General features: G+C 61.4%; 87 protein-coding genes and 32 pseudogenes (2 of these 119 only partly in view). 73 read left to right on the plus strand and 46 right to left on the minus strand.

What is annotated here, in order from left to right; all coding sequences use genetic code 11:
• Positions 1-1,016, plus strand: partial view of an MFS transporter gene (locus VXM69_RS31815; protein ID WP_367190342.1) — the 3' portion only. It extends 208 nt beyond the left edge of the window; 1,016 of the gene's 1,224 nt are visible here — the last part of the coding sequence; the start codon falls outside the window, past its left edge; it ends in the stop codon at positions 1,014-1,016.
• On the plus strand, positions 1,016-1,747 hold the full coding sequence (locus VXM69_RS31820) for an IS6 family transposase (RefSeq protein ID WP_367190343.1): 732 nt from the start codon (positions 1,016-1,018) through the stop codon (positions 1,745-1,747). The genes VXM69_RS31815 and VXM69_RS31820 overlap by 1 nt, the downstream gene beginning before the upstream one ends.
• A gap of 68 nt (positions 1,748-1,815) precedes the next feature.
• Here VXM69_RS31820 and VXM69_RS31825 read toward each other — a convergent pair whose 3' ends face one another.
• The 9 genes and pseudogenes from VXM69_RS31825 to VXM69_RS31865 all read right to left on the minus strand — a co-directional run bounded on the left by VXM69_RS31825 (position 1,816) and on the right by VXM69_RS31865 (position 10,919).
• Positions 1,816-1,983, minus strand: coding sequence for a hypothetical protein (locus tag VXM69_RS31825; RefSeq protein ID WP_367190344.1), 168 nt, complete (start codon positions 1,981-1,983; stop codon positions 1,816-1,818).
• A gap of 258 nt (positions 1,984-2,241) precedes the next feature.
• Positions 2,242-2,762, minus strand: a pseudogene (locus VXM69_RS31830) (plasmid pRiA4b ORF-3 family protein).
• A 549-nt stretch (positions 2,763-3,311) separates the two neighbouring features.
• Positions 3,312-5,078: pseudogene (locus tag VXM69_RS31835) on the minus strand (phage integrase family protein); the annotation flags it as partial.
• Entirely contained in the window at positions 5,071-5,493 is a 423-nt protein-coding gene (locus VXM69_RS31840) for a hypothetical protein (RefSeq protein WP_367190345.1), read from the minus strand. The pseudogene VXM69_RS31835 and the gene VXM69_RS31840, both read right to left, overlap by 8 nt.
• Before the next feature lie 1,105 nt (positions 5,494-6,598).
• A complete protein-coding gene (locus VXM69_RS31845) occupies positions 6,599-6,763 on the minus strand; it encodes a hypothetical protein (protein ID WP_175905998.1) in 165 nt (54 codons plus the stop codon).
• A gap of 97 nt (positions 6,764-6,860) precedes the next feature.
• Complete coding sequence (locus tag VXM69_RS31850; protein ID WP_175905999.1) at positions 6,861-7,160, minus strand: type II toxin-antitoxin system RelE/ParE family toxin; 300 nt, start codon at positions 7,158-7,160, stop codon at positions 6,861-6,863.
• Positions 7,150-7,395, minus strand: coding sequence for a type II toxin-antitoxin system ParD family antitoxin (locus VXM69_RS31855; protein ID WP_059585853.1), 246 nt, complete (start codon positions 7,393-7,395; stop codon positions 7,150-7,152). The genes VXM69_RS31850 and VXM69_RS31855 overlap by 11 nt, the downstream gene beginning before the upstream one ends.
• 1,350 nt (positions 7,396-8,745) lie before the next feature.
• Positions 8,746-9,714: a ParB/RepB/Spo0J family partition protein gene (locus tag VXM69_RS31860; RefSeq protein WP_175906000.1), complete on the minus strand. Its 969-nt coding sequence runs from the start codon at positions 9,712-9,714 to the stop codon at positions 8,746-8,748.
• A complete protein-coding gene (locus VXM69_RS31865; protein WP_175906001.1) occupies positions 9,711-10,919 on the minus strand; it encodes a ParA family protein in 1,209 nt (402 codons plus the stop codon). Before VXM69_RS31865 ends, VXM69_RS31860 begins: the two co-directional genes overlap by 4 nt.
• Before the next feature lie 813 nt (positions 10,920-11,732).
• On the opposite strand from VXM69_RS31865, the gene VXM69_RS31870 reads away from it, so the two are divergent.
• Complete coding sequence (locus VXM69_RS31870) at positions 11,733-13,115, plus strand: replication initiation protein (RefSeq protein WP_175906002.1); 1,383 nt, start codon at positions 11,733-11,735, stop codon at positions 13,113-13,115.
• 312 nt (positions 13,116-13,427) lie between these two features.
• Here VXM69_RS31870 and VXM69_RS31875 read toward each other — a convergent pair whose 3' ends face one another.
• Positions 13,428-15,563 carry a phage integrase family protein gene (locus tag VXM69_RS31875; RefSeq protein WP_367190346.1) on the minus strand — a complete coding sequence of 712 codons (2,136 nt, stop codon included), beginning with the start codon at positions 15,561-15,563 and terminating at the stop codon, positions 13,428-13,430.
• 662 nt (positions 15,564-16,225) lie between these two features.
• Here VXM69_RS31875 and VXM69_RS31880 point away from each other — a divergent pair.
• The 5 genes from VXM69_RS31880 to VXM69_RS31900 all read left to right on the plus strand — a co-directional run bounded on the left by VXM69_RS31880 (position 16,226) and on the right by VXM69_RS31900 (position 20,228).
• Positions 16,226-16,504, plus strand: a complete 279-nt coding sequence (locus VXM69_RS31880; protein ID WP_059571965.1) for an HU family DNA-binding protein — start codon at positions 16,226-16,228, stop codon at positions 16,502-16,504.
• On the plus strand, positions 16,501-17,655 hold the full coding sequence (locus tag VXM69_RS31885; protein WP_367190347.1) for a YhcG family protein: 1,155 nt from the start codon (positions 16,501-16,503) through the stop codon (positions 17,653-17,655). The genes VXM69_RS31880 and VXM69_RS31885 overlap by 4 nt, the downstream gene beginning before the upstream one ends.
• Positions 17,656-17,847: 192 nt before the next feature.
• Positions 17,848-18,261: a transposase gene (locus tag VXM69_RS31890; protein WP_080298168.1), complete on the plus strand. Its 414-nt coding sequence runs from the start codon at positions 17,848-17,850 to the stop codon at positions 18,259-18,261.
• Positions 18,258-18,605: an IS66 family insertion sequence element accessory protein TnpB gene (tnpB, locus tag VXM69_RS31895; protein WP_038785480.1), complete on the plus strand. Its 348-nt coding sequence runs from the start codon at positions 18,258-18,260 to the stop codon at positions 18,603-18,605. The genes VXM69_RS31890 and tnpB (VXM69_RS31895) overlap by 4 nt, the downstream gene beginning before the upstream one ends.
• Before the next feature lie 51 nt (positions 18,606-18,656).
• Positions 18,657-20,228, plus strand: a complete 1,572-nt coding sequence (locus VXM69_RS31900; protein WP_367188812.1) for an IS66 family transposase — start codon at positions 18,657-18,659, stop codon at positions 20,226-20,228.
• A 56-nt stretch (positions 20,229-20,284) separates the two neighbouring features.
• Here VXM69_RS31900 and istA (VXM69_RS31905) read toward each other — a convergent pair.
• Together istA (VXM69_RS31905) and VXM69_RS31910 are read right to left on the minus strand one after the other, a co-directional pair.
• Positions 20,285-20,935: pseudogene (istA, locus tag VXM69_RS31905) on the minus strand (IS21 family transposase); the annotation flags it as partial.
• Positions 20,936-21,026: 91 nt separating this feature from the next.
• Positions 21,027-21,227, minus strand: a complete 201-nt coding sequence (locus VXM69_RS31910) for a hypothetical protein (protein ID WP_367190348.1) — start codon at positions 21,225-21,227, stop codon at positions 21,027-21,029.
• Positions 21,228-21,320: 93 nt separating this feature from the next.
• Between VXM69_RS31910 and VXM69_RS31915 the strand changes: the two are divergent.
• From VXM69_RS31915 to VXM69_RS31950, 8 genes and pseudogenes are all read left to right on the plus strand, one after another.
• A pseudogene (locus VXM69_RS31915) lies at positions 21,321-21,491 on the plus strand (transposase); the annotation flags it as partial.
• A gap of 117 nt (positions 21,492-21,608) precedes the next feature.
• Positions 21,609-22,115: pseudogene (locus VXM69_RS31920) on the plus strand (IS66 family transposase zinc-finger binding domain-containing protein); the annotation flags it as partial.
• Between the two features lie 177 nt (positions 22,116-22,292).
• Entirely contained in the window at positions 22,293-22,643 is a 351-nt protein-coding gene (locus VXM69_RS31925; RefSeq protein ID WP_367190349.1) for a hypothetical protein, read from the plus strand.
• A gap of 54 nt (positions 22,644-22,697) precedes the next feature.
• Entirely contained in the window at positions 22,698-23,186 is a 489-nt protein-coding gene (locus VXM69_RS31930; protein WP_367188829.1) for a transposase, read from the plus strand.
• Positions 23,162-23,515, plus strand: a complete 354-nt coding sequence (gene tnpB / locus VXM69_RS31935; RefSeq protein WP_060090864.1) for an IS66 family insertion sequence element accessory protein TnpB — start codon at positions 23,162-23,164, stop codon at positions 23,513-23,515. The genes VXM69_RS31930 and tnpB (VXM69_RS31935) overlap by 25 nt, the downstream gene beginning before the upstream one ends.
• 30 nt (positions 23,516-23,545) lie before the next feature.
• The gene (locus VXM69_RS31940; protein ID WP_367188830.1) at positions 23,546-25,126 is read left to right on the plus strand and encodes an IS66 family transposase; all 1,581 of its coding nucleotides are present in this window, start codon (positions 23,546-23,548) and stop codon (positions 25,124-25,126) included.
• A 95-nt stretch (positions 25,127-25,221) separates the two neighbouring features.
• Positions 25,222-25,518, plus strand: coding sequence for a hypothetical protein (locus tag VXM69_RS31945; protein WP_367190350.1), 297 nt, complete (start codon positions 25,222-25,224; stop codon positions 25,516-25,518).
• A complete protein-coding gene (locus tag VXM69_RS31950; protein ID WP_367190351.1) occupies positions 25,515-26,741 on the plus strand; it encodes an integrase core domain-containing protein in 1,227 nt (408 codons plus the stop codon). Before VXM69_RS31945 ends, VXM69_RS31950 begins: the two co-directional genes overlap by 4 nt.
• Positions 26,742-26,776: 35 nt before the next feature.
• On the opposite strand, the gene VXM69_RS31955 is transcribed toward VXM69_RS31950, so the two are convergent.
• Complete coding sequence (locus VXM69_RS31955) at positions 26,777-28,564, minus strand: CocE/NonD family hydrolase (RefSeq protein WP_244135801.1); 1,788 nt, start codon at positions 28,562-28,564, stop codon at positions 26,777-26,779.
• Between the two features lie 367 nt (positions 28,565-28,931).
• Here VXM69_RS31955 and VXM69_RS31960 point away from each other — a divergent pair, with 367 nt between their 5' ends.
• From VXM69_RS31960 to VXM69_RS31970, 3 genes are all read left to right on the plus strand, one after another.
• The gene (locus VXM69_RS31960; protein WP_175908207.1) at positions 28,932-29,849 is read left to right on the plus strand and encodes a transporter; all 918 of its coding nucleotides are present in this window, start codon (positions 28,932-28,934) and stop codon (positions 29,847-29,849) included.
• Positions 29,850-29,991: 142 nt separating this feature from the next.
• Positions 29,992-30,851, plus strand: a protein-coding gene (locus tag VXM69_RS31965; RefSeq protein WP_367190352.1) for an IS5 family transposase whose coding sequence is annotated in 2 segments (ribosomal slippage) — positions 29,992-30,340 and positions 30,340-30,851 — 861 coding nt in all. Because the reading frame shifts where the segments join, the coding sequence is not laid out codon by codon here.
• 4 nt (positions 30,852-30,855) lie between these two features.
• The gene (locus VXM69_RS31970) at positions 30,856-30,993 is read left to right on the plus strand and encodes a hypothetical protein (protein WP_367190353.1); all 138 of its coding nucleotides are present in this window, start codon (positions 30,856-30,858) and stop codon (positions 30,991-30,993) included.
• Positions 30,994-31,084: 91 nt separating this feature from the next.
• On the opposite strand, the pseudogene VXM69_RS31975 reads toward VXM69_RS31970, so the two are convergent.
• Positions 31,085-31,260: pseudogene (locus VXM69_RS31975) on the minus strand (IS21 family transposase); the annotation flags it as partial.
• A gap of 66 nt (positions 31,261-31,326) precedes the next feature.
• On the opposite strand from VXM69_RS31975, the gene VXM69_RS31980 reads away from it, so the two are divergent.
• Positions 31,327-31,830 carry a transposase gene (locus tag VXM69_RS31980; protein WP_367190354.1) on the plus strand — a complete coding sequence of 168 codons (504 nt, stop codon included), beginning with the start codon at positions 31,327-31,329 and terminating at the stop codon, positions 31,828-31,830.
• Between the two features lie 11 nt (positions 31,831-31,841).
• Positions 31,842-32,438, plus strand: a complete 597-nt coding sequence (locus tag VXM69_RS31985; protein WP_367190377.1) for a plasmid pRiA4b ORF-3 family protein — start codon at positions 31,842-31,844, stop codon at positions 32,436-32,438.
• A gap of 3 nt (positions 32,439-32,441) precedes the next feature.
• Here VXM69_RS31985 and VXM69_RS31990 read toward each other — a convergent pair.
• A protein-coding gene (locus VXM69_RS31990; protein ID WP_367190356.1) for an IS5 family transposase occupies positions 32,442-33,295 on the minus strand; the annotation gives its coding sequence in 2 pieces (ribosomal slippage) (positions 32,442-32,947 and positions 32,947-33,295; 855 coding nt in all).
• Between the two features lie 102 nt (positions 33,296-33,397).
• Here VXM69_RS31990 and istA (VXM69_RS31995) point away from each other — a divergent pair.
• From istA (VXM69_RS31995) to VXM69_RS32020, 6 genes and pseudogenes are all read left to right on the plus strand, one after another.
• Positions 33,398-34,947: pseudogene (gene istA, locus VXM69_RS31995) on the plus strand (IS21 family transposase).
• A 15-nt stretch (positions 34,948-34,962) separates the two neighbouring features.
• Positions 34,963-35,490 (plus strand): ATP-binding protein, encoded by a 528-nt coding sequence (locus VXM69_RS32000; protein WP_367190357.1) that lies wholly within the window; start codon positions 34,963-34,965, stop codon positions 35,488-35,490.
• A gap of 594 nt (positions 35,491-36,084) precedes the next feature.
• Positions 36,085-37,836: an ATP-dependent endonuclease gene (locus tag VXM69_RS32005; protein ID WP_367190358.1), complete on the plus strand. Its 1,752-nt coding sequence runs from the start codon at positions 36,085-36,087 to the stop codon at positions 37,834-37,836.
• Complete coding sequence (locus tag VXM69_RS32010; RefSeq protein WP_367190359.1) at positions 37,833-39,608, plus strand: UvrD-helicase domain-containing protein; 1,776 nt, start codon at positions 37,833-37,835, stop codon at positions 39,606-39,608. Before VXM69_RS32005 ends, VXM69_RS32010 begins: the two co-directional genes overlap by 4 nt.
• Before the next feature lie 443 nt (positions 39,609-40,051).
• A pseudogene (gene istB, locus VXM69_RS32015) lies at positions 40,052-40,342 on the plus strand (IS21-like element ISBmu3 family helper ATPase IstB); the annotation flags it as partial.
• 767 nt (positions 40,343-41,109) lie between these two features.
• Entirely contained in the window at positions 41,110-41,610 is a 501-nt protein-coding gene (locus VXM69_RS32020; RefSeq protein WP_341773971.1) for a recombinase family protein, read from the plus strand.
• Between the two features lie 203 nt (positions 41,611-41,813).
• Here the strand turns inward: VXM69_RS32020 and VXM69_RS32025 are convergent, their stop codons facing one another.
• The 7 genes and pseudogenes from VXM69_RS32025 to VXM69_RS32055 form a co-directional block, all read right to left on the minus strand.
• Positions 41,814-42,293 (minus strand): LysR substrate-binding domain-containing protein, encoded by a 480-nt coding sequence (locus VXM69_RS32025; RefSeq protein WP_367190360.1) that lies wholly within the window; start codon positions 42,291-42,293, stop codon positions 41,814-41,816.
• Complete coding sequence (locus VXM69_RS32030) at positions 42,200-42,670, minus strand: LysR family transcriptional regulator (RefSeq protein WP_367190361.1); 471 nt, start codon at positions 42,668-42,670, stop codon at positions 42,200-42,202. The genes VXM69_RS32025 and VXM69_RS32030 overlap by 94 nt, the downstream gene beginning before the upstream one ends.
• A 477-nt stretch (positions 42,671-43,147) precedes the next feature.
• Positions 43,148-43,744 carry a plasmid pRiA4b ORF-3 family protein gene (locus VXM69_RS32035; RefSeq protein ID WP_175907713.1) on the minus strand — a complete coding sequence of 199 codons (597 nt, stop codon included), beginning with the start codon at positions 43,742-43,744 and terminating at the stop codon, positions 43,148-43,150.
• Between the two features lie 11 nt (positions 43,745-43,755).
• A pseudogene (locus tag VXM69_RS32040) lies at positions 43,756-44,346 on the minus strand (IS66 family transposase); the annotation flags it as partial.
• A 195-nt stretch (positions 44,347-44,541) separates the two neighbouring features.
• Positions 44,542-44,889, minus strand: a pseudogene (gene tnpB / locus VXM69_RS32045) (IS66 family insertion sequence element accessory protein TnpB).
• 113 nt (positions 44,890-45,002) lie between these two features.
• Positions 45,003-45,320, minus strand: a complete 318-nt coding sequence (locus VXM69_RS32050; protein WP_367190362.1) for a transposase — start codon at positions 45,318-45,320, stop codon at positions 45,003-45,005.
• A gap of 530 nt (positions 45,321-45,850) precedes the next feature.
• Entirely contained in the window at positions 45,851-46,486 is a 636-nt protein-coding gene (locus VXM69_RS32055) for a glutathione S-transferase N-terminal domain-containing protein (RefSeq protein WP_048021612.1), read from the minus strand.
• A 119-nt stretch (positions 46,487-46,605) separates the two neighbouring features.
• On the opposite strand from VXM69_RS32055, the gene VXM69_RS32060 reads away from it, so the two are divergent.
• From VXM69_RS32060 to VXM69_RS32115, 12 genes are all read left to right on the plus strand, one after another.
• Positions 46,606-46,959, plus strand: a complete 354-nt coding sequence (locus VXM69_RS32060) for an acyl carrier protein (protein WP_175907710.1) — start codon at positions 46,606-46,608, stop codon at positions 46,957-46,959.
• A complete protein-coding gene (locus VXM69_RS32065) occupies positions 46,959-47,474 on the plus strand; it encodes a gamma-glutamylcyclotransferase family protein (protein ID WP_175907717.1) in 516 nt (171 codons plus the stop codon). The genes VXM69_RS32060 and VXM69_RS32065 overlap by 1 nt, the downstream gene beginning before the upstream one ends.
• 467 nt (positions 47,475-47,941) lie before the next feature.
• The gene (locus VXM69_RS32070) at positions 47,942-49,246 is read left to right on the plus strand and encodes an MFS transporter (RefSeq protein ID WP_059589336.1); all 1,305 of its coding nucleotides are present in this window, start codon (positions 47,942-47,944) and stop codon (positions 49,244-49,246) included.
• A gap of 37 nt (positions 49,247-49,283) precedes the next feature.
• Entirely contained in the window at positions 49,284-49,808 is a 525-nt protein-coding gene (locus VXM69_RS32075; protein WP_367190363.1) for a flavin reductase, read from the plus strand.
• Between the two features lie 26 nt (positions 49,809-49,834).
• Positions 49,835-50,905 (plus strand): DUF6421 family protein, encoded by a 1,071-nt coding sequence (locus VXM69_RS32080; RefSeq protein ID WP_226144601.1) that lies wholly within the window; start codon positions 49,835-49,837, stop codon positions 50,903-50,905.
• A gap of 51 nt (positions 50,906-50,956) precedes the next feature.
• On the plus strand, positions 50,957-52,798 hold the full coding sequence (gene ilvD, locus VXM69_RS32085) for a dihydroxy-acid dehydratase (RefSeq protein ID WP_367190364.1): 1,842 nt from the start codon (positions 50,957-50,959) through the stop codon (positions 52,796-52,798).
• Positions 52,799-52,800: 2 nt separating this feature from the next.
• The gene (metC, locus tag VXM69_RS32090) at positions 52,801-53,991 is read left to right on the plus strand and encodes a cystathionine beta-lyase (RefSeq protein ID WP_367190365.1); all 1,191 of its coding nucleotides are present in this window, start codon (positions 52,801-52,803) and stop codon (positions 53,989-53,991) included.
• A gap of 68 nt (positions 53,992-54,059) precedes the next feature.
• Positions 54,060-55,376 carry an LLM class flavin-dependent oxidoreductase gene (locus tag VXM69_RS32095; RefSeq protein WP_367190366.1) on the plus strand — a complete coding sequence of 439 codons (1,317 nt, stop codon included), beginning with the start codon at positions 54,060-54,062 and terminating at the stop codon, positions 55,374-55,376.
• A 66-nt stretch (positions 55,377-55,442) separates the two neighbouring features.
• Positions 55,443-57,074, plus strand: a complete 1,632-nt coding sequence (gene gshA / locus VXM69_RS32100) for a glutamate--cysteine ligase (RefSeq protein WP_021156687.1) — start codon at positions 55,443-55,445, stop codon at positions 57,072-57,074.
• 39 nt (positions 57,075-57,113) lie between these two features.
• Positions 57,114-58,304, plus strand: coding sequence for a benzoate/H(+) symporter BenE family transporter (locus VXM69_RS32105; protein WP_367190367.1), 1,191 nt, complete (start codon positions 57,114-57,116; stop codon positions 58,302-58,304).
• A 59-nt stretch (positions 58,305-58,363) separates the two neighbouring features.
• Complete coding sequence (locus VXM69_RS32110) at positions 58,364-59,524, plus strand: mandelate racemase/muconate lactonizing enzyme family protein (RefSeq protein ID WP_367190368.1); 1,161 nt, start codon at positions 58,364-58,366, stop codon at positions 59,522-59,524.
• 107 nt (positions 59,525-59,631) lie between these two features.
• Positions 59,632-60,388 (plus strand): IS5 family transposase gene (locus VXM69_RS32115; RefSeq protein ID WP_367190369.1). Its coding sequence is split into 2 segments (ribosomal slippage): positions 59,632-59,954 and positions 59,953-60,388, totalling 759 coding nucleotides; the frame shifts between segments, so codons are not numbered across the junction.
• A 128-nt stretch (positions 60,389-60,516) separates the two neighbouring features.
• Here the strand turns inward: VXM69_RS32115 and VXM69_RS32120 are convergent.
• A complete protein-coding gene (locus VXM69_RS32120) occupies positions 60,517-61,428 on the minus strand; it encodes a LysR family transcriptional regulator (protein WP_367190378.1) in 912 nt (303 codons plus the stop codon).
• 215 nt (positions 61,429-61,643) lie between these two features.
• On the opposite strand from VXM69_RS32120, the pseudogene VXM69_RS32125 reads away from it, so the two are divergent.
• From VXM69_RS32125 to VXM69_RS32140, 4 genes and pseudogenes are all read left to right on the plus strand, one after another.
• A pseudogene (locus VXM69_RS32125) lies at positions 61,644-61,802 on the plus strand (transposase domain-containing protein); the annotation flags it as partial.
• The gene (locus tag VXM69_RS32130; RefSeq protein WP_367190370.1) at positions 61,799-62,476 is read left to right on the plus strand and encodes an IS6 family transposase; all 678 of its coding nucleotides are present in this window, start codon (positions 61,799-61,801) and stop codon (positions 62,474-62,476) included. The pseudogene VXM69_RS32125 and the gene VXM69_RS32130, both read left to right, overlap by 4 nt.
• 76 nt (positions 62,477-62,552) lie before the next feature.
• Positions 62,553-63,503: an IS5 family transposase gene (locus VXM69_RS32135; protein WP_367190379.1), complete on the plus strand. Its 951-nt coding sequence runs from the start codon at positions 62,553-62,555 to the stop codon at positions 63,501-63,503.
• 127 nt (positions 63,504-63,630) lie between these two features.
• Positions 63,631-64,155, plus strand: a pseudogene (locus tag VXM69_RS32140) (transposase); the annotation flags it as partial.
• A 54-nt stretch (positions 64,156-64,209) separates the two neighbouring features.
• Here the strand turns inward: VXM69_RS32140 and VXM69_RS32145 are convergent.
• From VXM69_RS32145 to VXM69_RS32175, 7 genes and pseudogenes are all read right to left on the minus strand, one after another.
• Positions 64,210-64,311, minus strand: a pseudogene (locus VXM69_RS32145) (transposase); the annotation flags it as partial.
• A 372-nt stretch (positions 64,312-64,683) separates the two neighbouring features.
• Entirely contained in the window at positions 64,684-65,361 is a 678-nt protein-coding gene (locus tag VXM69_RS32150; protein WP_367190371.1) for a TIM barrel protein, read from the minus strand.
• A gap of 55 nt (positions 65,362-65,416) precedes the next feature.
• The gene (leuD, locus tag VXM69_RS32155; RefSeq protein ID WP_367190372.1) at positions 65,417-66,049 is read right to left on the minus strand and encodes a 3-isopropylmalate dehydratase small subunit; all 633 of its coding nucleotides are present in this window, start codon (positions 66,047-66,049) and stop codon (positions 65,417-65,419) included.
• A gap of 2 nt (positions 66,050-66,051) precedes the next feature.
• A pseudogene (gene leuC / locus VXM69_RS32160) lies at positions 66,052-67,475 on the minus strand (3-isopropylmalate dehydratase large subunit).
• A 43-nt stretch (positions 67,476-67,518) separates the two neighbouring features.
• Positions 67,519-68,691 (minus strand): CaiB/BaiF CoA-transferase family protein, encoded by a 1,173-nt coding sequence (locus VXM69_RS32165; protein WP_039202356.1) that lies wholly within the window; start codon positions 68,689-68,691, stop codon positions 67,519-67,521.
• 71 nt (positions 68,692-68,762) lie between these two features.
• Positions 68,763-70,346, minus strand: a complete 1,584-nt coding sequence (locus VXM69_RS32170) for a bifunctional 3-(3-hydroxy-phenyl)propionate/3-hydroxycinnamic acid hydroxylase (protein WP_367190373.1) — start codon at positions 70,344-70,346, stop codon at positions 68,763-68,765.
• Positions 70,347-70,406: 60 nt separating this feature from the next.
• Entirely contained in the window at positions 70,407-71,213 is an 807-nt protein-coding gene (locus VXM69_RS32175) for a citryl-CoA lyase (protein WP_367190374.1), read from the minus strand.
• A 74-nt stretch (positions 71,214-71,287) separates the two neighbouring features.
• Between VXM69_RS32175 and VXM69_RS32180 the strand changes: the two are divergent.
• Positions 71,288-72,045 (plus strand): annotated as a pseudogene (locus VXM69_RS32180) (IS5 family transposase).
• Positions 72,046-72,059: 14 nt separating this feature from the next.
• Here the strand turns inward: VXM69_RS32180 and VXM69_RS32185 are convergent.
• A complete protein-coding gene (locus VXM69_RS32185) occupies positions 72,060-72,938 on the minus strand; it encodes an intradiol ring-cleavage dioxygenase (protein ID WP_175908227.1) in 879 nt (292 codons plus the stop codon).
• 174 nt (positions 72,939-73,112) lie between these two features.
• Here VXM69_RS32185 and VXM69_RS32190 point away from each other — a divergent pair, with 174 nt between their 5' ends.
• Positions 73,113-74,030, plus strand: coding sequence for a LysR substrate-binding domain-containing protein (locus VXM69_RS32190; protein ID WP_367190380.1), 918 nt, complete (start codon positions 73,113-73,115; stop codon positions 74,028-74,030).
• A gap of 303 nt (positions 74,031-74,333) precedes the next feature.
• Here the strand turns inward: VXM69_RS32190 and VXM69_RS32195 are convergent.
• Positions 74,334-74,732, minus strand: a pseudogene (locus VXM69_RS32195) (hypothetical protein); the annotation flags it as partial.
• Positions 74,645-74,905, minus strand: coding sequence for a hypothetical protein (locus VXM69_RS32200; RefSeq protein ID WP_175907827.1), 261 nt, complete (start codon positions 74,903-74,905; stop codon positions 74,645-74,647). The gene VXM69_RS32200 and the pseudogene VXM69_RS32195, both read right to left, overlap by 88 nt.
• A 239-nt stretch (positions 74,906-75,144) precedes the next feature.
• Here VXM69_RS32200 and VXM69_RS32205 point away from each other — a divergent pair.
• Positions 75,145-76,280 (plus strand): IS3 family transposase gene (locus tag VXM69_RS32205; RefSeq protein WP_367190233.1). Its coding sequence is split into 2 segments (ribosomal slippage): positions 75,145-75,409 and positions 75,409-76,280, totalling 1,137 coding nucleotides; the frame shifts between segments, so codons are not numbered across the junction.
• A 320-nt stretch (positions 76,281-76,600) separates the two neighbouring features.
• Here VXM69_RS32205 and VXM69_RS32210 read toward each other — a convergent pair.
• On the minus strand, positions 76,601-77,173 hold the full coding sequence (locus VXM69_RS32210; protein ID WP_175907823.1) for a recombinase family protein: 573 nt from the start codon (positions 77,171-77,173) through the stop codon (positions 76,601-76,603).
• A 502-nt stretch (positions 77,174-77,675) separates the two neighbouring features.
• Between VXM69_RS32210 and VXM69_RS32215 the strand changes: the two genes are divergently transcribed.
• From VXM69_RS32215 to VXM69_RS32240, 6 genes and pseudogenes are all read left to right on the plus strand, one after another.
• Positions 77,676-82,361 (plus strand): YadA-like family protein, encoded by a 4,686-nt coding sequence (locus VXM69_RS32215; RefSeq protein WP_367190381.1) that lies wholly within the window; start codon positions 77,676-77,678, stop codon positions 82,359-82,361.
• A gap of 303 nt (positions 82,362-82,664) precedes the next feature.
• Entirely contained in the window at positions 82,665-84,485 is a 1,821-nt protein-coding gene (locus tag VXM69_RS32220; protein ID WP_367190234.1) for a tetratricopeptide repeat protein, read from the plus strand.
• Positions 84,486-84,518: 33 nt separating this feature from the next.
• Positions 84,519-84,833, plus strand: a complete 315-nt coding sequence (locus VXM69_RS32225; protein WP_367190235.1) for a hypothetical protein — start codon at positions 84,519-84,521, stop codon at positions 84,831-84,833.
• An 81-nt stretch (positions 84,834-84,914) separates the two neighbouring features.
• Entirely contained in the window at positions 84,915-85,214 is a 300-nt protein-coding gene (locus VXM69_RS32230; protein WP_367190236.1) for an H-NS histone family protein, read from the plus strand.
• Positions 85,215-85,261: 47 nt separating this feature from the next.
• Complete coding sequence (locus tag VXM69_RS32235) at positions 85,262-85,654, plus strand: hypothetical protein (protein WP_367190237.1); 393 nt, start codon at positions 85,262-85,264, stop codon at positions 85,652-85,654.
• A 29-nt stretch (positions 85,655-85,683) separates the two neighbouring features.
• Positions 85,684-86,214, plus strand: a pseudogene (locus tag VXM69_RS32240) (DUF2827 family protein); the annotation flags it as partial.
• Positions 86,215-86,532: 318 nt separating this feature from the next.
• Here VXM69_RS32240 and VXM69_RS32245 read toward each other — a convergent pair.
• Together VXM69_RS32245 and VXM69_RS32250 are read right to left on the minus strand one after the other, a co-directional pair.
• Positions 86,533-86,710, minus strand: a pseudogene (locus tag VXM69_RS32245) (ISNCY family transposase); the annotation flags it as partial.
• A pseudogene (locus VXM69_RS32250) lies at positions 86,711-87,787 on the minus strand (IS5 family transposase). It abuts the pseudogene before it with no gap.
• Positions 87,788-88,550: 763 nt separating this feature from the next.
• Between VXM69_RS32250 and VXM69_RS32255 the strand changes: the two are divergent.
• From VXM69_RS32255 to VXM69_RS32310, 12 genes and pseudogenes are all read left to right on the plus strand, one after another.
• Entirely contained in the window at positions 88,551-89,453 is a 903-nt protein-coding gene (locus VXM69_RS32255; RefSeq protein ID WP_034186072.1) for an alpha/beta hydrolase, read from the plus strand.
• Positions 89,454-89,520: 67 nt separating this feature from the next.
• Positions 89,521-90,090, plus strand: a complete 570-nt coding sequence (locus VXM69_RS32260; RefSeq protein WP_034186073.1) for an isoprenylcysteine carboxylmethyltransferase family protein — start codon at positions 89,521-89,523, stop codon at positions 90,088-90,090.
• Between the two features lie 17 nt (positions 90,091-90,107).
• Positions 90,108-91,391 (plus strand): nucleotide disphospho-sugar-binding domain-containing protein, encoded by a 1,284-nt coding sequence (locus tag VXM69_RS32265; protein WP_059556913.1) that lies wholly within the window; start codon positions 90,108-90,110, stop codon positions 91,389-91,391.
• A complete protein-coding gene (locus VXM69_RS32270) occupies positions 91,388-92,983 on the plus strand; it encodes a DHA2 family efflux MFS transporter permease subunit (RefSeq protein ID WP_069705495.1) in 1,596 nt (531 codons plus the stop codon). The genes VXM69_RS32265 and VXM69_RS32270 overlap by 4 nt, the downstream gene beginning before the upstream one ends.
• 10 nt (positions 92,984-92,993) lie before the next feature.
• Positions 92,994-93,932, plus strand: a complete 939-nt coding sequence (locus VXM69_RS32275; RefSeq protein ID WP_034186076.1) for a glycosyltransferase family 2 protein — start codon at positions 92,994-92,996, stop codon at positions 93,930-93,932.
• 2 nt (positions 93,933-93,934) lie between these two features.
• Entirely contained in the window at positions 93,935-95,755 is a 1,821-nt protein-coding gene (locus VXM69_RS32280) for an efflux transporter outer membrane subunit (protein ID WP_367190238.1), read from the plus strand.
• Positions 95,755-96,939 carry an HlyD family efflux transporter periplasmic adaptor subunit gene (locus VXM69_RS32285; RefSeq protein WP_367190239.1) on the plus strand — a complete coding sequence of 395 codons (1,185 nt, stop codon included), beginning with the start codon at positions 95,755-95,757 and terminating at the stop codon, positions 96,937-96,939. The genes VXM69_RS32280 and VXM69_RS32285 overlap by 1 nt, the downstream gene beginning before the upstream one ends.
• Before the next feature lie 270 nt (positions 96,940-97,209).
• A pseudogene (locus VXM69_RS32290) lies at positions 97,210-97,383 on the plus strand (dTDP-glucose 4,6-dehydratase); the annotation flags it as partial.
• Between the two features lie 11 nt (positions 97,384-97,394).
• Positions 97,395-98,047, plus strand: a pseudogene (gene rfbA, locus VXM69_RS32295) (glucose-1-phosphate thymidylyltransferase RfbA); the annotation flags it as partial.
• 136 nt (positions 98,048-98,183) lie between these two features.
• The gene (locus VXM69_RS32300) at positions 98,184-98,651 is read left to right on the plus strand and encodes an integrase core domain-containing protein (RefSeq protein WP_367190382.1); all 468 of its coding nucleotides are present in this window, start codon (positions 98,184-98,186) and stop codon (positions 98,649-98,651) included.
• 190 nt (positions 98,652-98,841) lie between these two features.
• The gene (locus tag VXM69_RS32305) at positions 98,842-100,623 is read left to right on the plus strand and encodes an ABC transporter ATP-binding protein (protein ID WP_367190240.1); all 1,782 of its coding nucleotides are present in this window, start codon (positions 98,842-98,844) and stop codon (positions 100,621-100,623) included.
• 587 nt (positions 100,624-101,210) lie between these two features.
• Positions 101,211-102,008, plus strand: a pseudogene (locus tag VXM69_RS32310) (IS66 family transposase); the annotation flags it as partial.
• Here the strand turns inward: VXM69_RS32310 and VXM69_RS32315 are convergent.
• Positions 101,963-102,748, minus strand: coding sequence for a transposase (locus tag VXM69_RS32315; protein WP_367190241.1), 786 nt, complete (start codon positions 102,746-102,748; stop codon positions 101,963-101,965). The pseudogene VXM69_RS32310 and the gene VXM69_RS32315 overlap by 46 nt on opposite strands.
• Before the next feature lie 251 nt (positions 102,749-102,999).
• On the opposite strand from VXM69_RS32315, the pseudogene VXM69_RS32320 reads away from it, so the two are divergent.
• Positions 103,000-103,236, plus strand: a pseudogene (locus VXM69_RS32320) (IS256 family transposase); the annotation flags it as partial.
• Between the two features lie 49 nt (positions 103,237-103,285).
• Here the strand turns inward: VXM69_RS32320 and VXM69_RS32325 are convergent.
• The gene (locus tag VXM69_RS32325; protein WP_367190242.1) at positions 103,286-104,005 is read right to left on the minus strand and encodes an autoinducer binding domain-containing protein; all 720 of its coding nucleotides are present in this window, start codon (positions 104,003-104,005) and stop codon (positions 103,286-103,288) included.
• Between the two features lie 10 nt (positions 104,006-104,015).
• Here VXM69_RS32325 and VXM69_RS32330 point away from each other — a divergent pair.
• Positions 104,016-104,249 (plus strand): annotated as a pseudogene (locus VXM69_RS32330) (IS110 family transposase); the annotation flags it as partial.
• A gap of 195 nt (positions 104,250-104,444) precedes the next feature.
• On the opposite strand, the pseudogene VXM69_RS32335 reads toward VXM69_RS32330, so the two are convergent.
• Positions 104,445-105,246, minus strand: a pseudogene (locus VXM69_RS32335) (IS5 family transposase); the annotation flags it as partial.
• 227 nt (positions 105,247-105,473) lie between these two features.
• On the opposite strand from VXM69_RS32335, the gene macA reads away from it, so the two are divergent.
• From macA to VXM69_RS32365, 6 genes and pseudogenes are all read left to right on the plus strand, one after another.
• On the plus strand, positions 105,474-106,667 hold the full coding sequence (gene macA, locus VXM69_RS32340; RefSeq protein ID WP_367190243.1) for a macrolide transporter subunit MacA: 1,194 nt from the start codon (positions 105,474-105,476) through the stop codon (positions 106,665-106,667).
• A gap of 2 nt (positions 106,668-106,669) precedes the next feature.
• Positions 106,670-106,906, plus strand: a pseudogene (locus VXM69_RS32345) (ATP-binding cassette domain-containing protein); the annotation flags it as partial.
• Positions 106,907-106,920: 14 nt separating this feature from the next.
• Positions 106,921-107,112 (plus strand): annotated as a pseudogene (locus tag VXM69_RS32350) (IS110 family transposase); the annotation flags it as partial.
• Between the two features lie 495 nt (positions 107,113-107,607).
• Positions 107,608-108,465, plus strand: coding sequence for a LysR substrate-binding domain-containing protein (locus tag VXM69_RS32355; protein ID WP_367190244.1), 858 nt, complete (start codon positions 107,608-107,610; stop codon positions 108,463-108,465).
• Positions 108,466-108,636: 171 nt separating this feature from the next.
• Complete coding sequence (locus VXM69_RS32360; RefSeq protein WP_367190245.1) at positions 108,637-108,897, plus strand: hypothetical protein; 261 nt, start codon at positions 108,637-108,639, stop codon at positions 108,895-108,897.
• 191 nt (positions 108,898-109,088) lie between these two features.
• A pseudogene (locus VXM69_RS32365) lies at positions 109,089-109,816 on the plus strand (IS6 family transposase).
• Between the two features lie 76 nt (positions 109,817-109,892).
• Here the strand turns inward: VXM69_RS32365 and VXM69_RS32370 are convergent.
• Both VXM69_RS32370 and VXM69_RS32375 read right to left on the minus strand, forming a co-directional pair.
• Positions 109,893-110,837: a threonine/serine dehydratase gene (locus tag VXM69_RS32370; RefSeq protein WP_367190383.1), complete on the minus strand. Its 945-nt coding sequence runs from the start codon at positions 110,835-110,837 to the stop codon at positions 109,893-109,895.
• Positions 110,838-110,875: 38 nt separating this feature from the next.
• Positions 110,876-111,376, minus strand: a pseudogene (locus VXM69_RS32375) (ornithine cyclodeaminase family protein); the annotation flags it as partial.
• Positions 111,377-111,481: 105 nt separating this feature from the next.
• On the opposite strand from VXM69_RS32375, the pseudogene VXM69_RS32380 reads away from it, so the two are divergent.
• A pseudogene (locus VXM69_RS32380) lies at positions 111,482-112,680 on the plus strand (IS3 family transposase).
• Here VXM69_RS32380 and VXM69_RS32385 read toward each other — a convergent pair.
• The 5 genes and pseudogenes from VXM69_RS32385 to VXM69_RS32405 all read right to left on the minus strand — a co-directional run.
• Positions 112,652-113,508, minus strand: a protein-coding gene (locus VXM69_RS32385) for an IS5 family transposase (protein ID WP_367190246.1) whose coding sequence is annotated in 2 segments (ribosomal slippage) — positions 112,652-113,160 and positions 113,160-113,508 — 858 coding nt in all. Because the reading frame shifts where the segments join, the coding sequence is not laid out codon by codon here. The pseudogene VXM69_RS32380 and the gene VXM69_RS32385 overlap by 29 nt on opposite strands.
• Before the next feature lie 127 nt (positions 113,509-113,635).
• A pseudogene (locus VXM69_RS32390) lies at positions 113,636-114,118 on the minus strand (ornithine cyclodeaminase family protein); the annotation flags it as partial.
• A 125-nt stretch (positions 114,119-114,243) separates the two neighbouring features.
• Complete coding sequence (locus VXM69_RS32395) at positions 114,244-114,531, minus strand: cupin domain-containing protein (protein WP_367190247.1); 288 nt, start codon at positions 114,529-114,531, stop codon at positions 114,244-114,246.
• Between the two features lie 5 nt (positions 114,532-114,536).
• Positions 114,537-114,896, minus strand: coding sequence for a hypothetical protein (locus VXM69_RS32400; protein ID WP_367190248.1), 360 nt, complete (start codon positions 114,894-114,896; stop codon positions 114,537-114,539).
• A gap of 36 nt (positions 114,897-114,932) precedes the next feature.
• Positions 114,933-115,343: pseudogene (locus VXM69_RS32405) on the minus strand (FAD-dependent oxidoreductase) (its annotated part continues 297 nt past the right edge of the window); the annotation flags it as partial.

The raw sequence follows: 115,343 nt of genomic DNA on the forward strand, positions 1-115,343 counted from the left end.
CGTGGACCGGCTACTCTGCCGATCGCTTCGATCAACGCAAGCTGCTGATGGTAACTCAAACGTTGATGGGCGCTACGGCACTGGTGCTCGGCACATTGACTGTGATTGGCGTCGTGCAGCTCTGGCATGTGTACCTGTTCGCATTCCTCTTCGGCTGCGTATCGACATTCGATGGACCGGTACGGCAGACCTTTGTAGCAGAGCTAGTCGGTGACCGCGAACTCGCAAATGCGGTCGCGCTCAATTCGGCGTCGTTTAATGCGGCGCGGATGATTGGCCCTGCAGCTGCGGGGCTTGTGATCGCATCGGTCGGCCCTGGTTGGGCGTTCCTCGCCAATGGGCTCAGCTTCATCGCGGTACTCGTGTCGCTGATAATGCTACGAACCAACGATCTGCGGGCAAACACACGCGCGAATCGCTCTACGGGCGGCATGCTCAACGGGGTTCGCTACGTGTCGCATCGAGCTGATCTGATGGCGATGTTTCTGATGTTGTTCCTGATTGGCACCTTCGGCCTCAATTTCCAGTTGTTCATTTCGACGATGGCAGTCAGCGTGTTCCATGTTGACGCTCGCGGCTTCGGAATGCTGTCATCGATGCTGGCGATCGGCACGATTTCCGGCGCCCTACTCGCTGCGCGACGCGAACAGCCCCACTTCCGGCATCTATGGATCGGCGCCGCGCTTCTCGGGCTCAGCTGGACGCTTGCCGCGCTGGCGCTGAGCTTCTGGCTTTTCGGTGCTGCACTCGTGCTTACCGGGATCGCCGCGATCACCTTCATGAACTCCACCAACACCCTCATGCAACTGTCATCCGAGCCGGAGATGCGGGGCCGCGTGATGGCGCTGCGCCTCGCGGTCGCGAGCGGCGGCATACCGTTCGGTGCGCCGATCGTAGGCTGGACCGCAAACCATCTTGGACCGCGCTGGGCACTCGTTGTCGGTGCGGCATCATGCTTTGCTGCGGCGGCGGTCGGCTTTGTCACGTTAGCGAGGCGCTCGGCTAAGATACGGTGATGAAGAAGACGAAATCGCTTTATCACGGCCACCGGTTCCCGGCGTCGGTCATCAGCCATGCGGTCCGATGGTATTTCCGGTTCCAGCTCAGCCTGCGCGACATCGAGGAACTGCTGTTCGAGCGCGGCGTGATCGTCAGCTACGAGACGATCCGCCGCTGGTGCGACAAGTTCGCTCCGGCCTTCGCCTGTCGCGTCAAGGCTGCCCGGCGCAAGCCGGGCAGCACCTGGCATCTCGACGAAATGGCGGTGACCCTGCGCGGCGAACCTTATCTGCTGTGGCGCGCCGTCGACGAGCATGGTGTCGAACTTGATGTGCTGTTACAGAAGCGGCGCGACAAGGCTGCTGCCAAACGGTTCTTCCAGCGAGTGCTGCGTGCCTGCCCGGTACCGCGAAAGATCGTCACAGACCAATTGCGCACTTACCCGGCGGCCATGGCCGATATTCCCGAACTCGCCCACGTCAAGCACGTGTTCGTGAAGGCCGCCGCCCGCGTGAACAACCGCGCCGAAAACAGTCATCAGCCGACCCGCGAACGCGAGCGACGCATGCGGGGATTTCGCGACCCGACACGCACTCAGGCTTTCCTCGAGAGCTTCGGGCTGATCCGTCAGCACTTCGCCCTGAAGCGGCATCTGCTGCGTGCCTCGCTTTATCGCAAACACCTTGCCGTACACTTCTCGACGTGGTGTGAATTGACCGAGGTCACCCAGAATCGGTCTGCCGCATGAAACATGCGGGTCGAGCTTGCGCCCGTTGTGAACATACTCCGCTAACGTGACAGCGCCGTGCCGACCGGTCACACCTTGTTGCACATCGACTCGTGTTTCACCGCCACTCCGCGTTCAAGCAACAGCTCATCACTGTCGCGCAGGCTCTGGTTAAAGTGGTAGTACAAGCGAGCCGCGCAGCTGATAACCGCGGCGGTAAAACGGCAACCGTGAAACGTCGAGACCGATTTCTTCATCGCACAACGCTAACCAGCACCGCCTTCAGCTCAAATGCATAGGCGAGAGCTGCCGCTATGGCCGTCGCAGCAGCCCTCTGGGTCTCGCGAGGGTAGATTCCCATTGCGAAGCAAGCCAGGCAATGGGCACCCTATTGAAACTTGCCGGCATCGTAGCAGGGCACGCACGGCATTCGACGGCGTTTAACGATAGTTCATCTTCTGCAGACTGCATGTTCGGTGCCGATTGATCACCGGCGCAGATCACTCTTCTACTCGTCAAAGCACGGCGAGCCGCGCATTCGCCTCGGCCAGCCGAAACGCGTGCGGATCGAATGGCTCGCCGAGCCACTCGAGCAGCTCGCGTTTGTCATCGGTCATACGGCCCGCGAGCGTGCGCAGCAACTGCGCATAACCGGCCGGTCCGCCGCAGTCCTCGGGGGACACGCCCCGGCGCCGGCGACGCAGCGCGGATAGCGCGTGCCCAGGGCCGCCGGCCCGATCGCCTCGACCGTGACCGTATGCCGCCAGTCGTCATCGAGATCGTACGTGTAGGTCAACGCGGTACTGATCGCGGCCGCCTCCTCGAGCCGTACGTCGGCGGCGCCAGCGGCACCGTCAGCCAGCGGATTGAGCGCCCCACCCTGCCCCGCACAGCCGAACCCATAGCGATGCCGGTGGTGCCAACCCATCGCCGCTTGGATCACGTCGTGCAGCTCGGCCAACGAAATGTCAGCCCGCACCTCGAGGCGACGCCAGACTTCCGGCACCACCTCCTGCAGACTGACCCGCAGCCGCATCACACGTGTGGCAGGCGCCGCCTCCACGGCATCGCTCGCGGCCGCATCAGGACCACAGGACCCACCCGGAAACGGAATCACGTTGCCGGCGGGCACCCGATAGGTCCAGGTCCGGTCGGTGCCGACCCACTGCGCATCGATCTCGGCCACACAATTATGCAGATGCGCTTCGTCGCGAATCTCATCGAACAGATCGTCGAGCTCGGCATCGAGTGCCGCCGCGTCTTCGTGCAGCACCTTGAGCGCGTATACGCCAGGCGCGAGGCGTTCGGCTGCGTGATCGGCCAGAATGCCGCGCTCGAGCGCACGGATCGTGCGCGCGCGACCGCGCCCGGCCGGCGCCACGTTCTCCACGCGCAGCGTGAACTTGATCGGTGCAGCGCGCATCCCGGCCACCTGGTCATCATCGCGCCCAAGGAAGTCGTCACCCTGTTCGTCGCCGATCTGCGGCGGGCGACTCACGCGCGGCGGCACCGATTCGGCGGGCAGCGCCCGCGCCTGCTGCTGGTAATAGTCGAGCGCCGCCTCGAGCACACGCTGCTGCTGCGCCTTCACGTAGATCGACGTGGTGGCCAGCGACGCGTGGCCGAGAATCTGCTGCACCACATCGATCGGCACACCGCGCGCGGTCGCATCGGTGCCGAACGTATGGCGCAGCGCGTGCGCACTGGTCTTCTGCAGCTGCGCGGCGTCCCACAGCGACAACGCGCCCCAGCGCTGCAGCTCAACCTCCAGGCGCTTGAGCGCAGTCCGTACCAAGCGCCCGAGCGCATCGGGGGCATAGGCGGCCGGCTGCTCGTCGTGCCGCCCTTGAGCCGCTGCGGTGCCAGGAATCACCAACGGCGCGATCAGCGGCGGATCGTTGGCCGCCGCAGCGCTCGCATCACCGCCTTCCCACGCGAGCCCGCGGTCGGCCCAATGTGCGCGCAGCGCGTCGAGCGTAGCGGGGCTGACCGGCACCGTGCGCACCTTGCTGCGCTTGCCGACAAGCGTGAGCGTCCACACCGATTGCCCCTTGATGCCGTCGATACGCTTGACGCCGCTGCGCCGTGCACGCGCCGCTTCGGCGCGGCGCAGGCCCGAATCGACCATCAGGCCGATCGCCGCGCGCGCGATCCGCCATTGCGCAGCCGTCTCTGTCGGCAGGGCGCAGTGCGAATCGAGTGCGTCGCGCAAGGTGCGCAGCAGATCAGCAGACAACGCCCGATCAACCTGCAGCGACCACTCGCGCGTGAGCGTGGCCGGCAGCGTCACGGCGCTAAACGGATTGCCGGCAAGGTAGCGGACCTTGACCAGCCAGTCGAATGCCATACGCAGCGTGCGTATGGCATAGGCCTGACTGTCGGCCGACAGCGAACCGGTGAACGGGCGCCAGCGGCCGCTCGCGCGAGGTCGCTTGGGCCCGCAGAAGTCGGCGCTGGGCTGCGCCAGAAAATCCTTGTACGCGTCGCAGTCCTCGACGCGCAGCGAAGAGACGGCCACGCCCCGTACCTTCAGCGCCCACAGCACGAAACGCTCAATCTCGCGCGTATAGGCGCGCAGCGTCGCGGGCCGGTCGCGATAGCGCGCGAGCCACGCGTGCAGGGCCGCCAGGTCGTGCTCGGCGCGAATGAACGGGAACCCGACCGCGCGATTGGCGCCGCCCGCGCCGGACAGCTCGGCCGGCGCGGCCAGCCGCTCGAGCGGCGCCAGCGCACTCGTACCCGGCCCGACCACGATCGCGCGATCGGATGCGGGCGTGAGTGGCGTCGCATCGATGTCAGCATCCACGCGCGCGCCAAGCGTCACCTCGTGCTGGCGCAGCCAGGCCACCAGCGTTGCGGCGCGCAGCGGACCGATGCGGGGAATCGAGCGCCACCAGCTGCCGCCGTGCCGGTTGCAGTACGCGACCAACTCGCCGAGCGTCGCAATCCCCTCCCCGACCAGGCGCTGCGCGACGAGTGGCCGGAACCACAGCGCGGGGGCGTGATCAGCCGCGGGCGCCGCCGCGGCGAGCTTGGCCGCGTCCTCGACCATGCGCAGCGTCAAGGCGGTGAGCTTCGCCTCGCCGTGCTGCCTCATCGACGTGCGCAGGTGGTCGGCCAGCGCCGCGGAACCGTTCAGCAGCGCCAGGCGCACCAACTCGTCGCGCATCGTGGTCAGATGCCGCTCGACCGCGTCGGCCTCGGGCAGCACCGCGCTGTCTTCGACGTCATAGAAGCGCCGCGCGATAGTCGCCGCGGGGATGCCCTGGATACGGGCGCGCAACGCCGCGAAGTCGGTACGGGTGTAAGTAGCCGGCGGCGGCACCGTGACCGCTTGCGGGCAATTAGCCATCCGTCGACTCTCCTGTGTGCGGGCCGATTACGCGGTAGCCGTGGCGCTCGAGCAGCGTGATCGCATCACGAATCTGCGCGTGTTCGAGCGCACGCTCGCGCTCGCGTTGTTCAGCGGCCTCAAGCGCGGCCTTTTTGGCCGCCCGCGCGAGGCGCCGTTGCACGGCGGTCCAGGTATCGGGCGCGAGCCGATAGCCGCGAGCGCCGCCGGAGGTCACGTCGGGCAGGATCAGGCCATCGCGCACGCCGGCCTGCAGCTGATCCTGCAGGCGCGCGAGCTCGAGTGGACTGCGCGCGTCGCTGTAGCACTGCGCGAGCGTGAACACGGCGGCGCCGAAGCGCTGGCCGAGGGTGTCGAGCAAGGTCCGCGGCGCGGTGATGCGCACGGGCAGACGAGCGGAACGGTACAGGGCCATGGCGGGCGAGTGTTAAAGGAAAGTGTCCCCAAATACGTAAATCGCAAACAGCCTATTCTAGCAATTAAACAACGGGCTGCTAATGTGAATTAGCAGACAATGGCTCATCCTAAAAAAACGGACCACCCGAAGGTGGCCCAAATAAGGTGCTGCCGTCGGTCGTCATAACGGCAGCACGCTCCACCATTCACTATAGCCGGGCAGCATCCAGAGCATCCTTTAGCCTGCGGATCAGCAAAATCACCAGCAGCTTACGCCCCAGAGACGCCTCCGTCGTCGGCCGTCGCATGCCCGCGAAACGCGTTTGCAGGTAAAGCCATCTCGCAGCATACGTATGCGCGACACGCGCAAAGTGCGGGGACAGGTTTCGCGACCGCACAACAAGTTCGGCGACCTCTCGAGCTCTGGCCTCATCCACACTGGATGCAAAAGCCATTTCGGCCATGACGCAAGACTTGTCCATTACGCCCCTCCTGCATGGATTGGTTGGCCTGAAACCGCACGGTTGAATAAAAAAATGTCCTGACACTCCTCGTCAGGACATTCAACTGGCGCATACGAGGAAGACACGCCAGAAGGCCATCACTATTTTAGCCCTGGGGTTTAGGGGCTGTAACGTTAAAGATCGACAAATTTGAAGACTGCTGTTAACACGGCTTCGAGGACTTTTGGTGGGTCAATACGTTATCCGATAAGCATAGTTATCAGATGTGACACTTTTTCTTCTCTGCCCTGCTCTGCGATGCGCCGGCAGGGGCATGAAAAAAACCGGCCGGAACGGGGTTCGCGTGTCGCGGGGTTTTGCTGTTATGCCGGTGGATAATGATCGGAATGGCCCGCGTGCCAGAGGCAACGCACAATGAATGTGCGTCGATAGGTCAGTTTGGATAAAAAAGACCCGGCCGAAACCGGGTCCAAGACGGAGTTATCTACGAGGTTATGGGCGCAACTTCCCCGGCCACGCCCAGCTACACTCTAGCCGCTTCCTTGCGCAGAGGGTGTCAAGAATCGTCAGACTTTAGTTTCTTGGCAATGCCGCCAAGAGGAGTTATCGGCATTGACAGCGTGCACAAAAAAACCCGGCCGCAGCCGGGTTCGTCATCGCTCAGGACCGCATGATCAGGTACACGGCCAGGAGCGGCAGGTTCGCCGCGGCGATCGCCGCCAGCGGGTGATAGAGCCCGTAGGTGCCCGGCCAGAGGACCGACAGCCCCCGGTCGACGGTCGCCAGCGCGATCAGCAGCGCCCCGGCCGCCAGGCCCCGCCCCACCCGCCTTGCTTGAACTGCATCTCTGTCAGCTTCATCGTCGTGGTCCGTTTGGTTTGTGTGGCCAATGCGCTGTCGCGCGGGGGCCGCTTGGTGCCCGCTACAGGTGCCGATCGGCGTCCATCCGTTGGTGCAGCACGCGAATCACGTCCAGAGTCTCGGCTGTCTCTCGATAAAACACCACGTGCGAGCCGACTAGATAGCGCCAGTAACCTTCGCCGGCGCGACTCGGCCGCCCGACCCACTCGCGGCGCGCCAGCCGCTCGAACGCCATGACCAGATCACCCACATAGCGCTCGGCCTGCTCGAGCGACCAGCGGTCAAACGTGTAGATCCAGATGTCCTCCAGGTCGGCCTCGGCCAGCGGCGTGAGCCGCACCGTGCGCGCCTTAACTGGCATGTTTGACCCGCATCCGGGCCAGGAACGCCTGGCTGTCAAACGCGGCCGGCGCGCCCGACGCCTCGCCGGCCTTCAACGCTTCCTGCAGGGCGCGTAACTCCGTTTCCTGCGTCTCGAGCAGGCGCAGTCCCGCCCGTACCACGTCGCTGGCCGAACCGTAGCGGCCGGACGCGACCTGGCTATCCACAAACTGGGTCAGGTGATCGCCCAGCGAGATCGATGTATTGCGCGCCATCATGCACCTCCTTGATCGTGAGGTCATGATATACCAAATTTTGGTACTCCTGGATCGCAAATCGACCGACGAATGTATGGCCGAGTTCGAGAGGTGGGACGGCCTGATCACTCGATTAGGCGCGGGCGCCGATTTAAGCGAGACAACCCTTCTGGAGAAGAGATCTCTACATTTGACGTTTGTCGAGCGCCTTGTGCACAAGCCGAACCGGCGAAGAAGCTGGGCGGCCCGCTCGATTACAGCCACATGCCACTGCCCGCGGTCAATCGAGAGATATTCTCGGAACAGCAGTTGCCCCCCATGAAAAGCTGGGACTAATTCATCCTGCCGGCGGCAGCGCTTCGCTCCAACCGAGGTCGCGCACGACCGGCTTTCGTCACGCTGCAGCCGCGCCTACCGACAGTCTAGGTCGCGCGGCGCCGTTGGCGGGGAGGTGCCCCTGCTGTTCGCAGAAGACCGCGGCGTGATCGACATAATGCGCGAGGAGCACTGGCCGCAGCGAAGGGGGCCGGCCTTGGATCGGTTGGTCTCGCGCATCCGACGAGGATGCGACGCGGCAGATGTCGCTCGCTCAACGCAACGGCCCCTGGCGCCTGTCGAGCGACGCTCGGCCGTCGAGAACATATGGAGGAGGCAAGCTCGGTTGGTCGGTTCTTCAAACAGCTGAACTTGACTCTCAGCACGATGACGACCAGTACCGCCGAATTTCCCGCACGCATCAAAGAGATATCATTGGAATGATGCTCTGGAAGACTTCCTCGTGAACGTGACATCGCTCTTTGCCCCGACGGTCCCGGATGGCGAGAGGGGGGCGGGGCCGTCGAAAGAGATCAATCGGCTTGCAGTTGCGACCGAGCTTGTTCGCAACGAGACGGTCATGCTTCTCCTTCTGCCTGCTTCTACGGCACGGCGCAGCCGCTCCAAGGTCCGATTCCGCCCATAGTTGATGGGGCGGGCGACGTAGAGATGCATGATAAGAGTGCACGTAGCCATTTTGCGGTCAACACGATGTGAGTTGCGTATGCATAGATCGTATTCGCTGAGCATTTAGCGGCGACGTGATCGCACATCTGCGGGTGGCGTGGCCGTGCCTGTTGTAGGCACACGACCATTGAATACCAGCACGGCATGCAAAAGTGACCGAACGCTCGCGGCGACCAGCGTCGCATTTGTTCGACGGTCCCTGTGTGCGGCCAGCAGAGCTGGGTGTCCCTAATAGGGACACCTCTTCGAGTTCGCACGTGGCGACTGCGACGCCTATGGTTGTCGCCTTCCCGTGTCCCTAGTGGGGACACTTTCCAGCGAACAAAAAGCCCGCGCGAGGCGGGCTTGACGTGCTACGGGAACGATTCACTCGTTCGTCGCGAACAGTTGCGCAATCAAGGCCCGGATTTTGTCTTCCTTCTCTGCGCTGAGCATTCCCGCTTTGATCTTCACGGTGAAGCCCCCCGCGTCCTTCGTAATCGACCCCGCTTGGTTCTTCCCGGCGAAAATCTTCTCGATATTCCGATCGCTCAGGCTCCCGGCCTTGCCGCCCCCCTCGATAGCGTGCTTGATCGTCTTCGCAAGCTTGGTTTGATCGAGGTCGCCGGCAACTACCTGGGACCACAACTCTTCGGCAATTTCCAATGCCCGTTTTTCGCGATTGCGCAACACGGAAGCGACTTGCTCCGCCGCGTGCGCGCCAAGCAGTCGAGGTTGGATATCCAAGTCCTTAACGACGAATTCGGGCAAATCAGCGAAGGCCAAATAGCGGTAGAGCTCCGATCGTGAGATGCCAAGTGCCTCAGCCATGCGCTTGCGGTTCGGAAACTCTTTTTCCGTTTCTCGGATCGAACGAGAAACCTCGTAATCCGTAAGGCCGTCGCGCACGACGTTCTCGACCAAGGCCAGCATCGCCATGTCTTGGTCCGAGAGATCAACAACCACGACTTTGATCGTGTCCTTCCCTATCATTTTGTGCGCACGCCAACGGCGCTCGCCGGCGACAATCTGGTAGCCGGATGCCGCTCGACGTACCACGATCGGTTGGATTAGCCCAGATTCTCGAATGGATTCTGCAAGTTCGGTCAGCTTCGCTTCGTTGAATACGCGTCTCGGTTGCCACGGGTTCGGGACAATTTCCGCGGTCGGCAACTCGGACGATCCGTTGCCTTTCTCGAGTTCCAGTACGCGTTTCTGTACAGTAGCGAGGGCAGCGGCCATACCCGGCGCCGTGCGCGGTGACGTTGGCTTATCCCGTTGCTGCTCGAGCGGAATGTCTTTCGCGGGACGTAGGTCCGCGGTCTTGCTCATCATGCGTTCACGCAAGCTGCTCATGCTTCAGCCCTCCATTGCGCCACGTATTGGTCATCAATCCACTTGCAGTAATCCATCAATGGCTGCTTCACTCGTGCCAAGGTTTTGGCAACGCCGTCAGAGCGCGACAAGTCAAATACTGTCGAGAACGCAAGCGCACCATTACTCATCACGGAGCTCGCGGGAATTTCCGTCGTTGCGAGCCAATCGCCGTACGCGCGCTGTGCCCACGACCGGACCACCGGTGCCGAAGAAGTGGTGCCGTAATCGACTTTCGAAAGCAACACCGATATGAAATCGTAGGTCTTGTCCACTTCGTGCTCGACGAAACCTGCCGCAACCTCGGAGAAAAGCGACCAGAAGGACACCGACGAAATGAAGTCAAGACTCTCAGGGACCAACGGCATCACCATCGCGTCCGCTGCCATCAGGCCGTTGAGTGTCATATACGACAGCGACGGCGCGGTGTCGAGAATGATGTAGTCGTAATGCGCGCGCAGCGGTTCAATACCCCGACGCAACACCGACCAGAATTCGTACTCGGGGTCTTCCTTCTGCGCTGTCGGCAAATGGAACTCAGCGTCATGCAGATAGTTGTGGGACGGGATCACGTCGAGGCCGTCCCAATACGTGGTCTGGACCTTCGCGCCCAAGCCGCCTTCGATCGCGGGATCGTAAATGAACGGGAGCACGGTGTCCTCCCATGTCACATCCTTCTCGGCATAGAGCCCACAGAGCTCCGATAAGGACGCTTGCGGATCCAGATCGATAACCAGGACGCGTCTGCCACGCAGGCTCAAGCCTTGAGCGATACACATCGTGGTTGTCGTCTTACACGACCCCCCTTTGAAGTTGGCCGTAATCAACACGCGGCCGCGGTGGTGGCCTTGGCCCGTCACTAGCGCTGTCTGATGGACGTTGGATACCTGCTGCACCCAGGTGCGCGCCTCCGCAAGCGTGAAGATTCGAGACCGCCCCGTGCCGTGGGCTTCACCCGGCGGCAGACTGCCGCCTTCCTTTGTTGCGAGGTAATTAATCTTCTGACGATCAATGCCGCACATGTCGGTCAATTCACCGATCGTAAAGACAGGCGCAGTCTTACGCGGTCGCGGAGCTAAGATCTGATCGCGGAGCTCGTCAGTCATGACGGACAGTCGCTTAGCGAATTCTCCGAGTTGGGAGAGTTTCACGTGCCGCTCGACAGCCGGCAACTCGCTCATTTTCATTGGACGGTTCCTCTTAGATTCAACGGTGAGGCGCTTTTTCCACGCCTGCCACACATTTCCACGGTTTTAATTATTCAGGCGACGAACCGTAGAATACCTGCCTCATCCGGGAATAGCTACTTCAATCGCGTGGGGATCCGCATTTCGACGTTTACGTACCACATATCCAGGCGAATCAAGGTCTAAGCCAACACAGGCCAGTAGATCACGGCAATCACCTATATCAAAGGTGAGGTGAAATGTGATGGTCGTCAGGGCTCGATTTCTTTTCAATCCGCCGGCCCTTCACAAATTGCCTCACCTTGTAAGCTCCAATTGCGAGGTGGTTTCCGGCAGCGTGCACATTTCACCTCACCGTTGAAGGATCGTGACAACGGGTTGGAGGCGCTAGGTCACGGGCCAACACGGCCTCCCGTCAAAATGCTGAGCCTCGTAAGCACAGCGCGTCGCGTACTTGCGACACAGCTATCGTACAAGCTCCTGGTGGTTCGTTTTTTAAAAGATAAAACCCACAAACCACAAACAGGCCCATAATAGCCTTTTAAAATCAAGAGGTTATTGGCGTAAGGTGAGGAACTTTGTGTCAAAGGCGCTGTGGATTGAGCAGCAAGGTGAGCGATTTTCCCCCGAGAGGTGAGGAAAAATGGCATCGAAGGTGAGGTCTTTTGGCGGAGAGGTGATATGAATGGGCCGAAAGGTGAGGTGATCTGTGCGCATTGCGGGTGGAAGGTGAGGTGATCTGTGTTGACAGTTCACCTTGAGGTCGGTACCTTACGGACCAATATGACAATCCATAACGCGAGCGGAGGTCGCATGGCGGAAATAGGGCACATGGCAACGTCCCGCCAGCTAGCGCTCGCCCTGTTCGATGATGCCCAAGCCGAAGGGCTGGCCGTAGAGAACGCCCGTTCCGACATCGGGTTTTCGCGTAATAACGTACTCATTCGAATTGTTGACTTAGGTGTGGCCGCGCGACGCCTGATCGACGCGGCCTATTTCATTGTCGCCTGCGATGATCGTCCGCGTGACCTCTATGACGTTGAGCTGGACTACTTCAAATGGCTCATGCGTTACTCGAGCCGGAACAACACACACCTGGAGCAGGTGATCACCGAAGCGCAAAAGGCGCTGATTCAGGCGACTGCCGCCGTCGACGAGGACGGCGAACGTCCTTTCGGGTCTACACAGTTGATTGGCCGCATCTCTTACCAGGGGGGGCGTTTCCAGTTCCGCGTGCCGCCCGACCTGATCGGAATCATCCGTGGGCCCGGCAAGTCACATTGGTTGAGCTTACGCATCACGTCGTTGTTCACGCTCTCATATGCGCGCGTGATGTACGACAACCTCCTGCCGTTCGCTGACGAAGGGATGACCGACTGGATCCCGCTAGACGAGTTGCGGGGATGGCAGGGTGAGATGGGCGCCAACGCCCAAGTGTTTAAGTATTTCAAGCGCGACTGGCTCGAACCAGCCGTGCAGCAGATCAATGAGGTCTCTGACCTTGCGATCACGTACGAGACGCGCACCTTGCAGGGCTCGCGCAAGATCGGCAGTCTGCGGTTCCGAATCACCCGTAAGGATCTGGCCGAACGCGTGCTGCACACGCACGAGCATGCCCAGGCGATCTACCAAACCCTGAAGCAGGAGTTCGGCCTTTCCACCACGCAGTTCAACCAGATCGCGGGCGACCGTGACACTTACACCGATGAACGCTTGCAACAGGCGATCGACCGGACTCGGTTCAGTCTGAGGATCGGGAAGGTAACGAAGAGCCCGGCCGGATTCTTCATGAAGGCGCTCAAAGAAGGGTGGGTCGTCTCCGATGCTGAGCGAGAAATGGTGCAAATTCAGCAGACCCTCGTGCTACGCGAGAAGCAAGATGCCGAGGCCAAATTTCAGGTCCAAACGCGCATGGCGTTGCACACCGCTGCTCAGGACGTCACTGCCCAGGAACGCATGGGGGACGAGGTGCGCCAAGGGTGGGAAGCGTATGAAGCCGCGTCGCCTGAGCAGCGCGATGCTTGGCGTCGTCAATACAGGCGAACGCCTGCTGCGAAGCTGACGCTGCGTCGGTTGAGTATCGATCCGATGGCCGATCTGACTGCCGCGATTTTCGAAATGCATCCGGCACTAAAGAACGCCTTCGCCGGTTACGTGTTTACGCAAACAAAGTCCCTAAGAGCCAAGGTCTTCTAAGGCTTGGCGTCGAACCTTGTGGTCAGGGTTCTTTGTTTGTAGACATAGGACGTGTCGGATCCGAGGGTGTTTGATGGAGAGTAGTATCGCATTGATCGTTAGTTGCGTTTAAGTCAGTATCGGGCAACAAAACGCTCAAGGAATGTCTGTCATCACCGCCATCGAGCTGCTCGCTCCAGTCGGCGAGCTTGCTCGCGATCAGTTGAATTACCTCTCGAAGTTCTCGTTCTTTTCGTGCGGGAAATGGCGATTCGCGATAAAAATGGGACAAAAATAGGGGCGGCCGCGGCGGTCCGCGATTCTCCGCAGACCTCAGCCGCTGGCCCGTCGCAGGAACGACTCCGCTTCCCGGTACTGCCGACCGAGTTCAGCCGTCGCATAGATCGATGTGGTATCGAGTGAGTCGTGACCGGCGAAATTTCGCGCGCTCTCAAGACTCATGCCATTGGCCAGCGCATGCGACACGAACGTATGGCGCAGCCAGTGCGGGCTGGCTGCGCTGAAAGCCCGCGCGTGCGGTGAATCCTCGCGCAGCGCGGCGGCAGTGGCCATCGCGAAAAACTGCCTAACCGCCTTATAAAGTTGAATCGGATGGATCGGTCCGGTTTGCCGCGCGCGCGCGGCAAGCTCAGGCGCCGGATCGGTTTTGCTGGCCTTCGCCGCGCGCCGGATTTTGCCGATCTCGGCATTCGACAGCAGCGCTGGGATCAACGGCGTGGCGGCCGGGCAGGCGAGGGGATCGCGCGGCAGGCCGCGCGATTCCAGATAGTCGCCCATCAAGTCGAGCACCGCCGGCACCAACGGTACGAAGCGTTCCTTCGCGCGCTTGCCGACCACGCGCAGCAACCGGATGGTCCCCAGCTCGGGGCCCGCGTAGCGTTCTTGCACGTCGTCCGTGAATGCGCCACATAACTCGGCGCGCCGTAGCCCGGTGCTGTACGCAAAGCTCAGCACGAAGCGCATGCGTGTCGCGGCGGCCGTGTCCGGCATCGCGTCGAGCACGCGCATCGCGAAGCGCCAGGCGTCGGCGGTCAAACCGCGCTCGATCTGCAGACGCGATTTCGCGGCCACGCGCCGCTCGTTGCCGGCGGCGTCGTGCGTCGACCCGGTGAAGACGCGAACCTTCGCGAACGCGTTGTGATCCAGGTACTGTGCGTCGACCAGCTCGCCAAAGAACTTCTTCAGGGCGGACAGCGCATCCTGCCGGCTTTTGACCGACAGCGGCCCACGGAACGGCCGCCAGCCTAGATCGCCGCGATGCGCGGTGCCCGTCATGACCCATTGGCTCGCCGGCTGCGGATCGACCAGGAAACCGTTGATGTAGTCGCGCGCATCATCGGTGTCGAGGCTCGACAGCGCCTTGCGTTTCACGAAGATCGCCCAGAGCAGCAGGCGCTCCGCTTCGGTGCGGTAGCGCTGACGCGTATGCGGGTTCTCGTAGTCGGCGAGCCAGAAATCGATCGCCTCGCGGTCGTTGTTGGCGCGGCTGTTGTTCTTGACCAGATTGCGGTGTGCGCCGTGCGAGCCGTCCAGCTCGGGCGGCAGCAAGAAGCGCTCGAGCGGCACGATCGCGGTGACGGGGCCGGCGACCGCGAGCCGTGGCGCCGGCAGGGTGGATTCGGACGGGTGGGTTTGCACGCCGGCGGCCAACTGCAGGCCCGCGACGTCGCCGTAGTGCCCCAGCCACGCGGTGATGCGGCGCGCGCCGACTTCGCCCAGACGCGGCACGCGCCGGTACCAGCGATAGCCGAGCGCGTTGATCGTCTCCACCAGCTTGCCGATCGTGGTGAGGCCGACGTCGGCCAGACGCAGCGCGACGGCGGTATCGAACCAGCCGAGCACGTGGTGTTCGGGGCGCGGATCCTCGACCACCAGGCGCGCGAGCGCCTCGAGCGCCGCCATCTGCCGCGCGCGCAGGCGGGCGTTGCGCTGCTGTCGACGCAAGGTCGCGCCGGCGTCAGTGTCCGCGCCGGCATGCCGGGCGGCGAACAGGTCGAGCAGTTCCTTCTCGGTATAGAAACCGTCCGGATCGTGCTCGGCGGCAAAGTCCTCCAGCGACGGAATGGCCCGCACCGGGGCATTGGTCGCCGGCGCCGCGGCGAGGGCGGCCGGCCGGATCGCGAGCAGACGCGCGGTCGCGAAGTCCTGGCGCTTGCGGGCCGCGGCGACGAAGGCGGTGACCAGCCAGGTGCGGGTCGCCGTAGCCTTGCGCGCGTCGCGGCCGAATTCGAGGTACTGGTCGGCCAGCTCGGCGAGGTCCAGTCCTTCCAGATAGCCCCGGAAGAAGGCGAGGTGCTGCAGGCCGATGCGGCGCGTGGCGGCGGCTTCGCGACGGGCTGCGCGCGAGCGCGACTTGCGGCGCGCGGCCGGCGTGGTCGCGCGCCGCGGCGCCGCTGGCAGCTCGCGGAACTCGACATCGAGCACGTCTGGATCGTCGGCGGTCGTCATGGGCGGTTGCGAGGGAATACGGAAACTGTGTTGTTTGATACGCGTCCTGCGGCGCAGCGGCGTCCGCTCGCCTTTGACTTCGTCGGAGGCGGACGGACGGCGAGGGCACCACCGCATCCCGGGTGGTCGTCGACCGGCCGGCGAGCCTTGCCGGACAAGCGCGTGCGCCAGGTTCGCTCAGAAAAGGGGCGAATTGGCCAATAAAGTAAAGGGTAACATAGTAAGGACTATGTTACCCTTCATTTCGGGACATCGAGCGAACGCCTCAGGCTCGTGGGGCTCACACGACCAAAGTTATGTCTAGGGCCGGGGTGCCGGGGGGCACGAGGGGAGTAGCAGACGTGGCACGAACCGATGCCGTAGTCCGCGCAGGTCGGCCGGGCAGATTTGGCTGGAGAAACAGTCAGGTTGTGTGACACCGGAAGCCGGACCACGTAGTCTGCGCCTGTGATGGCGCCCGCACCGGCGCGCTGGTCGTGTGAGCGCGGGCCGGGCGGAAAACGTTCGCGATTGCTCTTGGCGAGCGTGGCTGCGACAGGTGTAAGCCGGAGTTCATTGGTGCGCTGCCCGCCGCAGGCAGTGGTGGGGCGGAGGCCAGCGATTTGCGTGTGTGCAGCGGGATGAGGTAGGGTGCAGCTTTGACTTTGTTGCCGAGGCTGTTCATGAACAAGCAGGAACTCATTGACGCGGTCGCAGCGGGCGCAGGCGTCAGCAAAACCGACGCGAGCAAAACCGTCCAGGCGGTCCTGGACGCGATCACGGACGCGGTGAGTCGCGGCGAATCGGTACAGCTGATCGGTTTCGGCGCGTTTTCGCAGGGGCAGCGCGCTGCCCGCACGGGACGTAATCCGACGACGGGCGCGGAGATTGCCATCCCGGCCGCGAATACTGTGAAGTTCACCGCCGGCAAGGCGTTCAAGGACGTGGTGAACGCACTGTGACGCAGCGTGATGTCGGGCAGGCCGCTTATGCGGGACTGCACCGTGAAATTGCCGATGTAGTCGCGTCGGCGCGCGAGGCGACGGCTCGCACGGTGAACGCCGTGATGACGGCGACCTATTGGGAGATCGGGCGACGAATCGTTGAGTTCGAGCAGGGCGGGGAGGAACGGGCCGCTTATGGCGAGGCGGTGATCCGCCGTTTGGGCGCCGATCTGTCGGAGCGATTCGGTCGCGGCTTCGGATGGCGCAATCTCGCACAGATGCGCGCCTTTTACTTGACGTGGCCTGCGGATCGGATTGTGCAGACACTGTCTGCACAATCCACGCCCGCCCGGATTGTCCCGACAACGTCTGCAAAATCGACCAAGACGGCGGTGAAGGCGCCGCCGGGCGTGGCCTTTGAGCTAAATTCAATCGCTCAGGCTTTTCCGTTGCCCTGGTCCGCCTACGTTCGCCTCCTCGCGGTGAAAGCGCAAGCTGCTCGCGACTTTTACGAGGCCGAAGCGTTGCGTGAGGGTTGGTCTGTGCGGCAGCTTGACCGTCAGATCAGCAGTCAGCTCTATGAGCGGCTGGAGCTGTCACGCAACAAGGCGTCCTTGCTCGGAAAGGCGGCTATAGCGCAACCCGGCGATCTTCTATCGCCTGAGGAAGCGATCCGCGATCCGTTTGTCCTCGAATTTCTTGACATGAAGGACGAATATTCGGAGTCGGATCTCGAAGCGGCCTTGATCCAGCACCTGGCGGATTTCCTCCTCGAGCTCGGCGATGACTTCGCGTTCATAGGTCGGCAGCGCCGTCTACGGATCGATGACACTTGGTTTCGCGTCGATCTCGTGTTTTTTCACCGGCGCTTACGCTGCCTGCTCATTATTGATCTGAAGGTCGGTCGCTTCAGCTATGCGGACGCGGGGCAGATGCATCTTTACCTCAACTACGCGCGTGAACATTGGATGAAGCCCGGCGAGAACCCTCCGGTTGGCTTGATTCTGTGTGCTGAAAAAGGCGCGGCAGAGGCGCATTATGCACTCGACAATCTACCGAACAAGATACTCGCAGCGGAGTATCAGATGGTCCTGCCGGATGAGGCCACGTTTGCTCGAGAATTGGAGCGAACCACGACCGAACTGGAGCGCCGTGGCCGCAAGGCGTGACTTCCCGTCCGAGGTTCCGAGGCGCTTAGGCACGCGCGTATCGGCGAATACGATGAAGCGGTCGCCCGGTAAAAATTGATGTTGTTGGCACGGCAATCAAGCTATGCGAAAAGTAAGCACGAGACCAGTACCGTCTGTGAACGCTCGGTGACGAGTGCCATGATGTCCTGTGAAGGACACGAATGACCAGTCGTGTCCACGATAGGAGTTGTGGACAGAGTGACTCAGACAGTCGAGATCCCGCCGAAACGGCAAACTCGCCGACATCCCACGGAATGGAAGCGGACCATCGTCGCGCTGACATTCGAGCCCGGCGCATCGGTCGCCCGTGTTGCTCGCGAGAACGGCATCAATGCCAATCAGGTGTGGGCATGGCGTCGCCTCCATGCGCAAGGCCTGCTAACGGACGATGCGATTCCAGACGCAATGCTGCCGGTTGTCGTCAACGAACCGTCTCAGCCGTCGATGGCGCTCGAGGTGCCGACTGCGACCGACAACATACCGTCCGGCTCGATCCAGATCCAGCATGGCAAGACGTCGATTCGCATCGAAGGCGCGCCAGACCCGGACGTGCTGCGTTCTGTTCTCGATCGCATTTTACGATGATCGGTCTGCCTCAAAACACGCGGATCTGGATCGCGGCGGGCGTCACCGATATGCGATGCGGCTTCAATTCGTTGGCCGCGAAGGTACAGACGGTGCTGGAGAAAGATCCGTTCTCTGGACACGTGTTCGTGTTCCGGGGCAAGCGCGGTGACCTGCTGAAGTGCTTGTATTGGAGCGACGGCGGGCTATGTTTATTGGCGAAGCGGCTCGAGAAGGGGCGTTTTGCGTGGCCGCGTGCTGACGCCGGCGTGGTCGCGCTCACAACCGCCCAACTGTCGCTCTTGCTCGAGGGTTTCGATTGGCGGCAGCCGGTCGAAGCCGCGCGCCCACGCAGCGCGCTGTAAACCATTGTTAACTGGTGCTCGCGTGATCATGGGCAGTCGTAAACTGTCCTCATGGAATCGACCTCGACCGCGCTGCCCGACGACATCGACGCTTTGAAAGCGTTGCTGCGTGAGCGCGACGCCCAGGTCGCCGAGCTGCGGCAGCAACTCTCGTCGCGCTCACTTGAGATCGAGCACCTAAAGCTCACGATCGCGAAACTGCGCCGCATGCAGTTCGGCCGTAAATCGGAGAAGCTGGATCGTCAGATCGAGCAGCTCGAATTGCGGCTGGAGGATCTGCAGGCCGACGAAGGCGCCGCCGATGTAGCAGCCGCTCCCGAGGCAAAGCGGCCGCGCCGCGAAGGTCCGAGCCGCAAGCCGCTACCCGAACATCTTGAACGCGAAGAGCGCGTCCATCTGCCCGCCGATGATGACTGCCCCGATTGCGGTGGACAGCTCAAGCCGTTGGGCGAAGACGTCGCGGAGCAACTCGAATACGTGCGTGCGCACTTCCGTGTGATCCGTCATCGCCGCCCGAAGCTGGCCTGCGCGCGCTGCGATCGCATCGTGCAGGCTGCGGCGCCGAGCCGCCCGATCGATCGGGGCATCCCGGGTCCGGCGCTGCTCGCCCACATCGCCGTGTCGAAGTTCGCGTACCACCTTCCGCTGCACCGCCAGGCGGTGATGTACGCGCGTGACGGCGTCGAGATCGATCCCGGCGCGATGGGCTACTGGATGGGCAGCATCACGGCGCTGCTCGCACCGTTGGTCGACGCCGTGCGCCGCTACACGCTGGCCTGCGGTAAGGTGCATGCGGACGACACTCCGCTGCCGGTGCTGGCGCCGGGCAACGGTCGAACGAAGACAGGACGTCTCTGGGTCTACGTGCGCGATGATCGGCCGAGCGGCTCCGACGAACCGCCGGCGGCCTGGTTCGCCTACACGTCAGATCGCCGCGGTGAGCATCCGCAGCGACATCTCGCTGACTTCACTGGTGTGCTGCAGGCCGATGCGTTCGCGGGCTATGCCGAGCTATATCTCGACGGGCGCGTCCAGGAAGCCGCATGTATGGCTCACGCGCGCCGGAAGATCCACGACCTGCATGCGGTGCGCCCCAACGCCGTGACGGAGGAGGCGCTGCGCCGGATCGGCGCGCTCTACAAGATCGAAGAGCAGATCCGCGGCAAGCCGCCCGACGAACGGCGCAGTGTGCGCCAAGCGCGGGCGGTGCCGCTGCTCGACGACATGAAGCGTTGGTTCGAAGCGACGCTCGCCAACCTCTCTGCAAAATCTGACACGACCAAGGCGATTCGGTACGCGCTGAATCGCTGGCCAGCGCTCGTCTACTACTGCAGCGATGGGTGTGCGGAGATCGACAACCTGATTGCCGAGCGAGCATTGCGAGCCGTCGCTCTCGGACGGCGGAACTATCTGTTCGCCGGCGCCGACTCCGGTGGCGAACGTGCCGCCGCGATGTATAGCCTGATTGGCACGGCGCGCTTAAACGGCCTCGATCCCGAGGCGTATCTCGCCTACGTGCTCGAGCGCATCGCCGACTATCCGGCTAACCGCGTCGACGAGCTGCTGCCGTGGAACGTGGCGCCGTCGCTGCCGCCTACTGCTCGCGTCGACCCCATCCGATAGCGTCGCAGAGCTCCGCAGTCAACAACCTGCACTACGGTACTGCTCGGGCGCTTACCCTCGAAGCGTGCGTTGACCGCGCGCTCCTTGCCGCGGCCGACCTTGTCCACGGCGGTCTTCATGTTGTCGTAGATGCCGCGGCGCGGCACGCCGCCGAACGCGGCGAATGCGCGGGCGTGCGCATCGAACAGCATCTCGTGACTCTGGGTCGGATAGGCGACCAGCCAGAACGCCCGGCTGGCATTGAGCTTGACGTGGGCGACCTCCAGGCGTCGCCGCAACCCGCCGATGAAGGCGTATTCGCAGCTCCAGTCAAACTGGAATGCTTCGCCGGGTTCGAAGGCCAGCGGTACATAGGCCTTCCTGTGCGGAGCTTCAGCCTGCTCCTCGTGCCAGCGTCTCACGAAGGCGCTGACGCGGCCGTAGCTGCCGGCGTAGCCCTCGCCGCGGATGGCCTCGAACATGAACCGGGCCGTGCGCCGGTCACGCTTCGGGCGATGACTGTCTGCCCGCAGCCAGCCCGTCAGTTGCGCGGCCCACTCGTCGACGACGCTCGGGCTGACGCGCTTCGGGTACTTCGGCTCAACGGCATCCGTCTGCCGAAGCCAACTGCGCACCGTGTTCCGGGACAGGCCCGTGCGCCTGGCAATCTCGCGCAGCGGGACCTTCTCGCGGAAATACATCCGCCTGATCTTGGCCAATATGCCCACCGTGATCACCTCTGTATCCCCTGCTCAAAGATTGAGCAGGGCATTCAATCACGTGGGTCAAAATTCGATGAAAACTACAGCCTCAGGTGGGTCAATTCTGCGTGGACATCAACACCCGCACTTTACCCCCAGTTCTACTGGCGCCATTACGCCGATCATCCCCGGCTCCTTTACGCCGATCCGTGACACGCATGCCACGCAACAGCGAGAAGCCGAGGCGCACGGGCGCCGACGTCGTCGGCCCTTCGAGCGCTGAATCCCATGTGCTCACGTTGACGTCGACGGGCAGCACTTCAATGGTAAGCGGTCAATAAATGACGCCCTTCCCATGAGGTCAGGAGGTCAGAAGCTAGGTGTCTGCGTGGACACTTGCACTCAGACCTTAATGTCAGAGCAACCGAATCTTCGAAACAGACTGGTAGTTGGCCGGAAGCGAGACGGTCGACGCGAATTTGATGAAGCAGCACGGCGGGAGCTGGTCGAGCTGTGCCTGCAGCCTGGCGTGTCGATTGCTCGCACGGCAATGGATCACGACGTCAATCCGAACCAGTTGCGTAAATGGATCGCGAGCCATCAACAACGGCAACTTGCACGGCCATCGGCCGATGAGGTTGTGGCCGACGGTGTACCCATTGATATTCCAAGGCCAACGTCCCACTATCCCTCACTCGAGTCGAGCGAAGCGCGCCATGCCGACCAGCTCGGCCTGTTCAACGAAGCAGAGGCGCTGGCGACGACCACCGATGCGCCCGCGCGCGAGGACGTGCCCGGCACATCGGTCGCAGTTCACACGCGCGGCAAGCGTGGGCGCAAACCGCTCGATTCGAACCTGCCGCGCGAGGTCGTGCGGCACGAGTTGCCCGAGTCCGAACGGTTCTGCGCGCACGACGGCCACGCCCTCGTCGAGATCGGCGTCGAAACAAGCGAGCAGCTCGACGTGATTCCCGAGCAGGTGCGCGTCGTTCAGCACCAGCGGGTCAAATACGCCTGCCCGTGCTGTGATCTCGGTATCAAGGTTACGCCGGCACCGGCGCGCATCATTCCTCGCGGGCTGCTCACGGAATCCGCGCTGGCGTGGATCATCACTGGCAAGTACCAGTATGGTATGCCGCTGTATCGCCAGGCTACGCTGCTGCGTCGCTTCGGCGGTGACATCTCGTCGAACACGCTGGCCGCCAGTCGTAGAGCAAATTAATTCTGTCACTCCAGAATCCCCACGGTTCAAGGCATCTGGCACCTGAGTTGACGACTTTATTGACAGTCTCACCAAAATAATGTCGTCAATTCGCATATGTCCGGATTAAATTTGTCAACTCCCGTCATAGACTTCGAAGCCGGACCGTAAGGCTCTGATTTTATGGACGATTCCCGGCACGCGATGCGGCCGGTTACGACGCCGCGCCCGCGCGGTGCACCCCGGCTGGACGGCTTCAGCCTCAAACTCAATCGCCGACTGACGCTGTTCCAACGCGGCGCGCCTGAACTGTGGCTGCTGATCGAAGTGGATCCGGCGGTCCAATCGTTTTGCGAGCGGCCGGGTTACGCGCAGCTCAGTGGACAGCGCTACCTCGCCGATTTTTGGGTCCGCTATGCCAACCGCGAAGAGTTGGTCATCCTGTCCGATTCGCTAGCGGAAAAGCCGCAACCAGCTGCGCGCCCTGATGACGAACTCAAGGGTATGCGATCCGTTAACGACGTCCTTGTCTAGAAATCGCTTCACTCTGATGCTACGTGTCCACGTGGACAGCTGGTATCAGAGTGTATGAGTGAAAAACGAGACCTGCGTAGCCGACTGGTCATCGGCCTAAAGCGAGATGGGCGCCGAGAATATGACGATGCCGCTCGAGACGAACTGGTACAGATCTGCCTGCAACCTGGCGTTTCAATAGCACGGACCGCCATGGAGCATGGTCTCAATCCGAACCTCCTGCGCAGTTGGATCGCCCGCTACCAGAAGATTCAGGCGCAACTCGAACACGAGCGAGTCGCTCGTACGCCCGCGATTTCTGACGGCGTCACGATCGACCTCCCCAGTACGCCATCGGCGTTCGTGCCGATCGTAGCGGCTACCGCATCGCCGTGCGCACAACCACCAGAGCTATTGCCTGCAACTCGACCGATGGCGCTCTCGCTGCACGTGAGTCTATCGAATGGCGTTGAGTTCGATCTTGGCGAAGCAAGCATCGACGAATTGGCCACCGTCATTCAAATGCTCGGGAGGTTGCCGTGTTCCGGTTCGACGAAGGCTTGAAGGTCTACCTGCACCGCGATCCTGTCGACTTTCGGTACGGCATGAACAGCCTCTCGATTCTCGTCGAACAGTCGATGCGCCTGAACCCGATGGATGCGTCGCTCTACGTGTTCGGCAATCGACGTCGCGATCGGATCAAAATCCTCGGCTGGGATGGGAACGGCTTCTGGTTGCTAATGAAGCGCCTCGAGGCTGATCACTTCATCTGGCCTGACAAGAAAACCGAAGTCGTGACCATGACGACGGAGCTGCTGCACGCGTTGCTCGACGGCGACGACATTACCACGGTCCAGCGGCATCCGACGCGGAAATATTTACGCGTGAGCTGAACATCGAATTGGCATGCCTGTCCAATCAGCATGCCGATTCAAGTCACCGTCACCGCCGATGAACTGGCCGCGCTGCTCGCGATACGTGAGCAGCACGCAGCGCTTCAGCAAGAGCGAGACGAATTGCGTAGCATGGTGCGTCTCGTGACTGCGGAACGCGATCTGGCCGAAGAGCGACTGCGCTCCTACCGTCGCGAATTGTTCGGCGCGAAGAGTGAAGCACGGGACTCCGATCAGCTCGGCCTGTTCAACGAGGCCGAAGCGCTGGGCGCAAACGCGACGCCCGCGCAGGAAGATGCACCCGATACGACGGTCGTCGCCCATACGCGCAAAAAGCGCGGCCATCGCAAACCGCTCGATCCCAACCTGCCGCGCGACATCGTACGGCACGAACTACCCGAAGCCGAACGCTTCTGCGTGATCGACGGTCACGCACTCGTCGAGTTCGGCGTGGAGATCAGCGAACAGCTCACGGTGATCCCTGAGCAGCTTCGGGTGATCCAGCACCAGCGCGTCAAATATGCGTGCCCGTGCTGTGAGCTCGGCATCAAGGTGACGCCGGCGCCGCCACGTATCATTCCCCGCGGACTGTTGAGCGAATCGGCGCTCGCGTGGATTGCCACCGGCAAGTATCAGTTCGGCATGCCACTGTATCGGCAAGCCGGTTTGCTGCGCCGCTTCGGCGGCGACATCTCATCGAACACGATCGCCGCGAGCATGGTTCGCGTCGGCCTTGCTGCGCAGCCCGTCATCAACCTGATGCGCGACGCGCTGCTTGATGCCGAGCTGATCTACTGCGACGAGACGACGCTCCAGGTGCTGAAAGAAGAAGGCCGCCGCGCGCAAACGAAGAGTTACCTGTGGGCGCAGATGACGGGTTCGGGTATGCCCATCCGCTGCTTTACCTATACACCGGGACGTGGCGCCTGGCTTGGCGACAAGCTGTTCACCGGCATCCGTGCGGGCGCGGTCATGATGACCGATGGCTACGAACCCTACAACGACATCGCTGAGCGTCACCAACTCGTACATCTGGGATGCTGGGTTCACGTGAGACGGAACTTCGTTAAAGCGGAAGACAGCGTGCCGAAGGCAGCGCGCACACCGGATCTGCTCGCGACGCGCTTCATCAAGCTGGTCGGCAAGCTGTTCGCGGCCGAAGCGCGTAGTGAAACATGGTCGGCATCGCGACGACAGCGATTGCGACGACGTTACAGCACACATGTGCTCGCAGCGATCCACACGCTGATGGTCGAGCAGTCACCCGGTGTCGCGCCGAAGAGCCTGCTCGGCAAGGGGTTAACCTATCTGCGTTCGCAGTGGCCGAAGCTCATCCGCTACGTCGAAAACGGCGACTGGCCGATCAGCAACAACCCCTGTGAAAACGCGATTCGGCCGTTCTGCGTCGGCCGCCGCGGATGGTTGTTCAGCGATACCGCCGACGGCGCGCACGCGAGTGCCAATCTGTACTCTCTCGTCGAGACCTGCAAGGCGAATGGCATCGACCCCTATCGCTATCTCACCTGGCTGTTCCAACACCTACCGCTAGCAAAGAGCGTCGACGACTACGACGCGTTGCTGCCCTGGAAAATGCCGGCCGACCTGCGCTGATCCGCTTCCTTACCGCACCTCAAGCGCTCCACCGATTTGCTCTGAGGGACGTCATTCGTGGATCGCATACACTCAAGGGCATACCCATCCGTTTGGTGACATCAACCGACCTCGCGGCCGCGCGCGCCTGGATCGATAATTGGCGGCACATGTTGCCCTGTCTGGTCGCGGCGCGCGGGTTGGTCTCGTCTTCGCTCCTACGCGCAGTCGAAATTTTCGTGACGATACCGCATACCTTGCTCGAGATCGAGCGCGAGTTCTCGGTCGGCGATCCGGCGCTGGTCCGTGCGGCGGTTTTCGGGCTCTTGCATGCAGGGCACGTCGACGCGGTTGACCTGCGTACCGAGCCGCTGTCGTTGCTGACGTGCTTCGCCGCAACCGAGGCGACATGATGGCACGTCGCAAGGCGGAATTTCAAACGCTGGATCCGTCGATCTGGCCGACCGTCGCGTGGACCGAGTTTGATGCTGCCGAACGGGAATCGATCCGGGCGCGTACGACAGCGATCGAGCAGTATGCGCGCGGCGCGCCGATCAAGGAGATAGAGCAGAGCACGGGCGTCAACCGACGACAACTTTATCGCCTGCTCGAGCGCGCACTCACAGCACATCCAGACGGGCGCCTCTGCGGCTTTCGCGCGCTGATCTTGCACTCACGCGTTGCCGATTACGTCCGCTTGAGTCCGGTGAAACTGAACGGCGAACGCGGAAGCCGCGGCGCCGTCGGCGCGTTGTCGCAACTGCTTGAGCGTTTCCCGGTGCTCGCGGCGTGGCTGCGGTTGCAAATCAAGCAGCACCGCGTCGCGTTGATCGAGATCCGTACCGGCGGAGAATTGCGCACACGCCTACGCGGCCTGCAAGGACTGCATGCGGGCTTTCTGCAGCAATGTCGTCAGTGCGGCCTCGTGGCTGTCGACTATCCGTTCAATACGGCGAGCCACGCGATCCGCTCGCTCTCGGCCCGCGTGAAAAGCGAACTGCTGAGCGGATTCGGCACCGCTGCGCGTGCCGCCGGCGCGACGCATCTGAAAGGCCTGCCGCGCAGCGATGATTTCGCTGCGCCCGTCGCGACACGCACCTACCAGGTCGTTGAATTCGATGGACACCGGCTCGATATCCGTCTCAAGGTCGTGATGCTCGATCCGCTCGGTTTTACGCACGAGTTCGAAATCGAACGCGTCTGGTTGCTGGTGATCATTGACGTTTGCACACGCGCGGTGCTCGGGCATCACCTCGTCCTGGCGCGCGAATACAGTCGCTACGACGTCATCAAAGTGATCGAAGCAGTACTCGAGCCGCATCGGGCCCGGTCCTTCACGATTCCCGAACTCGGCCACGGTCCCATGGATGGCTACCCGTCTCAACGCATGCCGGAGCTCGCCTACGTGACTTGGGAGCACATCAAGCTCGACAACGCGAAGGTCGAAAGCTTCAACGGGCGCTTCCGGCAGGAGTGTCTGAACGCACATTGGTTCTTGTCATTGGCCGACGCGCAGAGCAAAATCGACGACTGGCGCATGTACTATAACGAGGTTCGTCCCCACCTGCACTTTAGAAGTGGGGGAATTCTAGGTGCAGAAAGTGGGGCGGTTTCCGGCGCGAATCAACAGCGTTAGTTCCCCGCGCATCGCAATTCGGCCGTTCGTCGTCGTTACGGGCTCACAAACACCGGAATGACCAAATGAGAGTTATAGTCGCCGCCGGTATGTATCGAATAGCGCCCGCTGTTGACGGTCCACTCATGTCGGTTTGTGACGTTCGGGAGCGGATACCGGTTGACATCGCGGTCCTGGATGAGAAGTCGCAGGCCTTCGCCCTTCTTGAAGGAAGTGCCAGAGGGCCATACTTCAATGTCGAGCTTGGTTGGCTTTCCAATCTCGAGCGGCTGAACATCGACGTGCGGATGAAAAGGGCGATTGGGCAGGCTTTGCTCGGTATCGATGGCCCGATGTGACGCACGTAGCCAGCCGAGCGCAACCGGTCCGTCATCGAACTGCGCGCAATAAGCGAAGGGCACTACGTTGCCATCCTTGTCGAGCTTTTGGACTGCAACGAAGACGTCCGCATCGGTCGCATCGTCGGCCGAGAGGTACATGTGCAGACCGATTCCACCTACGATGGAGGTGTCTTCCTCAAAGCGGAAGTCGAATGTCGCGGGTTGCAGCGTATTCGTGCCCGCGGTGTATGACGCAGTTGCCGTTTTCTGAACGGGCTCTGTCCGGAGCGAACTACTAGCAGCGTCCAAGTACAGCCGCTTGAGTTCCGTATTCTCTAACGGCCAGGACTGTCCAGCAACAAACTCCCCAGAGTAGAAGGCGTCGCGCAGTTCGAGACGAACTTTCGGCCACTCCGACAGTCCTGCGTCTTGGCCTTTCAGAAATTCAGTGTAGAACTGTTCCTGTCGCTCAAGACTGGAGGGTTCATAGTAGTAGCCCCACTTTTTCCGACCGTGAATCTCAAGCCACTTGTGCTTTGACGAAATGCGCCGAAAACCTTCAAGTGTTCCGCGCGTGTGCAATCCATGGTCGGACCAACTTGCCACCACGTATGCCGGGACATCAATGTTCTCCAGTGCCGCGATTTTTCCCTTCCAGTAATCATCAAACAACGGATGCTCGGCGGCCATCTTGACCAGGTCTTCATGCTCCGACAGCCCAAACTGTGCAACAGACTGGACGAATCCATAGAACCAGCTGTCCGGGATACCTCCGTGGAACGCTATTTCCCGGTAAGGGTCGGTCCAGCCTTCCCACGGATTGATAGCGGCAAGATGCGGGGGACGCTTCGCAGCGACGTGCCACTGCGAGACAGCAAGGTACGAAACACCGGCCAAACCCACCTTGCCGTTACTCCATGATTGGGTGCCAGCCCATTCAATGAGGTCGAAATAGTCATCCGCCTCGTCCGGGTTGAAGTAGGTCATTCGCCCTTCGGAATTCCAGGCACCGCGTGGGTCAACGTTAATTACCGCGAACCCTTTGGGGCACCAGTAGACCGGGTCGGGCGCCTCAAAGGCGGTGTAAGAGGAGACCTGTCCCTTAGCAACTCCCGCCCTAGTGAAGTATTTGTCGTACTGGATGGGCGCGTGCTTTCCGTATGGACTCCAGGCGATGAGCGGCGGTACTTTCGCCGCGCCCTCCGGCCGAAACACGTCAACATAAATTTTTGTGCCGTCGCGCAGGGTCACCGCAACGTCGCGCTCGATGACCATGCTCCCATCGATGCCGACTGAGTGCTTAAGAACCGGCGCCCCGGCCGTTTGAGGGTCCACTGATGGTGTAAAAACCAGCGCGTTATCGGGAGTTGCCATTGCTCGTCTCCATTTTCGTATGGTGTTTGAATAGCGCCGGCACGGGATTGTCACCCATGCGCATGCCACCAGCCAGATATTGAAAGATGCGGCCACCATTGTTAAATGAATTTTGCCGATTCTTTGCATCGACGCCATCGATAGGTAAGCAGTCGTACATCCACAAAGGCACTGACCCGATGGCGTAGGTGCATATACCTAGTCGGCAAATTCGTCGCATCTTCCTGCCAATGCGCTGTTTCACGGAGCACCCTATTGAGCCTAGGTCTCAGGCATTTTTCGTCGCATCATCAATCGACGCCGTCGATGGATTATATGGATACAATTCATGACATCGCTTCTGGTGTGCGAATATATTCAAACTATCAATCAAAGCGTCGATTCCGCAAGTACAGAGCACCGTCCCGTTCACAAGACTAGGTCGCGTGGGGTGCGCGGACGCCACGGTCTAAGCCACATGGCGACAGCACAAAATAAGTATTACTAAGGAGATGAAATGAAGACTCGTTTTTGGTCCGTCGTGTTGGCGGCGGCAACAGGCGTTGCTGTTCTCGCAGCCATGCCGGCCGTTGCAACGGAGAACGGAATCGACACATATCCGGTCGGCGTCAATACGGTGCTCGACGGCATACTGCCGCCTCCGGGTGATACCCGGTTCTACAACTACACGCAATACTACGTTGCTAACAAGTTCGCCGGCGCGAATGGCGAAAGCTCGGTGCCGGGCTTTCGCAGTAGCGTGCTAGTAGATGCGCCCCGAGTCGTGCACACATGGGGCCCGACACTGGGACCATTCACGATTTCGACCGGCCTTATCGTCCCGCTGTTCCACACGAATGTTAGGGTGCCTGTTGGAAGCGGGACTCGAACCGGCCTCGGCGACATCATACTTCACCCCTTGATGCTCGGGTATGTGAACCCATCCCATTCGTTGTTCGTCATGGCCTCGACTGACATCGGTTTCCCTACTGGCTCGTACAACGTGAACCGCATCGCGAACACCGGCACGAACACATACGCTTTCATGCCTAACGTGAGCGCGACATGGTTTCCTACTCCGGATTGGGAACTCTCTGGAACTGCTCAAGTAGAGTTCAACTCGCCTAACCACGCAACGAACTATCACAACGGCGCCGTTGCTACCTTCGATTGGGTAGTTGGTTACTCGGTCACGAAGGCGGTGCAGCTCGGAATTCAAGGCTTCTATTTGAAGCAGATTTCGGATGACAAGCAAAACGGCGTACCGGCTGCGGGCAACGGCTTCCGTGGCCAAGCGGTAGGCATTGGTCCCCAGATACGCTGGGACTGGGTGCCGGGCTCTTCCGTCGTCTTTAAATACCAGCACGAGTTTGCTGTGCGGAACCGCCCGCAAGGTGAGCGGTTGTGGCTTGAAGTCAGTGTTCCGTTCAAGTGATTCGGCTCATCGCGTCGGAGCTGCGTTGGCACTTCGACAGGCTGAAGCTTCGTAAGAGGCCAGTTCAAAAACTCCGGAGAGGGGTTGTTTACTTCCTCGGCAAGCTGTTAACCTTGGGCATCAGAACAAGGGAAGTCCAAGGATGGAAGCGCCAATCATTGACGACGAACTGTGGATACTGATCGAACCATTGCTGCCACCTGCGAAGCTTCGCGCGAAGAGCGATCCTGGTCGTCCGCGCGTGTCCGATCGTGCGGCGCTCAACGGTATCCTGTTCGTGTTCAAAACGGGAATTCGTTGGAACCACTTGCCGACTCGTCTGGGCTTTGGCTCGGGCGCCACTTGCTGGCGGCGATTGAGCGGCTGGCAAAAGGCTGGTGTATGGGACCAACTGCACGAGTTGCTGCTCGACAAGTTGCGTGCGACCGGCCAAATCGATCTGTCATACGCTGCGGTCGATTCGTCGTCCGTGCGCGCCGTTGGGGCGGGCGAAAAACTGGCCCGAACCCCACGGATCGCGCGCGACCCGGTTCCAAGCACCACATCCTCGTAGACGCCAACGGCGTTCCTCTCGTTGCGATCCTGACTGGCGCGAACACCAACGACGTCACGCAGTTGCTGCCGCTCGTTGATGCGATCCCACCCATCCGCGGCGTTCGTGGCCGACCGCTTCAGAAGCCCGGCGTCGTCTACGCCGATCGCGGCTACGATTGCACCCGACATCGTCGCGCGTTGCGCGAACGCGGTATCAAGCCGGTGATCGCCAAGCGCCGGACCGAGCATGGCAGTGGTCTGGGCAAGTATCGTTGGGTGGTCGAACGTACGCATTCCTGGCTCCACAATTTCCGTCGCCTACGCACTCGCTTTGAGCGACGTGCCTACATTCACGAAGCATTCCTGAAACTTGGCTGCTCGCTCATCTGTTGGAACATCTTCCGACGAGCTGAGCAGGGGTTTTTGAACTGGCCTCTAAAAAGAGACAAGGCTAACGCCCGTCGTTGATCACATGCGCAACACCACCGCCGAGCCGGAAGGGCCATCCCGTTTCGGTCGCGTGATCAGCTGTTTCGGTTCGCTGATCACTCATTCCGGGAACGTGATCACCCGTTTCGGCAAGATGATCGCTCGTTTCGGAAACCGGTGATCAGCGATCACCTTCGACCGAAACGGCCGATCACCATCAATCGGAACCACCGATCACGTTCAACCGAAATCGCTGATCACGTTCGCCGAAATACGCATCCGAGGCGCGCGCGATACCCCATCTCGGGGTGCGGCCGGTTGGTCAACAGGTGTTGACGATCACTTCGGCGCCAGGACCGTCGGAGGCTCCCCAGTTCAGCAATCTCCCGGGCGTTCATTTCATCTGAGCACGGTGTGCCGCCGACATGTGCTCGGACAACGTCGTATGGCTTGTTCCGGAGTCGGCTGTCAACCTCGGACGTAATTTCCCCAGAAGGGGGTGAGTCAAGATTCGGTGGAAATCAACAGCATTGGGGAGCTATATGCCGTTGAACGCGAGGTTCGCGGCCAGACGCCGGACGTGCGCCTGTCTGCGCGTCAGCTGCGCTCGGCCCCATTGCTCGCTGATGTGAAGGCCTGGTTCGACCACATGCTGTCACAGGTATCGGCGAAGTCGGGGCTGGCGAAGGCGATCAGATACTCGCTGGGGTACTGGCACGCACTCACACGCTATTGCGAAGACGGGCGTGTCGAGGTGGACAACAACACGGCCGAGCGCGCGATCAGGCCGCTGGTCCTTGGCAGGCGCAATTACCTGTTCGCAGGTTCCGATGGCGGTGGCCAAAGCGCGGCGGCGATCTACAGCCTCATCGGTGCGGCGCGCCTGAACGGCACCGAGCCGTTTGCCTACCTGCGCACGGTGTTTGAGCACATCGCCGATCATCCCATCAACCGCATCGACGAGTTGCTGCCGTGGCGCCTGATGCCGGCTGCGCACATCGAGCAGCAAGCCGCCTGACAATCAATCCGATGGTCCAACCCCGCAAACCTGCCGTGCGCTTGGTCAAGACGCCAGTGCCCGATTACGTACTGCGCGTTGAGCTGAAGTACATCAAGCCGGCGATCTGGCGACGAATCATCGTTCCCGGCTCGATCCGGCTGGGCAAGCTGCATGTCGTGCTGCAACTGGCCATGGGCTGGGAAGGCGGGCACCTGCACGAGTTCGTCTTCGGCAAAACCAACTATGGTGAACCTGATGACTTCGGATTCCAGAGCGATCCACCGATGCTCAATGAAGCACGGGGCACGCTGGCGAAGGCGCTGGGCGGGCTGAAGTCATTCACCTACATCTACAACTACGGTGACAACTGGCAGCATCGGATTAAGGTCGAGAAGGCGCTGGTGCCTGATCCAGACATGCGCCGACCGCTGTGCCTGGACGGGCAGAATGCGTGTCCACCGGAAGACGTCGGTGGAGTGCCGGGATATGCCGACTTCCTTGAAGCGATTACCGATCCGACACATGAGGAGCACGACCACCTCCTCGAGTGGTGTGGCGGCAGCTTCGATCCCGCCGCCTTCGATCTCGTGCTCGCGAATCAGCTGCTCTCAGAGGTCAAGTTCTGATAGTCAAGACGGCCTCGGATTGACGCTAAGAGGCCAGTTCAAAAACCCCTGCTCAGCTCGTCGGAAGATGTTCCAACAGATGAGCGAGCAGCCAAGTTTCAGGAATGCTTCGTGAATGTAGGCACGTCGCTCAAAGCGAGTGCGTAGGCGACGGAAATTGTGGAGCCAGGAATGCGTACGTTCGACCACCCAACGATACTTGCCCAGACCACTGCCATGCTCGGTCCGGCGCTTGGCGATCACCGGCTTGATACCGCGTTCGCGCAACGCGCGACGATGTCGGGTGCAATCGTAGCCGCGATCGGCGTAGACGACGCCGGGCTTCTGAAGCGGTCGGCCACGAACGCCGCGGATGGGTGGGATCGCATCAACGAGCGGCAGCAACTGCGTGACGTCGTTGGTGTTCGCGCCAGTCAGGATCGCAACGAGAGGAACGCCGTTGGCGTCTACGAGGATGTGGTGCTTGGAACCGGGTCGCGCGCGATCCGTGGGGTTCGGGCCAGTTTTTCGCCCGCCCCAACGGCGCGCACGGACGACGAATCGACCGCAGCGTATGACAGATCGATTTGGCCGGTCGCACGCAACTTGTCGAGCAGCAACTCGTGCAGTTGGTCCCATACACCAGCCTTTTGCCAGCCGCTCAATCGCCGCCAGCAAGTGGCGCCCGAGCCAAAGCCCAGACGAGTCGGCAAGTGGTTCCAACGAATTCCCGTTTTGAACACGAACAGGATACCGTTGAGCGCCGCACGATCGGACACGCGCGGACGACCAGGATCGCTCTTCGCGCGAAGCTTCGCAGGTGGCAGCAATGGTTCGATCAGTATCCACAGTTCGTCGTCAATGATTGGCGCTTCCATCCTTGGACTTCCCTTGTTCTGATGCCCAAGGTTAACAGCTTGCCGAGGAAGTAAACAACCCCTCTCCGGAGTTTTTGAACTGGCCTCTTAGGGGACAGGTTGATGCCGGCACATCGGATGAGCATGCGCAAACTGAAGGAAGTATTGCGGCTGAAGTGGTCGTGCGGCCTGTCGCACCGCCAGATCAGCCGCGCGATCGGCATCAGCGTCGGCGCCATTTCGGCATACGCCGCACGCGCCAGCGCGGCGGGCCTCGACTGGGCTGCCGTCGAACCGCTTGCCGATGACGAGCTCGAGATCAGGTTAGACCTGCCGGAGGAAGCAGCGGCCCCGACCCGGCGGGTCGATCCGGATTACACGGTGATGCACCGCGACCTGCGCCGCAAGGGTGTGACGCTGCAGCTGCTCTGGGAGGAGTACGTCGAGGCCCACCCAGGCCAACGCACCTACCGCTATACGCAGTTCTGCCAGCGGTACAAGGACTGGGCTGCAGCGCTGAAGCGCTCGATGCGTCAGCAACACCGCGCCGGCGAGAAGCTGTTCGCCGACTTCGCCGGGCAAACCGTGCCGATCCTCGACCGCGACGGCGGCGTCGCGTTCAAGGCCCACGTGTTCGTGGCCGTCCTCGGTGCCTCGAACTACACCTATGCATGTGCGACGAGTTCCGAGGCCATGCCCGACTGGATCGGCAGCCTGACGACGCGTTGGAATTCTATGGCGGTGTTCCCGAACTGCTGGTGCCCGACAACCCCAAGGCATTGATCGCCAAGGCCGACCGGTACGAACCGGTGCTGGGCAACACGACGCTGGACTTCGTGAACCACTACGCGACCGCCATGTTGCCGGCGCGGCCGCGCAAGCCGCAGGACAAGGCGAAGGTCGAGGTCGGCGTACAGTTCGTCGAGCGCTGGATCCTCGCTCGGCTGCGCAACCACCGCTTCTACAGTCTGGCCGAGCTGAACAAGGCGATCGGCAAACTGATCGCCGACCTGAACCGGCGCCCGTTCAAGAAGCTCGACGGCAACCGTCGCGAATGGTTCGAGCGACTCGATCGACCGGCGCTGCGCCCGTTGCCGGCACGCCGCTACGAGATCGCGACCTTCGTGAAGTGCCGCGTCAACATCGACTACCACGTCGAAGTCGATCACCACTATTACAGCGTCCCGCACAGCCTCGTGCGTCAGGAAGTCTATGCCCGCGTGACGCGCCACGGCGTCGAGATCCTGCACCGCGGCAAGCGCGTTGCCGCTCACGCCCGCAGCCGACTCCGGAACAAGCATACGACGTTGCCCGAGCACATGCCGGCGGCACACCGTGCCCACATGGAATGGACGCCAGGCCGGTTGTTGAACTGGGGCGCCTCGGTCGGTCCCGGCGCCGAGGCGATCGTCAAACATCTGTTGACCAACCGGCCCCATCCCGAGATGGGGTATCGCGCCTGTCTCGGGCTGCTGTCGCTCTCTCGCAAATACGGCAAGGAACGGCTGGAAGCCGCCTGCCAGCGGGCACTCGTGATCGGTTCGCCGACCCGCCGCTCCGTGCTGTCGATCCTCGAATCCGGCCTGGACCGACAGCCGATGCTCCCGATTCCGTCCACCGAATGGCATTCGCCCGATCACGAGAACGTGCGCGGGCCCGAGTATTACCACTGACCCAAGGAGGTCGCGATGTTGATGCAGCAAACCTTAACCCAGCTCAAGTCCCTGAAGCTCGACGGCATGGCCCGCGCGTTCGAGGAACAAGCGGCGTTGACCGCCAGCACCAGCCTATCGTTCGAAGAGCGCTTCGGCATGGTCGTCGAACGCGAGCTCGCCTGGCGCGATACTCGGCGGCTCGAACGGCTGCTGAAGTCTGCGAAACTCAAGAATCCCCAGGCCTGCATCGAGGACATCGAATACCGGCAGAGTCGCGGCATCGACAAGAGCGTCGTCGCCGCACTTGCTGGCTGCGACTGGATCCGTAATGCACAAAACCTCATCCTGACGGGACCGACCGGAGCAGGCAAGACGTGGATTGCGTGCGCGTTCGGTCAGCAGGCCTGCCGACAAGGCTTCTCCGTGATGTACGTCCGCGTTGCCCGGCTGTTCGAGGAATTGAAGATCGCGCACGGCGACGGCAGCTTCACGCGGCGTAGAGCAAAACAATTCCGTCACTCCGGAATCCTCGTGGATCAAGGCCTCTGGCCCGCGAATTGACGACTTTACTGGCGGTCCCAGCAAAATAAAGTCGTCAACTCGCCTGCGCGCGCATTAAATTTGTCAATTCGCGTAGTGGACCAAGCGTTCCAGCGGTAACGTCCTGATTTTTAGCTCGATTCCCAGCGCGCCGCATGGTCGGTGGACGCGATGAGTTCAGACGGACGCTCTCTGCCTCAGGCGCAGTCACCTATGGTAGAAAAGTGGTGTCGCGGGACATTCGGGCCGACGGGTTGAATCCGCAGCCATGAACGGCCGTTCGCTCTCACGATATAAACTGGCGGCAATCTGGATTCTCCGTGCCCCATCCTGAGCACGAGATTGCATCGATCGCCTCCCCGGAAGTCGGCTGTATGCGGCGCAGGCATAACGGTCGAGATCTCCTTGAGCAGGACCGCGTACCCGAGTCAGCTCGTCGGGCAGTGGCCGGAGTCGTGTTTTTTTCGGAGATGCAACCATCGAATCGGACCTCACCGGACAATGAGCCGCCAATTGCCCAGTGATTAAGCGATGCAGAGAATGTGACCGATAGAATGCCTGAACAGCCGCACACAAAGAGATATCCCGGCAGGTTGAGCCGGTAAGGGAGATGTCATGCACTTGGGCAGTTTGACAATTTCGCGTTTCCGGTCTTGCGACAATGTAACCGTCAGCCTTCGCGCAGATCTGACCGTCTTGGTCGGTGAGAACAATGGTGGTAAGTCCAACGTCATCGACGCTATTCGGTTGCTCACCTTGCCGTTGAGCGGACGCCGGGAGCGATATCCGGAGGATGAAGACATCCGACGCAACGCGACCGTCCCGAACTTTCAGATCGAAGGTGTTTTCCGAGAACTCGGCGACACACTGAAAGGATTGCTAATCTCCGCAGTACCTGATCCCACTAAGAACGAAGCCGTCTTCGGTTATCGGTATGAGCCGCGATCCGAGCGTGCGCCCCGTGGCAAGTCCACTGTCTGGGCCGGACGCTTCGACACCAACGAGCCGGAGGCCGGCTCCATTGACCTGATCCGGCATGTCTACCTGCCGCCATTGCGCGACGCGCATCAGGCGCTTGGCACGGGCAGCGGCACACGGGTCATGGCACTGCTGCGGCACTTCCTGCCGAAGGATCAAGAACAAGATTTCCTTGCTGGCGTTAGGCGCGCGGAGAACAGACCCGATACCCTGACGACGATGAACACGGAAATCGGCACCGCTCTGAGAATGCTGACCAATGGGGTCCGCCCGCAATCGGCAGCCTTGGACTTCGCCACCGAGACCCTGCTCGATGTCGCTCGCGACCTGAGGTTTCGCTTGGCCGATTCTGGCCTCGTACCAGAAGACATCCGGGCTTCGGGTTTAGGCTACTCAAATATTCTCTACATGGCCACGGTGGTCGTCGAGTTGGCGAAGGCCAAGGAAGCGGACCTCACAATCTTTCTTGTCGAAGAGCCGGAAGCACATCTGCATCCGCAGTTACAAGTGCTAGTGCTCGAATTTCTCTTGGACCAGGCACGCCAATCGGCTGATCGTGCAATCGAAGCTGGCAAACCGGAAGGCCGCATCCAGATCGTCGTGACGACCCATTCGCCGAATCTAACCGCCTGGGTTTCTCCGACCCACCTGGTGGTCATGCGTTCGCGTCGTCGCGACCAAAATGGAGTAGCGGTCTCTGAATCGGTCAGCGTGCCCATCGCCGAATTGGGGCTAAAGCCAAAGACGCTGGATAAGATCAGCCGCTATCTGGACGTGACTCGATCTGCGCTGCTGTTCGGCGATAGGGCCATCTTGGTGGAAGGAATCGCTGAGGCACTGCTGTTGCCAGTGTTGGCACAGAAGCTTGTTCTCTCCGGTGACGCTGATGGATGGCTCCGGTTCAAAGGAACGGTTATCGTGCCGATCGAGGGTGTGGACTTCCGTCCCTACATCGAAGTACTACTTCGACCGCACGGCGACGCACGGATCGCTGATCGGCTGATCGTGATCACCGACGCGGACCCAACGGTGCTGGGAAATCGGAAGGTCGATCTGGAAAACCTCGCAGCAACGCATAGTGCGCAGCAGGCGCTGATGGTGCTGACTAATCAGCACACGTTGGAGCACGAGATTTTTGACGCTGGAAACGAGGCATTTCTAAAGAGCGTGTTTCTTCGTCTGCATCGCAATTCGCGTCGCGACTGGACGGATCGGATCGAGGGTGTCCCACTGCAAGACCGTCCCTGTGCGTTCCTCAAGCTGATTGAGGCCAAGAAAACTCGCAAGGGTGACCTGGCCCAGGCCATCGCTTCACGTATCGCGGCAGGCGAGCCGTTTGTCGTGCCGACATATCTTGCCGACGCGATTCGTGGCGCTGCGCAAGCATGACCCGCATTCAAGGTTTGACGGCAGAGCAGGAGGCATTCGCCACGCACGTCGGTGGCATTTTCGTGCATGCCTGCCCAGGCGCCGGAAAGACCCGCACGATCCTTGCTCGCCTAGCAAATATCGCAGCCACGCTGCCACCCCGTCGAGGCGTGGCGGTACTTTCGTTCACAAACTCAGCCGTCGACGAGTTTCGGGACCGCTGCCAAGCCGCAGGGCTCTCGTCACTCCTGAAGCATCCCAGTTTCATGGGAACGCTCGATGCGTTCGTTCGGAAGTTCGTGGTGCTGCCTGGTTGCGCGGCAACAACCACGACACGACCGATCATCCTCGATAGCTGGGATACGCTCGGCATAGAGATTCGGTTGTCGGGGCAATTCGCCTTCCGCGGCGACCCAGTGAGCCTGGATCTATTCGACCCAGAAACCAATGTCATTGATCCGGGGCGGATCGGGCACGCTGGATTGCAAAACCATGTTCGCCAGCATCAAGCCCGATATCAGCAGGCAGCGGCACATCGGCGACGGGCCTTGCTGCAGGCCGGCTATCTGAGCGCCAACGATGCCCGCGTTCAGACGCTGCGGCTGATTCTTGATCCTTTGAACGGCGGGGCACTGGGCCGGGCACTGGCGGCACGTTTTCACGAAGTCATGGTGGACGAAGGCCAAGATTGCAATCCGCTTGATTTGCAAGTTCTCTCGTGGCTCCGAGAGTACGGCGTGCACGTCACTTTCGTCTGTGACCCAAACCAAGCAATCTACGAATTCCGCAACAGCAATCTTGCGGCTATTCAGGAATTTAAGGAGACTTACCCTGATGAATCACGTCGAGAGCTAACGGGCAATTTTCGTAGCAGTCCTGCGGTCTGCCGTCTAACTGCCACACTCAAAAGCGCTGGCGGGGTGGATCAGTCTGTCGGCGACACCGCGAATGTTGCACATTCCGTTTTGCTTCTGACATATAGAGGTCGAGCGCCGGGTGAAACGGTCGGTCAGGCCTTCTTGAATCGGATTGCGGAACTTGGTTTAGATGCAACTGACGCGGTCGTCCTTGCGCATTCAGGCAAGGTCGCGCAACGTGCCGCTGGCGTGGCTCTCAACGATTCGAACGGCAACTCGCGGATCGAGTCGCTGGCTTGCAAAGTGGCGGAGTTCTGGTCGCCTCCCGCGACGGTGCGATCGAGGGAGGCGGTGGTTCAGGCGATGGAGACGTTGCTGCTGGACCTCATGGGTCTACGTCAGCCGAACGAGCATCCGGTGCGAACAGTTCAGCGTATTGGAATGGATCGACGTGCACATCGAAGATGCGCGCTGGGTTTCCTTACGAGTCTTCCCAAAGCGTGTGGAGATACCGATGCTGATCGGCTGGCCTGGATTGCCCGTGTGCACACGGAGACAGAACGGCTGAACCTGCCGCTGCCGGCCGGCGTGACCGTACGGAATTTCTTTCGGCGGCCGCCCAATGCACGATGGTCTGACCATCTTCAAATAGCGCTCGATCTCGGTCTTAGATGCGCCAAAATTCACGAGGCGAAAGGCCGTGAATACGGCGCGGTGTGTGTCGTGATTCCACCCAATCGTGCCCCTGAAAATCGAGGGGAAGCCCTGTTTGAATCGTGGGAAGCCAGCACCGATTCAGAGGCCAAACGCGTCCTCTACGTTGGCCTGACACGCGCCCGGCATTTGGCTGCACTCGCGGTGCCAGTCGCCTTCGCCGATCGTTGCGTTGCCCTGTTAGCAGCTGGTCAAGTGCCTTACACGAGAAGGGACCTATAGGCGTCATTGCTGCGGAATGATTTATCAGCGACGCTATGAATCTACCGAGCAACCGATTCGCGTCCGCTTTCAGTCGGCTCGATTGCCCCTTGTGGGTCGAAAAAAGCCTTACGGGCGGCTCCAGAACGGCCACCCGGCGTCGCGCGTGGCTGTTTCCAGGCATAGCAGAACGGAGTGATACCGAGATAGGCCTGCTTATCACGACAGCATGACTGCCCAGTCAAACTCGGGCTCCGTGGAACGCGTGACCGCGACTGCCGGCGGTGCAAGTGCGTCCCGGGCGAGGTGACACCTGTCTGCGCAACGCCGGGACCGGTGACGACTTTATTGCGCGACACTCAAGCCGATGAATTTGCGGCAGTTTTCCGTTTCCCTGTCGATGCGCATCGGCGAAGTGACGTTTTTGCTTCGCAAACGGTGACAACTTTCCTTTGGTTTACGCGCGGCGGCTCGCGCAGCTCGCCAAGATGGACGTCCTCCTGTTCGACGACTGGGGCCTGCAGGACCTCGATCAGGGTGCCCGAAACGATCTGCTCGAAGTGCTCGACGATCGCGTTGGCACGCGCTCCACGATCATTACCAGCCAACTGCCATTGGAACACTGGCACGCCTGGCTGCAGGACCCGACGCTCGCCGACGCGATCCTCGACCGGCTCGTTCATCAGGCCCACAAGCTACCGTTGAAGGGCGAATCGATGCGGAAGACCAACGCCAAGCAGTCCTCCGCATCCTGATCGTGATCACCTTCGCTATAATCCATTGACCGCGCAACACCACCTTCCAAACTGATCACGTTCGCCGAAACGCCTGATCACCATCACCGAAATCCGCACCTCGGACTGCTGTCGCTCTCGCGCAAGTACGGCAATCAACGGCTGGAAGCCGCCTGTCAGCCGGCGCTCGCGATCGGCTCACCGACCCGTCGCTCCGTGCTGTCGATCCTCGAATCCGGCCTGGACCGACAGCTGCGCGAGCTGCGTGGATCACGAGACGTTCGCACGCGAAAACACGATCCGCCGTTCTGAACGGCATCGACTGCATTACCTCAAAGGGGGCCTTGCGGCACCTTCGTACTTGAGAAAAATGCTCGACGTTGCGCCGCCGTTTAAGTGCGGTTCTGCACCGCCATCAACGGGACGATATGGGCCGAGCAGCCGCAGACTGTACGGTATCGCCAACTCTTGTGCCCAGCGTTCGGGACAAGGCAGCGTTACTTCTAGCTTTCAAAATACCTCTTATCGAAAGCTGATGTAAAGAATAAATTTGCGACTATAAATCATATCTCTTTGTCAATGACAATTGACAATATTGATTGCTGCATTAGAACAATTTACTTCGTAAATGTCAGGATTTCTTATCATAGGTCTCGATGCGCGCAACCGCTGTTCTCCAAGGCGATACCGCGGCGCACCATGCAGAAAATCTACCAAAATACTAAGTCGTGGGGTGCAGATTGAAGATTGGCTACGCACGAGTATCCACCGATGAGCAATGTCTCGATATGCAATTGACCGCCCTGCGGCAAGCAGGATGTGACGAGATTCGGACGGATCATGGTTTCTCTGGGGTGAGGCGCGATCGCCCTGGACTAACCCAATTGCTTGAGACGCTGACAAGCGGCGACACGCTGGTTGTGTGGCGGTTAGACAGGCTCGGGCGCTCATTGAGTCATTTGGTATACTTGATCAATGACTTTCGATTGAGAAATATTAATTTTACGTCATTAAATGAAAGAATAGATACCGAAACTCCATCCGGAATGTTCATGTTTCATATGATCGCCGCGCTCGCAGAGTATGAAAGAACCTTGATTAGCGAGCGTACGCGTGCAGGTGTTGCCGCAGCACGGGATCGGGGGAAAATACTTGGGCGGCCAAGGAGTCTAAGCCCTGCGCAGCTTCAAGCGGCAAAATCCATGCTAGCCGATATGAATACCATTGAGATTGCACGACAGCTCGGAGTTCATCACCGAACTTTGCGAAAACGGCTATTGGAGTTATAACTACCAATTTTTCAAGACCTTGTATTCTGATGAACCTTGCGACTGCTGATTTCGAATTGGGCTAGCCTCAATTCCACGATGAATTCTTGAACCTACGTTGGTTCGAGACGTTGGGGGAAGCCAAAACGATCGTCGAGGCTTGGCACCTGGATTGCAGAAACGAGAGTCGATCTCACTTTGCTGACGAATATTATATTTTAAATTTATCTGCTGGACCTTATATTGTATATGGAGTATTCAATCAAACACTGAATTGCATCACTTAATTTTTCAGACTGAGTATGCACGCGCACCTCCACGTCGCCTAATTCAGGTAATCCTTGATCTTTCCCTAATTTAATAATTCCATCAGGAATTGTGCTGGCAGCGAGTACCGTAACTCCTAGGCCGGCACGCACTGCTGCGATAATTCCGGTGTAGCTGGAGCTGACAAATGAAAGTCGCCAATCAATAGATGTGTGTTGCAAGGCTTGAACGATTCTACTTCGATAGATGCATGGTGGGGGGGCGACCACTAAGGGCAACGGGTGAAAATTGCGATCTTGGCTCTCAACTCCTCCAATCCAAACTAAAGGTTCAGTAACTATTTTTATCCCAGATTGAGTGGCCTCTTCGTGCAAAGCGATGGCAATGTCGAGCTGCCCTTTTTTTGGCGAGACAATAGGTTTTTGCTTAAATCGCACACCACCTCAAGTACAACGTTAGGGTAATCTTTCGAGAATTTCCCAAGAATTGCTGAAAGCAGTGCCGCATTGTATTCATGTGGTGCCCCTAATCGTATGGACCCTGTAACATCCGATGGCCGCAGTCTGACGACCGCTTCGTCATTAAGAGAGAGTATCCTCGTTGCATAATGTAAGAGGGTTGCGCCTTCATCTGTAAGCCTTAGGCGATGCGCGCCACGAACAAAAAGCTCTACGTTAAGCAATGACTCTAATCGCTGAATTTGTAGGCTGACAGCCGATTGGGATCGCCCGATGGCGTCTCCTGCTCGGGTAAAGTTTCCGAGATCAGCGGCCTTGACGAAGGTGCGAAGTAGTTCTGTAGGAATGTTGGTCATAGAGCATTATATATGGGGCGTTGTCAATGGTAAAAAATTATCTGATTTGCAGGTTAAATACGATTTAATGGGCACTGAACGCAGTAACCGAAGACGCGTCACGGGATTCTCATCATATTGATAGTTTGCTTTTATTGCGAGCGCATAAACCATGTGAACGCAGTGAACATGAACATAAGCTACGACAGGTCGCGCCATCTCTTTCTCCAGACTGCCGTATTGTTGTGCTGTCCTTGGCCGGCAGGAGCATCCTTTCGATTTTCCGTGGCTATTTTTGAGCTTATCTGAAGCTATTGTGTAAGCGGCCGGTCAGCCCGTCTTGAAGTTTGCTGGAGCTCTTGGGCGTATCGTGTCCACCTAACGAACAAGCGGACGCGTGAACACTATCGTCGAAGAATATTAATATCGTAAATACTAAGTTTATCAAAATCGCAATCACCTTGATCGGTAAGCGTCAATCCGAGGCCGTCTTGACTATCAGAACTTGACCTCTGAGAGCAGCTGATTCGCGAGCACGAGATCGAAGGCGGCGGGATCGAAGCTGCCGCCACACCACTCGAGGAGGTGGTCGTGCTCCTCATGTGTCGGATCGGTGATCGCTTCAAGGAAGTCGGCATATCCCGGCACTCCACCGACGTCTTCCGGTGGACACGCATTCTGCCCGTCCAGGCACAGCGGTCGGCGCATGTCTGGATCAGGCACCAGCGCCTTCTCGACCTTAATCCGATGCTGCCAGTTGTCACCGTAGTCGTAGATGTAGGTGAATGACTTCAGCCCGCCCAGCGCCTTCGCCAGCGTGCCCCGTGCTTCATTGAGCATCGGTGGATCGCTCTGGAATCCGAAGTCATCAGGTTCACCATAGTTGGTTTTGCCGAAGACGAACTCGTGCAGGTGCCCGCCTTCCCAGCCCATGGCCAGTTGCAGCACGACATGCAGCTTGCCCAGCCGGATCGAGCCGGGAACGATGATTCGTCGCCAGATCGCCGGCTTGATGTACTTCAGCTCAACGCGCAGTACGTAATCGGGCACTGGCGTCTTGACCAAGCGCACGGCAGGTTTGCGGGGTTGGACCATCGGATTGATTGTCAGGCGGCTTGCTGCTCGATGTGCGCAGCCGGCATCAGGCGCCACGGCAGCAACTCGTCGATGCGGTTGATGGGATGATCGGCGATGTGCTCAAACACCGTGCGCAGGTAGGCAAACGGCTCGGTGCCGTTCAGGCGCGCCGCACCGATGAGGCTGTAGATCGCCGCCGCGCTTTGGCCACCGCCATCGGAACCTGCGAACAGGTAATTGCGCCTGCCAAGGACCAGCGGCCTGATCGCGCGCTCGGCCGTGTTGTTGTCCACCTCGACACGCCCGTCTTCGCAATAGCGTGTGAGTGCGTGCCAGTACCCCAGCGAGTATCTGATCGCCTTCGCCAGCCCCGACTTCGCCGATACCTGTGACAGCATGTGGTCGAACCAGGCCTTCACATCAGCGAGCAATGGGGCCGAGCGCAGCTGACGCGCAGACAGGCGCACGTCCGGCGTCTGGCCGCGAACCTCGCGTTCAACGGCATATAGCTCCCCAATGCTGCGCAGTGCTTCCTCGGCAATTGGCGAGCTGTCCAGCTTGTACAGGTCATAGAACTTGCGCCGCGCATGCGCCCAGCACCCGGCCTCGATGACCGTGCCGTCACGAACGCGCTCCGATGACCGGCCATACTGCCATCGCTTCAGTCGCGAGATCTCGGCCAGCAACTGAGCGATGGTCTCGTCGCGCGAGGCAACGATGCGCTTGAGAGCGGCGATGTCATCGGGCAGATGGTTGGCTGGCATGCATGCCAGTGTAAATGAAGCCTACGCGCTTGTGGGTTCCCGCAGCCGGCGTTACGCCGCGTGCGTCGGCTGCCACGTCCGCTCAGGATGCCGCCAGTCAATCCCCTCTAGCAGCATCGACAGTTGGGCGGCTGACAGATGGACTGTCCCCGAGTCCGCCTGCGGCCACACGAAGCGTCCACGCTCGAGTCGTTTCGCGTACAGGTTCATGCCGTCGCCGCTCCACCATAAAATCTTGATGAGGTCACCGCGACGGCCACGAAACAGGAAGATGTGTCACGAGAAGGGATCACGTCCCAGTGCTGACTGCACCAGCGCGGCAAGTCCATCCATGCCACGGAGCATATCAGTAACGCCCGCTGCCAGCCATACACGGGTACCGCTTGGCGGCGCAATCATGCTGGCATCAGGCAGCGAAGCACGAGGCGCAACTGCACGGGGTCAACCATGCCCATGACGCGTACACGGGCACCGCTCAGTTCGATCTCGATGCCCGATGCTGCCGGGACGCTCTATCGATGTGGCTCGACAGGCTGTAGAGCGAGCGACGCCGGTTCTGCGGTCTCGCTGGTCGGTGCACCAGGGAGCGCTACGGGCAGCAACACCGCTGTGCTGTGCGTCATCCCTTCAAAAAGTCCCGCCCGCAGTTGCCGGCGCCACTTGAACACCATATTCCGATTCAGTCCGTGCGCCTGCGCGAGCTTGGCCACCGAAATACCCGGCTCGCACGCCGCAACGGCAACTTGCCGTCGGTACTCTGGTGTGTAGTTTGGTCGGCCTTTGCGATTCGATGGTCGCGCATTCCGTGTGTCCAAAGTAGTCCCCACCACTTGAAGTAACGGACATCACTTTGGACACCGGCTTCAGCTCTGTCCATGCGGCCACGAAATGACGCTTACGTATGAACAAGGTAAGCGCCTACGCGCTGCAGAGCATGATCACGAACCTTGTTCATACCCCAATCCCGCTCCATCCGCCGCATTAAAATTGAAAGGATTGGCAATATCAGGCGCGCCGGCCAATCGATGACTAATATGCGTGGCGACTTAGTGGAAGACAAAAAATATATTGGACGTCACGAAATGGATGTTGCATTGTTCACGCATTCGATGCGATCGCAGAAAATGAGCTGAGCGGTGTAACGCCGCGAAAGTAGAGAACGTCATACGCGATCGCGGTCGCGGCTCCTGTTCCCGGAGTCGCGACCTAGACGATCCACGGCGTGCGCGAGGCATTGCGCGCGTGTAGGATCGGCGCAGCAGACAAAGAAAAGCGACGAAAAGGACCTGAGAAGATGAAGGAGACGCGACGGACGCGGGCGGCATTCCGGATCGGGCGCAAACCCGACCCGGCTTCGCCGCTACGCCCAGATCGAGATCTGTTCGACCGACAACGCGGTCGCGACGGCAGGGCGGCGGAGCATGCGCTCCGTATGCGCGGCCCAATGTTCGAACCCGCGCATGTCGAGCTTCAGCATGTTCCCCCATTTGAAAAATATCAGCAGCATCGGATCGACGATCGAGTAGTGCTCGCCGAGCGCCCAGTCGCGCGCCGCGAGCCGTTCGTCGATCTGCGCATACGCAGCGAGGATGCCCGCGCGGCCTTTCGCGCGAATGCCGTCGTGCGCAGCCGGGTCCTCGCTGAAACGCGACGGATGGAAGTTGAGCGCGACCGTTCCGGGCAACACTGACGCCAGCCAGTTCATCCACTCGACGGCACGTGCGAGGCCCATCGGGGTATCGGGCACGAGCCGCGCCTGCGGAAAGCGCAGCGCGAGATAAAGCAGGATCGCCGACGACTCCGTCAGCACGTCGTCGCCGGTGTGCAGCACGGGCACCTTGCCTTTCGGGTTGAGCTGCCGGAATTCGGCGCTCTGCGTCGCACCGTCCTTGATCGAGACGAGTGCGAGTTCGAATGGTTCGCCCAGCTCGCGCAGGATGACGTGCGGTGCAAACGAAAGATGGCCGGGGCAGTAGAACAGCGTATGAGTTGTCATATTGATTAAGTCTCCTATTTATCTCAGGTGGAGATGCTGACCGGGTTTGTCGTGTCGACGCGTCGCATGGTGCATGACGCCCGATCGAAAGTCAAAAGCGAAGGACGATGTGAAGGATCTTGCGGTTCGGTGAAGGCGAAGCCGGCCAGTGCGATGCGCGGGCCGGGATGAACGTGCGTTTCTGGAGCGTGATCGTGATGCGGATGATGAGCCTCGACGAATTGATCGACAGCGTGAAGACGTTTCTGGCCGGGATCGACCCGGGCGCGCCGGCGCGCGTGACCGCGCAGACGAACCTGCTCGACGCCAACCTGCTCGATTCGCTGTCGCTTGTGCACTTCGTTCTGTTCATCGAGCAGACGCTCGGCATCGACATCCCGATCGGCGACTTCGTGCTCGACTCGATCGCGTCGGTCGCGGCGATCTACGACCACTACGTGCTCGGCACGCCGCATGCCGCGAGCGCGTCGTGATGACGCCGGACGACCTGCTTCGTGACGAGCCGTTCGCGTATTTCGCATACGGCTCGTGCATGAACCTTGCGAGCCTGTCGGCGTCGCTCGGCTGCGACGCGGCGACGTACTTCGCGGGTGCGGCGCGGCTCGACGGCCATCGCCTCGCGTTCAATTACGCGTCGCTCAACGAGCCGGTCTGCTGCGCGAACATCGAGCCGGCTGTCGGTGCGATCGTCGAGGGCGCGCTGTACCGGTTGCCGATGCGCATGCTCGACGCGCTCGAGCGTCGCGAAGGCGTGCATCTCGGCCGCTACGTCCGCTACGCGGTCGAGGTGCTGGAGCCCGGCGGGCGGCGCGTACATGCGCTGACGTATCGCGGTGCGGTCACGCTCGATTGCGACGCCGCGCCGAGCGCGCGCTACCGCGACCTGCTGATTCGTGGGCTGGCCGACGCGGGCGTGTCGGCCGCCTATCGCGACCGCACGGTCGCCTACATGGCGGGGCTGCGCGATCGGCCGCCGCGTGCGGCATGACGGAATCAAGGCATCGAGCGCTCCACAAGAGCGCCCGATCCAGCGGTGCGTTCGCGACTTCGAACGTCGACGAGCGTTTTAAAGGCGCCCTAAGCGGGCATGTGAGCAAAAGGTTGAACATGAACCAGGCTTTCGACCATCCGCGCGTCATGCGCATCTTGCGCGTTGCCTGCGACGCAGCGCCCGGGCACAACGACGTACAACGAGCCCCCGGATCCGCGGCAACGCCACGAACCGACCTCGCGAGGCCGATGCGCACCTGATCCGCGCCCGCGAGCCGGATCGACACCCGCCCGGCGTGCCGCACACAGGTGTGCGGCACGCGGCACCCCGCATGCGAGAACGCGCCGACCGGAGGAGGACGGCTCGCCGCCTCGTGCGCTGGATCGCGGGTGCCGCCGTCGGGCGACGCGTGCAAGACGCCGTGCGCAACGAATGACAATCGATCGCAAACAAGGAAAAAAATCATGGAGACGCTCGTATCGACCGTATTGCCCGCAGCGGGGGTGTCGGAAGACGCCGCCTATCGCAAGGTCGCGTGGCGGCTGATGCCGTTGCTGCTGTTCTGTTACCTGGTGTCGTATCTCGACCGCGTGAACGTGGGCTTCGCGAAGCTGCAGATGGCCGGCGATCTCGGGCTGTCCGACGCGGCCTACGGGCTCGGCGCCGGCATCTTCTTCTTCGGTTATTTCATCTTCGAGGTGCCGAGCAACCTGATCCTCCACCGCATCGGCGCACGCGTCTGGATCGCGCGAATCATGGTGACGTGGGGCGCGGTGTCCGCGCTGACGATGTTCGTCACGACGCCGACGGCGTTCTACGCGATGCGATTCCTGCTCGGCGCCGCCGAGGCCGGCTTCTTTCCGGGCGTGATCCTGTACCTGACGTACTGGTATCCGGCCCATCGGCGCGGGCGGATCACGACGGTGTTCATGACGGCCGTTGCGCTGTCGGGCGTCGTCGGCGGCCCGATTTCCGGCTACATCCTGAAGGCGTTCGACGGCATCAACGGGTGGCACGGCTGGCAGTGGCTGTATCTGCTCGAAGGGCTGCCGTCGATCGTCGCGGGATTGCTCGTCTACGCGCTGCTCGACGACCGGATCGCGCAGGCGAAGTGGCTGAGCGACGAAGAGCGCGCGCTGCTCGAACGCAACGTGAATGCCGAGGACGCGGTCAAGTCCCACCTGTCGCTCGGGGCGGTGCTCGCGAATCCGCGCGTGTGGCTGATGTGCGCGATCTACTTCTCGTTCGTGATCGGCCTGTACGGCGTGGGCTTCTGGCTGCCGACGCTCATCCATGCGACGGGCGTGGCCGATCCGCTGACGATCGGGCTGCTGTCGACGGTGCCGTATGCGCTTGCGGTGGTCGCGATGATCGCGATCGCACGCAGTTCGGATCGCCTTCGCGAGCGCCGCTGGCACCTCGCGGTGCCCGGTGCGATGGGCACGGTGGGGCTCGTGCTCGCGGTCGGCTGGGCGCATCAGACGGGGCTTGCGATCGCGGCGCTGACGCTCGCGACGATGGGCATCCTCACCGCGATCCCGCTGTTCTGGAGCCTGCCGACCGCGTTCCTCGGCGGCACCGCGGCCGCCGCCGGGATCGCGATGATCAATTCCGTCGGCAATCTCGCAGGCTTCCTCGGCCCTTACCTGATGGGGCTGCTCAAGCAACTGACCGCATCGAACGACGCGGGCCTCTACATGATGGCCGGCTGCATGGCGCTGGGCGGACTGCTCGCGCTGTCGCTGCCGAAGGCGCTGGTGAACCGGTAGCGATGCGCGGCTTTTCCCCCATGCACGGAGAAAGGACATGATCCACAACGAACCCGCACTGTTCCCCGACCAGTCGATGGGCGCCTCGCCGCAGCGCTTTCGCGACGCGATGTGCCGCGTGGCGTCGGCCGTTCACGTACTCACGAGCGACGGGCCTGCCGGGCGCTGCGGCATGACGGCGACCGCCGTGCTGTCGGTGTCCGATGCGCCGCCGACGGTGCTCGTGTCGGTCAATCGCGGCAGCGTATCGGCGCAGCGGCTGATCGCGAACGAGGTGTTCTGCGTGAACACGCTCGGCGCCGCCGACCGGTTTCTCGCCGACGTGTTCGCGGGCAGGACCGCGCACGAGCGCGACGCGCGCTTCACGGTGGGCGAGTGGGGCCAGCTTGCGACGCGAGCGCCGGTGCTGGCGAGCGCGCGCATCGCGCTCGACTGCCGGCTCGTCGCGTCGATGAGCGCGGCGACGCATCAGCTGCTGGTCGGCGAAGTGGTGGCGCTGCACTGTGCGGTGCCCGACGACGACACGCTTGTCTATCTGCAGCGGGAGTTCCGCGTCGTGTGACGACGCGTGCCGACAGGATGACCGACATGAAACGCGAAATCGTACTAGCCACCAACCGCTGCCGCGGCGAGATCCTCGCCGGCGGTTTTCGCACCGACGTCGCGCGCATCGCGCAGTGCGCACGCACGCATCTCGGCGACTACGCCGACAACCCGCATGTGCGTGCGCTGCTCGTGGCGCTGGAGAACCGCTGCCTCGCATCGGGGCGCCTGCTCGATCTCACGTACTCGGTGGACCCGAGTTTCATCCTCGGGTTCTTCGACGTGCCCTACAACGCCGACGCGTTCCTCGAGGCGGCCGCGATCGCGCCCGTGCCGATTCCGCCGAGCGTACTCGCGATCGCGCCGGACGGCAACGCGCTGCCGGTGCAGATCCGCATGTGCACGGACGGCTTTCTCAATCCGCTCGCGGTCGCGGTATTCGGCGAGAACTTCATCGACGCCGACCTGCGCGCGTATCACAAGGCGTACTACTTCATCGACAAGTTCGTCGAGCGCTTCAAGCGCCATACGCGCCCGGCAATCGAAGCGAACTGGTCGCCCACCGCGTTCCCGGATCTGCTCGCGGCGGACGACGAGCTGCTGACGCAGGCGAGCGCGATCTGGGTCCATCTGCACGAGTACCACCATCGCACGGGCTTCCTGCCGATCCCAGAGTACCTCGATGCGAAGAGCACGCGCAACGGTGCGGGCGCGGAGGAGTTGCGGGTCGACATCCTGTCGATCCTCGCGCTGTTCCGGCTGCGCTCGGACGACCGCGTGCTGCGCGCTTCGATCCAGTACATCCTGGCCGAGCGCCTGATCCGCTACCCGCTGCAGGCGCCGCCGCTGGACAACTACGACGCGCGCTCGTCGGTCGCGCTGTTTCATTACCTGTCCCGTCACGGCGTGATCGCACAGCGTGGCGGCTCACTCTATTTCGAAGGGGGCTACGAACGCCTGACCCAGGCGCTTAGGTCCATCGTGATCAAGCTGACGGCGCTCGAATACAAGCTCAGCGTGTCGTCCGATCTCGACCGGAGAAAGATCCTGTCGTTCGTGCTGCCGACGCTCGCGAAGAACGACAACAACTGGGGCGCGGCCGGCAGGCCGCATTGACGGCAGCCCGCCACCCGCCCCCATTTCGCAACGAATCAACCGAGGATCACGATGCCCACCTATCGTTCACGCACTTCCACGCACGGCCGCAACATGGCAGGCGCGCGCAGCCTTTGGCGCGCCACCGGGATGACCGACGCCGATTTCGACAAACCGATCATCGCGGTCGTCAATTCGTTCACGCAGTTCGTGCCCGGTCACGTGCACCTGAAGGATCTCGGCCAACTGGTCGCGCGCGAGATCGAAGCCGCCGGCGCGGTCGCGAAGGAGTTCAACACGATCGCGATCGACGACGGCATCGCGATGGGCCACGACGGCATGCTGTACAGCCTGCCGTCGCGCGAGCTGATCGCCGACAGCGTCGAGTACATGGTGAACGCGCACTGCGCGGATGCGATGGTCTGCATCTCGAACTGCGACAAGATCACGCCGGGGATGCTGATGGCCGCGATGCGCCTGAACATCCCGGTGATCTTCGTGTCGGGCGGCCCGATGGAATCCGGCAAGCTGACGTTCCGCGGCAAGCGCCGCGCGTTTGACCTGATCGACGCAATGGTGGTGGCGGCCGACTCCCAGGTGACGGACGACGAGGTGCGTGCGGTCGAGAACGTCGCGTGCCCGACCTGCGGCTCGTGTTCCGGGATGTTTACCGCGAACTCGATGAACTGCCTCGCCGAGGCGCTCGGGCTCGCGCTGCCCGGCAACGGCTCGGTGCTGGCGACGCATGCCGAGCGCAAGCGCCTGTTCGTCGAGGCCGGGCGCACGATCGTCGATCTCGCGCGCCGCTACTACGAGCAGGACGACGCGAGCGTGCTGCCGCGCTCGATCGCGACGCGCGATGCGTTCGAGAATGCGATGACGCTCGACATCGCGATGGGCGGCTCGACCAATACGGTATTGCACCTGCTCGCCGCCGCGCACGAAGGCGAGGTGCACTTCACGATGGCCGACATCGACCGGCTGTCGCGCCGCGTGCCGGTGCTGTGCAAGGTCGCGCCGTCGGTGCAGGACGTCCACATGGAGGACGTGCACCGGGCCGGCGGCGTGATCGGAATCATGGGTGAACTCGGTCGCGCGGGGCTGCTGAACACGACGCTGCCGACCGTCCATGCGCCGAGCGTCGCGCACGTGCTCGCGCGCTGGGACGTGATGCGCAACCGCGTCGATTCGGTGTCGCGCTTCTATCGCGCGGCGCCCGGCGGCGTGCGCACGCATGTCGCGTTCAGCCAGGACAACCGCTACGACGAACTCGATCTCGACCGCGCGAACGGCTGCATCCGCGATGCCGAGCACGCGTTCTCGCGCGACGGCGGGCTCGCGGTGCTGTTCGGCAACATCGCGCGCGACGGCTGCATCGTGAAGACCGCGGGCGTCGACGGCGGGATGCTGAAGTTCACCGGCACCGCGCGCGTGTTCGAAGGGCAGGAGGAGGCGGTCGAAGGCATCCTCGGCGGTGAGGTCGGTCCGGGCGACATCGTGATCGTCCGCTACGAGGGGCCGCGGGGCGGCCCGGGCATGCAGGAGATGCTCTATCCGACCAGCTACCTGAAATCGAAGGGGCTCGCGAAGCAGTGCGCGCTGATCACCGACGGTCGCTTCTCCGGCGGCTCCTCGGGGCTGTCGATCGGGCACGTATCGCCCGAGGCGGCGGAGGGCGGCGAGATCGGGCTGCTCGAGAACGGCGACGCGATCGAGATCGACATCCCGAACCGCTCGATCAACGTCCTCGTGTCCGACGACGAACTGCGGCGCCGCCGCGCGGCGATGGAGGAGCGCGGCGCGCGTGCGTGGCAGCCCGAGAAGCGGCAGCGCCGCGTGTCGGGCGCGTTGCGCGCATACGCAGCGATGACGACGAGCGCGGCGCGCGGCGCCGTGCGGATCGTGAAGGGCTGACCGTGCGGCCCGCCCCGAACCATCCGGCGGCCGATGCGCAGGTCGACACCGTGCTCGTCACGGGCGGCCGCGCGCCGGCCGCGCATCACGGCTTCGTCAACCCGCCGGTGTATCGCGGCTCGACGGTGCTCGCGCCGAGCGTGGCCGACCTGCTCGGCTACACGCAGCCATACGTGTACGGCCGGCGCGGCACGCCGACCACGGCCGCGCTGCAGGAAGCGGTGCGCGCGCTCGATCACGGCGCGGGTGTCGTGCTGTGCCCGTCGGGGCTTGCCGCAATCACGACCGCGCTGTCGTCGTGCCTGTCGGCCGGCGACCATCTGCTGATGACGGATGCGGTGTACAAGCCCGCGCGCCAGCTGTGCGACGGCGTGCTGCGGCGCGCGGGCATCGAGACGACCTACTTCGATCCGTTCGCGTCGGTTGACGCGCTCGCCGCGCTGATCCGGCCGAACACACGTGCGCTGTATCTCGAAGCGCCCGCGTCGCAGAGCATGGAGCTGTGCGACGTGCCGGCGTTCGCCGCGCTCGCGCGCGACCGCGGGCTCGCGGTGCTGTTCGACAACACGTGGGCGACGCCGCTGTTCTTCGACGCGTTCGCGCACGGCGCCGATCTCGTGATCCAGGCCGGCACCAAGTACCTCGCCGGTCATGCGGACGTGATGATCGGCATGGTGTCGGCGTCCGCGCGCGCGCTGCCGGCGCTCGAACAGTATCAGCGCGACACGGGGCAGTGCGTCGGCTCGGACGACGCGTTTCTCACGCTGCGCGGCATCCGGACGCTCGGCGTGCGGCTTCGCCAGCACCAGGCGAACGCGCTGCGCGTCGCGCGCTGGCTCGCCGCGCGTCCGGAAGTGCGGCGCGTGTGCCATCCGGCGCTCGAGGACGATCCCGGCCATGCGCTGTGGGTGCGCGACTTCGGCGGCGCGACGGGGCTGTTCTCCATCGTGCTGCGCCCGGCGCCCGCGCAGGCCGTCGCCGCGCTGCTCGAGGGGCTCGCGTATTTCGGGCTCGGCTATTCATGGGGCGGCTATGAAAGCCTCGCGATGCCGTTCGACTGCAGTGCGTACCGCACCGCGTCGCACTGGGACCCGGGCGGCCCGTGCGTGCGCTTTCACATCGGGCTCGAAAACGCCGACGACCTGATCGGCGACCTCGAGGCCGGCTTCGCCCGCTTCAACGCCGCGCGCTGACGCCGACACGAGCAGCACGCGCGCGGCCCGCACGTTTCGCGCCGCATTCCAATGACGAGGAGCCCCGTATGACGAAGCAACTCTGCCTGGGTGGATTCATGCGCCCCATCTGCCTGCACACGGCGTGGTGGCGGCACCCGAGCGCGCCGACGCTCGCGAACTTCAACTGGCCGGTGATCCGGTCGCTCGCGCAGAAGCTCGAGCACGCGTGCTTCGACGCGGTCTTCACCGCCGACCACCTCGCGGTAATGCCGATGCCGCCGAATGCGCTCAAGCGCAGCGGCACGATCACGTCGTACGACCCGCTCGTGATGCTGTCGGCGATCGCCGCATGCACCGACCGCATCGGCCTGATCGCGACCGGCACGACGAGCTACGAGGATCCGTACCTGCTTGCGCGCCGCTTCGCGTCGCTCGACCACCTGAGTGGCGGCCGCGCGGGCTGGAATATCGTCACGACGGTGAACCCGGAGGCTGCGCTCAACTTCGGTCTCGAGACCGCGCTGCGCCATGCCGAACGCTACGAGCGCGCCGAGGAATTCTTCGACGTCGTGACGGGGCTGTGGGACGGCTGGTCCGATCACGCGCTCGTGATGGACAAGGAGGCGGGGGTGTTCTCCGATCTCGACAAGATCCGGCCGCTCAACCACAAGGGCAAGTTCTTCTCGGTCAAGGGGCCGCTGAACATCGCGCGGCCCGTGCAGGGCTGGCCGGTGATCGCGCTTGCCGGTGCGTCGGAGGAAGCGCGCGACATGGCCGCGCGTTCGGCCGATCTGGTGTTCGGCAATGCGCGCAGCATCGAGACGGGCCGGGCGTTCTACCGCGACGTGAAGTCGCGCGCGGTCGCGGCCGGGCGCAACCCCGATCACGTGAAGATCCTGCCCGCCAACCAGGTGTATGTCGGCCGCACGCGCGCGGAGGCGCTCGCGAAGAAGCGCTACATGGACGATCTCGTCCACGTGGACAGCAACATCCCGAACCTGTCGATCCGGCTCGGCGTCGACTGCTCGAAGTTCGATCCCGACAAGCCGTTGCCCGAGCTGCCGCACACGGAACAGGGGCAGGGCAACCAGCGCGAATGGGCGGCGCTCGCGCGCCGCGAGGGATTGACGGTGCGCGAGCTGGCGAAGCGGGCGGCCGAATCCGGCACCGGCGAGATGGTCGGCACCGCGTCCGAGATCGCCGACCAGATGGAGGAGTGGATGATGACGGAGGCGTGCGACGGCTTCATCGTCGTGTTCTATACGGTGCCTGACGGCTACGACGACTTCGTGACGATGGTGGTGCCGGAGCTGCAGCGGCGCGGGCTGTTTCGCACCCGCTACGAAGGCACGACGCTGCGCGAACACATCGGCCTGCCGCGGCCGAAGAGCCCGCTCGACTGAGCGGCGCGTCGCCAGATTTCGTTCCGGGAGACCGCAATGACCCACGATTCACCCCGATCCACATGGATGACGACGCCGTACCGCCGCCGGCTCGGCGTGCTGAGCGACGCCGCACACCTGCCGCTGCTCGGCGACGGGTTATGCGGCGTCGAGCGCGAGACGCTGCGCGTCGATGCCGCCGGCCGGCTCGCGCTGACGCAACACCCGCACGCGCTCGGCGCGGCGCTCACGCACCCGTCGATCACGACCGACTACGCGGAGCCGCTGCTCGAGTTCGTCACGCCGCCGCAGCACGACGCGGCCGACGTGATCGAGCGGCTCGACGAGCTGCACCGCTTTGCGTGCCGCGCGATCGGCGACGAGCTGCTGTGGAGTCAGTCGATGCCGTGCCCGCTCGACGACGACCGGCGCATTCCGATCGCGTGGTATGGCACGTCGAACATCGGCATCCTGAAGCACGTGTACCGGCGCGGGCTGGCGTTCCGCTACGGCAAGGCGATGCAGTGCATCGCCGGGATCCACTACAACTATTCGCTCGCCGATGCCGTGTGGCCGCTGCTGCGCGACGTGCGCGACGGATGCGAGCCGGCCGGCCGCGACGCGCGCGACATGCGCTCGGCAGGCTATCTCGCCCTGATCCGCAATTTCCATCGCTACGGCTGGCTGCTGCTGTATCTGTTCGGCGCGTCGCCGGCGCTGTGCGCGGGTTTCGTCGCCGGCGACCGGCACGGGCTCGACGCATTCGATGCGCAGACGCTGTACCTGCCGCACGCGACGAGCTTGCGGATGAGCGACCTCGGCTACCAGAACCGGGTGCAGGGCGCGTTCGCGCCGTGCCTCGACAACCTGCCTGCGTACCTGGACGGCCTCGCGCGAGCCGTCGCGCAGCCGTGCCCCGAGTACCAGGCGATCGGCGCGAAGCGCGACGGAGAATGGCTGCAGCTCAGCACGCACTTGCTGCAGATGGAGAACGAGTTCTATTCGTCGATCCGCCCGAAGCGCACGGTACGCAGCGGCGAGCGGCCGCTCGACGCGCTGCGCAGCCGCGGCGTCGAATACGTCGAGGTGCGTTGTCTCGACATCGATCCGTTCGCGCCGCACGGCGTCGCCGAGACGACGCTGCGCTTTGTCGACGCGTTCCTGCTGTTCTGCGCGCTCGACGACAGCCCGTGCCTCGCCGGTGCCGAGCAGGACGCGTGCCGGCGCAACTTCGCCGCGGTCGCGCGGGAAGGTCGGCGCCCGGGGCTCGAGTTGCAGCGTGGCGGCGAGCGCGTCGCGCTGCGCGTGTGGGCGCACGAACTGCTCGCGCGAATCAACGAGGCGGCCGGCGTGCTGGATCTGCAGCGCGGTGACACGCGCACGACCGCCGCGCTCGACGCGCAATACGCGAAGCTCGACGATCCGCGGGCGACGCCGTCGGCGCGTGTGCTCGATGCGCTGCACACGCTGCGCGACGATCCGGGCGGCGCGTGCTTCGCGTTCGGGATGCGGCAAACGCTCGCGCATACCGGGGCGTTCCGCGCGCGTCCGCTGCCGGCCGACGTGCAGGCGCGTTTCGACGCGATCGCGGCCGAATCGCTGAGCCGGCAGGCCGACCTGGAGCGCACGCAGATCGGCAACTTCGACGCGTTTCTCGCCGCGTATCACGCGGGAACGCTGAACCAGGAGTGCGGCGAGCCGACACATGGTGCGCACTGATACGGCGTCGCCGTATCGAATCCATCTCACGGAGGACAGATGAGCAGTATCGCGGAAATGAAGACCGATCGCGGGTTCTCGGCGCGGGCGGCCGGCGCGGGCGCGCTGGCGTCGTTCGTCGGCTTTGCATCGACGTTCACGCTGATCGTGAATGCGCTGACGAACGTCGGTGCAACGCGCGCGCAGGCCGCGTCCGGCCTGATGGCCGTCTCGATCGTGATGGGGCTGGCCGGCATCGTGCTCAGCTACCGGACCCGGATGCCCGTCAGCGCTGCGTGGTCGACGCCCGGCGCCGCGCTGCTGCTCGGCCTGGGCGCCGTGAAGGGCGGCTATCCGGCCGCGGTCGGCGCGCTCGTGCTGACCGGCGTGCTGCTCACGCTGGCCGGGCTGTGGAAGCCGCTCGGCCGAGCGATCTCGAGGATTCCGCTGCCGATCGCCAACGCGATGCTCGCGGGGATCATCCTGAACCTCTGCGTCGCCCCGGTGCACGCACTCGAGCAGTATCCGCTGTACGTCGCGCCGGTCCTGCTCGTCTGGGTCGTGATGATGCGGGTTCGCAAGATTCTCGCGGTGCCGTGCGCCGCGGTCGCGACGCTGGTCGTGATCGCGTTCATTGCGAAGACGGGTGGCGTCGGCGCGACCGGGATGTTGCCGCACCTCGCGCTCGTCGGGCCCGTGTTCTCGGCATCGACGATGGTGAGCGTCGCGGTGCCGCTCTTCATCGTGACGATGGCGTCGCAGAACATCCCGGGCGTCGCGGTGCTCAACGTCAACGGCTACCGGCCCGAAGCGTCGCGGCTGTTCACGGCCACGGGGCTGTGCAGCCTGCTCGCGGCACCTTTCGGCGCGCCGCCGATCGGGCTGGCCGCGATCACCGCCGCACTATGCGCCGGCGAGGAGGCCGGCCCCGACGAATCGCGGCGCTACTGGGCCGGCATCGTCTGCGGTGCCGCGTACATCGTGTACGGGTTCGCGGCGAGCGCCGCGACGCTGTTCATCGCGGTCGCGCCGCCGATCATCATCGAAGCGGTTGCCGGCCTCGCGCTGATGAACGCCCTCGGCGGCGCGCTGCTCAACGCATTCACCGACAAGGACGCGCGCGAGGCCGCGATCCTGACCTTCCTCGTGACGATGGCGGGCCATGCGTTTCTCGGCATCGGCGGCGCGTTCTGGGGCCTGCTGACCGGCATCGGGCTGAGGTTCGTGCTGCGTCGCGAGAAGGGCCGGTGATGCCGCGCGACGACGCGGCCCCCGCAGTTCTGCCATTCCCTCAAAAAAACGGAGAAGAGATGCAGCACAACATCGTGAAAGTGACCGCGACGCCGGTGTTCGCGCGCGGCGACGCGGAGATCGCCGGCGTGCGGTTGTCCGGCAAGCTGTCGGGCGTCATCGTCGAAATCGAGACGTCGCAGGGCGTGGTCGGCCACGGCTTCACGGCGATCACCGACGAAGCGGTCGTGGCCGCGGCGATCGATCACGTCGCCGCACCCAACCTGGTCGGGATGAACGTCGTCGAGCGCGAGCTGATTCTCGACAAGCTTTACTGGCTGTTATGCCCGCGCGGGCAGACCGGCTATGCGGGGCACGTGATTTCCGCGATCGACATCGCGGTCTGGGATGCGATCGGCAAGATCGCCGGGCTGCCGGTGTGGAAAATGCTCGGCGGCGCGCGCCCGGTCGTGCCGCTGTATACGACGTTCGGCTTCGCGTCGCTCGAGCGCCCGGAGCTGATACATGCCGCGCGGGCGCTCGTCGGCGCCGGACATCGCCGCATCAAGATGATCGTCGGTTATCACGCGCTGGCGCGCCGCGACGAAGGGCGCTCGCTCGACCAGGTCGTCGCGGACGACGTCGCGCGCGTGCGCGCGGTGCGCGATGCGGTGGGTGCCGCCGCCGAGATTTACATCGACGCGAATTGCGGGCTCGACCACTATCACGCGCTGCGGCTTGCCGAGCGCGTGGCCGATTGCGACATCGGTTTCTTCGAGGAGCCGATCGCCGAGAACGACCCCGCGAAGCTCGCCGACCTGAGAAAGCGCGGCGGCATTCCGGTCGCCACCGGGCAAAGCGAGGGGCAGTTGTTCCGGTTCAGGGATTTCCTCGTGAACGACGCCGTCGACATCCTGCAGCCAAACGTGTGCGTGTGCGGCGGGTTCTCCGTCGCGGCGCGCGCGGCCGCGCTCGCGCAGGCGTTCGGCGTGCCGATCGACAACGGCGGCACGTTCCCGTTCCACAACATGCATCTGCACGGCGGGCTTGCGAATGGCGGCTCGGTCGAGTGGCACGTCGTCGCGGTCGAGATCTGCCGGAACCTGTTTACCGGCCTGCCGACCGCGCAGAACGGGACGTTGGCACTGCCCGACACGCCGGGCCTCGGTTTCGGCATCAATCGCGATGGGGTCCGCGAATTCTCGTCGGGCCCGGGATCGCAGGGGCACGGTAAAGCCTGACCGGTGTCGCGCCCGTTCGCGTCGATCGGGCGTGCGATGAACTACTAGGGTCTGTTTACATTCGATGAAATGTGTTTACATCTTGTTTTTTGCACGATCAAGGCAAGATGGTCCGAACATTACTGAGCGACGAGGTATGGGCACGAATCGAGTATGTCCTGCCAGGCAAGGAAGGCGACCCGGGGCGAACGGCAGCCGACAATCGGTGGTTTGTCGAGGCCGTTCTCTGGATCGGCCGCACGGGTTGTCCGTGGCGCGACTTGCCGAAGGAATTCGGCCGATGGCATACGGTGTACATGCGCTTCTCCCGGTGGCGTCGCAAAGGCGTGTGGGAACGCGTGGCACATGCGGTATCCGACGAGACGGAAATCAAACGCGTGCTGATCGACTCGACCATCGTGCGAGCACACCAGCATTCGGCAGGCGCCCGAAAAAAGCGGCCCGCAAGCGCTCGGCCGCTCACGAGGAGGATTGACGACCAAGTTGCATCTGGCCGTTGATGAAGCCGGGCGGCCGCTGCGAATGATTGTCACGCAAGGACAGGTCTCGGACATTTCGTGTGCGCACGAATTGGTCGAGCATCTGCGCACGGGCGCCGTGATTGCTGACAAAGGTTACGACTCGGACGCCTTCGTGAACACCATCCGCGCTACGCGCGCGAAGGCCGTTATCCCGCCGCGTTCGAATCGAAAGACCAAACGTCGGTACAGCCGCGTGCTGTATCGAACTCGGAACATCGTCGAACGCTTCTTCAATCGCATCAAACATTTTCGTGGTGTCTCCACTCGTTACAACAAGCTCGCCGGTAACTATCTCGCCTTCGCGGCGCTTGCTTGCGCCTTTGGACCGCTGGTGAGAATGTGAACAGGACCTAGCGATCGACCGTTTCGTCCACAGCGCGGCGTGGCTGCGATCCGTGTGTTGATCGTCGTACGGTAAAAGGCAGGAGAATCCGTCCCGGCATGCCGGGATTTACGCGGTTCTCGTTTGAATCATGTGGGAAGCAGTGTCCGCACGATATTGATGAAGCTTGCAAGCACACGGCTGATATCACCCGTCCGCCACGCGAGGCCGGTTTCAACGATGAACGGGTCGTGTGCGAGCGGCCGATAGATGACGCCTGTACGTCGCAGGTTACGCAATGATTGCGGCACCAGCGCAACGCCGATGCCTGCGGAAACGAGGCTGATGATCGTCTGCATCTGGATTGCTTCCTGGCCGATTCGCGGGACAACGCCTGCAGCGCTGTAGCACTCCATAATGCCATCGTAAAACTCCGGCGCGAGACGACGCGGAAAAATCACGAGTGGAAGCGTTGCGACTTCCTTCAGGTGGATGGGCACATCCTCCGGAGCGTTCGACACGGCAGTTGGCATCGCAAGCACGAGCGGCTCGCTCAGAAGCGGCAAGTACGATATCTCGGCCACGTAACGTGGTGGCACCGGGGCGATAATCAGGCCTGCGTCGATGTGGCCCGCGGCCAACTCGTCGATTTGCACGTCACTAGTCGATTCGGTAAGTTGCAACCGTACCAGCGGATAGCGCGTTCCGAACTCGCGCAGCAATGAAGGGAGAAGCCCGTAATCGGCAATCGATACGAACGCGAGTGACAACCTCCCGGTCTCGCCGAGCGCGAGGCTCTGCGCCAGAGGGGGAAGCGCCTCTGCAGCCGCGAGGAGTTTGAGCACTTCCGGAAGCAGTGCTTCGCCGACCGCGGTTAGCGCAACACTGCGCTTTGTGCGCGCAAATAACTCTACACCGAGTTCCCCCTCCAGGGCGCGAATAGCCTGTGACAGCGGAGGCTGGGTCATTGATAGGCGCACGGCGGCGCGACCGAAATGCCGCTCCTCTGCAACGGCCACGAAGTAATACCACTGACGTAAATCGGGGGGGAAGTTTGGCATTCGTTCGATCTGAAGTGCGGCTGAACGGTGATGAATAATATATTGGACAAGCGGTTTGTGGTGTAACGAGGCAGCACTGGACATCAATGCTGTCGAGACGATTTTGACCCTCACCTATGAAATAGTCCGGTGCAAAAGTGGAGAAATTCGGCATGATGTGTCCAAGCGGACACGAAGGCCATGCCATGAAGACGAGCAAGTTTACGGAAGAGCAGAGCTTGATCGGGACGTGCAAGCTGAACGGCATCAACCCGCGTGCTTATCTGGAATACGTCCTGACCCACATCGGTGATCACAAGATCTCTCGCATCGAAGAATTGCTGCCCTGGGCACTGTCACGTTGGCGGGTGTGGTCGCGTAAGATGATGCGATGAAACCAAAAGCGCTCTACCACGGCCATCGATTCCCCGCAGCAGTCATCAGCCAGGCGGTCCGCTGGTATTTCCGCTTCCAGTTGAGCCTACGCGACATTGAGGAGCTGCTATTCGAGCGCGGCGTGATCGTCAGCTACGAGACAATCCGCCGGTGGTGCGACAAATTCGGTGCGGCCTTCGCTCAGCGGGTCAAGGCTGCGCGGCGAAAGCCAGGCCGCGCTTGGCATCTGGACGAGATGTTCGTGAATCTGCGCGGCGGGCCCTGGCTGCTGTGGCGGGCGGTCGACGAACACGGTGCCGAGCTGGATATCCTGCTGCAGAAGCGGCGCGACAAGGCTGCAGCCAAGCGCTTTTTCCAGCGTGTGCTGCGTTCCTGTCCGGCACCGCGCAAGCTCGTCACCGACCAGTTACGCAGTTACCCGGCTGCCGAGGCTGGCATCCCCGAAATCGCCAACGTCAAGCACGTGTTCGTGAAGGCCGCTGCCCGCTTGAACAACCGCGCCGAGAACAGTCATCAGCCGACCCGCGAACGCGAGCGGCGCTTCAAGGGCTTTCGCGACCCGAAGTGCGCTCAGGCCTTCCTGTCGAACTTCGGGCCGATCCGCCAGCACTTCGCCCTGAAGCGGCATCTGCTGCGTGCTTCGCTTTATCGCAAACACCTAGGGAAACACTGATTTATCCAGCTCGGCGGTCATCGCTGACGTAGCCGAGAACGTTGTAGAAGGCAGTTCACGGAACGGATCCTCGATGATGAAGCGGCAGATGAGCTTCGCGGAAGCGGAAAGTGCGGGCAAGAAGCTCGTGCCGTGGCCGCGGTTGCTGACGGCGATCGAGCCGTACTATCCGAAGGGTGAGCGCGGCCGTCGGCCGATAGGTCTGGAGCGGATGCTTCGAATCTATTTCCTGCAGCAGTGGTACGGCCTGTCGGACGAAGGGCTGGAAGACGCGCTGTACGACAGCATCGCGATGCGTGCCTTCGCGGGAATCGATCTGGCTGTCGAGAATGTGCCGGATGCGACCACGCTGCTGAAGTTCCGGCGCCTGCTGCTCAAGCATGACCTGACGCGCAAGCTGTTCGATGAGATCGGTATCTCGCTGTGCGAACGCGGGCTGATGATGAAGGAAGGTACCTTGGTCGACGCGACGATCATCGAAGCGCCGTCGTCGACCAAGAACGCCGAGAAGAGCCGCGACCCAGAGATGTATCAGACGAAGAAAGGAAACGCCTGGCACTTTGGGATGAAGGCCCATCTCGGGGTCGACGCCGATTCGGGACTGGTTCACAGCGTGGTGGGCACGGCGGCCGACGTGTCGGACGTTTCGCAGGCTCACGCCCTGCTGCACGGGCATGAAGAGGAAGCGTTCGGCGATGCGGGCTACATCGGCGTGGACAAACGCGACGAAATGAACGGCAAGCTGGTGAAATGGCGTGTGGCGGCCAAGCGCGGAAAGATCAAGGCGATGCAGGATGGCCCGCTGAAGGATCTGGTGACCACGGTCGAGCGAACCAAGGCGCAAATCCGCGCGCGGGTCGAGCATCCGTTTCATATCGTCAAGAACCTGTTCCGTTATCGCAAGGTGCGCTACAAGGGACTGGCCAAGAACACGGCGCAGCTGTTCAGTCTGTTCGCCCTGGCGAACCTGGTGATCGTACGAAACCGGCTGCGTTCGGCTCATGGGAGCAGTCCGTCATGCGCGTGAAAAATGCGAGCAGGGAGGCTCGTTTACGAGCCAACTGCACCGAAATGAGCGCCGATTCGATTCGTTATCCGGAAAGTTCGACGTCATCTCGCCTGAAACGTCGGCGGTTGGCCCATTAATCAGCATTTCCTTAACGGAGGAAGCGCTGCACCGGATCGGCGCGCTCTACAAGATTGAGGAGCAGATCCGTGGCAACCCACCTGATGAGCGGCACAGTGTGCGCCAGGCGCGAGCGGTGCCGCTGCTCGACGACATGAAACGCTGGTTCGAAGCAACGCTCGCCACGCTCTCTGCAAAATCCGACACGACCAAGGCGATTCAGTACGCGCTGAATCGCTGGCCGGCGCTCATCTACTACTGCAGCGGCGGGCGTGCGGAAATCGACAACCTGATCGCCGAGCGAGCACTGCGCGCCGTTGCCCTCGGCAGACGGAATTACTTGTTCGCCGGCGCCGACTCCGGTGGCGAACGTGCCGCCGCGATGTATAGCCTGATTGGCACGGCGCGCTTGAACGGCATCGATCCCGAGGCGTATCTCGCCTACGTGCTTGAGCGCGTCGCTGACCATCCGATCAACCGCATCGACGAGTTGTTACCGTGGAACGTGGCGTCGTCGTTGCCCTCTACTGCCCGCGTCGAGCCTATCCGATAGCATCGCGCTCCCGTCGTCAACGATCTACGCTGCGGTGCCGGTCGAGTGCTTACCGTTGATCTCGTTCTCGCGCGCGATCAACGCGACCGATGCACCGGGCTCGAACGACTGCTCCACTAGCCGTCGCTTGAATTCGACCGGAAAGTTCGGCCGCTTGTACGCTTCACCCGCAAGGCGTTCACTCAATGTCCTGTCCACTTTGGTGTCCACCATAATTTAGTGGGCACCAAATTACCAACCCACTCAACCGGCCGTCGAGAACGGCCTACGTGAGTCGCTTACTGTGAATACGCTCCCCTAAAGTGACAGCGCCGTTTGAACTCCGGGGAAAACGTACGTCGTTGCTTGCTCATCAGGCACCTCTTCATGGCGACCATTTTCGCCTAAATCAGCGTCCGGATTCATTAGACAACTACACGAACTTGTCAAATGAGAGCTTGCTTGACTTCGCCGAGCCAAGCTAAGCGAGAAAGAGTCTCGCCAAGAGGACGATACTCACAGCCGACGTAACCGTCGTACCCTGCGTGGCTAAGGTCTTGCAACAGTTTCACGTAATTTGCGGCACCGTCCGACGGCTCGTTGCGGCCTGCAAAACCGGCGATTTGCACATATCCCGCCAGCCCTGCATAGCGGCGAATCACCAGCCGGTATATCTTCATGCATCGTGCCCGCGTGATATATGTCGAGTAGCAGCCGGACATTTGAAGCGTTCACCGACTCGACTACCGACGCGGCATGGTGCACGTCCTTGAACACGAAATCCGGAACGTCTCGGCGATTTATGGCTTCGACGACAACTGTAATTTCGGACTGCGCTGCGAAGGCTGCGGCAGCTCTCAGATTTTCCCGCAAGGTCTCCTCGGCATGTTTAGCCGTCACGCCGGTAGGAACCTTGCCCGCGAGGACGTGCAGGACTTTGCAACGCGTACCGTTAGCGTAGTCGATGGCCTCAGCTAGCCTTGTATGGAATTCTGCCTCCCGGCCGGGAGCGGCACCTAGTCCCAGGTCATTAAGCTCGTAACGCATGTTTGCAAGCGACTGGGTCATCCCGCAATTGCGTAACAAACCGCTCAGTTCGTCGCTTGCGAGCGTATTCTGGAATGGGAACTCAACCGCGTCGAAGCCGGACTGCGCTGCCGCAGCGATGCGTTCTTCAAAGGGCAACTCATTAAATAACAATCCAATATTCGCGGAAAACTTCAGCATCTGTACTTTCCCAAAACAGGACGATGGCGCCTTCTCGCCGCGGCAATCTCGACGTTTATACCCACGGGCGTTGTGCAAGGTAGGCGGTTTCAAAAGCCACGATGTCATCAGCGTGCTTCAATGTCGCGCAGACATCGTCTGCACCCTCCAACAATCTCGCTTTCTGCGTGGCATCTATTTCGAATCTGTGCTGCTTCCCGTCACATTCAAGGACGGTCTGAGACTCCAGGTCGACACACAGCCGAAAGCCCGGCGTGGCCTCCAAGGCTTCAAAAAGTCCGTCCATGAGCTCGGACGGTAGTACGACCGTCAGTAATCCGTTTTTGGTGCAGTTATTGCGGAAAATATCGGCAAAGCCGCGTGCTATCAGGACACGAACGCCTGCTTGTTGTAGGGCCCAGGGAGCGTGCTCTCGCGAACTGCCGCACCCAAAGTTTTGCCCGCTCAGCAAGATGGACGCTCCTTCATACCGAGGCCAATTAAGAACGAAGTCAGGGTTGGGGACACGCTCGTCCGCGGGCTTTCCATAAAATCCGGCGTCCTTGAAGCGCCACTCGTCGAAGACGTAAGGCCCGAAACCCGTCCGACCTATGGCCTTCATGAACTGCTTTGGCATGATTGCGTCTGTATCGACGTTATTGCGGTCAATCGGTACGACAATGCCTTCGTGACTTGTGAAGGGTTCCATATTTAATGTCTGCCGGCCGATTTGTAGTCGCGGATGTCAACAGAGTGACCAGCTATCGCTGCAGCCGCAGCCATTTCCGGGCTGACAAGATGAGAACGTCCGCCAGCGCCTTGCCGCCCTTCAAAGTTGCGATTAGATGTAGAAGCGACGCGTTCGCCCGCCTCCAGATGGTCCGGGTTCATCCCCAAGCACATAGAACAGCCGGCCTCTCGCCATTCAAAGCCTGAACCGAGAAACACGGAGTGCAGGCCTTCGGCCTCCGCCTGACGCTTGACGGCGGTTGACCCTGGAACAGCCATCGCGAGGCGAATACTGGGAGCTATTCGACCGCCCAAGCGTTTCAAAACGCTTGCGGCTGCTCGCAAATCTTCAATGCGCCCGTTCGTGCAAGAGCCGATGAACACTTTGTCTATCGGGATTTCGCGCAACGGGGTTCCCGGAACCAGGTCCATGTAGCTCAAGGCCAGTTCGTATGCCTTGCGGCGTGAGCGGTCCTCAACAGTAGCGGGGTCCGGAACGACGTCAAGAATCCCAGCCACCATCTCCGGTGAAGTGCCCCACGTGACTTGAGGCGCCAATGAGGAGACGTCGAAGACCACCTCAGCGTCGAACACCGCGTCAGAATCGGAGAAAAGTTGCCTCCATTCTTCGCTTGCCCGCTGCCATTCGTCGCCCTTCGGGGCGAATTCGCGCGCGCGGCAAAAGTCAAGCGTTTTCTCGTCGACGGCAATGAGCCCCACGCGAGCTCCCGCTTCAATCGACATGTTGCAGAGGGTCATTCGAGCTTCCATCGAAAGAGCGTCCACGACAGGGCCCGCAAACTCAATCGCATAACCAGTTGCACCGGCGGTTCCAATCTTTCCGATGAGGGACAGCGCCACGTCTTTGGCGCTGCACCCGGTGGGGAGCGTTCCTGTGAAACTGACACGCATATTCTTACTGCGGCGAGTGGCAAGCGTTTGGGTCGCCAGAACGTGTTCAATTTCCGACGTTCCGATGCCGAAAGCCAACGCACCTAGAGCTCCGTGAGTGCTGGTGTGCGAATCGCCGCATACCACCGTCATGCCCGGAAGTGTCGCGCCGATTTCCGGCCCAACAACATGGACGATACCTTGGTGAGGGTCACTCATGCCGAAGTGACGCACTCCATTTGCCTCGCAGTTGTCGCGAAGCGCTTTCACCTGGACCCGCGACGTATCGTCCGTTTCTCCTGGGAGCGGTCAGTCGTTGGAACGTTGTGGTCCGCGACAGCCAGCGTCGCCTTCGGGCACCAAACGACCCGGTGACTGTGTCTCAGTCCTTCGAACGCTTGCGGACTTGTCACCTCGTTGAAAAGGTGGCGGTCAACATACAGCAGCGAGTTGCCGTCTGAATCTGTCCTCACAATGTGCGCATCGAAAATCTTGTCGTAGAGCGTACGAGCCATGAGACTTTTCCTCCGCCCCGGAACGGCGGCCGGAGCTCACACGTCAGGTCGATTCAGCCACGCCGGCTTGCTTTTGTTGCAGCTGCTCGCGAATCGGGCTAAGCACTTCGTCGTTGTGCTCACCCAGGGTCGGCGGCGCGACAACATCCTTGCTACGCTCGCCGTCGAAGGACACCGGCGGGCGAACGGTCCGAAACTCGCCCATTTCTTTATGAGTCGTCGAGACCAAAATTTCCAGATGCTTCGCTTGCGGGTCCTCGAGCGCTTCGCTCGAGTCATACATTGGGGCGTGCGGCACATCTTGGACTTCAAGCCGCTCGCACCAATCCTCTCGAGTGCGAGTCGCGAAGATGCCTTGGAGGATTTCGATGAGCTCTGCCTGATGCGCAATGCGCCCGGCACGGTCCGCGAACCGAGGGTCTTGGAACAACGTGGGCCGCTCGATTGCTTCCGCCAGGCCTTGCCAGAACTTCTCGGGGGACGACATGTGCAAGGCAATCCACTTTCCGTCGGCACACTTCAATACGTATGACTGGGAGACGCTCGGGCGGGAATACGGGCCCATTACTTCACCGGCCGAATAGTAGTGAGTGAACGCGTCTAGGTTGAAGTGCGTCATGGCTTCCAGCATAGACACTTCGACCTTTCGACCTTTACCAGTAACGTTACGCTCGTGCAGCGCGCCTAGAATTCCGTAGGCCGCATAGAATCCAGTCAAGGAATCGGCGATAGCCGGTCCAACGACGCGAGGATTCTCTGGGTTAATCAAAAGCCCCAGGAATCCGCTCGCAGCTTGTGCAACAGAGTCGTAAGCAGGGCGGCCTGCCGCCGGGCCCGTTGCCCCAAAGCCGCTAATCGAGCAATAGATGAGGCGAGGGTTGATTTTCTGAAGCCGCTCGACGCCTGCGTTGAGGCGCTCCGCTGCGCCCGGGCGGAAGTTTTGAATGTAGACGTCCGCACTGCGGATAAGTTCATCAAATGCCTCGAGGTCGTCTTTGTTTTTCGTATTGAGTTCAATGCTCCGCTTGTTGCGGTTGTACGTCTGATAGTGCGGGCTGTAGAGGCCGCCCTTGAAGGCACGGAAAGGGTCGCCGCTTTCCGGCTGTTCAATCTTGATGACATCTGCTCCAAGGTCACCCAGCAACATGCCGGCTGCAGGGCCGGTGATGAACGTTCCTTGTTCAAGGACACGAATCCCGGCAAGAACCTTTGCCATAATGTATGTACTCCTTAGTTGACCAGTGCGGTGTGCGCGGTCACTTGGCTGAATAGAACTCAGCTATCGCGTTAAGCGGCGCTAGCGTGCATCGGAGCTTCATGCCTCAACGATGCCAGCAACCTGTCGACCGAAGCTGCAATCTGGTTTGCCTCTTTCGAGGCTCCGTAAATGTAAAAATCGGGGCGGACTAAGAGCGCGTTAACGCCGTGGCGGTCGCAGAAAGAGTTTAGTTTCCCGTCGACGTCGTGCGCCTTGCCGGGGCGCTCCTCGGCCGAGAACTCGACGATTCGCGTACCCAGACGCGTCAGCGCGGCAATTTCGGCAGCGCTCAGCACATCCGCTGCGTTCGCGTTGCGAAGAAGGAGCGTGAAGCCGTCTCCGAAAACTTCGTCCATGCGTCCGACCTTGCCATCAACGGACAGGTGGGCGTGCGGTCCGAGGCGTCCGGCCAGTTCTGCGCCGGCATCTGCATGGTCGAGCAGGCCTTCCTTGAGAATGGGAAAATCAGGAGGCGGCGCTGCCGTACCGTGCCTGTATGACAGGTCGCGCGCCGCTGCCTTCTCGGCATCGGCGACGCATACAATCTCGCCCAGATGCATGGATATGTCGATGATTTGATTTGCGTGCGGCTTGCGTTCTGTCTCGTAAGTGTCGAGGATGTCCTCCGTAGCGACACCCTTCATCACTGCATCAAGTTTCCAGGACAAGTTGAAGGCATCGCGCAGACCGGAGCACATTCCTTGGCCCATGAATGGAGGCATCAGATGTGCGGCGTCTCCCGCAATGAAGATGTTGTTCTTGCGCCAACTGCAGGCAGACAGCGATTTGAACGTGTACACCGCATGTCGAACAAGTACAGCCTGACTGGGGTCGACCCACTTCGACAGCAGGCGCCAGACGTTTGCCTCACCTTCGATTTCCTGCTTGCTTTCGGTCGGGAGCCGCATGAACTCCCATCGACGGATTTCCCTGCCATGGAAAATGCCCCCAGGGACGAAAGTGGTCGGTCTGACCGGGTCGCAGAGCTGGCCTGCTGAGGGCACGTCGAGATGGACGCCCTCATTGACAAGAACGTCGACGACGAGCCAGTCGGCCTCGAAACCACGGTTGTACCATTCGATGCCAACCGAATTGCGGACGAAGCTGTTAGCGCCGTCCGCGCCGATAACGTATCTGGCCGAGACGGTGCACTCTGTGTCGTCTGACTTGTTCTTGAATGTGACGGACGGGCGCTTCGTATCGGCGTCTACCGAAAGAGCCTCCCAGCCAAGGTTAAGTTCGACGTTGCGCAGTTGTTTGACTCGGGCGTCGAAGGCTGCTTCAAGCGAGGGCTGATGAAAGAAGTGAGCCTCTGGACCGCCTGAAACTGATTCGACGGTCCAGTCAATGTCAAGCAACATTTCCCAGTTCGCATTGAACCACTGGTACCGCGGAGAAGGTGCCGACAGTTGCTTCAGCGTATTTCCCGCACCAGAGGCCATAACAGCGCGATAAATCTCGTGGTCCATACATACTGCCCGGGGCAACGGGTACGCGGATTGTTGACGCTCATACACCGCCACTTTGTAGCCTTTCGACCCGAGAAGGATTGCCAGCATCTGCCCTACGGGCCCGTAGCCGACAATCAAAACGTCTACCGCTTTTTGCTCCATGTCCTGTCTCCTGGTTTCAGATTCCGGACTCGTTCGTTTCGACGAGGTTGACCGGGACTTTCAGTGTCCCGGCGTGAAGCCTTCAGGCGCTTCACCGTCATAGACGACCTCGCGCGTTGCCTGATATGACAGGGCAAAGCCGATGGGTTTCTCCAGCTCTTCCGTCAAATGGCCAATAAGACCGGCGGTGCGAGCTAGAATAGGAATACCCTTCAAGGCCTGAAGGGGGAAGCCAATTCCAAGCAACACCGCCGGAATGGCGGCGGAGACGTTCAACATCAGGCTCTTTCCTACGACTTCGGGAATGACCTTTTCGATGGCTTCTGCAATTCGCACATACGTCAGGTCAATTTCGGCGCTTCTTGCAACGTCGAATAGAGCGTTCACGCGTGCATCGCGTTCCTTGTGCAACGGGTGACCATAGCCCGGAATCGCCCGCTTCTGAGCGCGATACTCGGCGACCACTTGCTTAGCAGCGGACGCATAGTCATTGCTGCCTTCTGCTCGGGCTTGCACTTCCTTGAACAAGCGACCAGCCGTTTCAGACGCGCCTAAGATGACTGAACCGCATCCGAGGATGCCTGCCGCAACCGCACCCTGGAGTGCATCCGGTGCCGCAGCTAGCGTCATGCGGCTTGCCTGCACGCTAGGAACGAGGCCATGCTCAGCAATAGCGACGAGCGTTGCGTTAAGGACCGTCGTCGCAGCTGGCATCGCGGGCTTGCCCGTGACCAGCAAGTGAAAATAGTCCGTGAAAGAAATATTACCGATAAGTTCAAGCGAAAGGTTCTTGCCCCGAACGATTATGGTTTCCGCGTTCGACGCCGAGATGGCAGTCTTCGGTACAGTTTCTTTGCCGATTTTCATTTGGTGATTCCCTAGGGTCTGTTTACATTCGATGAAATGTGTTTACATCTTGTTTTTTGCACGATCAAGGCAAGATGGTCCGAACATTACTGAGCGACGAGGTATGGGCACGAATCGAGTATGTCCTGCCAGGCAAGGAAGGCGACCCGGGGCGAACGGCAGCCGACAATCGGTGGTTTGTCGAGGCCGTTCTCTGGATCGGCCGCACGGGTTGTCCGTGGCGCGACTTGCCGAAGGAATTCGGCCGATGGCATACGGTGTACATGCGCTTCTCCCGGTGGCGTCGCAAAGGCGTGTGGGAACGCGTGGCACATGCGGTATCCGACGAGACGGAAATCAAACGCGTGCTGATCGACTCGACCATCGTGCGAGCACACCAGCATTCGGCAGGCGCCCGAAAAAAAGCGGCCCGCAAGCGCTCGGCCGCTCACGAGGAGGATTGACGACCAAGTTGCATCTGGCCGTTGATGAAGCCGGGCGGCCGCTGCGAATGATTGTCACGCAAGGACAGGTCTCGGACATTTCGTGTGCGCACGAATTGGTCGAGCATCTGCGCACGGGCGCCGTGATTGCTGACAAAGGTTACGACTCGGACGCCTTCGTGAACACCATCCGCGCTACGCGCGCGAAGGCCGTTATCCCGCCGCGTTCGAATCGAAAGACCAAACGTCGGTACAGCCGCGTGCTGTATCGAACTCGGAACATCGTCGAACGCTTCTTCAATCGCATCAAACATTTTCGTGGTGTCTCCACTCGTTACAACAAGCTCGCCGGTAACTATCTCGCCTTCGCGGCGCTTGCTTGCGCCTTTGGACCGCTGGTGAGAATGTGAACAGGACCTAGTGGTCAGGCCGCGTTCTGAAGAGCGGTCTTGTCCGCTTTGACGAGACGGAAGTCGTATTCGCAGGTCCAGAAAGGTACGGTCACTTGCTCGCCCGTCGGAGCTATGCCCGGTTCATGGCGCTTAAAATCGACGACAAGGCTGTCCTTAACGCCGAAAACCGCGTCGCTATCCAGGTACGGGGTGTCGGACGGGAACAAGTGAGTAATGACTGTTTTGTAGTCGGGTGCCGACACGATGAAGTGTATGTGGCCGGGACGATTCGGATGCCGGCCCAGGGCCTCGAGCATCGCGCCGACGGGACCGTCGGTAGGCACAGGGTAGAAGAACGGCTTGATTGAGCGGAACCAGTATTTCCCGTCCGCGCCAGTCGTAAGGCGACCACGGGCGCGCATCTCTTCGGACTCGAGTTGCATGTCGTAATTGCCTTCACCATCACCCGACCAAATGTCGAGCAATGCGCCTGCGAGAGGTTGCCCTTCCAGCGTCAGCATCTTGCCCGAATAAAAACAAGGTTCGCCGACGATACCCTTTGCTAGGTCGCTGCCCATGGGCAACTCCGGCGCGCCCTGCCAGTAGTACGGTCCAAGCACAGTTTGTTCGGTGGCGCCGTTCGGGAAGCGATTGTTGATTGCGTCGACCAGGATTGATACGCCGAGGGTGTCCGACATGAGGATGAACTCCTGCCTTTTGTCGGTGCAAATCTGGCCTGCCTTTGTCAGAAACTCAATGGCGGTCATCCACTCTTCGCCCGTCAGCTCGACGTCGCGCACGAAGTTGTGAAGATGGCGAATCAAGGATGTCATGACAACGCCGAACCGCTCATCTTTCGGGTGCATACGAGCGATGGCTTCATCGGTGATGGTGAACTCTCGAGAACTCATTGAATGTCTCCGTTTGAGGGGCTGGAGGGCCTACATCCCCGTTATGGAGATGGGCTCGTCTTCGTATGAACACCAGTTTACGCGCGTGGATGCATGAATGAAAATGAAGTTTTCACCCGCAAAATAATCGATGGCATCGATAGAATGGAGCCGGCCGGCCGCTTGGAGGGAATCTTGGAACTGAGACATTTGCGCTATTTCGTCGCGTTGGCGGAGCAACTAAGCTTCACAAACGCAGCCGAAAAGGTCCATGTAACGCAATCCACGCTTTCGCATCAGATTAAGCAGCTCGAGGATGAGCTTGATTGCCGACTCTTCGACCGCATCGGTAAGCGAATCGTAATGACTGAGACGGGGGAGGCATTTCTTGAGCGGGTTCAGAATGCGCTGCGCGAGGTCGACGAAGGCGTTTGGATGGTAAGAAAAACGTCGGACGTCTTGAGTGGCGAAATCCGGGTTGGGGCGACGCATACGTTCAACATGCGCATCATTCCCCGATGCATGTCAATTTTCATCGAAAAGCACCCTTCCGTCCGCGTGACTGTTCTCGAACTGGCCGGCGATGACATTGCAAAGGGCTTAATTGCCGGTGAACTCGACCTGGGCGTCGCGTATCGTCCACCAGACCTAGAAGCACTGCGATTCGAGCCGCTGTACAACGAGGAGATGGTCCTTGCGGTAGGAGAGCAGCACCCGTTTGCACGCCGGCGCTTTGTGCGTATGGTTGAGCTCCACCTTCAAAAAGTCGTCCTGCTGCCGCGTACTTTCGCAACGCGCGCGATGCTTGACGAATGCTTCCGCGTTGCAAACGCGGTGCCTGCCGTTGTCGCAGAGATGAACGCCATTGCGCCGATGATTGAGCTGGTAAGCGCAACGCCTGTAGCGGCCATCGTCTCAGAACACGCGATTCGTCGTGCAGATGTTCGTATCGTGCCACTCGAAAGTCCGACGCCAGTTCGAACGCCTGGACTATTGTGGAAGCGTGACGTGCAGCGAACGCCCGCCGCTCGTCACTTTGCTGCAATTATCCGGACAATCACAGATGAAGCTAATCTGCGTAAGGTCACGCGACAGCAGTCGCGGGCGCAGTAATACGGCCGCTAAGTCCCAAGCAGAGAAGAAAAAAAGAAGTACCTCGCGGCGCGAGCAACGAGGTATTTCTGCCAAGCGCCTAACCCACACATCACATCATCAAGACGCAACCACGGGTTTAGCCGCTTCAGCGCGGACAGGCACCGTCTCCTTCGTAAGCGTCATTTCGTGGCCGCATGGACAGAGCTGAAGCCGGTGTCCAAAGTGATGTCCGTTACTTCAAGTGGTGGGGACTACTTTGGAGTAAGCGGTCGGGAAAAGACGTCCTAACGTCGTAGTCCATGAATTGGCAAGCCTGCGAAACTACGGCAAGAGTCGCTGACGCAGCGTCGCAAATGCAGCCGGCGCCGGCTGAGTATTCAACCATTCCAGAACCCGCCGGCCACATTCATCAGCGTTTGTGGACGATGTGTCTACGACGTAGTCGTAATGCCGGTTAGCGTGAATCGATTGAAATTGAGACGCTGCTAAGCCGATCTTACGGTCACCACGGGTTGCTTCGCGCCCCTTCAAGACATCTAGCTCGCAAAAAACGCCAACGATGAGAACCGGTAGCTCGCTAAGGTCTTCAAGCAGGTAGCGCCACGCGTCGGCCGAAAGAACATGGTCGACGATTACGGCCTCACCGTGTCGGGAAAAGGTGGCAACTGTGGCATGAATTGCCCGACACAAGGCGGCCACGCGAACCTGTATCGTTGGCTTCTCGACGTCCCAGTATTGAGTAGAGTAGGCTCCATCCGTCGGAAGGCGTCAAGCTCGACATGCAAATGCTGCTGCTCCAAATTCTCACACAGGTATTTGGCGAGGGTACTTTTTCCCGAGATACTCGGACCATTCAAAACAATGACGCGTCCTGCGGGGCGCAGCGCTTGCATAAAAGTCTCGTCTATAGTGCGAGCGCCAAGGAGATTCCGGCGCGTGTGCACCAGTATACGGACGAAGAAATCTGTAGGCGATTAAATAAGGGGCGCGTTCAACTGGTCGTCGCAACACCTTCTGGTCTAATGTCGCCCCAGGAGGTAAGGTAAGAGGTGGCCGCGCAAATTCGGACAGTCGGATAAGTGGTTTGGCCGGGGCCTGAGCTGGCGATAATGCTGGCAAAGGAACCGAGGAAATGACGAAGAGAACCCGACGGACGCACTCAGCGGCGTTCAAAGCGAAGGTGGCGCTTGCAGCGGTCAAAGGCGAGCGGACGCTGGCGGAACTGGCGCAGCAGTTTGATGTGCACCCGAACCAAATCACGGAGTGGAAGCGGCCGTTGCAGGAGCGCGCGGCAGACGTGTTTGGCGCGGCAGGCGCGCCGTCGAGCGAGTCGCCAGCGGATGTGAAAACGCTGCACGCGAAGATTGGCCAGTTGACGCTGGAGAATGATTTTTTAAGCGGCGCGCTCACCAAGTCGGGATTGCTGAGCGCAAAGCGATGATCGACCGTACGCATGCGCTGTCGGTTTCGCAGCAGGCCCGGCTGGTCGGCATTGCAAGATCGAGCGCGTATTACCGGCCGCGGCCGATGAGCGAAGTCGATCGGATGCTGATGCGTCGGATCGACGAACTGCACATGGAGTTTCCGTTTGCCGGGGCGCGGATGCTGGCGCGACTGCTGCGTCGCGAGGGGCACGAGGTCGGCCGCCGTCGCGTGCGCACGCTGATGAAACGCATGGGTATTGAGGCGCTGTACTGCAAGCCGAACACGAGTCGACGCAACGCCCAGCACAAGATCTGGCCATACTTGCTGCGCGGTCTGAAGATCGAGCGGGCCAACCAGGCGTGGGCACTCGACACGACGTACATTCCGATGGCGCGCGGCTTCGTGTATCTGATGGCGGTGGTGGACTGGGCGAGCCGCAAAATCCTCGCCTACCGGGTCGCCATCACGCTGGAAGCCGTGCACGCGGTCGAAGCACTGGAAGAAGCGTTCGCCCGCTACTGGCGGCCCGACATCGTGAACACCGATCAGGGCAGCCAGTTCACGGCGAACGCATTCACCGAGGCCTTGCTGGGCCGGGGCATCCGGCTGTCGATGGACGGCAAAGGAAGCTGGCGCGACAACGTGTTCGTCGAACGGGTGTGGCGCAGCATCAAGTACGTAGAGGTCTACCTGAAAGCGTACGAGTCGGTCAGCCATGCTCGGCGCTCCATCGGCGAGTATATCGAGTTGTACAACCGGAAACGGCCCCATTCGAGTCTGTCGGATCAGACGCCGGATGAGGCATACTTCGCGACGCTGCCTGCGATCAAATTGGCAGCATGACTGCCCTGGACGTTCCACTTAAAAATCTCAGAAAACTGTTCGAACGAGCGAGGCCACCTCTTTCCATCTAAAACCTGATAAAAAATCATGTCGCATCATGATTCAAATGTCCAGCTTCCGGTTATTTAAAAATTTCGGATTCCAAGGTTATTTTATATGAAGTTTTTCCTATTTTTGAGTTCTAATTGGTGTCGAAGGTCGAGGTATGTCGAAGGTCGGCTCATGAAATTATTTGAATAAAAATACAAATTAATTAAAAACGTAGTAATGCCGTTCGCCGGTTGTTTCGTGGGTCGAACGGCACTGTTGTTATGCGAAATTCATTGAGTTAGTGATTGTTCGTTTGCGAATCGAGCTCGCATTCGCACCAATGTACGCGGATTGACGCCGAACAGATTCGCAACAGATGTTATTGATTCAGTCTTCATGAGAGCCAGCGCTTGCTCTTGTTGAGTCGCGCTTAAGGCAGGTTTGCGTCCATGTCGTTTCCCGCGTGCTTTAGCAGCCTGAATGCCTGCTTTGGTACGTTCGCTAATGAGGGTGCGCTCGAACTGAGCCATGGCTGCCATCATGTGAAATAGCAAGACGCCGCCGGACGAGTCCGTTGATATATTTTCAGAGAGCGATTCGAACTTGACATCCTGCTGCTCGAGGTAGCTTACTAGGTCAACCAACTTACCAAGAGAGCGACCGAGGCGATCGAGGCGCCATACCACAAGGACGCCGCCGTTCTTAAGGCGGTGTAGGGCTCGCTCGAGCCCGGGGCGCTGGAACGTCGCGCCGGAGATACCCTGATCGGCAAAGATGACTTCGCAGCCGGCGCGCCGTAGGGCGTCCTTCTGCAAATCGAGATTTTGTTCGTCGGTCGAGACGCGTGCGTAACCAATTTTCATGACTTTGTAGCTTTAGAGGGCCAGTCCAGGATGGCACACCCCGGCTGGCCAGTTGTATTGCTGACCGCAAGAATTCTGTAAGGAACTCGAACGACTTTGCAGCGGAAACCCTCCCCAAAAGCACGTTCGAGTTTCCAGCCCTGTAAAGCCGAACCCATCGGCAGTTCATTGCTCATCGGGAACGCAAAATTTGTAAGAGGGCGGCCGATTGTACTGGACAAAAACGGTCCGTTTTGTCTACCGTGCCACTTAGGCGTCGGGTCTCTCGGCAACTTCATACAAAACAAGCAGTTACCAAAAAACCCCACTCCTAAGCGGCACGGTAGTCGAAACGACCGATTTCGTACCGACCCTTATTTGTAGCGATCTCTGCTGTTCGGGTTTCTAGATTTTTAGCGTTCTAGGAGAGCTGAAGTCAGCTTGATTTAACTGCTATTTGCTTTGGTTTGATGGTATTGGGGTTGAAAAAATTAAATTAAAATCGGGGTAAAAAATGAATAATATTTACAAGGTGGTTTGGAGTAAATGCCGTGGTTGCTTTGTTGTTGTTTCTGAGCTTGGGTCGGCAGACGGGAAAGGTACTTCCAATTCTATTATTTTAACGACTACGAGTGTTGCTCTTGCTTTTTTGGGTTTTTCTCTGCCATTTTATGCGAATGCGTATTCGTTAGTTTTTAATGGCAGTGGACCCACTGTGTTTGCAACGAGCGGGTGCAATATTGCGGTTTTGTATGGTGCGACACAGAATTGTGTCGGATCAAATTCTACGGCCATCGGTGGCTTGTCGAGTGCGACCGGTTCAAATTCAGTTGCGTTCGGAGATAGTGCAACGGCCTCCGGAGATTCCTCAGCGGCTCTCGGTGCTAATTCAACTGCCGGTGCGGTGAACTCAGTGGCACTTGGCTATGGCTCCGTTGTTTTAACGGGATTATCTGGAGGTACTGCCGGCGCTACTACTATCAATAACACGACGATTGGCGGGACAACTTTCGGTGGCTATGCCGGATCTGGTGCGTCGGGAGGCATATTAAGCGTTGGAAAAGTGGGCTCGGAGCGACGTATTCAAAATGTAGCCGCAGGGCTTATAAGCGGAACTAGTACCGACGCAATCAACGGTAGTCAACTGTATGCCGTAGCCAGCGCGGTGACATCTACCATTACAAGCTTATCGTCTTCTACTTCGACGGGCCTGAGCACGACCAACAGCACGGTGACGTCGCTAAGCACGTCGGCGTCTACGGGCCTGTCGTCGGCAAGCAGCTCGATCACCTCTCTGTCGACAGGGCTGAGTTCGACGGACAGCACGATCACTTCACTGTCGACTTCGGCCTCGACGGGTCTGAGTACGGCCAACAGCACGGTGACGTCGCTAAGCACGTCGGCGTCTACGGGCCTGTCGTCGGCAAGCAGCTCGATCACCTCTCTGTCGACAGGGCTGAGTTCGACGGACAGCACGATCACTTCACTGTCGACCTCGGCCTCGACGGGTCTGAGCACGGCCAACAGCACGGTGACGTCGCTAAGCACGTCGGCGTCTACGGGCCTGTCGTCGGCAAGCAGCTCGATCACCTCTCTGTCGACAGGGCTGAGTTCGACGGATAGCACGATCACTTCACTGTCGACCTCGGCCTCGACGGGGCTGAGCACGACCAACAGCACGGTGACGTCGCTGAGCACGTCGGCGTCTACGGGCCTGTCGTCGGCAAGCAGCTCGATCACCTCTCTGTCGACAGGGCTGAGTTCGACGGATAGCACGATCACTTCACTGTCGACCTCGGCCTCGACGGGGCTGAGCACGACCAACAGCACGGTGACGTCGCTGAGCACGTCGGCGTCTACGGGCCTGTCGTCGGCAAGCAGCTCGATCACCTCTCTGTCGACAGGGCTGAGTTCGACGGATAGCACGATCACTTCACTGTCGACCTCGGCCTCGACGGGGCTGAGCACGACCAACAGCACGGTGACGTCGCTGAGCACGTCGGCGTCTACGGGCCTGTCGTCGGCAAGCAGCTCGATCACCTCTCTGTCGACAGGGCTGAGTTCGACGGATAGCACGATCACTTCACTGTCGACCTCGGCCTCGACGGGGCTGAGCACGACCAACAGCACGGTGACGTCGCTGAGCACGTCGGCGTCTACGGGCCTGTCGTCGGCAAGCAGCTCGATCACCTCTCTGTCGACAGGGCTGAGTTCGACGGATAGCACGATCACTTCACTGTCGACCTCGGCCTCGACGGGGCTGAGCACGACCAACAGCACGGTGACGTCGCTGAGCACGTCGGCGTCTACGGGCCTGTCGTCGGCAAGCAGCTCGATCACCTCTCTGTCGACAGGGCTGAGTTCGACGGACAGCACGATCACTTCACTGTCGACTTCGGCCTCGACGGGTCTGAGTACGGCCAACAGCACGGTGACGTCGCTAAGCACGTCGGCGTCTACGGGCCTGTCGTCGGCAAGCAGCTCGATCACCTCTCTGTCGACAGGGCTGAGTTCGACGGACAGCACGATCACTTCACTGTCGACTTCGGCCTCGACGGGTCTGAGCACGGCCAACAGCACGGTGACGTCGCTAAGCACGTCGGCGTCTACGGGCCTGTCGTCGGCAAGCAGCTCGATCACCTCTCTGTCGACAGGGCTGAGTTCGACGGACAGCTCGATCACTTCACTGTCGACTTCGGCCTCGACGGGGCTGAGCACGACCAACAGCACGGTGACGTCGCTGAGTACGTCGGCGTCCACGGGTCTGTCGACGACCAATAGCACGCTGACCTCACTGTCAACGTCGGCCTCGACGGGTCTGAGCACGACCAACAGCACGGTGACGTCGCTGAGCACGTCGGCGTCCACGGGCCTGTCGTCGGCAAGCAGCACGATCACCTCTCTGTCGACCTCGGCCTCGACGGGGCTGAGCACGACCAACAGCACGGTGACGTCGCTGAGTACGTCGGCGTCCACGGGTCTGTCGACGACCAATAGCACGCTGACCTCACTGTCAACGTCGGCCTCGACGGGTCTGAGCACGACTAACAGCACGATCACCTCGCTGTCGACCTCGGCGTCGACGGGTCTGAGCACGACCAACAGCACGTTGACCTCGCTGTCGACGTCGGCGTCGACGGGCCTGAGCACGACCAACAGCAACATCACGTCACTGTCGACTGCGACCACCAGCGGGCTGAACTCGTTGTCCACGGGGGTGAGTACGGTGAACAGCAACATCACGTCGCTGTCGACCGCCACCACCAGCAGCCTGGCCTCGCTGTCCACGGGGGTGAGCACGGTGAACAGCAACATCACATCGCTGTCGACCGCCACCACCAGCGGCCTGTCCTCGTTGTCCACGGGCCTGTCGTCGACCAGCAGCAACCTGTCGTCCCTGTCGACCGGCCTGAGCGCGACGAGCAGCCAGCTCTCGTCGATCTCCACCGCGGTCAACGGCGGCGGCACCAAGTACTTCCACGCCAACGCCACCGGCGCGGACAGCTCGGCGAGCGGCACCAACGCCATCGCGATCGGCCCGAACTCCACAGCCAGCGGCGCGAGCAGCTTGGCGGTCGGCGACACGGCCAACGCCGGCAGCGACGGAGCCATCGCGATTGGCCAGAACGCTAGCGCTACCGGCGGTAAGGCGGTGTCGATCGGGGTGGGCAACACCGCCAGCGGTAACGGCGCGGTGGCCATCGGCGATCCGAACGTGGTGACCGGAACTGGCGCAGTGGGTGCGGGTGCCAACAACACGGCCACCGGCCAGGGCGCCGTCGCGGCGGGCAACCTGAACGTCGCGACCGGCCAAGGTGCAGTGGCGCTGGGTAACGCCAGCAGCGCCAACGGCATCGGCTCGGTGGCGCTGGGCAACACGTCGAGCGCGGTCGGTGCCGGGTCGGTTGCCTTCGGCTCGGGGGCGGTGGCCAACAACGCCAACGACGTTGCGCTGGGCTCGGGCTCGGTGACGAGCGCCGCGAACCCGACGTCGGGTATGAGCATCGGCGGAACGGCCTACACGTTCGCCGGCGCGACGCCGACGAGCGTGGTGAGCGTCGGTGCGCCAGGCGCGGAGCGGCAGATCATCAACGTGGCAGCTGGCCGGGTGTCGGCAAGCTCGACCGACGCGGTCAACGGCTCGCAGCTGTATGCGGTGAGCCAGGCAGTGTCGTCGCTGTCGACCGCGGCGGTCGCGGAACTGTCAACGGCCACCAGCGCGTTGACGTCCCTGTCGACGGCGACCTCGAACAGCCTGAACTCGCTGTCGACCACGGTCAGTAACACAAGCAGCAACGTAGCGTCGCTGTCCACCGGACTGAGCAGCACGAAGGCAACGATCACGTCGCTGTCGACGGGGCTGAGCACTGCGGTGAGCAACCTCGTGTCGCTGTCGACGAGCTCGGGCGGGACGCTGTCGACGACGAGCACGGGTGGAACTGCGGCGGGCTCCGGTGCGCAGGCGAATGGCACGGGCAGTACGGCGATCGGGGGCCAGTCGACGGCTTCGGGTAGCAATTCGACGTCGCTGGGTCAGGGCTCGAACGCGACAGGCTCGAACGCGACATCGGTGGGCCAGGGCTCGAGTGCGACCGGTGCCGGTGCGACCTCGGTCGGCCAAGGAGCGGTTGCGTCCAGTTCCGGTGCAACAGCGCTGGGCCAGGGCTCGAGCGCGACGGGCTCGAACGCGACGGCGCTGGGTCAGGGCGCCAACGCCTCGGGTAGCGGTTCCTCGGCAATCGGACAGGGGGCAGTGGCCTCCGGGACGAGCGCCACGGCGCTGGGCAACAACGCGACAGCAGCGGGCGCCAACTCGGTGGCCATCGGTGCGGGCTCCGTCGCCTCCGAGCCGAACACGGTGTCGTTTGGCTCCGAGGGCAACGAGCGGCGTCTCACCAACGTGGCGCCGGGCGTGAACGGGACCGACGCGGCCAACATGAACCAGCTCTGGCGGGTTCAGTCGAGCGTCAACCAGGTCGCCAGCCGGGCCTATTCCGGGATTGCCGCAGCCACCGCGCTGACGATGATCCCGGAAGTCGATCCTGGTAAGACCATCGCTGTAGGCGTCGGAGCCGGCAGTTACCAGGGCTATGCCGCATCGGCCCTGGGTGCGTCGATCAGATTCAGCGGTGACTTGAAGGCGAAGATTGGTGTGGGCATCAGCGGTCAGGGTGCAACCTACGGTGCTGGCGTGTCGTACCAGTGGTAAAGCGGACGTAGGAGCGGTCGAGGGCGGGTCAGATGGTTCGCTCCACCCTCGATGCGCAGTAATCAAGTCGGGGCCACGAGAATATGTCGAAGCCCACTCGGTATTTCACAGGCGTTTTTGGGTGGCTTTCCGTGTCTACCTTGTTGAACAGCCCGTGGATCGTTTGCTCCCGTTATCGGGTCCTGACCGGCAACATTTTGACTGCGGGAAAACTTCTCGGCCTGCATTCGCTTGCTGTATCGGCACAGCAAGCGGAACGATCCAGGCAGATCGATCTGTTCGCAAGAAACTGACGGAGAAACCATGGATGCACACTTTAGCGAGAACCCGTATGAGCTTCGACGTGTGGATGACGCGCTGTGGCTGCTGCGGCACGGCGATTTGGTGGGCTCGAGCGAGCTGATCGAGCCGCAGATTGCAGCGCAAAGCGTGGATGCCCAGACGTGGGTGTTGTGGGCCGAACTGTGCAGGATGCGCGGCCGGATCGATGTTGCGAAACAGGCGACGAACCGGGCACTGGAGCTCGATCCACGCAGCGGTTGGGCGTTTGTCGAGCGATCGCGCGTGTTGCTTGCGCAAGGCGACGTGGCTGGCGCGTTGGACTGCTTCGAGCAGGCCTTCGCCGCGGGTCATGCACAGGGTGAGTGGATTCGGGAGTGGGTCGTGCTGCTATGGAAGCAGCGCGACTACGAGCGGGCAAGCGAGGTAGCGCTCGCGTATTGCGAAAACCAGCCAAAACATGCGCAGGCGTGGTTCATCCTGGGTTACTCACTCGAGCAGAGCGGGCATCTGCCCTCGGCCGTTCAGGCCTACCAGCGCTGCCGCAAGCTCGACGGCCAGTTCCCCGCGGTCAATACGAGCCTGGCTCGCGTGTTTCTCGAGATGAGCGATTTCCCAAGTGCCTCATTTCACATCGAAGAAGCGATCGTCGATGAACCGGAAAGCGCGATCGCGTGGTTCACGCTGGCCCGTGTGTATCAGGCGCGCGGGCAAACGGAGTCCGCGGAAATCGCCATCGAACGCTCGCTGGCGCTGGCGCCGGATTGTCCGGACTCGCTGCTACTGCATGCGCAGATTTTGCGAGAGGCGAGCCGGTGGAGCGAGGCCGATGCGCTGATCGAGCAGGCAGCCGAGCTTGCGCCAGCCGACGGGGCGATCCGTTTTGCCCAGGCGCAGGGGCAGTTATCCAGAGGCGACTTCGCGCGCGGCTGGCTCAACTACGAATGGCGTGGTCACACGCAGTTGAGCGGTCCGCGCGGCGAGCGGCTGCCGCTCGCGCGCTGGAACGGCGAGGATCTGCGTGGCAAGACGGTATTGGTGTGGTGCGACCAGGGCCTGGCCGAAAGCATTGCGTTCTCTCGGTTCGTCCCGTTCCTTGCGCGCGACCTGCGCTGCCGTGAAGCTCAGGTGGCTCTGTCGTGCCCAACCGCGCTGCACGGTTGGATGCTGGCCATGCTCGGCGCACACGTGAGCGTGCTCAGTGCGGGCACGGAGACGCTCGAGCACTTCGATTTCCATCTGCCGCTGGGTAGCGTGCCGTTCTATCTCGACATCGGCATCGAGGACATCGGCTCGGCGCTCGAAGCACTGCATGCAGATGGCCGGGCACCCTATACGGCGCTCAAGGCAACGGCCGGCAACCTGCCGCTGCGCGTCGGACTGAACTGGCTGAGCACGGATGGCGCGGACTGTGACCATCACGCATCGATCGATCCCCACTCGTGTGGCACAGCGCTGGCCGGACTGACGGACATCGCGTTTCATGTGCTACCGCGCGGAGCAGGCGCGGATATCCACGCATTGCAACAGAGCGGATTACCGATCCTCGACCATACCAAGACGTTTGACAGCTTGCAGCGCTGCGCGCATTACCTGCGCGGACTGGATCTGGTCCTGACGGTCAGCGGGCCGATCGCACATCTGGCCGCATCCATGGGTGTACCGACGTGGTTGATGCTGCACGCGAACCCGAGCTGGATGTGGATGACGCAGCGCGACGACAGTCCGTGGTATCCGGCCATGCGCCTGTACCGCCAGGAGCATGCGGGGGACTGGTCGTCGGTGTTGCATCGAATTCGGGCAGATCTTCAAGCCATGAAGCCCGGGACGCCGGCTGGAATCTGAGCCGGTCAAACTATTCATGAGCAGGTTGATCCAATGAATCAGATCGTCAAGTATGTCAATCAGCGCTACGCGCAAGAGCCACCTTATCCGGTGCTCGAGATTTTTGCGTATCTCAGACAATCGCTCTACGAAAACGTCGATGAATCGTTGGCTGGCCAGTTGCTGACTGCGTATCTGCGCGGGTTCGATGAAATCTACAGTCGTTCGGTGCCGCGTATCGGCCTACTCGACGCTGAGCATGCACTAACAGGAAACGTCGAGCCCGACGATGCGCTCGACCTGCGAGCCGAGCAGCTGGGCCGTCAACACGGCCGCTGGGCACGCCTTTATCTTCAGGCGCTGGTGTGAACGCCTCCAGATGATTCTGGCGAATCAATCGAAGAGTTGCATCACGAAAACCGGCCCACTACATGATGACGTAGTTCGAACATGGAAAAATATCTCGAATTGATCAACCAGCAACAACAGTTGCACGAAAAGATCAGTGAGACTCGTCGAAACGATATCGAAGAGATTCTGGAGGGCATCGTGCGAACCATGCTGACCTACGAGATCTCGCTCGACGAGATCAAGCGGGCACTGGCCGAACAGTGCCGCTCGAGCACGCGACCCAAGCGTGTCGCGAAGTATATGGATCCGGTCACAGGCTGCACCTGGTCGGGGCGTGGGCGCCGGCCCAAATGGATGGAAGGAAAGGCGGATATTGAGGGGTTTAGATTGCCTTGGTGATTCGCGAATTAAACCACGAATGATGGTGGATGAAGGAGACGAATAAAATGAAATCCGAACCAGGTGGACATCTGTCGAACCGGCGCGCGATTGCCGATGTAGGGGAAAGATTTATACGGTTCGATCCCATCGTGTGGGTGGAAGAGCATTATCCTGGGCAAGTGGAGGTAGTGGTGTCGATCCGTTCTAAAGTGCGAAATGTTTTAGAATGCCAGTTGGGTGCGCCACTGGCGGACCCATGCTTTTCGGTTTATGAATATGGTTTGGTATCTGGCGTACTTGGTGTTAACTCGGATGCTGCCCGTAGACTGGCAATAGAAAACAGCCAATTTATTGAAAAAATGCAGACCGATTCGACTCGCGCTCGATACATGAAGCTGTCCCACGAACTCGGTATGCGGCATGGTGAGCTGATTCGCAACAATACGCTCTCGAACTAATATCATTCTTCGGGTAGGTTACGACTAACGTGAGGACAGTATCTCAATCTGCTGGCCATCTTGCCGTTGGCATTTCGCTTTGTTCGCGCGACGGCCTGGCGATCTGGGAAAACTGCATTCACCAGAACATCGCGTTCGTCGCGATGATGCTCAAACGCTTGGATCGCGTCGGTCCCGTCTATTTCCTGAACGGCGGTGACGCGAACGCGCTGCCGGCCGGCCTCGACCTCGTCCGCCAGCACGAGGCGACGTTCGAACCGAGACTAGACCTGCCGGGCTTCACGGCGCGCCACGCGGATGCGGTCGTGTCGAACCACTGGAAAAACGGGCAGAATTATCTGTATTACGACGTGCTGTACGGCGGCTATCCGCTGATCCACAACTTGACGCTGATCGGCGACGCCGGCTATTACTACCTGGACTTCGACGCCGCCGCGGGCGACCGCGCACTGCTGCAGGCGTTCGCCGAACACGACGCGAACCTCGACGCGTATCGCGAGCAGTCGAAGCACGTGCTCGACTCGGTCAGCATCTACAACCCCGAGAACGTCGCGTCGTACTCGCGTGCGCTCATTTCCTTATTCTATAGCCGCTCAGGCGCAAAGGAGGAGTGCGCATCGATCGTGCCCCCGGACCCTGTCGCTCCACGCAGGTTCGGGATTTTTGTGCGGCAGAGCACCGCCGCACCTTTTTATGCTTTTCCGGATGGCTGTCGATCCGTAGAGCGCGTGATTGCCGGTCGAAGCAGATTTAAAGGGAGCCGAGAAATGATGACGTGCATCAGGAAAAACGCCGTCGTTAAGGCGAGGCGGTGCGTCGACCTCTCCCGGGAGCCCTATATCCAACGCATAGAAGGGCAGGACTGCTGACACCAGAAGGCTGTTCGCGCAGAACGTGTCGATGTTCAGCTTGTACATCGCGCGGCTGAACGGAGTGATGCGGCTGCCGCTCTTGCCAGGATTCACGTTGCGAAACACGCTGCCCTTGTCGTTGTAGAGCGCTCCGGGCTTGCCATGCCGTTCGATATATCCTCGTGTCTTCGTATGAGTACATGGACTAGCTCTTGATAGTCCAAGAATTCCGCCGCCCCCCGAACTGATCAACTTTCTCCACGCCCCTCACCATCACCTGCCGGACCGGCCCGATCTGTTTGCCCCAGCCGAAGCACTGTTCGATGCATTTGCGTTTGCGTTGGCTCAGTGCGTAACCGAGATTCCGTGTTGTCCGACCATCGATTGCACTTCCGCCGGTGCGCTTCGTGTTGCGTGCGTCGTGCGGCGTCACGTTGTATTCGCGGCAGGCCTTCACAAATCCACGCGTGTCGTACGCCTTGTCTGCGCGTACCGCAATACGTACGTCTGAACCCGACACATCGCGCAGCATGTCCGTCGTCGCTTTGCGTTCCGCTCGGCCATTCGCATCGCTGGCCTGAACGTTCACAACCAGACCGTGCCGGTTATCGGTCGGCACATGGCCCACGTAACTCGGCAAGGCTGGCGCTGCATTGCTCTTCCGATAGAGCCGGCTCTCTCCGTCGCTCTTCGATTCGTGCGTTTCATTACTGCGCGATTCGCCACGCCAATTGTCAGGCGGCCGTCATCGTGCCTGCCATCCTTGAGCCGGATGCTCTTGTGGCTGGTCCACGCATGGATCAAGGCGCCGTCCACACTGAAGTGTTCGCCCGAAAGCAAACCGCATTTATGCGTCGTTTCCACCGTCGCGTTGAAGAGGTCAGTCACCGCGTCGAACTCGATCAGTCGATGCCGGTTCTTGCTGAACACCGAATGATTCCACACCGCGTCTTCGATCGACAGACCGACGAACCAACGGAACAAAAGGTTGTACGGGATCTGCTCGTGCCAGCTACCGCTCGCTGCGAATGCTGTACAGCACTGAAGCAGCATCGCCCGCATCAGCTTCTCCGGCGTAATGCTCGGCCGGCCGCCTTTGATGCCCGCTTCGTAAATCGCCGAGAAACATGGCATCCATATTCGACAGCGCCTCGTTCATCCAAGTCCGGATCGATCGCAGCGGATGGGTTTGCGGTACGAACTCCTCCAGTCTGACTGTACTGAACAGGGATTCGATGTAGCTGGCCTCGCATGCTGCCTTCGTGCCTTCGTGTCTTCGGATCGGGTTGGCTACATCGTGACGGATCGGCGGGCGTATTTCAACGGCCTGTTAGACGGGCTGGAATTTTACAACTGACATCGGATAGAACTGGGTCAAATAAAGGCGCATCAATCTCTAGTTTTGTTTCATTATTTATGATGCCGTTTTCGCTATCTGAAAATTTCATTGATTCGATGATGCGCGCAAGAAATTATTTGTCTTCATCCGTCTTCGTTGAAAATATTAAATTGGTATCGTTAAATTTCGTGCGTTATTTATTTTTACAAAAATATTACACATCCTGCGCTGGCAATTTCAGCAGGCTATTGATCGAATGGGGCGGTGTCAAGCATGGGCAAATGGTAACTTTGCGCACTCGCTGGAATTAATTTGGCGTCCACAACAATAAATATTCTCGGTCAAATAAAAAATGTTGATCTTTTGTTGGGGGTGCATTTAAAATCTGTTTATTATTAGTGGGTTTGTGGGCTAATATTCGTTGTGAGCAAGACAAGTGGCCTTTCGGTCGAGTACTAAATGGCAGGGTGAGGTCCCAAGCCGCAGCCACGGCACAAAAGGGAGCTCCGGAGAGGGCTTGAGTTAACGAGGGTACAAGGGTCGTTACGCGCAGACGTCGCGTGCGGAGCGCCGGCAAGCCACTGCTTCAGCTGTATAACCTTCAGCACAACGAATCGAGTGCTGCCTTTATGTTTGGCACTCTTCTATGTATGCGCACCTGCAGCATGCCGCGACGTCGAGACGCCGCATCCACCGGAGAACGACGATGCCGACCGAAAAACACGTAGTCCCGCTACCGAATGGCCTGAAGGTCTATGTCGAACGGAACGTGTTCGACCCGGCGTTCGACACCGCGATGCTCGTCAACGGCGCGCTCGCGACGACGGCGTCGTTCGGGCAGACCGTCCAGTACCTCGGCGAGCGGATGAACACGATCTGCTTCGATCTGCCGTATGCGGGCCAGTCGCGTCAGTACAACCCGGGTTGCTGCATCCTGACCAAGGACGACGAAGCCGCGATCCTCCAGTACCTGGTCGAGCATTTCGCGCCGGCGTTCCTCGTGTCGGTGTCGTGGGGCGGCGTCGCGTCGCTGTTCGCGCTCGCGCGCGGCTGCCCGAGCGTGCGTCGCGCGGCGATCTGCTCGTTCTCGCCGTTCCTGAACGACGCGATGGTCGACTACGTGACGCGCGCCCGCGATCACATCGCGGCCGGCGAGAACCTGAAGGCCGCGCAGCTGCTGAACGACACCGTCGGCCGCTACCTGCCGCGCATCATGAAGCTGTACAACTACCGGTATCTCACGCGCCTGCCGCGCGACGAGCAGGACCAGGTCGCGTTCCACGTCGACCAGATCCTGTCGCTGCGGCCCGAGCGCTACTTCAGCGAGTTCTCGAACATCGGCTGCGAGCTGCTGTTCCTGAACGGCGAGCGCGACGAATACACGACGCCGGCCGACGTGCGCCAGCTCGGCGCGCACGTGTCGCGCGCACGGTTCGCGACGGTGCCGGACGCCGGCCATTTCCTCGACATCGAAGGCCGCGCGCAGCGCGAATGCACGCGCACGGCGCTGCTCGAGTTCTTCTGCGGCGAGGCCAGCGTCGCGGCCGGCATGGCGCGCGCCGCCGCGCATGCGTGCGTGCCCGCGCCGATGCACGCGCTGTCGTCGTGACGCCAACCGTCGTGCACCGGGTTCGCCCCGCACATCCGAATTCCCATCCCAACGAGGCAGGCCAGCCGTGAATATCGTTCAGACCATCGCCATCGTCGTTCCGTGGGCCGCATGGCTCGCTTACTGGATCGCCACGTCGCAGGGCGTGAAGACGACCGTGCGCAAGGAAGCGTCGCGCTCGCGCACGCTGCAGTCGATTCCGCTGATCGTCGGCGGCGCGCTGATCATCCTGCCCGATCCATCGTGGCAGGCGCTCGTGCCCGACTGGCAGCGCTTCGGGCTGCAGGCGCAGTGCGGGCTTGCGGTGCTGGCCGCCGGCCTGTTGTTCTCGGTGTGGGCGCGGCTGCATCTCGGCACCAACTGGAGCGTGTCGGTCACGCTGAAGGAGAACCACGAGCTCGTCCGCACGGGGCCGTACGCGTTGGTGCGCCACCCGATCTATACCGGCTGCCTGGTCGCGCTCGCCGGCGCCGCGCTGATCGGCGGCGAATGGCGCGGCGCGGTCGGCGTGCTGCTCGTGTTCGCGTCGCTCGCGTACAAGGTGCGCGTCGAGGAGAGCTGGCTCACCGGTCATTTCGGGCCGGCGTACACGCAGTACCGCCGCGAAGTGGCGGCGCTGATCCCCGGTTTCTACTGACCTCCGCGAGGCGCGCGATGGCGAAGATGATCGTGACCGCGATCGGCTCGGCGGGCGACGTGCATCCGCTGCTCGGTGTCGCGCGCACGCTCGCGGCGCGCGGTCACGACGTGGTGTTCTGCACGCACGCGCCGTTCGAGGCGGCCGTGCGCCGCTGCGGGTTCGCGTTCGTGCCGGTCGGTACCGCGGCCGAATACGACGCCGCGATGGAGAACCCGGCACTGTGGGATCCGCGCACGTCGTTCCGCACGCTGTGGCAGGTGATCGCGCCGACGCTGCGCCCGCATTACGACGCGCTGCATGCGCTGACCGATGCCGACACGGTGCTCGTCGGCACGCTGTGGGCGTTCTCCGCGCGCTTCATGCAGGAACTGCATGGCACGCCTTACGTGTCGGTGCAGGTGTCGCCGTCGACGCTGCTGTCCGCGCATGCGCCGCCGACGCACCCGCGCCTGACGATTCCCGCACGCTGGCCGCTGCCGGTGAAATCGGCGCTGATGACGCTGATCGAGCGCCAAGTGCTCGATCGTGTGTGCGGCCCGGCGCTCGACGCGGTGCGCCGCGAGCTCGGGCTCGCGCCCGCGCGGCGCGTGCTCGGCCGCTGGCTGCATTCCACCGACGGCGTGCTGTGCCTGTTTCCGGCCTGGTTCGCGCCGCCGCAGCCCGATTGGCCGTCGAACCATCTGCAGAGCGGTTTTCCGCTGTTCAACGATATTGCGACGCCCGACGATGATGTGGCACTCGATGCGTTTCTCGCGGCCGGCGAGCCCCCGGTCGTGTTCACGGCCGGTTCGACCCGCGTCGATCACGCGGCCTACGCGCGCGCGGTGGCGGACGCGCTGCGCGCGACCGGCGCGCGCGGGATCCTGCTGACGCCGCACGATGCGGCGCCGGGCGACGAGCGGCTGCTCGTGCGCCGCTTCGTGCCGATGCGTACGCTGCTGCCGCGTTGCCGCGCGCTCGTGCATCACGGCGGGATCGGCACCGCGGCGCTCGCGTGCGAGGCGGGGATCGTGCAGGTCGTCACGCCGTTCGCGCACGACCAGTTCGACAACGCGCAACGCGTCGTCGCGAACGGCTGCGGCGTGCGCGTCGACGGCCCGGTCGACGGTGCGCGGCTCGGCGCGGCGCTCGCTCGCGCGCTCGACGAACCGGCGTTCGCGGTGCATGCGAAGCGCATGCGCGCGCTGCTCGCGGCCGCGCCGGATGGTTGCGAGGCGGCCGCCGATTTCATCGAACGATTCGTGCCGAAGCGCGGCCGGCTGGCCGCGCGGGCCGATCTCGCGGCGGCCGGCGCATGAGCACCGCGTCGCCGCTTCAAGACGGGCCGGTCGCGCCGTCCGCGTTCGACACGCCCGCGCCCGCGCCGGCCGCGCAGCCGGTGCGCGGCATCCGCCTCGCGCTGCTGACGTTCGCGCTGTCGCTCGCGACCTTCATCGAGGTGCTCGATTCGACCGTGACGAACGTCGCGGTGCCGGCGATCTCCGGCAGTCTCGGCGTATCGAACAGCCAGGGTACGTGGGTGATCAGCTCGTACTCGGTCGCGGCGGCGATCGCGGTGCCGCTGACGGGCTGGCTCGCGCGCCGCGTCGGCGAGCTGCGGCTGTTCGTCGGCGCGGTGCTGCTGTTCACGCTCACGTCCCTGCTGTGCGGGCTGGCGCGCGACCTGCACGTGCTGGTGATCTGCCGCGCGCTGCAGGGGCTGTGTTCCGGGCCGATGGTGCCGCTGTCGCAGACGATCCTGCTGCGCACGTTCCCGCCGGACAAGCGCACGATCGCGCTCGCGCTGTGGGCGATGACCGTGCTGCTCGCGCCGATCTTCGGGCCGGTGGTCGGCGGCTGGATCGTCGACAACTTCTCGTGGCCGTGGATCTTCCTGATCAACCTGCCGATCGGGCTGTTCTCGTTCGTGGTGTGCACCGCGATGCTGCGCCCCGACGCGCAACGCGGCGCGGCCGGCCCGATCGACGTGCCGGGCATCGTGCTGCTCGTGATCGGCGTCGGTTCGCTGCAGGCGATGCTCGACCTCGGCCACGACCGCGGCTGGTTCGGTTCGCCGCTGATCGTCACGCTGGCGGTGGTCGCGACGCTCGCGATCGTGTCGCTGCTGATCTGGGAAGCAGGCGAGGCGCACCCCGTCGTCGATCTCAGCCTGTTTCGCGACCGCACGTTCTCGTTCTGCGTGCTGATCATCTCGCTGGGGATGATGAGCTTCTCGGTGGTCGGTGTCGTGTTCCCGCTGTGGATGCAGGCCGTGATGGGCTACAACGCGTTTCATGCGGGGCTCGCGACCGCATCGCTCGGCGTGCTCGCGCTCGTGTTCTCGATTCTCGTCGGGATTCACGCGCACCGCTTCGACGCGCGCGTGCTCGCGACCTTCGGCTTCCTCGTGTTCGCGGCCGTACTCGCGTGGGATGCGCACTTCACGCTGAAGATGACGTTCGCGCAGATCGCGGCGCCGGGGCTGATCCAGGGGATCGGGCTGCCGTGCTTCTTCATTCCGCTGACCGCGGCGACGCTGTCGCGCATTCCGGACGACCGGCTCGCCGCCGCGTCGAGCCTGTCGAACTTCCTGCGCACGCTCTCCGCCGCGTTCGGCACCGCGATGAGCGTCACGCTGTGGGAAAACCGCGCGACCTATCACTACGACACCGTGTCGCAATCGGTCACGCACGCGTCGGCGAACACGCAGCGCTTCGTGCACGCGCTGAACGCGATGGGCGTGGACGGCGTGCGCGAGTTGTCCACGCTGCACCACGTCGTGATGCAGCAGGCGTACATGATGGCGACCAACGACATGTTCTGGATGGCGAGCATGACGTGTCTCGCACTCGCGGCGATGATGTGGCTGACGCGGCCGAAGCGCGGCGCAGCCGCGTCGTTCGGGCATTGAGGAGAAGACCATGACGACACTCGGCGCACTCGTGATCCTGTATCACCCGAGCGATGCGCAGCTCGACGCGCTCCGTGCGTGGCGGCACGCGTGCGATGCGCTGCTCGTCGTCGACAACACGCCGCGGCCCGATGCGCGGGCGCGCGCGCTGTGCGACAGGGAAGGCATCGCGCTGCTGCATCACGGCAATCGCGGCGGGATCGCGGGCGCGTACAACGCGGGGCTCGCGGCGCTGTTTCGCGATCGCATCGACGCCGTCGCGCTGTTCGACCAGGATTCGTCGGTGCCGGCCGCCTATTTCCCGGTGATGCGCGACGTCTGTGCGGGGCTCGCGGGGCGCGCGTTCCTGGCCGGCCCGCGCATCTTCGACGAAAACGCGCGCAGCTTCCTGCCCGAACTCGCGACGAACGGCATCGGCCTGCGCCGCCTGCGCATCGAGCCGGGCGCGCCGCTGCAGCGCTGCGCGTTCCTGATCTCGTCGGGCTGCGTCGTGTCGCGCGACGCGTTCGACCTGCTCGGCCGCTTCGACGAGACGCTGTTCATCGATCACGTCGACACCGAATACAGTTTCCGCGCGCTGTCGCGCAACGTGCCGCTCTATGTCGTGCCGTCGCTGGTGCTGCCGCACCGGATCGGCGCGAAGCAGCGGCACGCGATCGGCCCTTTTGAAATGACGTCGATGAATCATTCGTGGCAACGGCGCTACTACAGCGCACGCAATGCGGTGCAGCTCGGGATGCAGTACGGGCTGCGCTTTCCGGTGGCGATCGTGCCGAACCTGCTGACCGTGTGGCAGGTCGTGCAGATCGCGCTCGTCGAGCGCGACAAGCGCGCGAAGCTGGCCGGCATCCTGTTCGGCGTCGCGGACGGCCTGTTCGGCCGGCTCGGCCCGCTCGAACGCACGCGGCCGCGTCTGGCCGCGCGTGCGCAGCGCGTTCGGCAGGGGTGACGATGCGGCGTTCGAGGAAAGCGGCGGGGCCGGCGCGCGGCGTGAGGGGCGGCGCGACGATCGCGGCGGCCGCCGCGCTGCTCGCGTTGAGCGGATGCGTGCCGTCGGGGTTCCTGCCTTCGCTGTCGCTGCGTGCGCCGGCCGACGACGCGCTCGCGCATACGGCCGGGCCCGGTGCGAACGGCGCATGGCCGGCACCGGACTGGGTGAAGCAGCTCCAGGATCCGCAGCTCGACGATCTGGTGGCCGAGGCGTCGCGGAACAGTCCCGATGTGCAGGTCGCACAGGCGCGGTTGCGGATCGCACAGGCACAGCTTCAGCAATTCGATTCGCTGACCGGGTTGACGGGCACGGCCGGCGCCACGATCAGCCGCGCGCGGATGCCGAAGCCGGGCGACATCGCCGACGTGACGGCCGGCGGCTATCGCGTGCCGGTGCAGATCTTCGGCGATCCGAACGTATCGCCGTCGTCGATCTTCGTCGGCCTGAACTACCAGCTCGACCTGTGGGGCAAGAACCGCGCGGCGACCAGGAGCCTGATGTCGCTGCGCGACGCGGCCGGCGTCGAAGCGGAGCAGGTGCGGCTGACGCTCGCCGTCGCGATCGTCACCGTGTACTGCCAGCTCGACCAGGCGTACGCGGTGCGCGACCTGTTGCAGCAGAAGCTCGCGATCAGCCAGCGCGTGACGGCCGTGCTGCGCGAGCGCACCGCGCGCGGCCTCGACAACGCGTACGACGCGAGCGACGCGTCGATCAAGCGCAGCCGCCTGCTCGAACAGATCGCGCTGAACGACGAGCAGATCAAGCTCGCGCAACTGCAGCTCGGCGTGTTGTCGGGCCGCGGCCCGGAGCGCGGGCTCGCGCTGCAGCGGCCGCGCGTCGGCGCGTTCGCGGGCGGCGCCGTGCCCGCCAGGCTGCCGGCCGATCTGCTCGGCCGCCGGCCCGACATCGTCGCCGCGCGGCTGCGCGTCGAAGCCGCGTTCGCGAATGCCGATTCGACGCGCGCGCAGTTCTATCCGGACGTGAACCTCGTCGCGCTCGGCGGCGTGTTCGCGCTGACGCCCGCGTCGCTGTTCTCGCGCGATTCGCTCGCGGGCTCCGTCGGCCCGGCGATCTCGCTGCCGATCTTCGATCGCGGCCGGCTGAAGGCGAAGCTTGGCGCGGACGTCGCGCAGGCCGACGTCGCGATCGGGCTGTACAACAAGACCGTCGACGACGCGCTCGGGCAGGTCGCGCAGCTCGTCACGTCGTTGCAGACGTCGCAGACGCTCGTCGCGCAGCAACAGGACGCGGTCGCGGCCGCGCAGAAGATCGTGCAGATCGCGGCCGACCGCCACCGGCGCGGCGTGCTGATGCAGAAGGACGTCGATGTCGCGGATCTCACGCTGATCGACGAGCGCACGCAGATGATCGCGTTGCTCGGCCGGCAGCGGGCGTTGCGCGTCGGTCTGATCGGCGCGCTCGGCGGCGGGTTCGATGCGGGCGCAACGGTGGCGCAGGCGCCGGCCGTGCATCGGGCGCGCAGCGGGGCGGCCAGGCGCGGGGCGCCGGCTCCGGTGGCGTCTGCCGCGGCGAACCGCGCCGCGGCGGGCGCACCGTCGAGCGATGCGCGTACGGGGAGCGCGTCCCTGTCACCGGCCGCTACCGTCGCAAGTGTCGCGGCCGTGCCTGCAACCGCACCCGTGCGGCGTGACGACGCGGCGTTGCGCGGCACGCCGGTTCTGGCGCGCACGGCAGCGACGAACGCGGCGCCGGCCCCGTCGGTTACCCAGCCGATCCCCTTGTTCCAGCACGATCGACTGATCGTCACGCAAAGCGACTGATGCACCACGACAACCTTCATACCGCCGCGCCGCCGGCCGCACCGACCGATCCGGCCCTCGATGCGCGCCGCGCGACGCGCCGCAAGCGCTTCACGGTGTTCTTCGCGATCGTGCTGCTGGCCGCGATCGCGTGGATCGTTTACTGGCTGTTGAGCGACCGCTACTACGAAGACACCGACGACGCATACGTCGCGGGCAGCATCGTGCAGGTTGCCGCGCAGATCCCGGGCGCGGTGACCGACGTGCTGGTGGCCGATACGCAGGCCGTGCGCGCCGGGCAGATGCTCGTGAAGCTCGACGACACCGAGGCGTCCGTCGCGTTCGCGCAGGCGAAGGCGCAGCTCGCGCAGGCCGTGCGGCAGGTTGCGAACGCGAGGATTTCGAACACGATGTACGTCGAGGCCGTGAATGCGCGGCGCGCCGATCTGTCGCTCGCGCAGCGCGCGCTTGCCGCCCGCTCGGGCGCGTCGGTCGAGATCGTTGCGCCCGAGGAACTCGCGCGTGCGCGCGCGGCGGTGGCCGGCGCGCAGGCGAACCTCGCGGCCGCGCAGGCCCAGCTCGACGCGGCGCGCGCGCTCGGCAGCAAGCTGCCCGTCGACGAAAGCCCGGCCGTCGTGCAGGCGGCCGCGCAGTTCAAGCTCGCGTACCGCAACCTGAAGCGCACGACGATCGTCGCGCCCGTCGACGGTACGATCGGGCAGCGCTCGGTACAGGTCGGCCAGCAGGTCGGGCCCGGCGTGCCGCTGATGTCGATTGTGCAACTCAACCGGCTGTGGATCGAGGCGAATTTCAAGGAAGGGCAGATCCGCCACATGCGCGTCGGCCAGCCGGTCGAGGTCGTGTCGGATCTCTACGGCTCGCGGATCACCTATCGCGGCCGCGTGCAGGGTTTCTCGGCCGGTACGGGCAGCGCCTTCTCGATGCTGCCGTCGCAGAACGCGGCCGGCAACTGGATCAAGGTCGTGCAGCGCGTGCCGGTCGTGATCGCGCTCGATGCTCGCGATCTCGCCGCGCATCCGCTGCGCGTCGGGCTGTCGATGCGTGCGACGGTCGATACGCACGATCGCAACGGCCATGCGCTCGACAGCGAGCCGCCGACGCCGGCCGTCAGCACGCGTGTGCACGACGGTGTCGCGAGCGACGCGGAAGCGGCGGCCGCGTCGATCATCCGCAAGAATCAGTAACGGAACTTGACGATTGTTTTACGGGTGGCGCTAGTTTTACGGTGCGAAATTTGCACTCAATTGGCTGCGCGCATCCGATGAAGCCGTTCTCGATGTTGACAAGTCGACGTGCGCAGGGAACTTGCAGCAGGATGCAGTCGCTGGGTGGGAATCCAAAGTACATGGTTGTGCGATTCAGGATCTGCGAACGTGACGCACTCGGGCATTCGAAGCACTTCTGGCCGAGCACAAGGCCCGTGGGGGGGCTGCACCTCGCCGCGGAAAGCAACGTCGATCGACGCGCGCAAGCTCGAACGCGAGCTCGGCTGGAAGCCTGCGGAAACGTTCGAGACCGGCCTCGCGAAGACGGTCGACAGGTATCTCGACAATCAGGCCTGGGTCGATGAGGTCGCATCGGGCGAGTACCGCAGGTGGGTTGAGACGAACTACACAAAACGCAACTGAGGAGAGAAGCGATGGCACGTAAAGGCATCATTCTCGCGGGAGGTTCCGGCACGCGGCTGTATCCGATCACGCACGTCGTATCGAAGCAGCTCCTGCCGGTGTACGACAAGCCGATGATCTACTACCCGCCGTCGATGTTGATGTTCGCGGGCATTCGCAACGTGTTGATCATTTCGACGCCGCAGGACACGCCGCGCTTCGCGTCGATGCTCGGCGACGGCAGCCAGTGGGGGATGAACAGCCAGTACGCGGTGCAGCGGTCGCCCGATGGTCTCGTGCAGGCGTTCATCATCGGCAAGGCGTTCATCGGCAACGATCCGTCGGCGCTGATCCTCGGCGACAACATCTTCTAAGGCCACGATCTGGCGAAGCAACTCGCGCGTGCGCATCCCCAGGAAACCGGCGCGATCGCGTTTGCGTATCACGTGCATGACCCGGAGCGTTACGGCGTCGTCGAATTCGACAAGTCGTTCCGTGCGCTGTCGATCGAGGAGAAGCCGGCGAAACCACGTTCGAACTACGCAGTGGCGGGCTTGTACTTCTACGACAACCGCGAATGCGACATCGCGGCCGACATCAAGCCTTCGCCGCGCGGCGAGCTGGAAATTACGGCGCAAACTCGCGCTATCTCGACAGCGGCGCGCTGAACTTCGAGATCATGGGGTGCAGTGGAGGCGCTGTACTACATGCCGAATACGAGTCGCCGCAGCGCGCAGCACACAATATGGCCGCACCTGCTGCGCGGCCTGAAGATCGAGCGGGCCAATTAGGCGTGGGCACGCGACACGACGTACATTCCGATGGCGTGCGGCCTCGTGTATCTGACGGCGGTGGTGGACTGGGCGAGCCGCAAGGTACTCTCGCACCGGTCGCCATCACGCTGGAAGCCCTGCAGTCGAATCACTGGAAGCAGAGTTCGTCCGTTACGGGCTGCCGGACATCGTCAACACGGATCAGGGCAGCCAGTTCACGGTGGGCACGTTCACCAAGGCCGTGTGGGCTGGGGCATCCGGCTGTCGATGGACGGCAAGGGAAGCTGGCGCGATACCATGTTCGTCGAGCGGGTGTGGCGCAGCGTCAAGTCCGAGGAGGTCTACTTGAAAGTGTACGAGTCGGTCAGCCATGCTCGGCGTTCCATCGGCGAATACATCGAGTTGTACAACCGGAAACGGTGCCATGCCTGGCGGATCAGACGCCCGATGAGGCATACTTCGCGACGCTGCCTACGATCAAATCGGCAGCATGATCGCCCCCGACGTTCCACTTAAAAGTTTCAGAAAACTGTCCGAACTAGACCTCGTCTCTCAGCAGAGGATAGCTGCATAAATCTCTTAGCTATTGCCGATTGCAGGATGGATGAGGGTGGACGATTGTTAGGCCGCTCGCGGCAGCACTATCCCGCCGCTTCCATCGCCGCCGTTTGCACCGGGCACAGCCTGTTTCCACTTGAGAGCATCGATGACCGAGCCCCCTCAGAATGCTGACGATTATGACGATCTTGCCGCGCAGTATGTTTCCATGCGGCGCGTTTTGGCGCTGTTTTCTCCCTATCGTAAGCGGATCGTCGCGGTCATGCTACTTATGGTAGCCGCTTCTGCCACGGGCCTCGCAGGTCCGTTTCTGCTGCGTGCGGTCATTGATGAAGCCTTGCCACGGAGCGATATCCGACTGTTGGTCTGGCTGGTGACGGGCATGGTCCTCGTGGCGTTCCTGTCGGCTGCGATCGGCGCTGGTCAAATCGTCCTCAGTTCACGCATCGGGCAGAGGGTTCTGCACGATTTGCGGGTGCGGCTTTATACCCATCTGCAGAGCCTCTCGCTGCAGTTTTTTACCGGAACCCGTGTGGGCGAAGTTCAAGCCCGCATCGCCAACGACATCGACGGGCTGCAATCGTTGGTGACCGAAACCACGAACGACCTCGGTCGCTCGCTGAGTGCCGTCGTCATGACCGCGATCGCCATTCTGCTCCTCGACTGGCGGCTAGCAATCTTCGTTCTGGTCATCGTGCCGGGAACGGTTCTGATCATCAATCGCGTGGCCCGGATGCGCGAGGCTCTGACCTACCAGCAACAGGCGCGTGCTGCGGACATGTCGGTCGCGGTGCAGGAGACGCTGTCGGCCTCGGGGATCATTCTCGCCCGCACCATGGGGCGGGGAGAGCACTTGATACAGCGTTTCAGTCGCATCTCAGGTGACCTTGCGAGACTCGAGGTGAAGTCCCGCACCGCCGGTGAATGGCAGTGGTCGCTGATCGGGTTTGCGCTGGCTGTGCTGCCGGCGATAACCCTACTGGCGGGCAGCCTTTTGATGCAGATCGGCAATCCCCCCAGCATCGGCACGTTGGTTGCAATGATCGCGCTGCAGGAACAACTGCTTTGGCCATTCGAGCAGTTGCTGGAAATTGGTCGCGACACGCGTAAGACGCGCGCGCTGTTCGTCCGGATTTTCGAATATCTGGACAAACCGGTAGAGATCGCCGAACGGGCCGACCCCGTGACAATCCCGCGGGCGGAGATGCGCGGTGGTGTGGAGCTCGATCACGTCAGCTTCGCCTATCGCGAGGAGGGCCGTCCCGCAGTGGACGACATCAGTCTGACCATTCCGGCTGGCAGTCATGTCGCGATTGTCGGCCCGACCGGTTCGGGCAAGACGACGCTTGGTTACCTATTGGCGCGGCTCTATGATGTGGATAGCGGCGCGATCCGGTTCGATGGCATCGAGCTACGCGACTTGAGCTTTCAATCGTTATCCGAAATGCTGGGCGTTGTTTCGCAGAACCCTTATCTGCTGCATGCCTCGGTGGCCGAGAATCTGCGCTTCGCAAAGCCCGACGCTACCGATGACGAATTGTTCGCTGCCGCAAGGATCGCCCAGATTCATGGCCATATTTTATCCTTGCCTGAGGGTTATGGCACGCTGGTCGGCGAAAATGGTTACCGCTTTTCCGGCGGCGAAAAGCAGCGCCTGGCGCTGGCCCGTACGATCCTGCGCGACCCGCCGGTGCTGCTTCTGGACGAGGCGACGAGTGCGCTCGATACGAGTACGGAGCGCGCGATGTCGCAGGCGCTAGAGCGGACGTCGAAGGGGCGCACCACGATCACTATCGCGCACAGGTTATCCACTATTCGCTCTGCGGATCTGATCGTGGTGATGCAGGCGGGCCGAATCGTGGAACAGGGCAGCCACGAGCAGTTGGTGGCGCTTGATGGCGTCTACACGGTGTTGAACCGGGGCGCTTGATCGAGAGGACCGCCCGTGCCCTCTGCTGCCCCCCATCGTGGCTCAACCTCCTATCAAGTGAGGTACCAACTGAAACTTAGGGGACGCCGTGTGCGACGCTTTCGGGAAGACAACGAGGTGTCAAGCGACCACTCTTAATCTTACTGTCTCACAAACCCAGCGCCTTCAACTTGAGCCCAGCGGTAGCTTGCCCGCGCGGATTCAGGTTGGTGTCGAGCCGACTGGAAAGACACCTTGCCCTTTTTCGGGCGCTTGGGGCGTGCCCAGCTTGCCGACGGGCGTGGCTGGTCGTGTTGCGGATGCTGTTGGCTGTTTTCGATGCGATGTGCGGTGATCGATCGCAACGGCCGGTTGCATATCGTGGCCGAGACCGAGTATGGTTGGGACGCGTCCGGTTGCACCCGGCGCGTGGCAAGAACGAACTGTATCGACCGATGAGAAAGCAACCCTTGTCCCGGCCCGGGCGGCCGGCGCGCCAGAAAGAGATGTTGTTGCCGCTGGCGACCGCCAAGGTACGCGCGCTGTCGCTGGAGAACCATCTCTCCCTGGTCACGGTGCGCGGCGGTCACGGCGATTTCGAGCAGCTCCAGGTGCTGAAAGAAGAAAGCCGCCGCGCGCAAACGAAGAGTTACCTGTACGCGCAGATGACGGGTTCGGGTATCCCCATCCGCTGTTTCACCTATACGCCGGGACGTGGCGCCTGGCTTGGCGACAAGCTGTTCACCGGCATCCGTGCGGGCGCGGTCATGATGACTGATGGCTACGAACCCTACAACGACATCGCTGAGCGTCACCAACTCGTACATCTGGGATGCTGGGTTCACGTGAGACGGTACTTCGTTAAAGCGGAAGACAGCGTGCCGAAGGCAGCGCGCACACCGGATCTGCTCGCGACGCGCTTCATCAAGCTGATCGGCAAGTTGTTCGTGGCCGAAGCGCATAGTGAAACATGGTCGGCATCGCGACGAAAGCGATTGCGACGACGTTACAGCACACATGTGCTCGCAGCGATCCACACGCTGATGGTCGAGCAGTCACCCGGTGTCGCGCCGAAGAGCCTGCTCGGCAAGGAGTTGACCTATCTGCGTTCGCAGTGGCCGAAGCTCATCCCCTACGTCGAAAACGGCGACTGGCCGATCAGCAACAATCCCTGTGAAAACGCGATTCGTCCGTTCTGTGTTGGCCGCCGCGGATGGTTGTTCAGCGATACCGTCGACGGCGCACACGCGAGTGCCAATCTGTACTCTCTCGTCGAGACCTGCAAGGCGAATGGCATCGACCCATATCGCTATCTCACCTGGCTGTTCCAACACCTACCGCTGGCGAAAAGCGTCGATGACTACGACCCGCTGCTGCCATGGAAGATGCCGGCTGACCTGCGCTGATCCGTTCCCTTACCACACCTCAAGCACTCCACCGACTTACTCTGAAGGACGTCGTTCGTGGATCGCATACGCCCGATCGCCACCGTGGTGTTGACGCCGGTGATCGTCAGCATCACGCGCAATCGCGCGTCGTCGATGGTCGCTTGCGCGAGTGCTTGCTCCACCTCGCGCAGATCCTCACCGATGCGGTCCAGTTCGCGCAGCCGCCACTCAACACCGAGTCGCTCGTCCAACGGAAGTGGTTGAACGCCGAGCCAGGCACGCCCCTTCTTGCCCAACAGATCGGTGGCGGGGCATCGCTCGATCAGATGCGCGGCCAGAACCGCATGAATCTCGCTCTTCAGCCGCGTGCGCTGCCGCACCAGCTGTGAACGACGCGAGCTCTGTCGACGCAACGCTAGCGTTTGCTCGTCCGGCATCCATACTTCCGGCAGAAAGCCGCTTGCAAACAGCTGTGCCAGTACGGCTGCATCGATCTTGTCCGTCTTGACGCGAGCCTCCGCGATCAGCCGAACTTGCAGCGAATTGGCAATCGCCACGCGTGCGACGTGCCGACGAAGCACGTTGACGATGGCGGCAGTGTTGCCGGTTGCTTCGAGCACCACATGATCGGTGGCGCGCAGCTTCTCGGCAAAACGCTCGAGTTCGTCGCTTCGCAACCCGGTGCGGCCGCCTGCATGCCGCTTGCAGTCCTCCAGGTACGCGATCTCGGCCACTGAGCGCGAGACATCAAACCCCACGATTCGCAAACCGTCTCCCGTATCAGATCACTGTTGGGAGCCGGTGGGACAGCACGACAACTACGGATTCGCGCTCACGCAACCGGGCGGGTCGCAGGGGCGGCCAACTACTAACACGAACTCGCGGCTCATCGTGTAACAACGGCCTGCCCACCCGAAGTGCTCCCCAGTGCCCCTGTCCCGGATGGTCACACCACACGCTCAAACCACTCGGCGCGGAAACGCGAGGTACCGGCAATATCATGCCGGTTACGAACCCGATCGAGTCGGCATTCACGACGGTACGTCATCTCACGAAGCGCACGCGCAACTGCGTCTCACGTGCGACGTTCCTCGGCCTGACGTTCAAGCTGATCGAGTCAGACGAAGAGTTGTGGCGCAGAATCCGCGCGCCGGAGAAACTCGCGGACATGCTCGACTGACTCGTGTTTAAAGATGGCGTTCCGGTGACCAACAGCACACCGGCTCAACAACCGCTAGCCGCTTGAACATGCCGACGTCTCGTACACCAGATTTGACTTTAACTCCTCGCCTTCATTAAAGCATGTCGATGAGCCCCGCCGAGACCGCCTTGACGACCGCCTGAACCTTGTTGGTCGCGCCAAGTTTCACGAGGACGTTGTTGAGGTGAAAAGTCACCGTCCGCTCCGAGACGCTGAGGATCAGACCGATCTCGCATGCTGTCTTGCCTTCGGCGGTCCAGCAAAGCACTTCGCGTTCGCGCGCCGTCAGCGCGACGCTTGCCGGTGGCGCGAGCTTCGGCACCATGAAGCCACTCATCAACGAATGTGACAAGTTCGCGAGCCAGTGGGTCTGCAGTGTAAGCGTGTTGATTTCGGCAGGCGTTAGGCGATCCGCATGGCGAGAGATGCTCAGGAGGCCGAACGCCCCGCGTGCGGCCCAGCTCGACTGTGCGATGCCGACCGACAACCCGGCCTCCCGCGCATCCTCCCACAGCGGGCATGGCGCGACCGCGTCGATATCCGGCCAGACAATCATGTTGGTGGTGAGCGCGCCATCGCGGACCGTCGAATCGACCTCGATGTAGTTCTGTGCCTGATAGTGCGCCATCCAGCCGTCAGGATAGGTGTCGAAGATCGCGACGGTCGACTTCGACACGGGCAGCGGCACCCGGATTCCGTAACAGCAGTACTCGAAGCCTAGGCGCTTCGAATACGCGGCAATCCGCTGGAAGAGCTGCCGCTCGTTCTCCGCAGCGCTGAATTGATGGTAGGCGTCCTGCCAGCGCAGTTCCATTCGTTCTCCGGCTAACTCGCCTATCCGAGGCGAGCATCCATCCATACGCGGCAACAAGGTGCTCATGCGCGCCTTGCTTCCGCGCCTTCCGGGACCCCGTCTCACGGGCTTATTACATGCGCAAGATCCAGCAAGGGCTGCTCCAGGCGCCACAACCAAGCACTCATCGCGCTGGGCGGCCACACAGCAAGCCCTGATCGCCATCCAGCATGATGGCACCATTTATCAATCCAAGTCGGCTCCCTACGGTTTGACGAACAACGTAGGGCCCTCGGTGATTGCCGACGAATCCGATGCGGCGACCGCTAAGCCTGACTGCCTCATTTAAATATTCTAGATAATCGGTGAACGATATATGTCAGTCCATCACTTTCTTGTGACAATGGGTGTTGTTGCATAAATTAGGCGTGAGGACGAAATGATGCATTTGTTCGTGATCTCAGGCAATGCAGAGGGACTGCGGGCGGGCGAACTCAGTCATACGGTTGAGCACGCCCACGCGGACCACATCGTCAGTAGCCTGCGAGTCGATGTGTCGAGCCTACAAGCAACGGCCCGTGAGGGTCTTGAATCGGTACATCACGTTCTTGGAGAGGGAGCGGCGGTGATAGCCGCAACTCTTCTTCCATTCCCGGCGGCCGAGTCGAGCAATTGCATCGACCGCGTCGTTGCGCCATGCTGCACCAGGCACGGTCACCTTCCAATGAAACGCGCCGTCGCGCGGCGGGATACTGGGTGTCGCACCGCGTGCCGTAATCGCGGCATGACACGGTTTTGAGTCGTAAGTCCCATCGCCGCCCACGGCCTCAAGATGTTCGTCGGTCGGAACCTGGTCGAGCAATTTGGCCAAAACATCACCGTCGGCAACGTCCTGATGTGTCGTCAACGCGGCACGTATCTAAACAGTGTTCGCGTCGAGCGCGATATGGACCTTGCACCACGTGCGGCGCTTCGAGTAGCCATACTGACGGACCTTCCGTTCGCGTTCGCCGTAGATCTTTCACGCCCGCGCTGTAGACGACCAAATGCAGCGGTTCTCCGCTATGGATGACAGGCAGTTTCACCCGCAGCGTTTGTGCGCGACGGCACACGGTCGTGTAGTTCTGTACAGGCAAATCGGCGAAAGCCAGACCGCGCAGACTTTGCGCAAAGCCTTGCAAGGGGCGCAACGGCAAATGGAACACTGTGTTCAAGCCGAGCAATGCCCGAACCAGTGCATCGCTGTACAGCCGCGGACGGCCACCCGGAAATTGAGATGCCGCTGTATTTCGCTGCACAATTCAGCACAATTTCTACACGATTCGGTGCGAATTCCTCGCTTACTATGGACTCCTGATTCGGCCCGGCACGCCCGCGCGATGCGTACGCGGATGCCGTCGCGGGCGACATGCCCGGCATGCGACGCCGGCCGGATCGTCCCGCCCGGCCGCACGCATCGCCGGCACCGCTTCATCCTCGCAGTGTTTTCATGGACCAGAAGACTCATCGCCGCCGGCGCATCGTGCTGGCTACCCTTGCCGTCGTCGCGATCGCCACCGGCGTCACGCTGAAGGCCTGCGCGCCCGACAAGCATCCGCAGTACCTGTCCGCGCCCGTCACGCGCGGCGATCTCGAGAACGCCGTGCTCGCGACCGGCGCGCTGCAGGCGTTCAGGCAGGTCGACGTCGGCGCGCAGGTGTCGGGGCAATTGAAGTCGCTGAAGGTCAAGCTCGGCGACAAGGTCACGAAGGGCCAGTGGCTCGCCGAGATCGATCCCGTGATCTCGGAAAACGCGCTGCGTCAGGCGCGCGCCAGCGAAGAAAGCCTGCGCGCGCAGCAGCAATCGGCGGCCGCGCAGCTGACGCAAGCTGAACTCGCCTTCCGCCGCCAGCAGGCGATGCTGCCCGACGACGCGACGTCGCGCGAATCGTTCGAGGCCGCGAAGGCGACGCTCGACGTGCAGCGAGCGACCCTCGCGTCGCTCGCCGCGCAGATCCGTTCGGCCCGCATCCAGATCGAGACCGCGCAGGCCAACCTCGGCTACACGCGCATCGTCGCGCCGATCGATGGCCAGGTCGTCGCGATCGTCACGCAGGAAGGCCAGACCGTGATCGCGCAGCAGCAGGCGCCGGTGATTCTGAAACTCGCGAATCTCGACACGATGACCGTGAAGGCGCAGGTGTCCGAAGCCGACGCGATCCGTGTGAACGCCGGCCAAACCGCGTATTTCACGATCCTCGGCGAATCGGATAGGCGTTATTACGGCAGGCTGCTTGCGATCGAGCCGGCGCCGAAAAACTATGCCGCCGCGCAAAGCACGCTTGGCGGCGGTGCAGGTGGCAGCGTCAGACCGAATGTCGCAGTGTTCTACAACGCGCTGTTCGACGTGCCGAATCCCGAGCACCGGCTGCGCATCGCGATGACCGCGCAGGTCGGTATCGTGCTCGGCAACGCACGCAACGCGCTGAGCATTCCGGCCGCCGCGCTCGGCGAGAAACGCAAGGACGGCACCTACGCGGTGCGCGTGCTGCGCGCCGACGGCAGCACGGAGACGCGCAGCATCCGCATCGGCATCAACAACAACATGCGCGTCGAGGTACTGGCTGGCCTGAAGGACGGTGAGCGTGTGGTGATGGGCGAAGCGTCGGCGGACGAACGCGTACCGCTGTCGGACGTGGTGTAACGATGCGCCGCTCCCTGCTCAAACTCGCCGCCGTCACGCGGCGCTTTCCGGCCGGCGACAAGGAAGTCGTCGTCCTGAACAACGTCAACCTGTCGATCGACGCGGGCGAGATCGTCGCGATCGTCGGCGCGTCGGGCTCCGGCAAGTCGACGCTGATGAACATCCTCGGCTGCCTCGATCACCCGAGCGAAGGCACGTACACGGTCGGCGGCCGCGACACGCACATGCTCGACAGCGACCACACGAAGGGCGCCCCAGAGCGATTATCGATCGTGCATGGGATGCGCAGTTGCGACTGTGCCGGCGATATCGCAAGCTCGCGGCCCGCGGCAAGAATGCCAACATCGCGATCGTCGCAGTCGCTCGCGAATTGGCCGGCTTCATCTGGGACATCGCCCGACTCGCGATGGCGCTTGCATTGTCGCGCGACATGCAGTCCGCATGAGACCGGCGACATGTTGATATCGACGATACGATGAACTGATCATGGAGGGAGTTTCCTGAAGGCGGCGTAGCCCGGTATTCGAGCAATCCGCGTATATCAGTGTGATCCACCGTTGAGCATTACTGCTACGGCGGCATCAGGAAATTCGAACACCTATAGAAAGAGTTTGAAAACAGATCGCGCTTGACACGGAAAGTCAAATTAGTGGCAAGCCGGGCACTAGCGCGGGGCACTAGCGTCGGACGAGTTCAAACGCCCATGAAAGCGTAGTTTAGACAGTCAGATGAATGGGACACGCGGGATTGAGATAGCGCTGCCTGTCGACTTTATGTTCGTCAAGTTCGAATGTTTGATGTGCTTACAATGGCAAATTTATTAATATGACGACCTTCTTTTGACTATCTTCGACTCCTGGATGCGGCAACCATTGCTGCATATTTTGTTGACAAATCAGAATTTTTTTTGCCATTAATAGCTTATAGTATTTATTGCTCCATGGCTAACATTCCAACGGAATTATTGAGAACATTTGTCAAGGTCGTGGATCTTGGGAATTTCACCCGCGCAGGAGAAGCTATTGGGCGCTCCCAGTCGACTGTTAGTCTGCAAATACAACGGCTAGAAGCACTGCTTGATGTCGAACTCTTTGTTCGTGGAATGCATCGCCTAAAACTTACAGATGAGGGAGTAACACTGTTGAATTATGCAAGAAGAATATTATCTCTCAATGACGAAGCGGTCGGCAGATTGCGCCCCTCAAATGTTGCAGGATCCATACGAATGGGAGCTCCACATGAGTACAATGCTGCACTTCTTCCAGCAATTCTTGGGAAATTCTCAAAAGATTACCCCAACGTGACACTTGAAGTTGTATGCGATTTAAGCAAAAATTTGTTAGCACGTCAAAAAAAAGGACAGCTCGATATTGTCATCGCGCTGCATGAAGACACCACCCAGTCGGGCATAAATGTTGTTACTGAACCATTAATATGGATTGGGGGGGTTGAGAGCCAAGATCGCAATTTTCATCCATTACCTCTGGTGGTCGCACCTCAGCCTTGCATTTATCGAAGTATAATCGTCGAAACCTTGCAGCGCACCAATATCAACTGGCGATTTTCGTTTGTTAGTTCCAGTTACTCCGGAATTATCGCGGCAGTGCGCGCTGGCCTAGGAGTTACGGTACTGGCTGCCAGCACAATCCCCGAAGGAATAGTTAAATTGGGTGCGAGTCAAGGATTGCCAGAGCTGGGCAACGTGGAAGTGCGCGTGCACACACAGTCAGGGAAATCAAGTGATGCAATTCAATGCTTAATTGAATACTCCATTCAAAACATAAAAAATAGTCGATGATTAAAGTCGTATTCCCCGTGCGGTGGATGACGTCGCGGAATTCACCCATCAGCGCACAGATCAGGCCGATTCGGTCCGCTTCAGAAAGTCGGAATTCCCCAATTAAAAGTGGAGCGGAAATTAGACAGGATTCGTCATCGATCCAGTCCAAACAGCCAGGAATACTCGATAATGCACATACCCATCAGCTATGTAGAGGCCACCGTCTGCGCTGAACGTGAAATCCAGCATCACCTCGCCGAAGCCGCGTCACAGACGCGTGGCAGCTACGCGGCCCACATACACCTTGGAGCCGCCATCGGCGCGTTCGACCTCTGGCGACGCCTCACGGTCGAACTGGATGCAGACGAGACCTATATATCGGATACGAAACGCTTGGCAGCGCTCTTGCGCCTTGCTTCATTGTCCGACTTCCTCGACGGACTAAGGTAAAGAAGACGTAAGCCGTCAATAAACGACGCCCTACCAACGGTAGGCAGAAGGTCAGATGCTAAGTGTCCGCGTGGACACATGCACTCAGACCGTGATGACCGAAAAACAAGACCTTCGAAGCAGACTGGTGGTTGGCCGCCGACGGGATGGGCGTTGTCACGTTGACGGCTGTGGTCGCGTAAGATGGGGCGATGAAACCGAAACCGCTTTACCACGGCCATCGATTCCCCGCTGCGATCATCAGCCAGGCGATGCGCTGGTATTTCCGCTTTCAGTTGGGCCTACGCGACATTGAGGAACTGCTGTTCGAGCGCGGCGTGATCGTCAGCTCCGAGACGATCCGCCGCTGGTGCGACAAGTTCGGTCCGGCCTTCGCCTGTTGCGTCAAGGTTGCCCGGCGCAAGCCGGGCAGCACCTGGCATCTCGACGAAATGGCGGTGACCCTGCGCGGCGAACCTTATCTGCTGTGGCGCGCCGTCGACGAGCACGGTGTCGAACTTGATGTGCTGTTACAGAAGCGGCGCGACAAGGCTGCTGCCAAACGGTTCTTCCAGCGAGTGCTGCGTACCTGCCCGGTACCGCGAAAGATCGTCACCGACAATTGCGCAGTTACCCGGCGGCCATGGCCGATATTCCCGAACTCGCCCACGTCAAGCACGTGTTCGTGAAGGCCGCTGCCCGCGTGAACAACCGCGCCGAAAACAGTCATCAGCCGCCCCGCGAACGCGAGCGACGCATGCGGGGATTTTGCGACCCGACACGCACTCAGGCTTTCCTCGAGAGCTTCGGGCTGATCCGTCAGCACTTCGCCCTGAAGCGGCATCAGTTGCGTGCCTCGCTTTATCGCAAACACCTTGCCGTACGCTTCTCGACGTGGCGTGAATTGACCGAGGTCACCCAGAATCGGTCTGCCGCATGAAACATGCGGGTCGAGCTTGCGCCCGTTGTGAACATACTCCGCTAACGTGACAGCGCCCCTCTAGCCTCCTCAGACCTCACTCACTACGTGCGTATATTTCGGCAAGGTCGCTCAAGTCCCAATTCCCGCCACTCAAAACTGCGCACACTTTTTCATCCGGTTTGACTTTGATGGAACCGGCCAGCAAAGCACCAATACCAATTGAGGCGGCCGGTTCAGCGATCAATTTCGCATCCCTGGCGAGCGCACGCATGCCCGCGATGATATGTTCGTCTTCAACGAGAACAATCTCATCCACATACTTTTCAATAATCGGCCACGGGTTTTGGCCCGGAACGCTGATTCGCACCCCATCCGCGATGGTATTCTCCAGGGGAAGCGACGTGCGTTCTTTGTTGATCCGGCTTTGGAAGTACTTGGGCGTCAAGGCGGGTTCCGCACCTATGACACGCACCGATGGCTTCGTTTCCTTGATGGCGGTAGCGATGCCCGAAATCAGGCCGCCGCCCCCCAGGGGAACGATGACGGTGTCCACGTCCTCCAGATCCTCGAGGATCTCGCACCCGATCGTTCCCTGGCCGGCCATGACAAGCGGGTCCTCGAAGCCGTGAACCGCCGCATATTTGTTCTCTTCTGCGATCTCGCACACCTTTTTCCATCGGGCGGCCGTGTCGCCGTCGAAAAGAATGACTTCGGCTCCCATGGCTTTGGTGTTCTCGATCTTGATCTTGGGGGTAGTCACCGGAACGACCAGGGTCGCCTTGACGTCTAGCATTCTGGCGGCATAGGCGATCCCCTCGGCATGATTCCCGGAAGAAGTCGCAATGAGACCGTTGGCGATCGCTTCTATCGGAAGTGACAGTGCCTTGTTAAGAGCGCCCCGAATCTTGAAGGCACCGGTAATCTGCAGCGTTTCAGGCTTGAGATAGAGCTGGCAACGAACGGCTTTCTCGATTTTTTCCGCGCGCAGTATAGGCGTACGCCGGATATGAGGCTTCAGCCGTGCCTGGGCTTCGTGAATGTCCTAGATGGTAGGGTAGTTGCGCACTTGAAAAGTCCTTATTTAAAAAACTCGAAGAATGTTCCAACCTTGTTTTCGATGGCGTTCCGATAGATTTGTGTCGACGTCGTGTTGTCCTGAATGGCCATCCCGGTGGAGTCGAAGATCGTTATTTCCTCATCACTCTCTCTTCCCGGCTTCTTGCCCAGCAAGACCTCGCCGATCTCTGCGTGGATCCTGGCTTTGGTGATGATGTTCTTGCTCAACGGATGCTGAGTTTCGCCTTTTTCGCTGCACTGCACGATCGAGTCAACGACTACTTTTGCATTCCTGAATATTTCAGGATCGAATTCCTGCTTCCCCTTTGTGTCCGTTCCGATCGCAATGATGTGTGTACCGGACTTTACCCAGCCGGCTTCCACCAGAGATCCTTTCCCGCGCGTCGTCGTAATCAGGATATCCGCCTGCTCAACAGCTTCCTTTTTGGAGTTCGCCATCACCACGGGAATGCCCAACTCGCTTTCGATATCCACTTTGTACTTTGCGAGTGATTCCGAGGTGTGATCCCATGTGGAGCGGCCCCACGTATCTGAGGACACGAGGACTCTCTTAAAATAAGGGATAGTCTTGTGCCTATCAGTAAGCCTAGTCATTACGTGGAAAGCATCGAAATTCTGACCGAGCCGGAGCGCCGTCGTCGGCGCACGGCGCAAGAAAAAATCGCCATCGTGCAGGAAACATTGGAGCCGGGAGCGTCGGTGTCGGCCGTTGCACGTCGGCACGGCGTCAACGCCAACCAAGTGTTCGGCTGGCGCAAGCAATACCAGGAAGGCAGTCTGGCGGCGGTGAAGGCAGGCGAAACCGTTGTGCCGGCATCTGAGCTGGCCGCCGCCATCAAGGAAATCAAGGAACTGCAACGGCTACTTGGGAAGAAGACGCTGGAGGTCGAAATCCTGAAAGAAGCCGTGGAATGGGGCCGTTCAAAAAACCTGATTGCGCGCTCGCCCTTGCTGCCGGGGGACGACCGATGAAGACGGTCTGCGAAGTTCTCGGCGTGGCGCGCTCTGCCGTGGCGGTGAAGCGAGCTCGCTCGTCCGACTGGCGCGATGGTCGCCGTGCCCGCGTGACCAACGATGCCGGGCTGGTCGAGGAGATTCAGGCCCATGTGGCGCACCTTCCCACCTACGGCTACCGCCGTGTCTGGGCGCTGCTGCGCCGCAGTCGGGAGCAGAGCGGTGCGCCGTGCATCAACGTCAAGCGCGTGTATCGGGTCATGCGGGAGCATCAGTTGCTGCTGCGCCGCCCTGGCGTGCGGCGAGATAAGCGGCGACATGACGGTCGCGTTGCGGTGGACCGCAGCAACACCCGCTGGTGCTCCGATGGCTTCGAGTTTCGGTGCGACGATGGTACGCCGCTGCGCGTGACGTTTGCGCTGGACTGCTGCGACCGCGAGGCGATTAGCTGGGCAGCAACGACCGGCGGGCATAGCGGTGATGTGGTGCGCGACGTGATGCTGGCCGCCGTCGAACAGCGCTTCGGCACCACGCAGGCCGCGCAGCCCATTGAATGGCTGACGGACAACGGCTCGGCCTACATCGACCACCGCACGCGCAGCTTCGCTCGCGAACTGGGTCTTGAGCCGCTGACCACACCGGTCCGTTCGCCGCAGAGCAATGGCATGGCGGAATCGTTCGTGAAGACCATGAAGGACAATTACGTCGCCTATATGGACAAGTCTGACGCACCAACAGCGCTCTCGCGTCTGGCTATCGCGTTTGAACACTAAAATGAGCGCCACCCGCACAAAGCCCTGAAATACCGCTCGCCTCGCGAGTTCAGGCGTAATGCGGTGTCATCAACCTAAGAGGCCAGTTCAAAAACCCCTGCTCAGCTCGTCGGAAGATGTTCCAACAGATGAGCGAGCAGCCAAGTTTCAGGAATGCTTCGTGAATGTAGGCACGTCGCTCAAAGCGAGTGCGTAGGCGACGGAAATTGTGGAGCCAGGAATGCGTACGTTCGACCACCCAACGATACTTGCCCAGACCACTGCCATGCTCGGTCCGGCGCTTGGCGATCACCGGCTTGATACCGCGTTCGCGCAACGCGCGACGATGTCGGGTGCAATCGTAGCCGCGATCGGCGTAGACGACGCCGGGCTTCTGAAGCGGTCGGCCACGAACGCCGCGGATGGGTGGGATCGCATCAACGAGCGGCAGCAACTGCGTGACGTCGTTGGTGTTCGCGCCAGTCAGGATCGCAACGAGAGGAACGCCGTTGGCGTCTACGAGGATGTGGTGCTTGGAACCGGGTCGCGCGCGATCCGTGGGGTTCGGGCCAGTTTTTCGCCCGCCCCAACGGCGCGCACGGACGACGAATCGACCGCAGCGTATGACAGATCGATTTGGCCGGTCGCACGCAACTTGTCGAGCAGCAACTCGTGCAGTTGGTCCCATACACCAGCCTTTTGCCAGCCGCTCAATCGCCGCCAGCAAGTGGCGCCCGAGCCAAAGCCCAGACGAGTCGGCAAGTGGTTCCAACGAATTCCCGTTTTGAACACGAACAGGATACCGTTGAGCGCCGCACGATCGGACACGCGCGGACGACCAGGATCGCTCTTCGCGCGAAGCTTCGCAGGTGGCAGCAATGGTTCGATCAGTATCCACAGTTCGTCGTCAATGATTGGCGCTTCCATCCTTGGACTTCCCTTGTTCTGATGCCCAAGGTTAACAGCTTGCCGAGGAAGTAAACAACCCCTCTCCGGAGTTTTTGAACTGGCCTCTAACGGTGTCCGCGTGTCCTGAGTTACAGGGGCAACTCCACCATGCATGGATCTCTGCAATCTTCATCACCTCATTGATGGCCCGGATTAGCATCCTGGCCTGATTTCCGGTACCGATCGAGGTGATCTTTTTCGCATTTTTCCTTGCGAGTGCTTTGACGGAAACAGCCCCGCACGCCCCGGTTCTGAGGCCGGTGATCAAGCTTCCATCCATCACGCAAATCAGCGCGCAGGTCCTCGCATCAAACAGCAGAATGGTCCCCATGCCGCTCGGCACGCCGTATGTGCCCGGGTTGTCGGGAAAGCCGCCGGAAGACGCTTTCATGGAGATGATTTCGTTGCCTTTGTAGTAACCAAGCTTGAAGTCGATATCCCCACGCGGATGGAGGTCGATCCCTATGTAGTCAGGTTGCACCACCTGGTCATTGTTAAAAGCCTTGTATGCTTCTTCCACCGTACCGATGACTTCCTTCATGCGGATCAGTCCGCGTACTTCCTCTTTCTTGAGCAGCAGTGTTTTCATCTCATTGACCTTTGTTTCTCTCGATTCAAGCCGGCCGATAGATCGCGGACACCTTCGCCACGTTCTCGCGGCTCTCCCAGCTGCACCGGGCGCCCTGTTTGACGGACGATGAAGATGTCGTCGCGCTAGAAGGTCGGGCTGCGTCCGGCTTCATCCACGAAGCTCACGCTGCCTTCGGGCAGATACATGAACTCGTAGATGCGGTAGGTCATCGCCCGGCGCTGATAGGGGAGCGAGTCCCACGTCCCGCAGAGGAATACGCCGTCGCTTGAAGAATGATCGGTGTAGTTACGGCATGCCGGCGCCGGCGTGAGCAGAAGGTCGGCCGCGGGTCCGCCCGACGGGCCCATCTCCGGGTTCTGCCTGATCGGCACGATGACGCGTTTCTCCGGCTGGCTGTCGTGGTAGCGCATGAAGATCACCGATACCGGTCTCCTTCTGCCGACCAGGAGAACTTGGCGCCGTGCTGGATTACCGCGCTCATTTCCGGCCCTAGCACGAGCGTGTGGTCCTGCTGGGTCAGGGTGCCGTCGCGGATAGTGATTAATTCATCAGCCGGCTGGCACTCGACCGTGCCGCTGCCGGCTTCGAGTGCAATGGAGCCAGCGGTCACGGGTCCGGACGGAAAATTCAGCAGGCGGCGGCTCGCCAGGAAGGAGTCTTGCCCGGAGGAAGCACTCAGGGGGATGCCCTGGCTCCTGTCGCGCACAAACTCGCGCAGATCGATGAAGGTTCGCGTCACGGACTGTACCGCCGCTGCATCCTGCAGATTCGACATGGTCTGTTCTCGATTCGTTGGGAGTGTGAATGAACGTCAGGCCGACTGCATCGCGTGGCTGGCAAAGCAGTCGATGTGGTACTGCCGGATAGGGGTGCTCGTGGGGCCGGTATGTATCAGTTCCGCCATCACGTCGCCCACGCCCGGCCCCAGCTGGAAACCGTGTCCGGAGAAGCCGAAGGCGTAGTACAGGTCGTGCACGCGCGCGCTCGGCCCTATAACCGGCCGACTGTCCTCCATGCAGCCCTCGATTCCGCTCCAGACGCGGATGATGTTGAGGTGCGCGAACGCCGGGATTACACGCGGCGCCTGGCCGCGCAAGCGTCCCACCTGTTCGAGCGGCACCCCGGCGGCCTCCGCAACAACTTCGGCACCCGCATGTCCGCAATATCTACCCTGACAGCGCCCCATGCCCACGCGGCTGAAGGTTTTCGCGCGATTCGCTTC

Source organism: Burkholderia sp. Ed8 (assembly GCF_040761425.1).
GTDB classification, from domain to species: Bacteria; Pseudomonadota; Gammaproteobacteria; order Burkholderiales; family Burkholderiaceae; genus Burkholderia; species Burkholderia seminalis.

What these genes read in the sequence shown, in the direction of transcription:
- VXM69_RS31820 (WP_367190343.1), top strand. Translation starts at nt 1,016, where the DNA reads ATGAAGAAGACGAAATCGCTTTATCACGGCCACCGGTTCCCGGCGTCG.
- VXM69_RS31825 (WP_367190344.1), bottom strand. Translation starts at nt 1,983, where the DNA reads ATGAAGAAATCGGTCTCGACGTTTCACGGTTGCCGTTTTACCGCCGCG.
- VXM69_RS31840 (WP_367190345.1), bottom strand. Translation starts at nt 5,493, where the DNA reads ATGGCCCTGTACCGTTCCGCTCGTCTGCCCGTGCGCATCACCGCGCCG.
- VXM69_RS31850 (WP_175905999.1), bottom strand. Translation starts at nt 7,160, where the DNA reads ATGCCAGTTAAGGCGCGCACGGTGCGGCTCACGCCGCTGGCCGAGGCC.
- VXM69_RS31855 (WP_059585853.1), bottom strand. Translation starts at nt 7,395, where the DNA reads ATGGCGCGCAATACATCGATCTCGCTGGGCGATCACCTGACCCAGTTT.
- VXM69_RS31860 (WP_175906000.1), bottom strand. Translation starts at nt 9,714, where the DNA reads ATGAGCAGCTTGCGTGAACGCATGATGAGCAAGACCGCGGACCTACGT.
- VXM69_RS31865 (WP_175906001.1), bottom strand. Translation starts at nt 10,919, where the DNA reads ATGAAAATGAGCGAGTTGCCGGCTGTCGAGCGGCACGTGAAACTCTCC.
- VXM69_RS31870 (WP_175906002.1), top strand. Translation starts at nt 11,733, where the DNA reads ATGGCGGAAATAGGGCACATGGCAACGTCCCGCCAGCTAGCGCTCGCC.
- VXM69_RS31875 (WP_367190346.1), bottom strand. Translation starts at nt 15,563, where the DNA reads ATGACGACCGCCGACGATCCAGACGTGCTCGATGTCGAGTTCCGCGAG.
- VXM69_RS31880 (WP_059571965.1), top strand. Translation starts at nt 16,226, where the DNA reads ATGAACAAGCAGGAACTCATTGACGCGGTCGCAGCGGGCGCAGGCGTC.
- tnpB (WP_038785480.1), top strand. Translation starts at nt 18,258, where the DNA reads ATGATCGGTCTGCCTCAAAACACGCGGATCTGGATCGCGGCGGGCGTC.
- VXM69_RS31900 (WP_367188812.1), top strand. Translation starts at nt 18,657, where the DNA reads ATGGAATCGACCTCGACCGCGCTGCCCGACGACATCGACGCTTTGAAA.
- VXM69_RS31925 (WP_367190349.1), top strand. Translation starts at nt 22,293, where the DNA reads ATGGACGATTCCCGGCACGCGATGCGGCCGGTTACGACGCCGCGCCCG.
- VXM69_RS31930 (WP_367188829.1), top strand. Translation starts at nt 22,698, where the DNA reads ATGAGTGAAAAACGAGACCTGCGTAGCCGACTGGTCATCGGCCTAAAG.
- VXM69_RS31940 (WP_367188830.1), top strand. Translation starts at nt 23,546, where the DNA reads ATGCCGATTCAAGTCACCGTCACCGCCGATGAACTGGCCGCGCTGCTC.
- VXM69_RS31950 (WP_367190351.1), top strand. Translation starts at nt 25,515, where the DNA reads ATGATGGCACGTCGCAAGGCGGAATTTCAAACGCTGGATCCGTCGATC.
- VXM69_RS31955 (WP_244135801.1), bottom strand. Translation starts at nt 28,564, where the DNA reads ATGCAAAGAATCGGCAAAATTCATTTAACAATGGTGGCCGCATCTTTC.
- VXM69_RS31960 (WP_175908207.1), top strand. Translation starts at nt 28,932, where the DNA reads ATGAAGACTCGTTTTTGGTCCGTCGTGTTGGCGGCGGCAACAGGCGTT.
- VXM69_RS31970 (WP_367190353.1), top strand. Translation starts at nt 30,856, where the DNA reads ATGCGCAACACCACCGCCGAGCCGGAAGGGCCATCCCGTTTCGGTCGC.
- VXM69_RS31985 (WP_367190377.1), top strand. Translation starts at nt 31,842, where the DNA reads ATGGTCCAACCCCGCAAACCTGCCGTGCGCTTGGTCAAGACGCCAGTG.
- VXM69_RS32000 (WP_367190357.1), top strand. Translation starts at nt 34,963, where the DNA reads ATGTTGATGCAGCAAACCTTAACCCAGCTCAAGTCCCTGAAGCTCGAC.
- VXM69_RS32005 (WP_367190358.1), top strand. Translation starts at nt 36,085, where the DNA reads ATGCACTTGGGCAGTTTGACAATTTCGCGTTTCCGGTCTTGCGACAAT.
- VXM69_RS32010 (WP_367190359.1), top strand. Translation starts at nt 37,833, where the DNA reads ATGACCCGCATTCAAGGTTTGACGGCAGAGCAGGAGGCATTCGCCACG.
- VXM69_RS32020 (WP_341773971.1), top strand. Translation starts at nt 41,110, where the DNA reads ATGCAATTGACCGCCCTGCGGCAAGCAGGATGTGACGAGATTCGGACG.
- VXM69_RS32030 (WP_367190361.1), bottom strand. Translation starts at nt 42,670, where the DNA reads ATGACCAACATTCCTACAGAACTACTTCGCACCTTCGTCAAGGCCGCT.
- VXM69_RS32035 (WP_175907713.1), bottom strand. Translation starts at nt 43,744, where the DNA reads ATGGTCCAACCCCGCAAACCTGCCGTGCGCTTGGTCAAGACGCCAGTG.
- VXM69_RS32055 (WP_048021612.1), bottom strand. Translation starts at nt 46,486, where the DNA reads ATGACAACTCATACGCTGTTCTACTGCCCCGGCCATCTTTCGTTTGCA.
- VXM69_RS32065 (WP_175907717.1), top strand. Translation starts at nt 46,959, where the DNA reads ATGACGCCGGACGACCTGCTTCGTGACGAGCCGTTCGCGTATTTCGCA.
- VXM69_RS32070 (WP_059589336.1), top strand. Translation starts at nt 47,942, where the DNA reads ATGGAGACGCTCGTATCGACCGTATTGCCCGCAGCGGGGGTGTCGGAA.
- VXM69_RS32075 (WP_367190363.1), top strand. Translation starts at nt 49,284, where the DNA reads ATGATCCACAACGAACCCGCACTGTTCCCCGACCAGTCGATGGGCGCC.
- VXM69_RS32080 (WP_226144601.1), top strand. Translation starts at nt 49,835, where the DNA reads ATGAAACGCGAAATCGTACTAGCCACCAACCGCTGCCGCGGCGAGATC.
- ilvD (WP_367190364.1), top strand. Translation starts at nt 50,957, where the DNA reads ATGCCCACCTATCGTTCACGCACTTCCACGCACGGCCGCAACATGGCA.
- VXM69_RS32095 (WP_367190366.1), top strand. Translation starts at nt 54,060, where the DNA reads ATGACGAAGCAACTCTGCCTGGGTGGATTCATGCGCCCCATCTGCCTG.
- gshA (WP_021156687.1), top strand. Translation starts at nt 55,443, where the DNA reads ATGACGACGCCGTACCGCCGCCGGCTCGGCGTGCTGAGCGACGCCGCA.
- VXM69_RS32105 (WP_367190367.1), top strand. Translation starts at nt 57,114, where the DNA reads ATGAGCAGTATCGCGGAAATGAAGACCGATCGCGGGTTCTCGGCGCGG.
- VXM69_RS32110 (WP_367190368.1), top strand. Translation starts at nt 58,364, where the DNA reads ATGCAGCACAACATCGTGAAAGTGACCGCGACGCCGGTGTTCGCGCGC.
- VXM69_RS32120 (WP_367190378.1), bottom strand. Translation starts at nt 61,428, where the DNA reads ATGCCAAACTTCCCCCCCGATTTACGTCAGTGGTATTACTTCGTGGCC.
- VXM69_RS32130 (WP_367190370.1), top strand. Translation starts at nt 61,799, where the DNA reads ATGAAACCAAAAGCGCTCTACCACGGCCATCGATTCCCCGCAGCAGTC.
- VXM69_RS32135 (WP_367190379.1), top strand. Translation starts at nt 62,553, where the DNA reads ATGAAGCGGCAGATGAGCTTCGCGGAAGCGGAAAGTGCGGGCAAGAAG.
- VXM69_RS32150 (WP_367190371.1), bottom strand. Translation starts at nt 65,361, where the DNA reads ATGCTGAAGTTTTCCGCGAATATTGGATTGTTATTTAATGAGTTGCCC.
- leuD (WP_367190372.1), bottom strand. Translation starts at nt 66,049, where the DNA reads ATGGAACCCTTCACAAGTCACGAAGGCATTGTCGTACCGATTGACCGC.
- VXM69_RS32165 (WP_039202356.1), bottom strand. Translation starts at nt 68,691, where the DNA reads ATGGCAAAGGTTCTTGCCGGGATTCGTGTCCTTGAACAAGGAACGTTC.
- VXM69_RS32170 (WP_367190373.1), bottom strand. Translation starts at nt 70,346, where the DNA reads ATGGAGCAAAAAGCGGTAGACGTTTTGATTGTCGGCTACGGGCCCGTA.
- VXM69_RS32175 (WP_367190374.1), bottom strand. Translation starts at nt 71,213, where the DNA reads ATGAAAATCGGCAAAGAAACTGTACCGAAGACTGCCATCTCGGCGTCG.
- VXM69_RS32185 (WP_175908227.1), bottom strand. Translation starts at nt 72,938, where the DNA reads ATGAGTTCTCGAGAGTTCACCATCACCGATGAAGCCATCGCTCGTATG.
- VXM69_RS32200 (WP_175907827.1), bottom strand. Translation starts at nt 74,905, where the DNA reads ATGCAAGCGCTGCGCCCCGCAGGACGCGTCATTGTTTTGAATGGTCCG.
- VXM69_RS32210 (WP_175907823.1), bottom strand. Translation starts at nt 77,173, where the DNA reads ATGAAAATTGGTTACGCACGCGTCTCGACCGACGAACAAAATCTCGAT.
- VXM69_RS32220 (WP_367190234.1), top strand. Translation starts at nt 82,665, where the DNA reads ATGGATGCACACTTTAGCGAGAACCCGTATGAGCTTCGACGTGTGGAT.
- VXM69_RS32225 (WP_367190235.1), top strand. Translation starts at nt 84,519, where the DNA reads ATGAATCAGATCGTCAAGTATGTCAATCAGCGCTACGCGCAAGAGCCA.
- VXM69_RS32230 (WP_367190236.1), top strand. Translation starts at nt 84,915, where the DNA reads ATGGAAAAATATCTCGAATTGATCAACCAGCAACAACAGTTGCACGAA.
- VXM69_RS32235 (WP_367190237.1), top strand. Translation starts at nt 85,262, where the DNA reads ATGAAATCCGAACCAGGTGGACATCTGTCGAACCGGCGCGCGATTGCC.
- VXM69_RS32255 (WP_034186072.1), top strand. Translation starts at nt 88,551, where the DNA reads ATGCCGACCGAAAAACACGTAGTCCCGCTACCGAATGGCCTGAAGGTC.
- VXM69_RS32265 (WP_059556913.1), top strand. Translation starts at nt 90,108, where the DNA reads ATGGCGAAGATGATCGTGACCGCGATCGGCTCGGCGGGCGACGTGCAT.
- VXM69_RS32270 (WP_069705495.1), top strand. Translation starts at nt 91,388, where the DNA reads ATGAGCACCGCGTCGCCGCTTCAAGACGGGCCGGTCGCGCCGTCCGCG.
- VXM69_RS32275 (WP_034186076.1), top strand. Translation starts at nt 92,994, where the DNA reads ATGACGACACTCGGCGCACTCGTGATCCTGTATCACCCGAGCGATGCG.
- VXM69_RS32280 (WP_367190238.1), top strand. Translation starts at nt 93,935, where the DNA reads ATGCGGCGTTCGAGGAAAGCGGCGGGGCCGGCGCGCGGCGTGAGGGGC.
- VXM69_RS32285 (WP_367190239.1), top strand. Translation starts at nt 95,755, where the DNA reads ATGCACCACGACAACCTTCATACCGCCGCGCCGCCGGCCGCACCGACC.
- VXM69_RS32300 (WP_367190382.1), top strand. Translation starts at nt 98,184, where the DNA reads ATGGCGTGCGGCCTCGTGTATCTGACGGCGGTGGTGGACTGGGCGAGC.
- VXM69_RS32305 (WP_367190240.1), top strand. Translation starts at nt 98,842, where the DNA reads ATGACCGAGCCCCCTCAGAATGCTGACGATTATGACGATCTTGCCGCG.
- VXM69_RS32325 (WP_367190242.1), bottom strand. Translation starts at nt 104,005, where the DNA reads ATGGAACTGCGCTGGCAGGACGCCTACCATCAATTCAGCGCTGCGGAG.
- macA (WP_367190243.1), top strand. Translation starts at nt 105,474, where the DNA reads ATGGACCAGAAGACTCATCGCCGCCGGCGCATCGTGCTGGCTACCCTT.
- VXM69_RS32355 (WP_367190244.1), top strand. Translation starts at nt 107,608, where the DNA reads ATGGCTAACATTCCAACGGAATTATTGAGAACATTTGTCAAGGTCGTG.
- VXM69_RS32360 (WP_367190245.1), top strand. Translation starts at nt 108,637, where the DNA reads ATGCACATACCCATCAGCTATGTAGAGGCCACCGTCTGCGCTGAACGT.
- VXM69_RS32395 (WP_367190247.1), bottom strand. Translation starts at nt 114,531, where the DNA reads ATGCGCTACCACGACAGCCAGCCGGAGAAACGCGTCATCGTGCCGATC.
- VXM69_RS32400 (WP_367190248.1), bottom strand. Translation starts at nt 114,896, where the DNA reads ATGTCGAATCTGCAGGATGCAGCGGCGGTACAGTCCGTGACGCGAACC.